Below are 113,444 nucleotides of genomic sequence, written 5' to 3' on the forward strand. Positions count from 1 at the left end.
ATCTCCTTTGCCCAGGGCGCGAAACCGAGAGCAATATTGCTTTGACAGCGATCCTTGGCAGCTTGGTAATTGACTACGCCGCTCGACAGAAATCCAACCGAATGAAATATTTTGTCGTTGAGCAAATTCCGGCGCTATCATCTGAGCACCTGCAGGCGAATTGTTCTTTCCTAGGCATTCCGCCTAGGGCGTGGCTGTCAGCGCGAGCGCTGGAACTTTGTTACACTAACGACGAGATTGCTCCTTTTGCACACGATCTAGGGCGCGATCATCCTCCGTTTCGCTGGCAGCCTGAACGTCGCATTCTGTTGCAGGCTGAAATCGACGCGGCGGTCTTGCATCTGTACGGGTTGAGCAAAAACCAAGCCGAGTGGCTTCTCGATTCCTTCACGGTGCTACGCAAATATGAAGAGCGTGACCACAATGAATTCCGTACGAAGCGCGTCGTGATCGAGATGTATGACGAGATGGCGGCGGCCAAACTTGCAGGCCGCGCCTATCAAACGTTGCTAAACCCGGTTCCAGCAGATCCAAGTTGCTGCCATCCGGCTATTTCCATTCCGATGTCGCTAGTTGGCGCAGCACTCGCCGAGGGCGCGTGGGCCCGCCAGCCACAACCACAGCCTGGGGACACCGGCGCAGCGTTAGCAGCCATCCTGAAGACAATGGACGGACCAAAGCCAACTAGAGATGTCCGTCTCATGGCGGCGTTCGTGCTAGAGCCGCGGTTGTTCGTTCCGTTTTTGACGGCTGCTCAAGCGACAGAATGGCGTCGCTTGGTGGGGGCCGAAGCTGATCCGCTCACAGGAACTGTCGCAGCGTTCGCCACGCGGAACAACGCTGCGTGGGGAGCGGCTGTCCGCAACCATCGCGGCAATGGACGACTGATTGAGAACCTCGATGATGGTACGTGGGCACCAGGTCGAGGACTCGATGCGATTGATACATTAAGTTGGCCAGACGGCCGCGCAGGCTTCGTGTTGGAGGCGCTGAGAAGCATAGATCTCGGCGCAGCGGTGAATTCGCTGCCAGATGAGATACAGAGGTGGATAGTCGATGCCGCTGCAGCCTGACTTGTTAGGGCCGCAGCCCCTCACCATAACGCCAGCCGAAGGGCTAGAGGGGCCGCGGCTTTGGGTCCGGCGTTTGGTCATCTGGAAGGAGCCTGGCGGGGAAAAGGTGCGAGACGTTGCCCTTCGTCCTGGCCTCAATATCGTCTGGTCCCCAGACGGAGCTGATGATGCTGCTTCGGCAGACCAGACCAACGCGATCGGGCACGGGAGTGGTAAGACGCTGTTCTGCAGGTTGATCCGCTATTGCCTTGGTGTGGATCGCTTCGCCACGGAGCCAGAGCGGGATCGGATAGGCACCGCATTCCTGAACGGCATTGTCGGCGCCGAAGTCATACTCGACGGGGTATGTTGGGCGATCGTTCGACCTCTCGGCGTTCGCCGCCGACATATGGCTGTAGCTAACGGCAATCTTGATGAGATCGCCGCCGGCGAGGGAACGTCGACTGGACTTGAGCCCTTCATCGAGGCTGTGGATCAGAGTGTCATTACCACCGAGCTCGCGGGGTTGGTTCGCCCGCGTGCCGATGGACCGATTTGGCCGATCGCCTTGGCTTGGCTGACGCGGGACCAGGAATGTCGGTTCGACGACGTTCTCGACTGGCGGTCGCCAACTTCGGATTCGGGTTCACCTATACCTGCGAGCGGTCAGGAAAAGGGGCCGAGGCTCGAGGCGCTCCGTGCCTTCCTGATGGCGATCACTCCAGAGGAGCAAACGACACGCGGTGAAGTGAATAGCCTCAATGAACAACGTCGAACCCTTGATCAGGAGATCGGTCATCGGCGGTGGGAAATCGAACGCACACAAAGCCGCCTTGTGGCAGCGCTTGACCTGGCGGGCCAATCGTTGCCCGAGATGCCGCTCTTGATCGATGTCATGCGTAAGTCCGCGGGCGAGCGCCTAGGGGCTGCAAAGCATCTTCCCGCCGGCGGCGGTGCCGAACTCGCTGCGGCGCGTGAGCAGCATGAAGCTGCGCGACTCGAATGGATGCGTCTCGATGGAGAACGCATTCGCATTGAAACATCGATTCCGATCGAACAGCGAGTATTGAGCGAGATCCAAGGGGAACTGCCCGGGCTTTCCTATTCGCAAGCCGAGACGGAGAGCCCGATCTGCCCAATTTGTGAAGTGCCGATTGATCGGGCTTTGGCTGAAGGGTGCAAGCTTTCGCACAAAATACCCGACGCCGAAGCATGCCGACGACGTCGGGCTCAACGTCGGGCGGACTTCGAGGCACAAGGCAAGCGCCTTGAAGGCCTGCGCCAAGAAGGCGTGCGAGTTCTGCAGCAGATCGCGCTCGCCAAGCAGCAGTTCCATCAAGCTGCCATTCGTGTTGGTACGATAGAGAAGGCTCGCGATACCCGGGAGGCTGCCTGGTACACGGCTCGGAGGGCCCGCGACGATGTTGAGCGTGTGGCCGATCTCATCGACACTCAGGATGAGGCGGTAAAGCGCCTTCGCGAGCTAGGCGCGAAACTCGATGCTGAACGAGAGCGGCTCGGGGCGTTTCGCGACAAACAGGCGCGCGTATTCGGTCGAATGAGCGAGAAATTCGATCCGATTGTTCGACGGTTGGTGGGGCACGACGCGAGAGGTCGCATTGCGGTCGATATGGGAGGCGACCGCACGACGGCGGCGATCGAGTCGCTCAAAGTCCTGGCTTTTGACCTAGCTGCGATGTGTCTCAGTATTGAGGGGGCGACACGGGTCCCGCCGTTCCTGTTGCATGACAGCCCGCGTGAGGCCGACCTTGGTCTGTCGATCTACGGAAGGCTATTCGACATCGCCGAAGAATTGGAGCGGGTGGGCGGAACGCCGCTGTTTCAGTACATCATTACGACTACTACGGCTCCTCCGGCTGAGTTCAGAGAGCCCCCGTATTTACAGCTCAAGATGTACGGCGATCCACCCGCACAGCGCTTGCTCGGGGTCGACCTGTGACGGCCGCGGAGACCCGTTTGATGACCTATCCGTTCGCGCTCCTCTCGGAGCTACGGGATGCGGCGAACGAGCATGGGTACCGGATCGGCCCCGAAGAAGCCGCTGGTTGGATCTTCTTCCGCTCAGCAAGTGCGCCGGCCGAAATCGGATTGGCTGCCGCTAGTCCTTCCGGACCGTTCTTTTTGTCCGTTATGCACCAAGGCGTGGCTCGAACTCTGGATGCTGCACCGGCATCCCCGTGTGCCAAGGGCCATGCTGCGGCCTTCGTGTTCGCAACCCGTGATGATCTGCATGCAGGGGTCCAGGCTGTGTACCGTCTATCGGTCAGCTTGCCGAACTTTCCCCTTGAGAAATATGAGAAGGCCGTTGGGGGGATTGGCGACACCGAAGGTGAGCGCGCCCAGAAGTTTAGGATTGGGCAGGGCATTTTTCGAGACGCCCTGATGGACTATTGGCACGGGGTTTGCCCCTTGAGCGGGATATCCAGTCCCGATCTCCTGCGAGCATCGCATATGATGCCATGGGCTCGCTGCGAGACCGACGCTCAGCGTCTCGACGTGCATAACGGCCTTCTCTTATCTGCTTTATGGGATGCCGCATTCGATGCCGGCTTGGTGACATTCGATGATGATGGAAAAGTTCTGACGTCAACGAGTCTAGAAGGAGTTGCGCAGGCACAGCTAGCTTTGGCACAGGCTCCGAAACTTGTTTTACGATTAGAGCATCGGCCTTATTTGCGTTACCACCGAAGCAATGTTTGGATAAGACCATAATTGAAGTGGGGAGAGTCCGGCGTTCCAACCATTTTCCAAGCTTAAGCTTGAAAAATGAGGTTGGGAGCAATTTCGGCCGGCCGAGTGGTGAGCCAGCATGGCCTGGTGACGATGGTGCGGGTAGAGGGACTCGAACTCCCAAGCTTTTTGGCACTTGGACCTAAACCAAGCGTGTCTACCAATTCCACCATACCCCCGAACCTATCATCCCCGTTTGTCACAGGCATTGTGGCAAGTCAACGAGCGGTTGACTAAGTCATTTATTATGGTGACTAATCTTGTGTGGCCACCCTGAGCGTATGACTGCCTCGTCTGTAAATTCGAATACTTGTATTCTCGTGGCGAATCCGGTGGACATAGTGAACATATCCAACGGAGCAAGAGGAGTAGCTCCTCCGTTTCCGGGAAGCTGCCGTTGAAGCAGTTTGGTAAATGCGGGCTGTCTATACAGGGACTGAACCTATGGGCGTCATCCGTGTGAAGGCTTAGCCCCGGTCGGGTGGCGCGGCGCCTCGGCTGGGGGCAAAGTGCTCAAGCGTCGCCTATTCTTCTGCAGAGTCGGTCGTTTGCAAGCTCACACTCTGAACCCAGCGCGCGCGGTTCGCCTTGCGCTCGTGGATCGCCAGGTACAGCGATCGTCCGTTGCTCAATAGGGCGAGTGCGTCGCTCGTAAAGCATGGGGAAACGCGAAGCCACACCGTCCAGCGTGGCTCGCCGCGGATCTTGTCGATGAGCCCCATGCCTGGAGGTGGGTTGTAAATCGGAATCTGCCTACCGCGGTATTGACGATATTTGGGCGAGCCGTACTCATCGCGCTCCTGCACATCCTTGAGCGTCGCACGAATGTCGCCTGAGCCCAAGTTGTCGCCATAGATTGTGACCTCATAGGTGTCGCCCGCCCGTTCCTCTGGGTAGGTGGATATTCCGGCGACCGTCAGTCGCGTAGTGAACCGATACAGTGGGTCGTCATCATCTGAGTTCCAAGCCGACTCCGGCGTGTAGACGTTGTAGTTGACGGCAGCTTCGACGCTCGCCTCGCAGCGTGCCACTTTGATGGCGAGGTGCGTGTGTTCTTCTTCGGGTCGCTTCTGGCGCTTGCTCTTGCGCGGCATCTGATCCTCCGTTGCTCCGTTCGCCCTCCATCGTGATGGCGGCTTGAAGAAATTCGACGAAATGCGCCACCCATACACTGGTCGCGAATTGTAGCTTAGATCGACCGGTGTTTGGTTCGCTGCCGAAGGGTCGGCGGCGAAAGGAATCGCCTCGGGTCTCTTATCGGGACCGCAAATCTCGGATTGTCGTCATGTTATTGAAATTGCTGGTACGCCCAAGGGGAATCGAACCCCTGTTACCGCCGTGAAAGGGCGTTGGGCGATGGTGAAGTTCGTCCAAAGCCTTCCGTCACGCTGATCGCGGCAATCATCAGAACAGGTCCATAGCGAACCCAGATTCTGTAGATATGCTGTAGATCAGCCGTTTTCCGGAGCTTTTTAGGATCGACTAAGTCTTTGAAAATGTTGGCTCCCCGGGCCGGATTCGAACCAGCGACCAACCGGTTAACAGCCGGTTGCTCTACCACTGAGCTACCGGGGAACAGAGGCTCTCATGTGAGTGGGGCAGCCTATAGCAAACCCGTTTCGGCTTTGCAAAGAAGCATTTCGCATTTTTCGGTGCTTTTTGGCGCGAGGCTTTCTGGCAATGGCCGGCGAGCGCCCTCATATGAGCTGTCTCTCGCCTGTCACGGAACGGAAAAGGCCGTTGCGGCTTTCTCCGGCTGATGGTGCTACTGATGCAAACGGATCGACATTTCAAATGACGGCAATGAGCGACGAACAGCCACCGGCCCGGAAAATCTCGGTCTTCGGCCGCGAGTTCACCATGCCGCGCTCGCGCGGCCTCAGGATTGCGATCGGCGTCGTGCTGATCATCGGCGGCATTCTCGGCTTCCTGCCGATCCTGGGTTTCTGGATGGTGCCGATCGGATTGCTGGTGCTCTCCTACGAATTCGCGTTGGTGCGCCGTCACCGGCGCCGCTTCGTCGTCTGGTGGGAGCGACGGCGCCGGCCGGATTGAGGTTGCCCTGCTGACAGGCCGGAAACAGGCAATTGTTTGAGAGCGGCGTGCTCCGCCTATGCACTACCGAGGTTGGTCGAAGCAGCTTTCCAGGCGTTCGCAGAGCTCCTTGAGAACGGCGGTAGCCGATGCCAGCCGCGCCCGGTCGCGCGGCGGCAGGCTGTTTGCGCCTTCTATGCTGAGGCGATCGATAGCATAGCGCACAAGCTCTGCAGACTGCGACAATCCGCGCGACGTGCCGTTTTCCGTAGCCGCTCGACCCATGGCGGAGCCTCCTATCTGCCCAACGTGATCGCCGGTTTCGGGTTCCTGGCGCCCAGAATCATGCTTAACGATAAGCTAATATGTTATTGCTAGCATGGCATTGCGTTGATAAGCAGTGCCTCGATGTCGGAAGAACCGTTGGGAATGCATGGTGGCCGCTTGACGGCATTTTCGCCGCAACCTATTGGAGCCGGGTGGAACGCCGGGAGCAATGAGGCCTCGTGGCGGAGTGGTTACGCAGAGGACTGCAAATCCTTGCACCCCGGTTCGATTCCGGGCGAGGCCTCCAATGCCCGAGCTCCCGCGCGTCAGCGCCAGGGGGGCTTCAGTTCCGGTCGAAACAGCCGCGGCCTTTGCGCGGCAAGCGGATGGTTGGAACATGAGCGCTGATTTTGCCGAACGCCGGGTGAAGATGGTCGATGGCCAGATCCGCACCACCGACGTGACCAGCGCGCCGTTGCTCGAGGCGATGCTTGTCGTGCCGCGCGAGGCCTTTGTCGGCGCCGGCCAGCGCGATCTTGCCTATATCGATGAGGACATCCGCATTGCCGATACGGCCGATGGTCCGCGCTATCTGATGGAGCCGTCGCCATTGGCCAAGCTGATGCAACTGGCCGATGTCGGCCCAAGCGATTCGGCACTCGATGTCGGCTGCGGCACCGGCTATGCGGCGGCGATCCTGTCGCGGCTGGCAAGGTCCGTGGTCGCGCTGGAAAGCGATCCGGCGCTGGCCGAGACCGCCACGTCGACGCTCGCGGCACTTGGTTGTGGCAATGTCACGGTGGTCCAGGGACCGCTGCCGCAAGGCCATGCCGCCAAGGCGCCTTACGACGTCATCTTGATCGGCGGCAGCGTCGGCGAGGTGCCGGCGGCGCTGTTCGAACAGCTTGCCGAAGGCGGCCGACTCGTCGCCGTTGAAGGGCAGGGCAATTCGGGCGTAGCCCGGCTTTTTTTTAAGACTGGAGGGGTTGTAACGGGAAGACGCGCATTTAATGCGGCAATTAAGCCACTACCGGGATTCGAACGCATTCCCGCCTTCGAATTCTGAGTGATTTTGCCTTGCAGCGAAGGCGTTGTCATGATCGCTTGCGTTTGAACAATCGTTGCTGATCTGCATAACCGGGTGTTTCTTGGGGGCTTTCAGCGGGGGAACGATAAAAAACGCGGCGCCGGCTGATCAGAGGAGAAGCCAGCGTGGCGCAGTTCCCGTGCAAAACGAATGAGGGAATATAACGTGCCGTCTGTACGCAAGTTGCTTTTTACCGCTGTCCTCGTTTCGGCGACAGCGCTTTCTCCACTGGCCGCCTCGGCCGAAACCATCCTCGGCGCACTTTCAAAGGCCTATCAGAACAATTCCTCGCTTAATTCTTCACGCGCCGGCGCCCGCGTCACCGACGAGGGCGTCGCCATCGCCAAGTCCGGCTGGCGCCCGACCATCACTGGTTCCGGAAGTATTGATTATACCGCCAGCCACAGCAATCGGTTGCACCGAAACATCTCGATAACCACCGGCAACTTCGGCGTCGAGATCGACCAGACGCTGTTTGACGGTTTTCAGACCAGGAACAATGTGGCGGCCGCCGAATCGCGGGTCCGCGCTTCGTTCGAAAGCTTGCGCAACGCCGAAGAAAACACTCTTTTCAACGCGGCAAGTGCCTATATGGACGTTATCCGCGACCGTCAGGTCGCCGTGCTGACCGAACAGAACCTGCAATTCCTGACCGAGCAGGCGCGTGCGGCGCGTTCGCGCTTCGAGGTCGGCGAAGGTACGCGCACCGACGTCGCGCAGGCCGACGCCCAGCGTGCCTCCGCGGTGGCGCAGTTGAGCGCCGCCCGCGCGACGGCGCTGGCAAGCGCTGCGACCTATCGCCAGATCGTCGGCGACGAGCCGGGCAGGCTCAGGCCGGCTTCGCCGGTGTCGAAGCTGTTGCCGTCGAGCCTCGATGCGGCGATTGCGATCGCATCGGCCGAGCATCCGGCCATCCTCGCCACCGCGCATCTGGTCGACGCGGCGGCGTTTTCGGTGAAGTCTGCCGAAGGCGCGTTGCTGCCGCAACTATCGGCGTCGGCAGGTGTTTCGAGCGCCATTCGCGGCACCGCGCCCGGCTCGCTCTCCTCGACACAGGATGGCGTAACCAATTCGGCGAACATCGGCGCGACATTGACGATACCGATCTATTCCGGCGGCCGGACCTCGGCATTGGTTCGCCAATCAAAGGAATCACTTAGCCAGGCCCGTATCGAGGTCGATGTCAGCCGCGACACCGTGCGCCAGGCGGTGACCTCGGCATGGTCGCAATACACCGCCGCGCAGCAAAGCGTCACGGCCAACCGGCAGGTGGTCGCCGCCGCACAGCTTGCCCTGAACGGCGTCATCGAAGAGCGCAATGTCGGCCAGCGCACCACGCTCGACGTGCTCAACGCGCAGGCGACCCTCATCACCGCCAAGATCAATCTTGTCAGCGCCGAACGCGACGTGGTGGTGGCAAGCTATGCCATCCTCTCGGCGGTTGGCCATTTGTCGGCAGAGCGCCTTGCGCTCAACGTGACGAAGTACAGGCCCGAAGAGCATTACGACGCCGTCAAGGACAAGTGGATCGGCCTGCGCACGCCCGACGGCCGCTGATCACCAAGCCGTGTTTTCAGCCCGCGCTCGAACGACGCGCGGGCTTCAACTCCCGACCCTAATCTGTTGAAATCCGCGATGTCGCCAGATTGGGGATTCTCGCAAGCCGCTCCGTCGGTTACGCTGTTGCCATGATTCGAATCCGGCATTGCCGGACAGGAAATCTGAGAACGAGTCACAAGGGCGGCGGATGTGACGATGGCGACGGCGAGCAGCGTACAGCGCGAACCTTCCATGGAAGAGATACTGGCTTCCATCAGAAGGATCATCGAGGACAGCGATACCGGCCGCAAGCAGCCGGGCGACGCGGACGAGCTGCGCCAGGATCTGCAGCCGGCGCCGGCAGCCGGACGGGCAGCGGAGGGGGATGCGTTCCGCTCCGAACTGCGCGGCGGACTGGAGATCGCCAAGCCGGCCACGCCGGTCGAGGTGCAGCCAGCGGCCGCGCCGGTCATTGAGCGCCTGGAAACGCCGCTCCGCCCCGGCCCGGTAAAAGCAGCGGTGACGTTGGCTGAGGTGAACACCGCTCCCGAACCGCCCGCAAAGCAGGATCGGCCTGCGACAGCCAAGGCCGCCGAGACGACCGACACCATCATTGCCGATTGGCGGCGCGAGATCGCCGCCGTCGGCGACGCGATGGCCAACCCGGAGCGCGCCGAGCCACTCCGGACGCCGGGCGCCGAGCCGAAAGCCGAGGTTTTCGAGCGCGAGGCGAGTGCTGGACCTGCGCCGGAGCCTTCGGAAATTGGGCCGGAGCTTTCGGAAAGCGACCCGGAACCTTCGAAAATCGGCCCGGAACCTTCGAAAATCGGATCGGCGCGTCCGGCGGCCAGCGAGGCGCCGCCCGCACGTCCGGCGATCCTTTCGGAGCATACGGGCCGGCAGGTTGCCGCCGCCTTCGGCGAGCTTTCCGACGCGTTTGCCAGCCGCAGCAAAAAGACCTTCGACGAGATGGCCGAGGAGATGCTGCGGCCCATGCTGCAGGACTGGCTGGACAACAACCTGCCGACGCTGGTCGAGCGGCTGGTGCGCGAGGAAATCGAGCGCGTCGCGCGCGGCGCGCAGTAGCAGCTTTCAGGTCAAGCCCTCGGCAGCCAACGCCACCGGCTTGCGGGCCTAGTTGCGTACAGCCGATGTCCTGAAACGGCCGGATTGCACTAAGCGTCCGCGCGAGGACGAGTTGCGCGCCACGCATTTCGCCGGAACAGCCCGCCTGCTATCTTCGATCGATGAACCGCAAACAGACTTACAGCTATCGATTGCGATCTTGGGTGCCCATGCTTACCGACGAAGAGTATCGAGAGATCGTCGGAGACCCTGCGGCCCTTTACTTTCAAACCAAGAGATTCATTTCCAAGAATGGCTTTTGGAAGGAAATGAAGCATCCGGCTGCCGATCGCTATCGCGAACGCACCGGGGTCACGCTTGGCCACACTTACTGGCTTCTGCACGTCCGCCGGTCCGACTATGGCCCCGATTGCCCGGCCTGCGGAAAACCATACCGCACGCCAAGGGCGAAATTCTGTGCCGAATGCGGGCATGGGCTTGCCGCCAAGTAACCGAACTCATCAGGGCAGTCAGGCGGAACAAACCCACCGCCCTTGCGGTTGACTTGGCAACAACCTTCCGATTTACACCGGACCACAAATTCCGGACAGCGCGGACCGTTTTCCCATGCTCGAAAAGACCTACGACGCCAAAGCCGTCGAGCCGAAGATTGCCAGGATCTGGGAAGAGGCCGACGCGTTTCGGGCCGGGGCCGGCGCCGAGGAGGGGGCTGAAGCCTTCACCATCGTCATCCCGCCGCCGAACGTCACCGGCTCGCTGCATATGGGCCATGCGCTCAACAACACGCTGCAGGACATTCTGGTGCGCTTCGAGCGCATGCGCGGCAAGAACGTCCTTTGGCAACCAGGCATGGACCATGCCGGCATCGCTACGCAGATGGTGGTCGAGCGCCAGCTCATGGAAAAGCAGATCCACCGCCGCGACCTGACGCGCGATGAGTTCATCGACAAGGTCTGGGAGTGGAAGGCCGAGTCCGGCGGCGCCATCCTCAATCAGCTGAAGCGGCTCGGAGCCTCGGCCGACTGGAGCCGGGAGCGCTTCACTATGGACGAAGGCCTGTCCAAGGCCGTGCTCGAAGTGTTCGTGACGCTCTACAAGGAAGGGCTGATCTACAAGGACAAGCGCCTTGTGAACTGGGACCCGAAGCTGTTGACCGCCATCTCGGATCTCGAGGTCGAGCAGCAGGAAGTCAACGGCAATCTGTGGCACTTCCGCTATCCGGTCGCGGGCGTGACCTTCGATCCGGAGAATCCGAAGACCTTCATCACCGTTGCGACGACCCGCCCGGAGACGATGTTGGGCGATACGGCTGTCGCAGTCCACCCCGACGACGAGCGTTTCCGGCATCTTGTCGGCAAGAACCTCATCCTGCCGATCGTCGGCCGCAGGATTCCGGTCGTGGCGGACGAGTATTCCGATCCCGAAAAAGGCAGCGGTGCGGTCAAGATCACGCCGGCGCATGACTTCAACGATTTCGAGGTCGGCAAGCGCCACCGGCTGCCGGCGGTCAACATCCTCACCGTCAATGCGGCGGTGAGCCTCAAGGACAATGAGGACTTTCTCGCCGGACTGGAAGTGACGCCGGAGCGCCAGGCCGTCTGGGACAGCCTCGACGGCCTCGACCGTTTCGATGCGCGCAGGAAGATCGTCGAGCTGATGGAGGCGGGCGGCTTTCTCGAGAAGGTCGAGCCGCATCGCCATACTGTGCCGCACGGCGACCGTGGCGGCGTGCCGATCGAGCCGTTTCTGACCGACCAGTGGTATGTCAATGCGGCGGAACTGGCTAAGCCGGCGATAGCCTCGGTGCGCGAGAGCCGTACCAATTTCGTGCCCAAAAACTGGGAAAAGACCTATTTCGACTGGATGGAGAACATCCAGCCCTGGTGCATTTCGCGCCAGCTCTGGTGGGGCCACCAGATCCCAGCCTGGTACGGGCCGGACGGGCATGTCTTTGTCGAAAAGACCGAGGAAGAAGCGCTCGGTGCCGCCGTCGAATATTATCTAGCGCTGGAAGGGCCGTGGAAGGCCTGGGTCGAGGACAAGCTCGAGAATTTCCAGCCTGGCGAGATCCTGACCCGCGACGAGGACGTGCTCGACACATGGTTCTCGTCGGCGCTGTGGCCGTTCTCGACGCTCGGCTGGCCGGACCAGACGCCGGAGCTGAAGAGCTATTATCCGACCGACGTGCTGGTCACCGGTTTCGACATCATTTTCTTCTGGGTCGCCCGCATGATGATGATGGGCCTCCATTTCATGGATCAGGAGCCGTTCCACACGGTCTATGTCCATGCGCTGGTTCGCGACAAGAACGGGCAGAAGATGTCGAAGTCGAAAGGCAACGTCATCGATCCGCTCGAGCTCATCGACGAATACGGCGCCGATGCGCTGCGCTTCACCTTGACGGTGATGGCAGCGCAAGGGCGCGACGTTAAGCTCGATCCGGCCCGCATTGCCGGTTATCGCAATTTCGGCACCAAGCTGTGGAACGCGACGCGTTTTGCCGAGATGAACGAAGTGGCGCGCGACGACGATTTCTGGCTGCAGGACGCCAAGCTGGCGGTCAACCGCTGGATCCTGACGGAGCTGACGCGAGCCGCGCGGGACATAACGGACGGCATCACCTCATACCGCTTCAACGAGGCGGCAGGCGCCGCCTACCGCTTCGTCTGGAACCAGTTCTGCGACTGGTATCTGGAACTGCTGAAACCGGTGTTCATGGGCGCCGACGAGGCCGCCAAGGCCGAGAGCAGGGCATGCGTCGCCTTCGTGCTGGACGAGATCTACAAGCTGCTGCATCCGATGATGCCGTTCATGACCGAGGAACTGTGGGCCGAAACCGCCGGCGAGGGCGGGCAACGGCCGTCGCTGCTTTGTCATGCGGCTTGGCCGTCGCCCGACTTCGAGGACGAGGAGGCCGCCGCCGATATCAACTGGCTGGTCGATCTCGTCTCCGGCATCCGCTCGGTGCGTTCGGAAATGAACGTGCCGCCGGCGGCTATCGCACCGCTCGTGGTGATCGGCGCCAACAACACGACACGCGAAAGGCTCGAGCGTCAGGGCTCGGCTATCAAGCGTCTGGCGCGGGTCGGCGACATCTCGCTCGCCGAGGCGCCACCCAGGGGATCCGCCCAGATCGTCGTCAACGAGGCGACCATCTGCCTGCCGCTCGGCAGCCTGATCGACCTTGCCGCGGAGGCAGCGCGCCTGCAGAAGGAACTTGCCAAGGTGACCGAGGAAATAGCGCGGCTTTACAAGAAGCTGTCCAACGAGAAATTCGTCGCCAACGCGCCGGAAGAGGTGGTGGAAGCCGAGCGCGAAAAACTCGCCGAATATCGCGAGGCGCAAGAGAAGCTTTCGGTGGCATTGACGCGGGTGCGCGATGCCGGCTGATCGAACAAATTGGGCCGGTTGATCGAACAAATTGGGCCGGCTGGCCGCAATAGATTCGTCGGTCACGAATCTGCTTTCCAGATAGGCCGCCTGCCACGAAAACAGTCATTCCGCAGCGTAAATCTTGACGCAAACTGAATGTTTTTGCCCCATTGTTGCCGTAATGTAACAATGGCTGGCTGGGCACGCAAAACGCCCCGTTTTGTAGTGCTTTAAGCGTTTTTCCCGAGTTTTCTCGTTGATTTGTATTGAGCCGGCCGTTTTCCGGCCTTGCCGAGAAGGCCGACACCTTGTCGGAAATGCGTTCAGCCAGGGTGTACATGTACGCACGGCGAATTCGTTGTTGCGCGGTTAACCTGAATTGGTTCTAGCTTGATGCAACGACATTCGGGGAGGAGATTCATGTGTTATTCGCGTCTGAAAGCGCTGCTGGGCGCGGGGGCTTTTTCGCTGGCTTTGGCTGGGACGGTGCAAGCCGGGGGCTTTGACCGGGGCGGCGTCAACATCGACCAGCTGTTCGACGCGGCGCCATATTCGTTCGACGCAGGCGTCACCTATGTTTCGCCCCAGCGCAAACTCAAGAATGTGCAGCGTCTGGATGGCTCGGGATTGTCGACGTCGGCGGTGGATGTTGGTGGCGACTATGCGGTGCCGCATGTCGGCATCAAGGCCAACATCTTTGAGCCCGTAGACTGTCTTGCCACCTATACCAGACCGTATGGTGCGGACGCAAATTTCGGCATGAACAACGCCTATTCGCCGACAGCGGTCAAATACGCCGTAGACACAGACGATTTCGGTCTCACCTGCTCTTACAAGGTGAACGTCGGCAAGGGCGCCATACGATTCATTGGCGGTGTCTCCTACCAGCAGGTCGACGCGTTTCTGTCCCGCCAGACACTGCTCGCCTTCGGCAATACCGGCCTCGGCGTCTTCAAGCTGTCCGACGAGGCATGGGGTTGGCGTGCGGGCGCAGCCTATGAGATCCCCGAGATCGCTCTGCGCGCCAGCCTGATGTACTCTTCGAGCTACAAATATGACGGGCTGTCGGGAACCGTCGACACGACCGGCTTCAGGGGCGCCTTTCCGGCGGATCTGGTTCCTGGCTCTACCGGCGTGTACCCAGTCTCGGCGTCGGCTGAGATACCTCAGGCTCTGGAATTCAAGCTGCAGAGCGGTATAGCTCCTGGCTGGCTGGCCTTCGGTTCCATCCGCTGGCAGGAGTGGAGCAAACTTGGCGTCATCGCCATCAATGGCGTGCGCAGTCCGGTAACCGGTGCTCCCTCGCCCGTTTCATTCGACCTGCTTTATCGCGACGGCTGGACGGTCACGGGCGGTATCGGTCACAAGTTCACCGATCAATTGTCGGGCGTGGTTTCGCTGACCTGGGATCGCGGCACCTCGACGACCTCCGGCTATCAGTCGGATACCTGGGCCGTGGCCAGCGGCGTCTCCTATTCGCCGAACGATCAGGTCGAGGTCAGGCTCGGCGGCTCGATCGGTGTGCTGACGAGCGGGTCATCGACTTTCAGCGGTGTCGGCGACGTGGCAAATGCCGTCACCTATACCTACGGCAACGACCTGCTTCTCGCCGGTTCGGCTTCCGTCAAGATCAAGTTCTAACTATTAATTTTTAAACGACAAAACGGCCGGGCACTGCCCGGCCGTTTGTTGGGTGCGTGGCGTCCGGCATTCGGCCGGCGCAACAATTGTCCCCATGATGTTCGCTCCTGTAATTGTGACGTTTTGGCAACAGTTTCTGAACAACCCTCGCGCCACCCGGCCGCCCGGGAACATTGCCCATTTCCCGCCATAAACCCGGCGCACCTCGAACTTGTCTCGGGACACGCGCCAAAAGGCTAGGCGAAGAGGCAGGCCGCACCGCCCGCGGCAAGGACGAGTATGGACGCCAGAGGGATCTCCAAGGCCAAGCTGCCGAGCCGCCACGTGACCGTTGGTCCCGAGCGGGCGCCGCATCGCTCCTACCTCTATGCGATGGGGCTGTCGGCGGCCGAGATCGCGCAGCCGCTGGTCGGTGTCGCCAGCTGCTGGAACGAAGCAGCACCCTGCAACATCTCGCTGATGCGCCAGGCGCAAGTGGTCAAGAAGGGCGTGGCATCCGCCAATGGCACGCCACGCGAATTCTGCACCATCACCGTCACCGACGGCATCGCCATGGGCCATCAGGGCATGAAGTCGTCGCTGGTGTCGCGCGAGGTCATCGCCGATTCGGTCGAGCTCACCATGCGCGGCCATTGCTACGATGCGCTGGTCGGATTGGCCGGTTGCGACAAGTCGCTGCCCGGCATGATGATGGCCATGGTGCGCCTCAACGTGCCGTCGATCTTCATCTATGGCGGCTCGATCCTGCCCGGCAGCTACCGTGGCCGGCAGATCACCGTACAGGACGTGTTCGAGGCGGTCGGCCAGCACTCGGTCGGCACCATCGGCGACGCCGAGCTGCTCGAGATCGAGCAAGCCGCCTGTCCGTCGGCCGGCTCCTGCGGCGCCCAGTTCACTGCCAACACCATGGCCACCGTCGCTGAGGCGATCGGCCTGGCGCTGCCCTATTCCTGCGGCGCGCCGGCACCCTACGAGATGCGCGACCGCTTCAATTTCGCTTCTGGCGAAAAGATCATGGAGCTGATCGCACGGAACATCCGCCCGCGCGACATCGTTACCATAGAAGCGTTGGAAAATGCCGCGACCGTGGTCTCGGCCACCGGTGGCTCAACCAACGCGGCGCTGCATCTGCCGGCGATCGCGCACGAGGCCGGGATAAAGTTCGACCTTTTCGACGTGGCCAGGATATTCGAGAAAACACCCTATATCGCCGACCTCAAGCCGGGCGGCAAATACGTCGCCAAGGACATGTTCGAGGCCGGCGGCATTCCGCTCTTGATGAAGACGCTGCTCGACCATGGCTATCTTCATGGCGATTGCCTGACGGTGACCGGCCGCACTTTGGCCGAAAATATGGAACATGTTTCCTGGAATGACAGCCAGGATGTGGTCCGTCCCGCCAACAGGCCGATTACCCAGACCGGCGGGGTCGTGGGCTTGAAGGGTAACCTTGCCCCCGAAGGCGCGATCGTGAAGGTCGCCGGCATGGCGGAACTGAAATTCTCGGGTCCGGCGCGCTGCTTCGATTCGGAAGAGGAATGTTTCGAAGCGGTTACGCATCGCAACTATAGCGAAGGCGAGGTTCTCGTCATCCGTTACGAGGGTCCGCGCGGCGGCCCGGGCATGCGCGAAATGCTGTCGACGACGGCGGCTCTCTACGGCCAGGGCATGGGCGGCAAGGTGGCGCTCATCACCGACGGGCGTTTTTCGGGCGCAACGCGCGGTTTCTGTATCGGCCATGTCGGGCCGGAAGCGGCAGTGGGTGGCCCGATCGGGCTGCTTAGGGATGGCGACTTGATCTCGATCGATGCGGTGAACGGCACGATCGAGGTCGCATTGTCCAAAGCCGAACTGGCGGCGAGGGCAAAGGCATGGAAGGCGCGCACGACCGACTATCAGTCGGGCGCGATCTGGAAATACGCACAGACGGTCGGATCTGCCCGCGACGGCGCGGTCACCCATCCCGGCGGTGCCAAAGAAACACATTGCTATGCGGACATCTGAGTTGTTGAGGTCGTCTGTCCTTTCGGCACTGGTTGCGCTCGCCACTTTTGGCGCGACCTTGGGCGCCGTCGGGCAGGCCATGGCCTTCGACGACAAGGTGTTCGACGACAAGACCGGCGTGAAGCCGCAGTCGAGCCCGTGGGCGGTGTTCCAGTTCGGCTTTTCCGCCTACAAGAACGGCCATAAGGAGCAGGCCGCGGAAGCCTATAAATATGCCGCCGAGAACGGCCAGATCGGCGCCACCTGGAAGCTTGCGCGCATGTATGCCGAAGGCGATGGCGTGGCGCGAGACGACTACGCGGCGTTCAAGTTCTTCAGCGAGATCGTCGACCAGGATGTCGAGCCTGGTTCGCCAGAGGAAAGCTATGTTTCGGACGCGCTGGTGGCGCTTGGAGACTATCTGAGGAAAGGCATTCCCGGCAGCCCCGTCGAGGAGAACGAGGTGGCGGCCCAGGAATATTACATGCGTGCCGCCGCCAACTACCGCAATCCGAATGCCCAGTTCGAGATGGGCCAAATGTTCCTCAAAGGTGAGGGCGGCGTCAAGGCCAGCGTCAAGCAGGCCGGACGCTGGTTCCAACTGGCGGCCGAAAAGGGCCATGCGGGCGCGCAGGCGACGCTCGGCAACCTGCTCTTCCAAAGCGGCAAGATTGTGCGGGGGCTGGCGATGATGACCGCGGCGCTCGAACGGGCCTCACCCGCCGACCAGCCATGGATCCGCGGCATGCAGGAAGAAGCGTTTGCGGCCGCCGGCGAAGCCGACCGCCGCACCGCGATCTCGCTGGCCGACGACATCCTCACCAAGGGTGGCGGCGACCAATAGGCCGGCGGGCCAGCAAACTCGGGCGTTGTCGATTTAAATCAATTCGCGGTCGGTTCCGCCGGCACGCCGCCGGGCGCCGGTGTTGAGATCGGCGTGCCCTGCAGATGTGGGGCCAGCGTGTTCTCCGGGCAGCCGTCCCGGAGCTTTGTCCAGGATGTGTTGTTGAGCACCATGTCGCAGCGGGCGAGATGGCTCCGGCCTGCAAGCGTCAGGCAGGCGACTCGGCCGATCTGGAATGATTTTCCGTTAGCCAGGCACTCTGCATCGGCAAAAGCCGGCGTCGCCACCGCCATCGCCAGCGCGCAGCCGATCGGGCAGAGTGCAAATCGAGTAGTCATGGGAACCCCAGCCACCATGATGATTTCTCATCAAGCGCGCGATTTGTGGCGATAAGAGGTCCACTTATCAATGTGCCGCCGGACAGCAGCTCCGGTCAGGCCGGCCGCAGCGCCAGATCGATCGCCACCGGCACATGGTCGGAGGGCTTTTCCCAGGCGCGTACCTGCTTTTCGATCGAAGCCGAGGAAAACCAATTGGCGGCTTCGGGCGACAGAAGCAGGTGGTCGATGCGGATGCCGTTGTTCTTCTGCCAGGCGCCGGCCTGATAGTCCCAGAACGTAAAGACGTCCGGGGCGTCGGTGACGGCACGCACGGCTTCGGTGAAGCCGAGGTTCTTCAGGCGGCGAAACGCCTGCCGCGTTGCGGGTTGGAACAGCGCATCGCTTAGCCAGTTCTCCGGATATTTCGCATCGGCCGGCTCGGGGATGACATTGTAGTCGCCGGCCAGAACGAGGGGCTCTTCCAGTGCAAGCCGCTCCTCGGCCCAGCGCTCCAGCCGCGCCATCCACGAAAGCTTGTAGGAGAACTTCTTCTCGTCGTCGATCGGGTTGCCGTTCGGCAGATAGATCGAGGCAACGCGCAAGGCGCCCTTGTCGGTCGAGAACACGCCTTCGATAAAACGCGCCTGTTCGTCGGCATCGTCGCCCGGCAAGCCGCGATTGACCTCGTCGAAACGCAGCTTCGACAGGATGGCGACGCCGTTGAAGCCTTTTTGGCCGTAAGTCTCGACATTGTAGCCGAGCGCCTCGATCTCGGCGCGGGGAAACTGCTCATCGACGGTCTTGATCTCCTGCAGGCAGGCGATGTCGGGCGCGCTTTCCGTCAGCCAATGGGTCAAATTGCCGATGCGGGCGCGAACGCCGTTGATGTTCCAGGTGACGATTTTCATAACGGCCTCGATAGGCTGGTGGTCCGGAGACTAGCGATCCGGCGGGTGACGTTCGACAAGGCCGATCGTATTGCCTGCCGGGTCCTTTAGGAAGGCCATCCATTCGCTTTCCCCCGCTTGGCCGAACAGGCCTTCGGTGTCGCGATGGACGAGCGCCGGCGGCGCGGTGAAGGGAACACCGGCGGCCTTGGCTGAAGCGTGGAACTCGTCGAGGCCCGATATGTCGAGATAGACGGTGCCGGCCGGCAGGCCGTCGGTGAAAAGCAGGCGCACGTCACCAGCCATGATGAAGGCGATGCCTGGAGGATCGAAACGTACATGCAGGCTCATGCCCAGCACCTCGCGCCAGAACGCCAGCGTTGCATCGAGGTCGCGCCCGGCGGAAAGCGCGACCTGACGGACCGCGCCGATGTCGGGCATTCCTAGATCGAGAAGCTGGTGCCGCAGCCGCAGGATGCGACCGCATTGGGGTTTCTGATCTGGAACGACTGGCCCATCAGGTCGTCGACGAAATCGATCACCGAGCCGCCCATATAGACCAGCGACAGGTCGTCGATCAGCACGGTGGCGCCGTCCTTTTCGATGGCGACGTCGTCGTCATTGCGCCTGTCGACCAAGTCGAACTTGTAGGAGAAACCGGAACAGCCGCCGCCCTCGACCGAAACGCGCAGGGCCGTCTTACCGGCTTCGCTCGCCACAATCTTGGCGATCCGCCTGGCGGCGGCGTCGGTCATCTCGACTTTCATGGCGGTCTTGGCATCAGCGCCCATGGGCGTCACCTTGCTTTCGGTTTTGTATGATAGGTATGAAGCGCGACGGGGCAAGTCAACTGCGGCATACGCTATGACCAACGAGTTGGGCGACATCGGATTCGGCTATCGGCCGCGCGCGGCCTATGCCAGCGACCCGGCGAAGTCGCGCGGGCGGCTGTTCGACGAGGTGGAAAGCCCGACGCGCACGCCGTTCCAGCGCGACCGCGACCGCATCATCCATTCGACGGCGTTCCGCCGGCTGAAGCACAAGACGCAAGTGTTCGTCGCACATGAAGGCGACCATTACCGCACAAGGCTGACGCATTCGATCGAGGTGGCGCAAATTGCACGCGCTCTGGCGCGGGCGCTGCGCGGCGATGAGGACCTGGCCGAGGCGGTGGCCCTGGTGCACGACTTCGGCCACACGCCCTTCGGCCATACCGGAGAGGACGCGCTGAACGAGAAGATGGCCGCCTGGGGCGGCTTCGATCACAATGCGCAATCGCTGCGCGTGGTGACGCGGCTGGAGCGGCGCTATGCCGAGTTCGACGGGCTGAACCTCACGTGGGAAACGCTGGAGGGGCTGGTCAAGCACAATGGCCCGCTGACCGATGCCAAGGGCAAAGGGCTGAAAGGGCCGGTGCCGCAGGCGATCCGCGACTATTCCGAACTGCACGACCTCGAGCTCGACCGCTTCGCCGGTATCGAGGCGCAGTGCGCGGCGATTGCGGACGACATCGCCTACAACACCCACGACATCGATGACGGCTTGAGGGCAGGGCTGTTGACGCTGGATATGCTGGAGGGCGTCTCGCTGCCGGGGTCGATCCTCAAGGGCGTGCGTGAGCGCTATCCGGCGCTGGATGACGTACGCACCGGCCACGAGCTGATGCGCCGGCAGATCACGATCATGGTCGAGGACGTGATCGTCTCGACGACGGCCAATCTGGCGCGCATCAAGCCCGGCAGCGCCGAAGCCGTAAGGGCGGCCGGCGAGACGATGGTGAGCTTCTCCGCCGAAACGGCCGCATCGGAAAAGGAGCTGAAGGCCTTTCTTTACAAGCACCTCTACCGGCACGCGGAGGTCATGCGGGTGCGCGCCGACGCCGACCAGATCGTCAGGGACCTGTTCGACGTCTATTTCGCCGATCCGCGCGCCATGCCGGATGGCTGGCGCGAAGGGCTCGACCGGGCAGAGGACCGCGTCAAGGCGCGCAGTGTTGCCGATTTCCTGGCCGGCATGACGGACACTTATGCGCTCAAGGAACACAGGCGTTTGTTTGACCATACGCCGGATTTGAGCTAGGGCGGGCTCGATTTGCCGGCCAACGCGCCGGATCCCTGCAAAACCGTCAGAGCCATAGCAATGAACATCTTCGCCGATTTCAACGCGCGAATCATAAAGGCCGTCGAAGCGCTTGATTTGAAAGACAAGGATGGCGTGTCGCCGGACCTGTCGCGCATCGCTGTCGAGCCGCCGCGCGATGCCAGCCACGGCGACCTCGCGACCAACGCGGCCATGGTGTTGGCCAAGCCGACCGGCCAGAACCCGCGTGCGCTGGCCGAAAGGCTGGCCGAGGCGCTGCGCGCCGACGAGGATATCGCGGCCGCTGAGATCGCCGGCCCGGGCTTCGTCAATCTCAGGCTCAAGGACGGCTTCTGGCAGGCGCATCTGACGGCGCTGCTCGGCGAAGGCCGCAATTACGGCCGCTCGACTGTCGGCGGCGGCAAGAAAACCAATGTCGAATATGTCTCGGCCAACCCGACCGGGCCCATGCATGTCGGCCATTGCCGGGGTGCCGTGGTCGGCGACGCGCTCGCCAACCTGATGGCCTTCGCCGGTTACGACGTGACCAAGGAATACGTCATCAACGATGCCGGTTCGCAGATCGACGTGCTCGGACGCTCGGTCATCCTGCGCTACCGCGAGGCGCTTGGCGATGAGATCGGCGACATTCCGGCCGGGCTTTATCCAGGCGACTATCTGATCCCCGTTGGTCAGGCGCTGGCCAGCGAATTCGGCCGCTCCCTGCTGCAGATGCCGGACGAGGAGGCGCTTGCCATCGTCAAGGACAGGACGATCGATGCGATGATGGCGATGATCCGCGAGGATCTGGCGCTGCTCAACGTGCATCACGACGTCTTCTTTTCCGAACGGACGCTGCATGCCAACAATGCGAAGAAGATCCGCTCGGCGATCAGCGACCTGACGCTGAAGGGCCACATCTACAAGGGCAAGCTGCCGCCGCCCAAGGGCGAGAAGCCGGACGACTGGGAGGACCGCGAGCAGACGCTGTTCCGCTCGACCGCGGTCGGAGACGACATGGACCGGGCGCTGGTCAAGTCGGACGGCACCTTCACCTATTTCGCCGCCGATGTCGCTTACCTCAAGGACAAGGTCGATCGCGGCTTCGTCGATCTGATCTATGTGCTTGGCGCCGATCATGGCGGCTATGTGAAACGGCTGGAAGCGCTTGCCCGGGCGATTGCCGGCGACGAGGTCAAGCTTACCGTGCTGCTTTGCCAGCTGGTGAGGCTGTTTCGCGCCGGCGAGCCGGTGCGTATGTCGAAGCGGTCGGGCGAGTTCGTGACCTTGCGCGAAGTGGTCGAGGAGGTTGGCCGCGACCCGATCCGCTTCATGATGCTCTACCGCAAGAACGACGCGCCGCTCGATTTCGACTTCGCCAAGGTGACCGAGCAGTCGAAGGACAATCCGGTGTTCTACGTGCAGTATGCCTCGGCGCGCTGCCATTCGGTGTTCCGGCAGGCAAGCGAGCAGTTGGGCGAGGCCATGTTCGACCGCAACCAGCTGGCCGCCGAAGTGGCTTTGCTGACCGATGAGGGTGAGATCGGCCTGATCAGGAAACTCGCCGAATATCCGCGGCTGATCGAAGCGGCGGCGCTCGCGCTCGAGCCCCACCGGCTGGCATTTTACCTCTACGAACTCGCTTCCAGCTTCCACGGACACTGGAACCGGGGCACCGATAATCCCGACTTACGTTTTGTTAAGGTTAACGACCGACAATTGACGCATGCCAGACTAGGGCTGGTGCAGGCTGTTTCGGACGTTTTGACGTCCGGCCTGACGCTGATCGGAGCCAATGCGCCCACCGAAATGCGTTAGGTTTGAGTAAAAAACCTGTCACCTTTTGCCCACATTGCGCTGGTAAGGGCCAACCCTACGCGACGTCCATGGCGTCCGAATGAGTGCGAGTTCGGGAACAATAATGGCAGACAGAACCCAGCTGAGAGCAGCCGACCAAAACGACATCGCCAACGATGATCCGTTCGCGGAATTGACCAGGATCATGGGGTTCGACCCGCGCCAGCCGGTCAAGCCGCAAACGCCGGCCCAGCCGAAAGCCGCTGCCGCCGAGCCGTCGGTGGACGAGGGCGATTTCGAGATCGATCTCGAGAAGGAGTTGATGGGCGAGTTCGGCGCCGACGCCAATGACAATGCTTCCCCTGCCGAGCTTCGCGAGCCGACTCCCGAACCCGCCGCCGCCGACGAGATGGAGGACGCGCTTGCCGCCTCGTTCGAACAGGATTTCGCGTTCGACGACAGTGCGGTGGATGATGCTGCTCCTGTTGCGGCCGCTCCTGTTGCCGCCGACGAAATTGCCTCCGGCCCCGAAAGGTCGTTCGCTCCCGCTGTCGAGCCGGAGTTCGACGACGAGTTCGACAACGCCGTCGGCGGCTCGCTCGAAAACGTGTCGCCGTTCGAGGACGACCTGTCGAGCGATGACGAACTTGCCGCCTCGCTCGACCAGGATTTTCGGCTCGACGACGATGTGACGGCCAAGATCGCGGTGACGGGCGAGGATGAACCCAGGGCCGCAGCCGAGGCTATCGAGCTGGTCGAAGGGCCCGCCTTCGACGATGAGTTCGACAACGCCGTGGCAAGTTCGCTCGAAGACGAGCTGATGTTTGAAGAGCATGAGCCGATGGAGCAGGCCGTCGCCGTTGAAACCGCGGCGCAAGCCGCCGCGCCTGCGTTCGATGACGAGTTCGACGATGCCGTTGCAAGCTCGCTCGAAGACGAGCTGATGTTCGACGAGCATGAGCCGGCGGAAAACGTCGCCGCCCCGGCATCGCCGGTTGAGGCGGTTTCGGCCGATGAGGATCTTGCCGGCCATTTCGATGATGCCATGGCCGATGTCGACATGGACTTCGACGTTCGCTCGAACGGGCCTGCCGAAATCGAAGAACCAGAGTTTATGGAAGAGCTGTCGATCGAAGAGCCAAAGGCCGCCGGGCTTTCCGGCACGGCCGCTGAAGCGGCGTTCGACGACGATTTCGATCTGAGCTTCGACGATGCGCCTGCCGAGGACGCCGAAGAGCCCGTGGCGCAGGTCGTTGCAGCCGAACCAGCGGCGCCGGCCGCCGCTGTCGTCCCGACGGCCCCAGCGGCTGAGGAACGCAGTCTGGAGGACGAGCTGAACGCGCTGCTGGGTGCGATGAGCACACGACCGGCACAAACGGTCAACGAACCTCAGACAAGCCAGCAGTCTGCCCAGCAGCCTGCCCAGAAGCCCGTGCTGGCTGCTCAGCAGCCCATCGCGCCGGTAATTCAGAAGCCAGCAGTGGCTGCTGAACAGCCCATGGCGGCGGCCGAAGACGTCACCAACGAACCGGTGCATCCTGTCGACGAGCTGGATTGGGAACTCGACGAGCACGAGCCCGCTGAGCCGCAGCAGTCCAGTGCCGCCGATGACACCGATCTTGGCAGTGTCCTCCTCGATGAGCTTGAAGGCGAGGATTTCGGTGTTGAAGCCGCTGCCGGACCTGCGGATGATTTAGACAACGATGCGCTCGATGCCGATTTCGCCAGGAATATCGGCCTGGATCATGACTCGGCCGACAAGAGTGCCGCAGCTGCTGCCGAAGAAGACCCGCTCGATGCGCTGAACTGGCTGACAACACGCGCCACACCGCCCGAGCCGGCCCGCTCGTGGAGCCGTGTGACACCGGTCGCGCAGCCTCAGCCCGCTTTTGCAAGCCAGCCGGTGGCTTCGGCGCGTCCGGCACCACCGCCGCAGCCGGCTGCAACGCCGTCCTATCGGGCCGCACCGGTCGGAGAGGCGCCGTCCTATGAAGGCCAGACATCCCGTGAAGACAGGCGGTCCAATGAGGATCGGCCATCCTATGAAGATCGGCCCGCCTACACGGAAGCTGCACCAACCTCGCACCAACAGCCTTCCGCCTATGACGAGATGCCCGATGTCGAGACGGTCGACGTGCCCGAGCGCGTCGTGGCGCTGGCGGACGATCTCGACATTCCGGAGCTCAACTTCGACGATGACGAGCCGGTGGCGCCCGCCTACGACGATCTCGATGCCGATTTTGCCAGCCTTCTCACCGAAATGAATGCCACGGATATAGCGCCTGCCCCGGTGCGCAGTGCTGGCTATGACGATGAATACGATGCCGGCTTCGCGTCTGCCTATAAGCAGGATCGCGGCGAGACGCGCGCCTATGGCGCCAAGCCTGCGGAAGCCCCGGTCAGCGCGGCGGCCGCTTCCTATGCCGATGCAGCGGACGGTTTCGATCTGGGCCCATTGCCCGGTGGCCAGCCGGTTTCGCAGGCCGACGATTTCACCTTCGATGAGCTCGACTACGACCCCGAACTGGACGAGGAGATGTCGGTTCCGGGCCTTGCCGAACGCGGGGCCGAAAGGCAGCCGCGCAGGCGCGGGCTGCTGATAGGAGCGGTAGTCGGCGCGGTGGCGATCGCCGGAGGCCTTGGTGCCTTTGCGTTGACCCTCGGCGGCAAGAGTGGTGGCGATGCGCCTGTCATCGTCAAGGCCGACAACAGGCCGATCAAGATCAAGCCGGAAAATCCAGGCGGCACCGTCGTGCCGAACCAGGACAACAAGGTCTATGACGCTGTGGTTAAGGGCGCCAGGCCCGCCGAACCGGTTCAGCAGAAGCTGGTCACCAACACCGAAGAGCCGGTGGACCTGAAAGCCAACGAACCGGAGAGCCGCGTCGTCGATCTTTCGCCCAATGACCCCGATGCCGCAGACGATATCGACGCGCCCGGCACCGTGGCGTCCGACACCGACGCGTCTGGCACCAACGCGCCCGGCACCAACGCGTCTGACCCCAGCGCGCTTGGCGCCAACGCGGCTGGCGCTTCCGAAACCTCCGCCGCACCGGCGCCCAAGTCCGAGGATCGCATCGCGCAGGTTCTGCAGGAGGCCGAGAAGGGTGCAAACCCCGAGATCGTCGCCGTTGCGCCGCGCAAGGTACGGACCATGGTCGTGAAACCTGACGGCTCGCTGGTGGCGCGCGAGGATCCGGCGCCCGCCGCCCCGCAGATGGCTGCTGCCGAGCAGGCCGATCCGGCGCCGCAGCACGTGGCTCCGGCGGCCCAGGCCGACGCCGCCGCGCAGACCGGCACCGTGCCCCTGATCGACCAAATGACAAGTGATCCGAAGATTGGCGATCAGAAGATTGGTGACCAGCCGAGTGGCGATCAGGCGAGTGGCGATCAGGCCGAAACCCCCAAGCTGCAGCCGGCGCCGAAGCCCGACACAAAGGCTGAAGCCAAGGCCCAGCCGTCGGCCAGCAACCAGTCCGCCAGCACCCCGGCCACGGTTCCGGTGGCGCCGCAGCGCCCGTCCGACCAGCCGGTCGACGTGGTCGGCGAGGTCAAGCCCGATCAGGTCGCTTCCATCGATCCGGCCGCGGCCGGGGCTGGTTCATGGTCGATACAGATCGCTTCGCAGCCGACAGTCGAAAGCGCCCAGGCGACTTACCAGGATCTGCAGCGCCGCTATGGCGGCGTGCTTTCCGGCCGCACCGCCAACATCGTCAAGGCCGAGATTGCAGGCAAGGGCACCTTCTACCGCGTCCGCGTTCCGGCGCAGTCTCGCAACGAGGCGATCAAACTGTGCACCAGCTACAAGGCTGCCGGCGGCAATTGCTTCGTGTCCCACTAGCGGCACCAAAGCCCCCTCGAAAAGCCGGCGCTCGCGCCGGCTTTTTTGCATGGACGGAAACCTTTGGAGGCAATTGCGGGCGATTCCCTTTGTCGGCGCGAAGCTCTAAACTGTTCCGCATGACCGAATCAAAATCCATGATCCTCGGCTGCGCCGGGAAATCACTGACCCGCGACGAGATCCGTTTCTACCGCAACGAATGCCCGTGGGGCTTCATCCTGTTTGCGCGCAATATCGGCGAGACCGAGCAGATCCGCGATCTGGTCGCCGCCATGCGCGACTGCGTCGGGCGTGCGGATGCGCCCGTATTCATCGACCAGGAGGGCGGCCGGGTGCAGCGCCTGCGGCCGCCGCTGGCGCCGAACTATCCGGCTGCCGGCGCACTCGGCGCCTTGTGGCGCGACGACCATGACGCCGGCACCCGTGCCGCCTGGCTGATGGCGCGGCTGCATGCCTTCGATCTGCTGCGCTACGGTATCACGGCGGATTGCCTGCCGGTGCTCGACGTGCCGATCGAGGGCGCCAGCGACGTCATCGGCGCGCGCGCCTATGGCAAGGAGCCGCGCGCCGTCATCGAATTGGGTCGCGCCGCGGCGGAAGGCCTGATGGCGGGCGGCGTGCTGCCGGTGATGAAGCATATTCCCGGCCATGGAAGGGCCTTCGCCGATACGCACTTCGAACTGCCGACCGTCGACGCCTCGATCGGCGACCTGCAACGGCATGATTTTGCGCCATTCAGGGAGCTCAACCATTTGCCGATGGCGATGACGGCCCATGTCGTCTATAGCGCGATCGACCCGAAGAACCCGGCCACGACATCCGGCAAGGTCATCGAAAAGATCATCCGCGGCGAAATCGGCTTCGACGGTCTGTTGATGAGCGACGACACTTCGATGAAGGCACTTTCTGGGGATTTCCCGTCGAAAGCGGCCGCTATCCTTGCGGCGGGCTGCGATCTGGTCCTTCACTGCAACGGCGTGTTCGAGGAGATGGCCGGCATTGCATCGCGCACGATCGGGCTGGAAGGCAAGTCGTTTGAGCGCGCGGAACGGGCGCTGACCTATATCAGGAACCGTGATCGGGCTGATGAAACCGAGATTCGGGCCGAATTTGCCAGTTATTTCGACGCGGTGGCCTAGCATCAAAGGAAGCGAAGTGGCGGAAACATTGGACCTGAAGGCCGGCAAGGCCGCACCGATGGACCGCTTGTGGGCCGAGAACGACGATTCCCGGCTGACCGGCGATCCGGCGTTGGTCGTCGATGTGGCCGGTTTCGAAGGTCCGCTCGATCTTCTGCTGCATCTTGCCCGCAATCAGAAGGTCGACCTGTCGCGCATCTCGATCCTTGCGTTGGCCGAACAGTATCTGGCCTTCGTCGAGAAGGTGAGGGCGCTGAGGCTGGAGCTTGCCGCCGACTATCTGGTGATGGCGGCGTGGCTGGCGTTTCTCAAGTCGAAGCTCCTGATCCCCAAGCAGCCCGGCGACGAAAGCGAAAGCGGCGAGGAACTGGCGGCGGTGCTGCAGTTCCGGCTGAAGCGGCTAGAGGCGATGCGCGACGCGGCGGCACGGCTGGTCAACCGCAACCGGCTCGGACGCGACGTGTTTGCACGCGGCATGCCGGAAATGGTCATCGTCGAGAAGCGCAATGCCTATTCGGCCTCGCTCTACGACCTGTTGACCGCCTATGCCCAGCAGCGCCAGAAGCAGGCGATAACCAATGTGACGATCGCCAGGCGCGGCGTGTGGTCGCTCAAGGATGCGCGCGACGTGCTGACCAGGCTGATCGGGTCGCTGCGCGACTGGACGGCGCTCGACAGTTTCCTGGTCGAATATCTGGCCGGCCCGGAAGAGCGGCGCACCGCGGTTGCCAGCTCGTTTGCGGCGACGCTGGAACTGGTGCGCGAAGGCAAGATGGAAATGCGGCAGGACCAGGTGTTCGCGCCGCTTTATCTGCGCGGCCGCGCCCAGGCCATCAAGATAGTCGAGGTGACATCATGAGCGAACGCGCCAACGCTTCGGTCATTCCGTTCAAGGTCGAGGACGACGCCGAGCAAGGCGCGGTTGCCGAGAACCCGGCACAAAACCAGGGGCAGAATTTGTCGCAGAATCCTGGCGAGCGGCTGCATATGGCGGAGGCCGTACGGATGGCCGAGGCGATCGTATTCGCCAGCGCCGAGCCGGTCAGCGAAAAACAGCTCACTTCGCGGCTGCCCGACGGCATCAACATTGCCGCGGCAATGGCCGAACTGCAGCAGATCTATGCGCGGCGCGGCGTCAATCTGGTGCGCGTCGGCGATGCCTGGGCGTTTCGCACCGCCGGCGACCTCGCCTTCCTGATGAGCCGTGACACGGTGCAACAGCGCAAGCTTTCCCGCGCTGCCCTCGAAGTGCTGGCGATCATCGCCTACCACCAGCCGGTAACGCGTGCCGAGATCGAGGATATCCGCGGCGTCGAGACGTCAAAGGGGACGCTCGACACGCTGATGGAGACCGAATGGGTGAGGATGCGCGGCCGGCGCCGTACGCCCGGCCGTCCCGTTACCTATGGCACGACCGACATTTTCCTCGACCATTTCGCGCTGGAGGAGATACGCGATCTCCCCGGCATGGAGGAATTGAAGGGTGCGGGGCTGCTGTCCGGCCGCATGCCGTCGAATTTCTCGGTGCCGCTGCCGCCGGCAGACCCCGATGCGCTCACCGACGACGAGGATCCGCTGACCGACATCGACCTCGAAGAACTCGGCCTTTTGACGCCGCGCGTCACGGAAGATTGAGCCGAGCGCCATCTTAAAGCCACAGGCAGGATGGAACTGCGCCGATTGGTAGCGGGCCGCCGTGCCGAAAGTGCGTGACTTCGGCAACTCATTCATGAACTCTGTCGCAGTTCTGTTTGAATCCGAACCCGAAAGCGCATAGATCAGCGTCTGGGAAACCGTTCGAGAGAGATTTGCTATGGGTTCATTTTCGATTTGGCACTGGATGATCGTTCTGGTGATCGTGCTGCTGGTCTTCGGCCGCGGCAAGATCCCCGAGCTGATGGGCGACATGGCCAAGGGCATCAAGAGCTTCAAAAAGGGCATGGCCGACGACGAGACTGCCGAGGACAAGCGCACTGTCGAACACCGTGCCGACGAAACCGTTTCGGTACCGAAGGAAAAGGCCAGCAAAAGCTGAGCCCAAACTTTAGTCGGAACGTATAGCCATGTTCGAAGTCGGCTGGACCGAGATGCTGGTGATCGCGATCGTCATGATCGTGGTCGTCGGGCCCAAGGATTTGCCCAACATGCTGCGCACCTTCGGCCGCACGACGGCGAAGCTGCGCGCCATGGCGTCCGATTTCCAGCGGCAGTTCAACGATGCGTTGAAGGAAGCCGAACTCGATGACGTCAAGAAGTCGGTCGATTCACTGAGAAGCCTCAATCCGGCAGCCGAGATCAGGAAGCAGCTCAATCCATTCGAGCAGGCCGCCGCCGACGTCCGTTCCGGCGTCGACGCGGTGATGAAACCCAAGCCGGCCGTCGATGCCGCCGCTTCGACGGAGCAGGCAGCCGAGCCGCTGAAGAACGGCGCAACGACGATGCCGGGCGTCAGCCCGCCGGAGCCGACGCCGGCCACGCCGATCTTTCCGGCGATGACGGACGAGTCCGTCGTGGCGCCGGCAGTGCAGGCGCAAACGGCTGCAGCGGCCGTGCCGCAAAAAGCGCCGGCGGCAAAGAAGAAGCCGGCGCCCGCGAAAGCCGCGGCTGCAGTGCCGGCCAAGCCGGCAAAGACCGCTGCGCCAAAGCCTGCCGCAAAAGCTGAGCCAAAACCGCTGTCGTCAGCAGCGAAGAAGCCGGCGGCAGCAACGAAGAAGCCGGCCGCCAGGAAAACGGCGGGAGCCGCCAAGTGAGCGTTTCGGACAACGAAAAGGACGAGATAGAAAAATCGTCGGCTCCGCTGATGGAGCATCTGATCGAGCTGCGCCGGCGGCTGATGTGGTCGATCGGCGGTTTTTTCGTTGCTTTTCTTGTGTGCTTCTTCTTCGCCAAGAAGCTGTTCAACCTGTTGGTGATCCCGTTTAGATGGGCGACCCAATGGGCCGGGCTCGACCCGCACAAGGTCGAGCTGATCTATACGGCGCCGCAGGAGTTCTTCTTTACCCAGGTCAAGCTCGCCATGTTCGGCGGCATGGTCATCGCCTTTCCGCTGATCGCCACCCAGATCTACAAATTCATCGCGCCCGGCCTCTACAAGAACGAACGCAATGCCTTCCTGCCGTTCCTGATCGCCTCGCCGATCCTGTTCCTGATGGGCGCGTCGCTGGTCTATTTCTTCTTCACGCCGATGGTGATGTGGTTCTTCCTCGCCATGCAGCAGACTGGCACCAACGACCAGGTGCAGATTTCGCTGCTGCCGAAAGTGTCCGAATATCTCAGCCTGATCATGACGCTGATCTTCTCCTTCGGCCTGGTGTTCCAGCTGCCGGTGGTGACCAGCCTGATGACGCGGGTCGGCATGCTGTCGTCCACGGCCCTGGCCGAGAAGCGCAAATGGGCGATCGTCATCGCCTTCGTGGTGGCGGCGGTGCTGACGCCGCCCGACCCGATGAGCCAGATAGGCCTCGCCATTCCGACGATCCTGCTCTACGAGGTCTCGATCTGGTCGGCCCGGTTGATCGAGCGCAGCAAGGAGCGCGACCGTGTGGCCCGCGAAAAGCAGGACGCCACCGAAGAGGTGGCCGAAAAGCCGGCGGACGCGTCTTCGACGTAGGTTCGGGTGAGGCGGGCAGCATCTTTCTTCCGGCCGCAGCAACTTTGTTCTTGCTTTGTGCCGGCAGCTATGCTATTAATTTGGGTATGGTGTCAATTGGCTCCAAAAACCCGCCTCCCGAGGCGGGTTTTTTGTTTCTTGCTTCCTTTTGAAAGTTCCTGCGTTGCCGGCTGATGTCGGCGGGACAGCGCCCCCCTCTGTCCTGCCGGACATCTCCCCCACAGGTGGGGAGATCGGCTGTCCTTGCTGCTTTCGCCAATCTCCAAGGCTGCAGAAAAGGCGCTGTCCTCGAAGCTGCCGATCTCCCCCCTCGTGGGGGAGATGTCCGGCAGGACAGAGGGGGGCGCGAAGGAACTCGGCCTGACATCTTGCATCAATGAAAGATGCGGTTTACGCCCTCTGGTCTTTGTTTTGGGCATGTCGTGGTCCCAAAACCGCTGCGCACTTTTGGGCGACATGCCCCCTGAGGACGAACAGACCATGCTTGACATCAAATGGATTCGCGAGAACCCGAAGGCCCTTGTCGAGGCGCTGAAGAAGCGCTCGTGGTCGGCTGAGGCGGCGCAGTCCACGGTCGACGACCTGATCGCCGCGGATGAGGCCCGGCGCGAGCATCTGACCGAGCTGCAGACCAGGCAGGAACGCCGCAACGCCGCATCGAAGGAGATCGGCAATGCCATGCGCTCGGGCGATGCCGCCCTTGCCGAGAGGCTGAAGGCCGAGGTCGGCGAGATCAAGGCCTTTATCCAGAATGGCGAGGCGCGCGAGCGCGAGCTCGACAAGGCGCTGAACGATGCGTTGGCAGTGCTGCCAAACGTGCCGTTCGACGACGTGCCGGTCGGCAAGGATGAGCACGACAATGTCGTCAAGCGCGTCGTCGGCAAGCTGCCGACCCGCCCGAACTGGGTGAAAGAGCATTTCGAGATCGGCGAAGCGCTCGGCATGATGGATTTCGAGCGGGCCGCGAAGCTTTCCGGCTCGCGCTTCACCGTGCTCAAAAGCGGCCTGGCGCGGATGGAGCGCGCGCTCGGCCAGTTCATGCTGGATCTGCACACCACTGAGCACGGCTATGAGGAGATTCAGCCGCCGCTGATGGTGAATTCGGCGACGATGTATGGAACGGGACAGCTGCCAAAATTCGCACTGGATTTGTATAGAATTTACGATGAAAGCAGCCATGCCCATTACGGCATGGAAGAACATGCCGCAGTCATTCCCGGAATACTGAACCAGATCGATCTCTTTCCAAAACTTGTAAGATACCTGAGCACCAGACGCTCGGATCCGGAAAGTGAAGCGCTGTTTCAAGCTCTTGCCAACGGCTTCGGCGATACGACGCTGGAAAGCGTCGAGTATTTTGCGGATTTTTTGAACTCAGTTGTTGATGGCTCGGAGGACAGCAACAGTTTGCTCTCGGATCGATGGCTCATCCCCACCGCCGAAGTGCCGCTCACCAATCTCGTGCGCGAGGAAATCACGCCGCATGAAAAGCTGCCGCTGCGCTACACCGCGCTGACGCCGTGCTTCCGCTCGGAGGCCGGCTCGGCCGGACGCGACACGCGCGGCATGCTGCGCCAGCACCAGTTCTACAAGGTCGAACTGGTGTCGATCACCGACCAGAAGTCGTCGGTTGCCGAGCACGAGCGGATGACCGAATGCGCCGAGGAGGTGCTGAAGCGGCTCGGCCTGCCGTACCGTACCATGACGCTGTGCACCGGCGACATGGGCTTTGGCGCGCGGAAGACCTACGACATCGAGGTCTGGCTGCCCGGCCAGAATGCCTATCGCGAGATCTCGTCGTGCTCGGTATGCGGCGATTTCCAGGCGCGGCGCATGGATGCCCGCTACAAGGACAAGGACGGCAAGGGCAATCGCTTCGTCCACACGCTGAACGGTTCGGGCACCGCCGTCGGTCGCGCTCTGATCGCCGTCATCGAAAATTACCAGAATGAGGACGGCAGCGTAACCATTCCTGAAGCGCTTCGGCCTTACATGGGCGGTCTGGAAAAGATCGAATCGAAATAATGCGAATCCTCCTGACCAACGACGACGGCATCCATGCCGAGGGCCTTGCATCACTCGAACGCATCGCGCGCACGCTATCGGACGACGTCTGGGTGGTGGCACCGGAACAGGATCAGTCCGGCTATGCGCATTCGCTGTCGATCTCGGAGCCGCTGCGGCTCAGGAAAATCGGCGAAAAGCACTTTGCCGTGCGCGGCACGCCGACCGACTGCGTCATCATGGGCGTGAAGAAGATCCTGCCCGAAGCGCCCGACCTGATCCTGTCCGGCGTCAATTCCGGCGCCAACATCGCCGACGACGTCACCTATTCGGGCACGGTCGCCGGCGCCATGGAAGGCGCGCTGCTCGGCGTGCGATCGATCGCCATCAGCCAGGCCTATTCCTATGTCGGCGAGGACCGCGTCGTTCCCTACGAGACCACCGAAGCGCTGGCGCCGGCGCTGCTCGAAAAGCTCGTCGCCATGTCGTTGCCGGACGGCGTGCTGCTCAATGTCAATTTTCCGAATTGTGCGCCGGAGGAGATCGCCGGAACTGTGGTCACTTCGCAAGGAAAGCTGGTCCACAGCCTGTCGGTCGACGAGCGGCGCGACGGGCGCGGCTTGCCTTACTACTGGCTGCGCTTCGGCCGCGAACCAGTCGAGGGCAAGCAAGGCACCGACCTCCATGCCTTGCGCAATCGGCTGGTATCGGTGACGCCGCTGCAGCTCGATCTCACCGCGCATGAAATCCGCGATCAACTGGCCAAGGCGCTCGCATGAACTTGAACCACGCTGCAACGGTCGACGACCGCGAAGGTTTCGCTGCCTTCCTGCTTCGCCTGCGCGGCAGGGGCACGGTGCCGAAGGCGCTGATCGCCGCCTTCGAGGCGACGCCGCGGCGCGGCTTTCTGTCTCCGCATTTCCACTCGATCGCCTGGTCGGACCGTATGCTGCCAATCGAATGCGGCGAGGCCATCGAAGGCGCCGACCTGCAGGCGGCGGTGATCGCGGCACTTGCCATCGAGCCGGGCAACCGCGTGCTCGAGATCGGCACGGGGTCCGGCTACACGGCGGCGGTGATGTCGCGGCTTGCCGCTCGGATCGTCACCATCGACCGTTACAAGACGCTGGCCGAACAGGCCCGGCAGCGCCTTGAGGCACTCGCCATCGGCAATGTCATCGTGCGCCAGGCGGATGGTTCCAACGGGCTGGCCAACGAAGCGCCGTTCGACCGCATCGTCGCCTGGGCGGCTTTCGACAGCCTGCCGCGCTTTCTCCTCGACCAATTGTCGAGCGGCGGCATCGTCATCGCGCCGATCGGACCCGACGAAGGCGAGCAGGTGCTGGCCAAGCTGACCAAGGTCGGCAGCCGCTTCGAACGCGAGGATATCGGCCTGGTGCGCCTGCAGCCGATCCTGCACGGCGTCGCCGCGGTGATCTAGGCTGTGTCGATATTCAGGTGAGGCCGGCCTGCAAATGGCGGCTTCCTCCGCTTCCGGTGCTCACGTACCCAAAAGTACGCTCCGCTCCGGTTCTCGGAACCCACCATTTTCGGCTCGGCCTGACCTGAATCTCGACACACCCGGCGCTCGATCCTCGAATATTTTAAGAAAATTTGCGCCTCATTCTACAGGTTTAACCGACCGGTAACATTAACGCGCTTTAATCACACTCAGTTGTACCGGGTCTGTGCGGGTTAGTGCGATGCAATTCAGTGTTTTGAAGGCAAACGGACGCAATCTGGCGCGTGGCTGCGCCGTCCTCATGATCGCAGGCGCTGCGACGGGGTGTAGTTCCCAGGTGGCGCGGTTCAACAGCGTCGATGACGTGTTCACCGCCTCGACCAACAACCAGCGCGCCATCATCAACAAGCAGGATGCTGCCCAGCCCTATCCGGGCGATGTTGCGGCCGCGCCGATCGACGGCAGCCATACACAGTCGGTCAGCCGCTCAAGCCTCGAACCGGTCACGGCGCAGCAATTGCCACCGCCGGCTCCCGCCCTGGCGCCTGCCGCCCGTCCGGTGCGTTCCGCTGCCGCGCCGGCCCAGGCGCCTGCCGCTCCTCGTGTCGACAGGACGGCAACCGGCACCGTCGCTCCCGCGGCAAGGCCGTTTAAGAACGCCGAGCCCGACGCACCGCGCATGGCGACGGCCGCCGGCGCGCCACATGCGACCGAGATCGTCGTCAAGGACGGCGAGACCATTTCCGGCCTGTCGCGGCGCTACGGCGTGCCGGCCGATGCCATCATGAAAGTCAACGGTCTGAGCGCGACCAAGGGGCTGAAGACCGGCCAGAAGCTCGTCATCCCGGCCTATGCATATTCAAGCAATGGCGCCGCGCCGAAAGTCGCCGACGCCAAGCCCGCGAACGGCACCAAGCACGACCAGCCGGCCGACGCGCCGGAGAAGGTGGCCGTGCTGCCGCAGCAGCCGAAGCTCAGGGAAGGCAAGTCTGCCGCGCAGGTGGACGCCTCGGCTGCCGCGAGCCAGCCGAAGGATGGAAAGATTGCGGCGAAGGTGGCTTCGGCGACGGCCAAGCCGGCCGGTGCCGGCGGCACCTACACGGTGCAGCAAGGCGATACGCTGTCGGCCATCGCCAGAAAGACCGGCGTCGGCGTCGTTGCGTTGAAGCAGGCGAACGGCATGCAGGACGGACTGCTCAAGATCGGCCAGACACTGAAAGTGCCGGCAGGCGGAACCGCTGTCGTCGCCGGCGCGAAGCCGGCAAAGGTCGATCCGGTGACGACGGCCACCACCCAGCCGCCGGTCAAGACAACGCCGACGCAGACGCTCGCCTCCTACACGCCGCCGAAGAAGGACGCGAAAGTCATCCAGCAAGCCGAGGACGACGATGCGGTGGCGCCGGATGCAACCGGCATCGGCAAGATGCGCTGGCCGGTGCGCGGCCGTGTGATCTCAAGCTTCGGCGGCGGCAAGGACGGCGTCGACATTGCCGTGCCCGAGGGGACGCCGGTCAAGGCGGCCGAAAACGGCGTCGTCATCTATGCCGGTGACGGCCTCAAGGAATTCGGCAACACGGTGCTGGTGCGGCACGAAAACGGTCTGGTCACCGTCTACGGCCATGCCAGCTCGATCGAGGTGCAGCGCGGCCAGAAGGTCAAGCGCGGCCAGGAAATCGCCCTGTCCGGCATGAGCGGCACCACCGACTCGCCGAAACTGCATTTCGAAGTGCGCAAGAACTCGGCTCCGGTCGATCCCTCGACCTATCTCGAATAACGAAAAGCGATTTGCGGGCCGCCTGACCTTCAGCCCGCCGAGGAAGTCCGCTCCGCAAGGTGCGGGCTTCTTCTGTTGTTAATCCTTGAGCGGCTAATCCTTGAGCGATTTGCCGAGCCGGCCTGCCAGATCCTGGGTGAACTGCCACGCGACGCGGCCCGAACGGCTGCCGCGCGTCGTCGCCCATTCCAGCGCCTCGGCGCGCAGCGTCTCGGGATCGATGGCGAGATCGTGATGGCGGACATAGCCGTCGATCATGTCGAGATATTCGTCCTGCGAACATTTGTGGAAGCCGAGCCACAGGCCGAAGCGGTCCGACAGCGAAACCTTCTCCTCGACCGCTTCCGACGGGTTGATCGCGGTCGAGCGCTCATTGTCGATCATGTCGCGCGGCAACAGATGCCGCCGGTTCGAGGTGGCATAGAAGATGACATTGGCCGGGCGGCCCTCGACGCCGCCTTCAAGTGCTGCCTTCAGCGATTTATAGGACGTGTCGTCATGGTCGAATGACAGGTCGTCGCAAAACAGGATGAAGCGGAACGGCGCGGCCTTCAGCAGTCCCATCAGCTTCGGCAGCGTGTCGATGTCTTCGCGATGGATCTCGATAAGCTTGAGCGGCAGGTCGAGCTTGGTCGAGGCGTTGACCGCGGCGTGCATCGCCTTGACCAGCGACGATTTGCCCATGCCGCGCGCGCCCCACAACAGCACGTTGTTGGCAGCATAGCCGGAGGCGAAGCGCTCGGTGTTGTCGACCAATATGTCGCGGACGCGATCGACCCCGCGGATCAGGCCGATGTCGACGCGGTTGACCTTGAGCACCGGCTCCAGATAGCCGGGATCGGCCTGCCAGACGAAGCAATCAGCCTCGCCGAGGTCGGTTTGCGGCACCGGCGGCGGCGCGAGGCGGGCGACCGCCTCGATCAGGCGGTCGAGCTTCTGGCTCAGGATATCGATGGTGCTGTCGGTCATCTCTTGTCTTTTTTGTTTCGCATTCAGGATGGTGCGGCAGGCCAACCTACCTGATTTCAGCGGTTTCGAAACTCGTCCCAAGCATTTGTTCGGGCATGATCTTTTGCGAAAACCGAGCGTCGCTTTTCGGGATCACCCTCTAACACGGCTCACCAGGCCGGAAAAGCAGCCGATTTGCCCGGCGGCGCAGTTGCATTGGCAACGTTACCGACTATATTCCGGCCAAATTTGGCGGGGCCGTCAAATTTCCGCAAAACCGTTTGGCGGCTGTTTTTCAAAGTTCAGGAGTACCTCGATGTTCGTGACACCGGCATACGCCCAAGGCATCGGCGGGGACTCGTCCGCAATGTTTATCCAGATCGTGCCGTTTGCTCTGATTTTCGTGATCATGTATTTTCTGATCATCCGGCCGCAACGCACGCAACTGAAGAAGCGCGGCGAGATGCTTTCGGCGATCCGCCGCGGCGATACGGTGGTCACCGGCGCCGGCTTCGTCGGCAAGGTGACCAAGGTGATCGACGACAACGAGCTCGAAGTCGACCTTGGCGGCACCAAGGTGACGGCACTGCGCTCGACGATCGCCGACGTGCGCGTCAAGGGCGAGCCGGTGGCAAACCAGAACGCCAAGAAATAACCGAATTGTCGGCGGAACGATCCGCCAGTACGCCCTGACGGACGACGCCATATGCTTTATTTTTCGCGCTTCAAGATGATCCTGATCTGGCTGGCCGTGGCCGCCACAGTGGTCCTCGCTGCGCCCAACCTTTTTTCCGCCAGCACGCTGGCCAAGTTGCCCGACTGGGTGCCGAAGCGGCAGATGACGCTCGGCCTCGACCTGCAGGGCGGCTCGCACATCCTGCTCAGGATGGATCCGAACGATCTGATCAAGGATCGGCTGGAGACGACGCGCGACGAAATCAGGACGCTGCTGCGCGATGCCAAGATCGGCTATACCGGCCTTTCCGGAACGGGCCGCACGGTGCAGGTCCGCATCACCGATCCCTCACAGATCGACGCTGCCAAGACAGCCTTGCAACCATTGACCAATCCGGTGGCCGCAGGCCTGTTCAGCGGCGGCTCCGTCCAGGAGATGACGCTGGATGATTCCGAGCCCGGCCTGCTCAAATTTGCCGTTACCGATGCGGGGATCAAATATCGCACCTCGACGGCGCTGACGCAGGCGATCCAGGTTGTCGAGCGTCGCGTCAACGAACTCGGCACCACCGAGCCGATCGTGCAGCGCCAAGGCGACGACCGTATCCTGGTGCAGGTGCCTGGTCTCCAAGACCCGCAACGGCTGAAGGAAATTCTTGGCCAGACCGCCAAGCTGACCTTCCAGATGGTCGACCAGTCGATGCCGGTTCAGGATGCGCTGAACGGCCGTCCGCCGCCGGGATCCTCGGTGCTGTATTCGCAGGACGACCCGCCGGTACCGTATCTGATCGAGAACCGCGTCATCGTTTCGGGTGAAAACCTCGTCGATGCCCAGGCGACCTTCAACTCCCAAAACAACGAGCCGGTTGTTTCGTTCCGCTTCGATTCGAAAGGGGCGCAGCGGTTCGGCCAGGCGACATCGCAGAACGTCGGCAAGCTGTTTGCCATCATCCTCGACAATCAGGTGATTTCGGCGCCGCAGATCCGTGAACCGATCCCCGGCGGTACCGGCCAGATATCGGGGAATTTCACCGCTGAGAGCGCCAACGACCTCGCCGTGTTGCTGCGTGCCGGCGCCTTGCCTGCGACGCTGACGGTGATCGAAGAGCGCACGGTGGGGCCGGGACTTGGCCAGGATTCCATCCATGCCGGCAAGGTCGCCGGCATCATCGGGTCGATCCTGGTGGTGGCATTCATGTTCGTCGCCTACGGTTTCCTCGGCTTCCTCGCCAACATCGCGCTGGCGGTGCATGTGGCGATGATTGTCGGGCTGCTGTCGCTGCTTGGCGCAACGCTGACCCTACCCGGTATCGCTGGTATCGTGCTGACCATCGGCATGGCGGTCGATTCGAACGTTCTCATCTATGAGCGCATCCGCGAGGAGCGGCGTAACGGCCGCTCGGTGATCCAGGCGATCGACACCGGTTTCAGCAAGGCGCTGGCGACCATCGTCGATTCCAACGTCACCTCGCTGATCGCGACAGTGGTGCTGTTCTGGCTCGGAACCGGACCGGTGAAGGGCTTTGCCGTCACCTATGCCATCGGCATCCTGACCACGGTTTTCACCGCCTTCACCTTCACCCGCCTGCTGGTGTCGATCTGGCTTCGCCGCGCCCGTCCGAAGGAGTTGCCGCGAGCGCCAGTGACCTTCATTCCACCCGGCACGAAAATTCCGTTCATGGGCATCCGCCGCTGGACGTTCACGCTGTCCAGCGTGCTTTCGGTCCTTTCGGTCATCGGGTTCATGACCATCGACATCAATTACGGCATCGATTTCAAGGGCGGCTCACTGATCGAGGTGCAGTCCAAGGCCGGCAATGCTGATCTGGCCGACATCCGCGGCCGACTGACGGAACTCAATATCGGCGAGGTGCAGGTTCAGCAGTTCGGCGAGCCGAACGACGTGCTGATCCGCGTCGGTACGCAGGAGGGTGGCGAGAACGCCGAGCAGACCGTCATCGACAAGGTGCGCGGTGAGTTGCAGGACCAGTATGATTTTCGCCGCGTCGAAGTGGTCGGGCCAACGGTCTCGGGCGAACTCGCCAAGCAAGGCACCATTGCCATGCTGGTCGCGCTGCTCGGCATCCTGATCTATGTCTGGTTCCGCTTCGAATGGCAGTTCGCGGTTGGCGCCATCGTTGCGACCGTGCACGACGTGGTCATGACGATCGGCTTCTTCGTCATCACCGGCCTCGAATTCAACCAGTCGTCGCTGGCGGCGATCCTCACTATCATCGGTTATTCGCTCAACGACACCATCGTCGTCTATGACCGTGTTCGCGAGGATCTGCGAAAATACAAGCGAATGCCGCTGCCGCAATTGCTGAACAACGCCATCAACGAGACGTTGTCGAGGACGACGCTAACCTCGGTGACGACGATCCTGGCGCTGCTGGCGCTGGTGCTGTTCGGCGGCGAGGTGATCCGCTCGTTCACCATGGCCATGCTGTTCGGCGTCGTGTTCGGCACCTATTCGTCGATCTTTATCGCTGCGCCACTGCTTATCCTGTTCAAGCTGCGGCCGCAGGCCACAGCGTCCGATGAGGAAAAGCCGGTGGGCGGCGGCAAAGCCATAGCCACCTGACGGCCTGCCTCAAAAGTGGCCAAGGGCATCGTCATCCGCGAGGCGCATTTCCCCGGCCGTGCACCGATCGAGGCTTACGGCAATGGCGGTTTCCGCTTTGCCGACATGTCGCATCGCGGCTCGCTGCTGTGCCTGCCTTCTGGCATCTATGGCTGGGAGCCGGCCGATCCGCTGGCGCTGACGGCAGCGGATTTCGCCAAGCTGTTCAACGAGGCCGACAAGGTCGAGATCCTGCTGGTCGGCAGCGGCAGGGATCTGAGGCCATTGCCTGCCGCGCTGCGTACGGCACTGAAAGAAGCGGGCATTTCCGCCGATCCGATGTCGACCGGGGCGGCGGTGCGGACCTATAATGTGCTGCTGGCGGAAGACCGCGCCGTGGCCGCAGCGCTCATCGCCGTCGACTGACGTGACCGAAAACACCAAAGTCGTCATTGAGACGGTGCGTGCCGCCGATCATGACCGCTATCTCAGCGTGCTCTATGCGCCCGAGAACAAGCGCGGCGCGCTGTTTTCGCTCTATGCCTTCAATGCCGAAGTCGCCGGCATACGCGATCGCATCCACGAGGCGCTGCCGGGCGAGGTGCGGCTGCAATGGTGGCGAGACGTCATCGCAGCCGAAGAGGATCGGGCTAAGGTCGGCCATCCCGTGGCGGACGCGCTGAGGACGACGATTTCCGCTCACCGCCTGCCTAAGGCCGCTTTCGACAATATGCTCGAAGCGCGCATCTTCGATCTCTATGACGACCTGATGCCGTCGCGCACCGACCTCGAAGGCTATTGCGGCGAGACTGCCGCAGCACTTATCCAGCTTGCGGCGATGGTGCTCGATCCGGGCGAAGCGCCGCGCTTTGCCGAACTTGCCGGCAGGGCAGGTTGTGCGCAGGCGATGACCGGTCTCCTGCTTCTGCTGCCGCTGCATCGCAAGCGGGGACAGTGCTTTGTCCCGGCCGATATTTTGGCGGCGGCGGGATCGTCGCCGCAAGAATTCGTTACAGGCGACGGCGGGCCGGGCGCGGAACGCGCAGTGGCCGCGATGATCGCGCTGGCACGCGAGCATCTTTCCGCTTTCGAGCAGGGAGCGTCCGCTCTACCGGTTTCGCTGCGCCCGGCCTTTCTGCCACTGGCCCTGTCGAGCGCCTATCTCGACAGAATAGAAAACGCCCGCCGCTCGCCTCTCAAGGATGCGGTGCGGCTTTCGGCCATGCGCCGGCATTGGCTCTTGTTCCGGCACGCGACGCAAGGCTGGCCGGCTGTGTGAATGCTGATTGCTAATGAGGAAATCCGGCCCGGCCGCCAAGCCGGGACTGCCGGCGGCGAGCATCGGCCCGGCCGAGTGGTTTCCATCACGATGGATCACTCGACCCGCCATCGCGCATCAGCGTTTCATAATCGCGACCGCCATAGAAGATGTTGACGATGCGAACGAGATCGTCGCTGACAACATAGGCGATAATAGCCGAGTGCTCGAACGGCACCGTTCGCAATCCTGGTGCAATGTCGTCGCGCGGCCGGCCGCCACGCGGTGCATTGCCGATGTTTTGACATCGATCTTCGATGCGCAGGACGAATTTCAATGCAACGTCAGCAGTTCCACCAGCTTCGACAATATGCCGGAAAATATTGGCCAAATCATTTTTGGCGTCCTCGCGATATTCGACCTCAAGCCGCCGAATCATCGGCGCGGCTCGAATACTGCGCGACGAATTCCCTAAGACGGGCACGAACTTCTTCGCTTGAAAGGTTTGGCCTTGTGTCCTCGATCGAGGCCTTCACGCGCGCCCGGATCGAGGCCATGCGCTCGGCATGTTCTTCCTCTTCGCGCTGGAAAGCGCGAAGTGCCGCGCGGATGACCTCGCTCGCCGATCCGTAGGAGCCGTCCTCGACCTTTTCGCGGATCATACGCGCCATGGCGGGCGTTACGGTGACGGATAGTTTCTCAGCGGATTCCATGGGATTTTGGCCTCGCGATACAAAGTAGGATACTATCCTACTTCTCCGCTGCGAAACCCGCAAGAACTGAGAGCGGCACTATTCCGCAGCTTCCGCCTGCCTCGGCAGCCCCAGCCATTCGCGGCAGTCGGCGAGCGCGCGCGATGTCACCGCGTGCCGCTTGGCGACCGTCTTTTCCTTGCCGCGCAGCCGCTTGCCCTCGATCTTCGGCGCGTCCACCGGCGGGAACAGGCCGAAATTGACGTTCATCGGCTGGAAGGAGCGCTTTCCCGGCTCGTCGTCGGAGACAATATGGCCACCGGTGATGTGGTTGAGCAGCGCGCCGAAGGCGGTGGTCAAGGGCGGCAGCGATGGTGCACGGCCAAGCCTTTCGGCGGCCGCGAAACGCCCGGCAAGCAGGCCGATAGCGGCACTCTCGACATAGCCCTCGCAGCCGGTGATCTGGCCGGCAAAACGCAGGCCGGGCCGCGACTTCAACTGTAGCGAAGCGTCGAGCAGCGTCGGCGAATTGATGTAGGTGTTGCGGTGCAGGCCGCCGAGGCGGGCGAACTCGGCATTCTCCAGCCCGGGGATGGTGCGGAATATGCGCACCTGCTCGGCGTGCTTCAGCTTGGTCTGGAAGCCGACCATGTTGTAGAGCGTGCCCAGCGCATTGTCCTGGCGAAGCTGAACGACGGCATAGGCCTTTGCGGACGGATTGTGCGCATTGGTCAGCCCCATCGGTTTCATCGGCCCGTAACGCAATGTCTCGATGCCACGCTCGGCCATCACCTCGATCGGCAGGCAGCCGTCGAAATAGGGCGTGCCTTCCCACTGCTTGAATTCGGTTTTCTGGCCGTCGACCAGCGCCTGCACGAAGGCAAGGTACTGTTCCTTGTCCATGGGGCAGTTGATGTAGTCCTTGCCGGTGCCGCCGGGGCCGACCTTGTCGTAGCGCGACTGGAACCAGCAGATATCCATGTCGATCGTGTCGAAATGGACGATTGGCGCGATGGCGTCGAAGAAGGCGAGCGCGTCGGCGCCGGTCACTTCCGCTATCGATCGGGCGAGCGAAGGCGCGGTCAGCGGGCCGGTGGCAACGATTGCCTGGTCCCAGTCCGCCGGCGGCAGGCCGGGCACTTCCTCGCGCCGAATGGTGATGAGCGGGTGGGCTTCGAGCTTCCTGGTGACCGCTTCGGAAAATCCGTCGCGGTCGACGGCCAGCGCACCGCCGGCCGGCACTTGGTGCGCATCGCCGGCGCTCATGATCAGCGAACCGGCCAGCCGCATTTCGGCGTGCAGCAGGCCGACGGCATTGGTTTGCGCATCGTCGGAGCGGAAGGAATTGGAACAGACGAGCTCGGCCAGCCCGTCGGTCTTGTGCGCATCGGTGCCGCGGACGGGGCGCATTTCATGCAGGACAACGGGAACGCCGGCTTCGGCCACCTGCCAGGCGGCTTCGGAGCCGGCGAGACCGCCGCCGATAACGTGAATGGGGTTCTTGTCCATGAGCGCCGAAATAGTCGCTTGGCGCGAGGATTGCAATTACACGAATGAGCCGCTGTTGCCGCCACGCGCTGCAATCGTCTACTGTCGCGAATGGGTGGGAGTCTCGGGGTCTTTGCCAGAGCGACATTTCTGACGGTCGTGATCGCGGTAGGCGGATCAGCGGCCGCCGGCGAACTGGCCGCGACGGCTCCCAAGCGGATCCCCATATGTCACGGCTACGGTTGCAATTATCGCACAATGCTGGCGCTTGGCCCCAGTGACGCCGCGCGTTTCCGCTCTATCCTGCGTGCAGGCGCCGGTTCACCTCAGGCCGAGCGTTCCGCTATTTCGAAGGCGGTCCGCTATTTCGAGCAGCGCATTTTCCAGGCCATCGGCATTCGTGACCAGCCGCCGTCAGAATTCGGTGCCTCGCGCGTCAGGGGCCAAATGGATTGTGTCGACGAATCGACCAATACGCATGCGTTGCTGGTCTATCTTGCCGAGCGAAAACTGCTCAGGTTTCACAAGGTCGAGGACAAGGCCTCGCGAGGCCTGTTTGTCGACGGGCGCTATCCGCATTGGACGGCGGTGATCAGCGACCGCGGCGATACGGAATGGGTGGTGGATTCCTGGTATGCGCCGATGGGCGGCGCGCCGGATATTTTTCCGCTGAGCCAGTGGAAGGAACGGGGCGTGCTGAAAAGCGGGGCGCTGGACTGACGACAGGGCCGTCCCGCAAAGACGGCTCGCCCCAAAGCAGCTTCGGAGTGCCTAGACCTGAAAACAACAACACCCGCCGGGGGAGGAGGTCCGGCGGGTGTCGTTTTGTTGGCCGATCCTCGGGAGGAGGTGAAGATCGACCGTATTCGTCATCGCCGGGGAGGAGGTCGGCTTTGACGAAATTCTTTTCGCCATTTGAAAGGGCGCGAAACCCTTTTTAGAAACAACTTAGAAACAGCGCCCGCCGAGGGAGGAGGTCCGGCGGGCGCCGTTTTTGTGGTCAACCCTCGGGAGGAGGTGAAGGCTGACCGTATCCGTCAGGATCGGGGAGGAGGTCGACCCTGGCGAAATTCTTGTGGTTAGATCGCCCTGCGAGCGACCATCTTGATCTCGTCGCGGACGATGCCGAGATCGTTGAGCTGGCGGTTGGACAGGCGACCCAGCTCGGTAACCGTCTCGCGGTAGACGCGCCAGTTACGATAGTTGCGGATCAGGTTCATTGTCGTTCTCTTTTCAAAACTAGTTCGGACCATTTGCGGCCCGAAGGGTTAGACCGCCTTGCGGGCGACGTGGTGAATGTCGCTGCGGCTGATGCCGAGGTCGGTCAGTTCACGGGTGCTCAGGCGGCTCAGCTCGGACACGGTGTCCCTATAGCGGCGCCAGTTGCGATAGTTGCGGATCAGGTTCATGGTATTCTCGTTTCGTCTTTCTTTCGGATCATTCCGTCTTTGCGTGCACCGTGAAAATAGGTGGGGTCATATCGATTTAAAAGCGCTATTGGTGCATGGCAGCAATGCAAATTGTGCAATGCAACATTAACGCGCGTCCGGCTTTCCGCCCAAATCGGAAAATGCCGTTAGGTCAAACGCTTGAGCGTACGAGCTAAAAGGACAAAGCGAAAGGGGAGGGGCAATGGCGAGCTATTCGTCACGGGTCAGGTCGGATATCGCGCGATGGCAGCAGGCTGGCCTGATCGACGCGCCGACAGCCGAGGCTCTAAGGCGCGACGTCGAGGCAAACGAACGCAAATCAATGAGTTTCGGCTCGATCCTGGCGATGATGGCGGCGCTGCTGTTCGGCGCAGCTATCCTGATCTTTATCGCCGCCAACTGGGAAGTCATCCCGCGGCTGGTGCGGGTAGCGGCACTTTTTGCCGTTATCCTTGCCGGCTATGTCGGCGGCGCGGTGCTGAAGATGCGCGCCCATGCGGCGATCGGCGAGGCGCTGTGGATCGTCGCGGCAGCAGCATTCGGCGGATCGATCGCGCTGATCGGCCAGATGTATCATTTGTCGGGCGACGAGGCCTCGGCCTTGATCACCTGGGGTGTCGGCACGGCGCTGGCGGCGGTGGCGCTGCGCTCAAACCCGCTGACCGTGGCTGCCGTCGGCATCGCCGATGCCTGGCTGTTCCTGAGAGGGTTCGACTACTTCCGGCGCACGGAATTTCCGCATCTCTTCGTGATCATGGCGCTGGTGCTGTTCGCCGTTTCGTTCTGGACGCGCAGCCAGGCGGCGCGCCACCTGATCATCCTGTCGGTCCTCTTCTACCTTGTGCTGTTGGTCACGGAATACGACACGCTGCAAGTTGCCATCCCGCTCGTTGCCGCGTCGGTGCTGCTTTTTACCGCTGCGATCTTTGCTGCCGGGCCGGTCGACAGGATCTTGCAACTGGGTGGCAGGCTGCCCTTGCACGCGCTGATCGGCTTTCTCACCGGCCTGGCGATGATCCAGTTCCAACTGGCGGATGAAAGCAGCTACAGCAGCGGCTTCGCCATTGCCTCGGCTGTTGCGCTGGCCGGCATCGTCGCAGCGATCGTGCTGGGCGGCCGTGAGAGCCGGGGACTGCGCTGGGTTGCCTATGCGGGCTTCGCCTTCGAACTCGCCATCATCTATGTGGTGATGCTGCAATCAATGCTCGACACGGCAGGCTTCTTCCTTGCGGCGGCGGTGCTTCTCGCCGTTCTCGCTTTCATTATCATCCGCATAGAAAAGCGCATGAACGCGTCGAACATGACAGGAGTGGCGGCATGATGACCGGCAAAAGACTGATCATCTCGGCGGTAGCCCTGGCGCTTGTCCAGATCGGCTTCCTGAGCTGGATCATCGCCGGCCGTGCGGCGATCCTGCGCGACGGCACGCAGGTCCTGCTCAAGGTCGAGCCGATCGATCCGCGCGATCTCTTGCGCGGTGACTACATTCTGCTCGGCTACAATATCTCGCGCATACCGGTGAAGCTGATCGGTAACATTCCAGCCGGCAAGCTTTCCAGCGACGACACGTCGATGGTGGTCAGGCTGAAGCAGGGCGCCGACGGCTATTGGGGGCCGACCGCGGCATGGTTCGGGCAAGCGCCCACGCCGGCAGCATCCGATGAAGCCGATATCGTCGGACACGTCTCCGAGGGCTGGGATATCAGCCCGGGAGCAACAACGATCGCGCCGGAGTACGGCATCGAGCGCTTCTATCTGCCGGAAGGCGAGGGGATAGCGATCCAGAACGACATGCGGGTTCGGCCGTTCGGCATCCGGGTGGCGATCGCGGCCAACGGCACGGCGCAGATCAAGGCGCTGGTGGACGGCGACAAGACACTGTTCGAGGAGCCGCTTTATTAGCCCTCCTTCGCCAATCCCTTCGTCTGTCGAGTTGGCTCAGGTGGCCTGCCACCCGAAGCTCGAAGAGCGAAGGGTGGTGCGGATGAAGGGACTCGAACCCCCACGCCTTTCGGCACTGGAACCTAAATCCAGGGCGTCTACCAATTCCGCCACATCCGCATTGCCCGGCCAATCCCATGTAGCCATCATTCTGTCAATGTCAGGGCCGATATCGGCATCATTGGCCGGAATGCAAAGATGGTTGAAAATCAGCGTCGCCTGTGACAAAAGGCGTGTCGAATGTGACGGGACGCGACGATCCGCTTCTGCAGAATGTGATAAGAAGTAGGAAAAACAAAGACTTATTCACATTTTGGAGCGTATTTCTGGAGGATTTGTGCCGCGTTGGGCGGACAGATCGCCAAGTCCCGCACCAAAAGCCATTCCCGGCAAGATCATACCGGCAGGCTGTAAACGGCAGGGGCCGTTTGACGGCCTCATTGGTGGAAACAAAGGTTTTATGATGCAGGTCACCGAAACGCTCAACTCCGGTCTCAAGCGCGAGATCAAGATCACCGTGCCGGCCGGTGACATGGAAGCCAAGCTGATGGCGCGGCTCTCCGATGCCAGGAACAAGGTCCGCATCAACGGCTTCCGCCCGGGCAAGGTGCCGGTGCAGCACCTGCGCAAGGTCTACGGCAAATCGTTCATGGCCGAAGTGGTCAACGAGATCCTCAACGATTCGACCCGTTCGATCATCACCGGGCGCGGCGAAAAGGCCGCCATGCAGCCCGAAGTGATCATGACGGAGGACGAGAAGGAGGCCGAGAAGATCCTGGCCGGCGGCGCCGATTTCGAGTTCCGCCTGAACTACGAGGTCATCCCGCCGATCGAGATCAAGGATTTCTCCGACATCAAGGTGACGCGCCAGGTGTTCGACGTGCCGGATGAAGAGATCGACGAGCAGGTCAAGCGTGTCGCTGAATCCGCCCGCACCTACGAGCCGAAGACCGGCAAGGCCGCCGAGGGCGACCGCGTGACCATCGATTATGTCGGCAAGATCGACGGCGAAGCCTTCAACGGCGGCGCCGGCACCGATCAGCCGCTGGTACTCGGCTCCAAGGAATTCATCCCCGGCTTCGAGGACCAGCTGGTCGGCAGCAAGGCTGGCGACGAGAAGCAGGTCACGGTAACCTTCCCGGAAAATTACCAGGCGGCGCATCTGGCCGGCAAGGAAGCCACTTTCGACGTGACCGTCAAGGAAGTGTCGAAGCCCGGCGAACTTGAGATCAACGACGAGATGGCCAAAAACCTCGGCCTGGAGTCGCTGGAGCGCCTGCGCGTGGTGGTGCGCGGTCAGATCGAGAATCAGTTCGGCTCGATGACGCGCCAGAAGGTCAAGCGCCAGTTGCTCGACCAGCTCGACGCCGCCTACTCGTTCGAGGCGCCGTCCAAGCTCGTCGAGGCCGAGTTCAACAACATCTGGAACCAGGTCAACCGCGATCTCGAAGCCGCCGGGCGCACCTTTGCCGACGAAGAGACGACGGAAGAAGAGGCGCGTGCCGAATATATGCGCCTTGCCGAACGCCGCGTGCGTCTCGGCCTGGTTCTCGCCGAAATCGGCGAGAAGGCAGGCGTCACGGTAACGGACGAGGAACTGCAGCGCGGCCTGTTCGAGCAGGTACGCCGCTATCCGGCCAGCCAGCAGCAGGAAGCCTTCGAATTCTATCGCAACAATCCCGAAGCGCTGAACACGTTGCGCGCGCCGATGTTCGAAGAGAAGGTGGTCGACCATCTGCTCGGCCAGATTTCGGTCACCGATGTCAAGGTCAGCAAGGAAGAGCTGCTGGCCGACGACGAGGATACGGAGACAACCAAGGCCAAGCCGGCGAAGAAGCCGGCCGCGAAAAAAGCCGACGCCAAGAAGGCCGACGACGACGCTGAAGAGCCGAAGAAAAAGGCCGCGCCCAAGAAGAAGGCCGCCAAGGACGCTGAATAACGTCCCTGCTGAGTTCCGAAAGGCCGCCTTCTCGAGGCGGCCTTTTTCGTTGTGGCGCAGACGCAACGGATTTCACGCATCTGGTGGTCGAGGTAGCGATACGAAGCTTTGATGATTATCTGCGCTAGGTTGCTGACCGCAGCGGTTGTTGGAGGCATCGTTGAGACAGTTCTTCGGTATCGGAAGCGTGATGGCGGCATTCCTGCTTGCGTCGGTCTGCGGGATCGCTCAGGCTGATACGGTTCTCGACAACTGGCGGTTCGACAAGACCAGCGATGGCCTTGTCACCGCCTCGCTGTACGCGACCAACAAGCTCATCACCGGCGGCGGCGCATTGAGTTACAGCCCGGTATTGACGATCGCCTGCCGGACCGCCGGCGAACCGCGTTGGAGCGAATGGCTGCAGCTGAGCGACACCGTTTCCGCCAGCCGAACCATCGCCATGTCGGTGACTGTCGGCCAATCCGGCAAGCTCAACGAAAGCTGGTCGGTCGGCCCGCGCAGCAGGATGCTGGTCCGCGACGGTGCCGACGGCATCAGACGACTGATTTCCGCGGACCGGCTGCTGCTGTCCTGGCGGTTCGGGCTGCTGTCGGGGCGCGGCAAAGCCGAGTTTGACCTCGCCGGAGTTGAAGAGGCCGTCGGCCGGATCGCCACCACCTGCAACACCAAATTGCCTTGAGCGCGGATTATCCGCATTAATCCATTCAATGATCGAACTCTACCTGCCGGCCGGGTTCTGTGGTATGTAGGTGCCGCAACTCCAGGCAGTGGATATCCGTTCTGCCATTCAAGAGCGCATGCCAGCGTACTAAATGTCGGCCTGTGCAGGTCAGCCAGGGCAAATTGGCGATCAGGGAGGAAATGCCATGCGTGCCATCGTGTTTTTTGTCGTCATGTCCGTCGCGACCGTCATTGCCGGCCCCTCGTGGGCCCAGGATGCCGTGGCGGGTGAGAAGGTCTTCGCCAAATGCAAGGTCTGCCACGTCGCGGACAAGGATCAGAACAAGGTCGGTCCGTCGTTGAACGGCGTCATCGGCCGAACGGCCGGCACGCATCCGGGGTTCAGCTATTCCAAGGCGATGACCGAAGCTGGCAAGTCCGGCGTCAAATGGGATGAGGCCACGCTGACGACCTACCTTCGCGATCCCAAGGCGATGGTCAAAGGAACGAAGATGGCGTTTCCCGGCCTCAAGAAAGACGAGGACATCGCCAATGTCATTGCCTACCTGAAGCAATTCTCCAAATAACGCGGCTCTTCCGCCGGATCTTGGTATCGCAAACAGGTCGGGGCATAGCCTCGGCCGCAATCTGCCGGCAGCGTCAGGCGGGAGGCGGCTCGTTGCAAAAAAGACATTGGCCGGCTAGGCTGCCGTTCCCATCGGTGGTCGTCTGAATGTCGACTGAAGAAAGCCGTCTCAAGGATACCGGCATCCGCCTCTCGGAGGCGACGGCGGGTGATTTCTTTGCGCTTTTGAAACCGCGAGTCATGGCGCTTGCCGTTTTTACCGCCTTCGTCGGCCTGATGATGGCGCCCGGCGTAATGAATCCAGTTATCGCCGTAATCGCCATCGGCGCAATTGCGGTCGGAGCAGGAGCCGCCGGCGCGCTCAATATGTGGTACGACGCAGACATAGACGCCTTGATGTCTCGCACGTCCAAGCGACCAATTCCGTCCGGCCGCGTCACGCCTGGCGAAGCTCTCGGCTTCGGTCTGGTGCTTTCCGCACTGTCGGTCATGACGCTCGGCGTGCTGGTGGGGTGGCTTGCCGCATCATTGCTGGCGTTCACCATCTTTTTCTATGTCGTTATCTACACAATGTGGCTGAAACGCTCGACGCCACAGAATATTGTCATAGGCGGCGCGGCAGGCGCCCTTCCTCCGGTGATCGGGTGGGCGGCTGCAACTGGCGCTATCAGTATTGAAAGTCTCATTCTGTTTCTGATCATTTTCCTCTGGACGCCGCCTCATTTTTGGGCGCTGGCCCTTTTCAAGGTCGGCGACTATGCCGCGGCGGGTATCCCGATGATGCCGAATGTGGCCGGCCAGGACTCGACCAGAAGACAAATCTTCGCCTATTCGCTGCTATTGGCGCCAATCGGCGTGCTTCCTTGGGGCTTCGGCTTTGCGAGCGGATATTACGGCACTGTTTCAGCCGCATTGGGCGCAGGTTTCATTTGGCAGGCCTGGAAGGTTCTCGTCGCCGACAAGGAGATGAAGCCGGCAAAGGCGCTATTTGCGTATTCGATTGTCTATCTTTTCGCAATCTTTGCGGCGCTGCTTGCCGACACCATTGTAATGCGAGTGGTCGCGTCAGCCGGCTATTGACCCCTGCTCAAAACATCACGTTGGCAGAGCACAAAATCCCAGCAACAGCAGAATAACGACGCCAAGGCCGAGTATGAGAACTGTCCTTCCATCCATGACCTTCACCTTCGACTAGAAGAGCATATCGAAGAACGGCATCTGGAGCTAGTCAGGCTACCCGGGACCTCTTACTCCCGGGCCTTCCTACAAAGCGCGACAAGTTCCCCGCATGAGAGTATATTGATCATGGTGCAGGTCGCGGTTTGCGAGGGCCAATCATGCAGAACGGCAGTACCGTAAAACGCGACCTTACCGGACCTGGTCTGGAGGAATGGTCATGGCAAGCTTTCACGTGATAGCAGGCGCCAGCGAGACGCTGGAACACACCAGAATTCGAAAAATCGGTGTCTCCGATCTTTTTGATGCGCTCAGGCGTGGCGTCGATGATTTTATGGTCAAGCCGTCGCACATCGTTTTTCTCTGCCTGATCTATCCGCTTGCGGGAATCGTGCTTGCTGTCTGGACATCAGGCAACAACACGCTGCCATTGCTGTTTCCGCTTGTGTCCGGCTTTGCACTGATTGGTCCGTTCGCGGCGATCGGCCTCTATGAGATCAGCCGGCGACGGGAAGCCGGGCTCGACGCCTCGTGGAGGCACGCCTTTGAGGTCAGGAGTTCTCCGGCACTGCCGGCTATCGCGGCGGTCGGCATCATGCTGCTTGCGATCTTCATCGCCTGGCTTTTGACGGCCCAGGTATTTTACCAGACCCTATTCGGCCCGGCGCCACCGCAATCGCTGTCCAGCTTCATCAGTGAAATATTCGCCACGGGACGCGGCTGGACGCTCATCATCCTGGGTCACGCCATCGGCTTCATGTTCGCCGCGGTTGTGTTGTGTACCACGGTCGTCGCATTCCCGTTGTTGCTCGACCGCGATGTCGGCGCCTACGAAGCCATCCACACCTCGGTGCGCGTTGTCCTGGCCAACCCGATCGTGATGGCGGTGTGGGGCCTCATTGTCGCCGTCGCCCTGATCATCGGCTCGCTGCCAGTGTTCGCCGGGTTGGCGGTCGTGCTGCCGATCCTTGGTCATGCCACCTGGCATGTCTATCGGAAAGTTGTGGAATCGCCGCCGGCCACCAGACCGTGAGCTGAAAACCTGCCGTGCCCGCACCGGCGAAAGTGCCGGGTGCGGGCAGGGTGGGGGCAGAGCTTTCAATAGGCCGGGTGGCTGAAACGGGCCTGGCGCGCGTCCTTTGTCAGGTCGCGGAAATCCTTGCCACTCACATGCACAAGCGTCTTGTGGTCGCCGCCCTCGAAATAGACTTCGGGAGCGTCGCCGAGGCTTTCGTCGAGGACCACCGGCACATCATAGGCAGCGCCGATCGGCGGCACAGCGCCGACGTCGCAATCGCCGAACAACGAGACCACCTCGTCTTCGGAGGCTAGCCCAAGGGGCTTGTCCATGACATCCTGCAATGTCGCGAGTTCTATCCGGTGCGTGCTTGGAACCACGGCCAGCGCGTAGCCACGGTCGTGGTGAACGACGACCGATTTGGCCATTATGCTGCCGGGCACATGCGCCGCAATGGCGGATTGTCTGCTTGTCGCCGTGCGGTGATGCTCGACGGTGTCGTAGGAAATTCCTTTCCTATCGATGAAATCCTTCAGTCTGTTTGCGATGGTCATCTTGGGCGCCCCTTGCTGGTGTTCGCGACGCATATGGAAACGCCGGCATCGCCTGACGTCTCCGATACCAACAGAAATGGACCAGCCGTGGATTGTTTCAAGGCGAAGGCTCCAGGACCGGACCGCCTGGAGCCGGATTGCATGTCAGGGCCCGGCCCCGAAAAACGCCATTCGGGTTAGAAGCGTGTAGTCCGCTTCGAAGACCATCATCGTCACGAACACCAGCACCAGCACCGGCGGCAGGATGATCGCATATGTCAGCGCCAGCCGTTCCCAGGCCATGTGCATGAAGATGGCGACGATCAGTCCAGCCTTGAGGATCATGAAGATCAGGATCAGCGACCATCTGAGATAGCCATGGAGACCGAAATAGTCGACCAGATACGAGCAGGTGCTGAGGATGAACAACCACGCCCAGACTACCAGATAGAGCTTGATCGGGTGCTCCTGATGAACCTCCGCCGTGGTAACGCCGGTCGTCGTCGCATCATGGGTATGGGCGCGGTCCAGCGCATGCTGTCCCAGGCCGTTTGCGGTTGCTTCAGCCATGTCCTGCCTCTCACCAAAGATAGAAAAATGCGAAAATGAACACCCAGACCAGGTCGACGAAATGCCAGTAAAGCCCCATGATTTCGACGTTCTCGTAGCGGCCCCTCCGGCTGGTGAAGAAGCCGGGCCGTCCGACGTCGTAGTCCCCGCGCCAGACCTTTCGCGCCACGATGATCAGGAAGATCACCCCGATCGTCACATGCGTGCCGTGGAAGCCGGTAATCATGAAAAAGGATGCGCCGAACTGTGCAGCGCCCCATGGATTGCCCCAAGGCCGGACGCCTTCGGTGATCAGCTTGGTCCATTCAAAGGCCTGCATGCCAACGAAGGTCGCGCCGAGTGCTGCGGTCAAGAGCATCAGCACTGCCGTCTTGCGGCGGTCGCGGCGGTAGCCGAAATTGACCGCCATGGCCATCGTTCCGCTGCTCGAGATCAGCACGAAGGTCATGATAGCGATAAGGATCAACGGAATGTCGGAGCCGCCGATGCGCAGGGCAAAGACCTCGCTCGGATTGGGCCACGGCACGCGTGTTGAGATACGCGCGGTCATGTAGGAGAGCAGGAAGCAGCCGAAGATGAACGTGTCGCTGAGCAGGAAGATCCACATCATGGCCTTGCCCCAGGACACGTTTTTGAACGCCCGCTGATCCGAGGACCAGTCGGCGGCGATGCCTTGCCAGCCTGCGGGGCGCGGCCCCGTTCGGCCGATGTGGGTCAGTGTCGTCTCTGCCATCCGCCCGTTCCTCCTAGGTCAGCAACCCTCGGCAAATGTCGATCAAAGTCGAAGCCCAGCCGGCCAGAAGAGCGAAGATGGCGAGCCAGACGAAAAGCAGGAAATGCCAGTACATGGCGCACAGCTCGACGCTGAGGCGAAGCCGCTGCGGCTGCGCCCCGTTCCAGGCGCCGACGCTCGTTCTGCCCAGCCCGACCAACCCCCCCAGTATGTGCAGGCCATGCATTCCCGTTAGCAGGTAGAAGAAGCTGTTGGCCGGATTGGACGCCAGAAAATAGCCGTCCGCACTCAGTTCCCGCCATGCCACAAGCTGTCCAATCAGGAAGACGAGCGCCGTGAGTCCAGCGGTGGCAAGGCCGAGCCTGACCATGTCCACTTGACCCTTGCGCGCCGCGAGCGAAGCGCACTGTATCGCAATGCTGCTCAAGACCAGTACGCCGGTGTTAAGCCAGAGCAGGGGCGGGATGGGCAGCGGCCGCCAATCCGACAGCGCCATGCGCATGAAGTAAGCACTGGTGAACAGCGCGAACAGGCAGCCGACGACGGCAAGGAAGACGCCGAGACCGATCTTTGCAGTCGGCAGCGCTGATCGGTCCAGGGCGACAAAATCCCCGATCATACCTTGCTCGAGCCACGGCTTCGTCATTAGCCGCTGGTGGGAGAGCCACCACCCGGCAATACCGGCGATCACGAGCAGGAAGACCAGGATTACGCTCATGCCGGCTCCCTGGAGGGTGCGAAGGAGCCCGGAACGTTTTGCGGTATGAAGTCCTCCTTGGCGCCCGGTACGCTGTAGTCATAGGCCCAGCGATAGACAATCGGCAGATCCTTGCCGAAATTGCCGTGGGCGGGCGGGGTTTCCGGCGTCTGCCACTCGAGCGTCGTTGCCCGCCACGGATTGCCGCCAGCCTCACGGCCATGGCGGATGCTCCAGAGGAGATTGAACAGAAACACAATCTGGGCAAAACCGACGATAAAAGCCATGATGCTGATGAACGAGTTCAGGTGGTGGGCCGATTCCGTCATCACCGTCATGTCGGTCAATTCGTTGTAGCGCCGCGGCACGCCCATCAAGCCGAGATAGTGCATGGGAAAGAAGATCAGATAGGCGCCGAGGAAGGTGACCCAGAAATGGAACCGGCCCAGTGTCTCGTTCAGCATCCGGCCGGTGACCTTCGGATACCAGTGATAGATCGCGCCGAAAATCACGATGATTGGAGCGACCCCCATGACCATATGGAAATGGGCGACGACAAACATCGTGTCCGACAGTGGAACGTCGACGACGACATTGCCGAGAAATAACCCAGTCAACCCGCCATTGACGAAGGTGACGATGAAGGCCAGGGCAAAAAGCATCGGTATGGTGAGATGGATGTCGCCGCGCCACAGCGTCAGTACCCAGTTATAGACCTTGATGGCTGTTGGAACGGCGATGATCAATGTCGTGGTGGCGAAGAAAAAGCCGAAATAGGGATGCATGCCGCTGACATACATGTGGTGCGCCCAGACCACGAAACTCAGCGCGCCGATGCCGACGATGGCCCAGACCATCATGCGGTAGCCGAAGATGTTCTTGCGCGCATGGGTGCTGATCAGGTCGGATACGATGCCGAAGGCCGGAAGCGCCACGATGTAGACCTCTGGATGGCCGAAGAACCAGAACAGATGCTGGAACAGGATCGGGCTGCCGCCGCCGTGCTGCAACTGTTCGCCCATCTCGACGATCGCCGGCATGAAGAAGCTGGTGCCGAGCGCCCGGTCGAGCAGCATCATCACGCAGGCGACGAACAGCGCCGGGAAGGCGAGCAGCGCCATGACGGTGGCGGTGAAAATACCCCAGACAGTAAGCGGAAGGCGCATCAGCGTCATGCCGCGCGTGCGGCCCTGCAGCACCGTCACGACATAGTTCAAGCCGCCCATGGTAAAGCCGACGATGAACAGGATCAGCGAGACAAGCATCAGGATGATGCCCCAGTCCTGGCCGCCTGGCGTACCGGTCATGATCGCCTGCGGCGGATAGAGCGTCCAGCCGGCACCCGTCGGTCCGCCAGGCGCAAAGAAGCTCGACACCAGGACCAGCACGGCGAGCAGATAGATCCAGTAGCTCAGCATGTTGACATAGGGAAAGACCATGTCGCGAGCACCAACCATCAACGGGATCAGATAGTTGCCGAAGCCGCCCAGGAAGAGTGCCGTGAGCAGGTAGATCACCATGATCATGCCGTGCATGGTGATGAACTGGTAGTAGGCCTCCGGGGTGATGAAATCGAACGTGCCGGGGAAACCGAGCTGCAGCCGCATCAGCCAGGACAACACCAGCGCCACCATGCCGATCGCCGTCGCCGTCGCCGAATACTGGATGGCGATGACCTTGGCATCCTGCGAGAAGACGTATTTCGTCCACCAGCTGTGCGGATGGTAGAGTTCCATTTCCGCGACTTCGGCCGGCGGTACCGCATCTGCAGGTGTGATATCGACCATAGGAACACCTCCGTGCCCTTTTCGGCCAGCCCGACAGTTCGGGCTTGCCGCACTATTTTCAATCCCGACGGCGCGCCGTCGTTCCGGTTTCCTACTCCGCCGAGCCCATCTGCTGGGGCGCGGACAGCTGCGCAAAAGTCTGCTGCTGGCCAAGCCACGCCAGATAGTCTTCCTGAGTATCGACCATGACCACGCCATGCATCATCGGATGTCCCTGGCCGCAGAGTTCGGCACACAGGACCTGAAAGGTTCCGGTCTTGGTCGGAGTGAACCAGAAATAGGTGACCGAGCCCGGGATCATGTCCATCTTGGCGCGGAATTCCGGCACGTAGAAATCGTGCAGCACATCGATCGAGCGGAGCAGCATCTTGACCGGTTTGCCAAGCGGGAGGTGCAGGTCGGCCGCTTCCACTACGACATCGTCCTGGCCGTTGACATCGGTGGCGATGACGCCGAGTGGATTTTCAGCGTTGACGTCGCGAGTGTCGGATGTGCCGAGCTTGCCGTCCTTGCCGGGGAGGCGGAAACTCCATTGCCACTGCTGGCCGACGACTTCGACCTCTGTTGCGTCGCTTGGAACGTTAACGAACCGGCTCCAGACGAACAGGCCGGGAACCAGCAAAGCCGTGACGCCAACTGCGGTGACGACCGTCAGCCAGGATTCGAGCCGCCTGTTCTCAGGTTCATATGCCGCCTGATTGCCTTCCCGATGACGGAAGCGGAAGACGCAATAGGCCATGAAAAGAACCACGGCGGCGAAGACGACGCCGGTGATCCAGAAAGTTATAATGATGGTGTTGTCGATATAGTCCCAGTTCGAGGCAATCGGCGTCCACCACCATGGGCTCAGGAAGTGGAACAACACCGAGCCCACGACTATCAGAACGAGTACAAGCGCAACGGCCATGTCCCGGTTCCTCCCGGTATTCCAAGCGGCGCAAAGCCGTCCCGGGAAATACCAAGTGCATCATAACTTGATTTGCGATGAAAATTCTAGAGCCGGCTGTGGGAAGGGCAAAAATACCATTTCTCGGCGCTGGCGGTCCTTAGGCTCGGCGGTGATCAGGGCAGGCCTTCATCCAATTCCAGCTCAGCCGCCCGATGGCGAGCGCGCTGCAAACATCGTCAGCGTCGAGTAACCGGCAATGGCGGCACGCCGATGTGCCCGGCAGAATCACCGGAACGGCGATCGTCGCGCGCAGGTTCTGCAGGAACAGCAGCATGACGAAGAACGCCAGCACGATTGCTTGGAGCAGTATCGGTTCCACCTGCTCGACCGACAGCTCGACGAAGGGAGTGGAGCCACTTTATTGGCCGGCAGATGTCACCCGCCAAACTGTGTTGCCGACGTCATCAGCGATGAGCAGGGCCCCGGTTTTGTCTACAGCCAGGCCGACAGGCCGGCCGCGCGCCTTGTTGTCCTTATCCAGGAAGTCAGTCACCACGTCGGTAGCGACGCCGCTCGGATGGCCGCCGCTGAATGGTACGAACACCACCTTGTAGCCATTGAAGCGCGTGCGGTTCCAGCTGCCGTGCTCGCCAACGAAGGCGCCGCCGCGATATGTCTCGGGGAGGCTGTTTGCCGTATAGAAGGCCAGTCCCAGAGGGGCGACGTGGGAACTCAGCGCATAGTCCGGAACGATCGCTTTCGCGGCCAGGTCCGGACGCTGGGGCATGACGCGGGGATCGAGATGCTGGCCATAATAGCTGTATGGCCATCCGTAGAAGCCGCCATCCTTTACCGACGTCAGATAATCCGGCACGAGATTGGGGCCGAGCTCGTCGCGCTCATTGATCACTGCCCAGAGCGCCCCGGTTTGCGGCTCCCAACTCAGGCCGTTTGGATTGCGCAAACCGCTGGCGAAAATGCGTGACCGGCCGGTGGCCCTGTCTACCTGCCAGATGGCGGCGCGGTTCTTCTCCGCCTCAATGCCGTTTTCGGCGACGTTGCTGTTCGAGCCGACGCCGACATAGAGCAGCGAGCCGTCGGGGCTTGCCACCAGGCTCTTTGTCCAATGGTGGTCGATCGGGCCGCCGGGCAGGGCGGTGAGCGGCGTTCCGGGCGCGGTGATCTTTGTGTCACCGGTGTTGTAGGGATAGCGGATGATGGAATCGGTATTGGCGACGTAGAGATCGCTTCCCACCAGCGCCACGCCGAAGGGGGAGGTCAGGTGGTCGAGGAATACGCTGGTCAGCTCCGGCTTGCCATCGCCATCGGCGTCGCGCAGCAGCGTGATACGATTGCTCGGGCCGCTGTCGCCGCCCGAGGTGACCCAGGATTCGATCCAGCCCATCACCAAATCCTTGGGCCGTTTGATCGGTTCGCCAGCCGGCGCCTTGGACTCGACCACCAGGACGTCGCCATTGGGCAGCACGTAAAGCGACCGCGGATGCTGCAGGCCGTGGGCAAAGGCCTGGATCTGCAGCCCCTGCGCGACGGTCGGCTTCTCGTCGTTCTTCCATCCGACCGCGGAAGCGAGATGCATGGGCGGGAAGAAATATTGGATCGGTTCGGGCAGGTTTGGATTTGGCCCTATCTGCCTGCCGGGATCTGGGTCGTTGCCGCTGCATGCGGCAAGCGTGATCACCGCAGTGCCAATGAGGACGGACACCGCGATGCGCCTGGTCTGACTGATGGAGCTTGCTACGCGCATCAATCCGCCACTCCGACGTGATGCCGGTAAACCATGGACCAGCCCAGCCAACCAGTGAAGATGAGGATGAGCACGACAACCGCCGAGAGGATTAAGCCGGTGGGAACGATGGAGGTCCATGCATCGCGGGTGTGCACGAGCATGTTGATGATGGACAACGCCAGCGCCAGAAGATTGCCGAGCACGTGCGGCCAGGCGGGGGGCTGTGCCCTTATCAGCGGATTAGCCAGGAAATCGATCAGCCCCGCGATCGCTGCAAGGCAGCCCATGATCACGCCGACGGTAACCAGCCAAGCTGAGAAGTCAGCCCACATCATCTCCGCTGTTCGCCAGTAGGCCAGATCCGTCAGCAGGGTGCCGACGAAGCAGGCGATCGGAAATGGCACGAGCATCGGATGAATGGGATGTCCCGCAATCCTGGCCGTCGAACGCGGATTGTTACCGACCATAATGCGCCATCCTTCGCAGTTCTCGTCCAAACAAACTGCCATCCGGCCTCCGGCGGCTGTTGCCGAGAGGCCGGCAGATCCGTCAGGCCTAAGAAGGGCGCCGGGTGGCTGCGCTTGCTAGGCGGCGGACTGGGTCGGCGGGTTCTGATACATCATCCAGAGCTCGAGAGCGGCCAGGACGGCGACCAGAATGCCGATCACGACATGCACGGTCATCGCCGTTGTCGCCTGGAATCCAAGCACCCAGGGAGACACGAGGACCCACAGTCCGACGACCAGATTCACCCACTCTTCCCACACGGCAAATGCCGCGAGGGCGGCAATCGAAAGCACGACGATCAAGATTCCGCTGCCGAGGGCGTTCTGCGTCTGCGGGCCTGCCGCAAAGGCGAAGATCCAGGGAGAAAAGAACAGAATTGCCCCAAGGATCAGGTTGGCTACGTCACAGAGCCTGGCGTTTGTCCACTGGTTCATGGCATCCTCCATAGGGAGCGTTTATGGCTCCCGAGTTCGGCAAGGTGGTGCCTGAGTTCGGCGCGATACGCCCGAAGCCGCTCACTCCGTGTCACGGCAGTGCCCTTGCCCGGCCGGAGTTGCGCACTGGCGAACTCCAGTCAAATCCGGCTATGTAACTGATTTCCGGGCTTTATGTTCCATTGGGCACCGGCACGCCTGGATCAATTGATGGTGATCGAGCAATCCCAAAGCTACCTGGTCAGGGGCGGTGGGGCGGCGGCGCGTAGCTCATTCTGTCTTTTTATCGAGCCGGTGAAACATTTCTCAGGGATCGCAGTTCTTGGATCCAGAGGAATTGAATAAGGGCAACCTGATTGCGCGGGAGGAGCACGGACGGCACAACTATAAATACGCTCTGCATAGAATACTTTGCAACGGGAAGCTCTCGCTTGTCTTGGTTGCCGCCGAAGCTTGTTTGAAAGACGGCGGTTGCCGCCGAAAAGATTTTCTAAATGAAAATAGCCCAGATCGCGCCGCTAACCGAATCCGTGCCGCCCCGAACCTACGGTGGAACCGAGCGAATTGTGTCGTATCTGACCGAAGAACTTGTCCGACAGGGCCACGAGGTGACGCTGTTCGCCAGCGGCGATTCTCGTACGTCAGCCGAGCTGGTGCCGTGTTGCGAGGTCGCGTTGCGCCTGAATCCCAGGGTTCTGGACGGTGTTCCGCACCATGTCATGATGCTTGAACGGGTGCGCCGGCGAGCCGATGAATTCGACGTTTTGCATTTCCACGTCGATATTCTGCACTTCCCCATAATTCGGGATTTTGCCAGACGAACGGTTACCACGCTTCACGGCAGGCTCGACCTGCCCGATCTGGCGCAGCTTTATGCGATGTTCGACGACGTTCCCCTAGTCTCGATTTCCTTCGACCAGCGCCGGCCCATGCCGCCCGTCAATTGGGTTGGAACCGTGCATCACGGCCTGCCCCGCGATCTTTTGCCATTCCACCCGAACACCTCTGGCTATCTTGCATTTCTCGGTCGTATCTCGCCGGAAAAGGGGCCGGAAACGGCCATAGAAATAGCAGCGCGGGCCGGGATTCCTCTGAAGATCGCCGCCAAGATCGACAAGGTGGACCAGTCGTTCTGGAAGGAAAGGGTCGAGCCGCAAGTGCTGCGGCATTCGAACGTGGAGTTCATTGGCGAGATCGATGAGCGGCAAAAGGCGGATTTTCTGGGCAATGCGACAGCGCTTTTGTTTCCGATCGACTGGCCGGAACCCTTCGGGCTCGTAACGATCGAAGCAATGGCCTGCGGTACGCCGGTGATTGCGTTCCGGCGTGGCGCCGTCCCGGAGATCATCGATCACGGTGTGTCCGGATGGATCGTGGATACGGTGGAGGAAGCTGTGGGCGCGCTCCGGCGGATAGACAGCCTCGAGCGCGCACGAGTGCGGCAGACGTTCGAGAAGCGGTTCACGGTCGAGCGCATGTGCAGCGATTATGTGGCACTCTACCGAGCACTCACGAGCGGCAGAGCAGACGCAGTTGACCCCGCAAACGAGCTCTCCAGAAACATCGCGATGGTGGCCGCGGGGGCTGAGGAACCGACTAATCCACATGCAGACCACGACGGCGGCGTCAGGGAGCGCCTGCGGGGTCTTGTCGCCGGGCGCGGCGATTGCGCCAGAAGCCTTTGATCAGCAGCAAGCCTTCCCGGAGCTATGGCTTTCGCGAGCGGCGGCGCACTGCCGCCCGATCCGGATTGACGCGCGATACTTTCGCTGCAAAGGTACTTTAACGACTTGTTTACCATGCGTCAGTCAGGGGTGGGGGGAATTTGGAACGGTTTCTGGGCGCGAACCGCCTTAATTGGGATGATCGGGCCGAACTGCACTCGACCGACACAACGGGCAGCTACCACATCGAGAATGTGCTGGCCGGCGGATCCAATCTCTATGAGCTGGAAACGCGCGAGCTCGGCGATATCGCCGGCAAGGATATCGTCCACCTGCAGTGTCACATCGGTCTTGACACGATCAGCCTTAAGAATCTCGGCGCAGGCAGCGTGACCGGGCTCGACTTTTCACCGACGGCGATCGTGGCGGCGCGGGATTTTGCTGCGAAGGCAGGCACCGACGTGCGCTTCGTGGAAGCGCCACTGTTCGAGGCGGTGGAAGCGCTCGGTCGGACCTTTGACATCGCTTACGTTACCTGGGGTTCGGTAAACTGGCTGGACGACGTGTTCCGTTGGGCGCGGGTGGTTGCCGATCTCCTGCGACCCGGCGGCCGCCTCTACATGGCCGAGGGCCATCCATTGATGTTTCAGTGCGATCGAAAGGCCGCGGCCCTGGAATTGAAGCACGACTGGCGAACGCCGATAGCTCGGCCGCTCGCCTGGAACGAGGAACTGACCTACACCGGCGATGACCGCATCTTGAAGCATCCTCGCTATTATGAGTGGATCCACCCGATCAGTGACGTGGTGAATGCGCTGATTTCAGCGGGTCTGACGCTCGATTTTCTCAATGAGCATGACACCGTTTCGTGGCAGCACTTTTCATTTGCAGTGCGGGCCGGCAAGGATATGTACGGCCTGCCCGAGAACTCTCCCAAGATACCGATGGCCTATTCCATTGGGGCGACGAAGCGCAGCGTCGGCAAGATACCATACCTTGTGTCTCCCAAGGCGATTGAGGGCCACTAGTCCAGGCCAACGCTCTTGAGTACTCGGGTCGGAGCGTCGAAGTGTGCAATCGCGCTCGCGCTCCTCGATCTTCCGAGCAAGCCTGGTCTAGCTGGCCTCACTGTCGGTCCGCTTCCACAGACGAACGCCATGAGATGAGCAGGGAACGGCGGCCGGCCGCCGTTTCCTGCTCGCATCAGATCTCCTCGCGAATGGTCAGCAGACGCTGGATCCCCGGCGCCCAGCGCATCGCAATCAGTGGGACGATGGCAGTGGAAATCGGCAGCTGGCTCCAGCCGCTCGGGCCTGCAACATCAGCAACGGTCGGAAAGTGCAAAAGCTCTAAGGAGCGTGAAGGTCAAATTAAACATTGAAAGCTAATGTTCCTCATCGGGTCGACCCGGGAACCTGAAATGGCACTTGAGGAATCGCCTATTGGCTTTTTTCCGCGCTAGGTTCGGCGGCATCAAGGAGGTCGTCTTTTCGTCGGCAAATATTCCGGCGGCGATCGCGCTTGTCGTCATACTTATCAGCGCTGCGTTCGCGGAGCACCAGAACAAAGTCGTCTCGGACCAGGCCGTCCGTGCGGACGTCCTGACCAAGGTCAATCTCATCCGTGCCAAGCTCGAAGGCAATATCAACGGAAACCTTCAACTCGTACGTGGATTGGTCGCTGCGGTTGTGACCGAGCCCTATATGGGACAGCAACGCTTCGCCTCTCTGGCGAGCAATCTGTTTGGCGCCGACTCGCAATTGAACAATATTGCCGGCGCGCCCGATCTGGTCGTTTCCCTGATGTACCCGATGGAGGGTAACGAGCAGGCGATGGGCCTGGACTACCGCAAGAACGAGCGGCAACGTGCGGCTGCGCTAAGGGCGCGAGATGAACGCAAGCTGGTGCTTGCCGGTCCCGTCGAGCTGAAGCAGGGAGGACAAGGCTTCATCGGCCGCTTTCCGGTTTTCGTGCCGAGCGCGGGCAACACGGAAAGGTTCTGGGGCATTATTTCCGCCGTTGTCGACGTGCAGCGCCTTTACAGAGCGAGCGGCATGCTTGACGACGATCTCGGGATCGACGTCGCGCTGATCGGCAGGGACGCCCTCGGTCACCGTGGTGGCCAATTCTACGGCAATGAGGAGATCAGTAAAAGCGATCCGGTGACGGCTGACGTTTTGCTTCCTTCCGGCTCGTGGCAGCTCGCTGCCATTCCCAAGAATGGCTGGCCTTCGACGCCAAGTAACGCATGGTTGTTGCGGGCGATCATGGCGACGGCCGGAGCCTTGGTTGTGTTCCCCTTCCTGGTCACCGGTCGTCTGATAGGCGAAAGACAGCGCAATTACGCGGAATTGCGCCGATTGTCACGACGCCTTGAACTCGCTCTGGAAGCTTCGGCCATCGGGGTTTGGGAACACGATCTCGCGACCAACGAGCTTACATGGGATGAACGCGTCAATGAAATATATGGCAAACCAGCGGGGGAGCACCGGGGCTACACAGACTGGGCGGGAGCGATCCATCCAGATGATCTGGCTGGCGCCAACGCAGATTTCGATAGGGCGGTGGCCAGCGGACGACCATATTTGTCGGAGTACCGGATTGTGCGCCCGAATGGCGAAGTCCGTCATGTCCGGTCCAAGGCGATCCTTTACCGGGCCGCAAACGACACCCCAAAAATGATCGGTGCGGAATGGGACGTGACCGCCGACGTCCTGCTGAACAAGGATCTGGTTCGCGCAAAACAACTGTCCGAGTCGAAAAATGCAGAACTCGAGTCGGCCAAGGCGCGCATAGAGCACATCGCGCTTCATGACTCGCTGACCGGCTTGCCCAACCGGCGTTACCTCGACCAGGTCCTGGAAGACTACGCCGCAAACGCCAGGCGCTCCGGCGGGCATGCGGCACTGCTTCACATCGATCTGGATCGGTTCAAGCACATCAACGATACGCTGGGCCACGCCGCCGGTGACGCAATGTTGGTTCACGCGTCGACAGTCCTCAGATCGAAGGTCGGCGACGAGGGATTCGTCGCCCGCATCGGAGGAGACGAATTCATCGTTTTGTGCGTGGTACGCGACGATACCAAGCAACTGGCGCTGCTGGCCAATCGGGTCATCAGCCAGATGCGCGAACCCGTCTACTATCAGGGCCATCGATGCCGTTTTGGCGTCAGCGTGGGAATCGCTGTCGACAACGGAAAAGATGTCGAAGCCAAACACCTGCTGGTGAACGCCGATATTGCGCTTTACCGAGCAAAGAGGCGTGGGCGCAATCGATACGAATTCTTCACCGACGCGATGCAAAGCGAAATCGTCGATACAAAGCGGATTGCCGACGAAATTCTCGGCGGCCTCGAGCGCAACGAGTTCATCCCGTTCTACCAGCCCCAATTTGACGCAAAGACGCTCGAAATCGTTGGGGTTGAGGCGCTGGCGAGGTGGCGACATCCAGTAAAGGGTATTTTGGCGCCCGACATCTTCCTGAGGATTGCAGAAGAACTGAACGTCGTCTCGATCATCGATCAAGCCATATTGAAGCAATCGCTTTCGGATTTCGAAGAGTGGTCCGCTGCAAAACTTCACATTCCGCGGGTGTCGGTCAATGTCTCGGCGAGGCGCCTTCAAGACGAGGAGCTCATCAAGAGCCTGCGAGAACAAAACATCAAGAAAGGAACAGTTTCGTTCGAGCTTGTTGAGTCGATTTTCCTGGACGAGAACGACGATCTTGTCACCTGGAACATCGAGCAGATAAAAGAACTGGGGATTGACATCGAAATAGACGATTTTGGTACTGGTTACGCTTCGATGGTCAGTTTGCTGAAGTTGCAGCCTCGCCGGCTGAAGATAGATCGGCAGCTGGTCACCCCAATCGTCAAATCGCCGCAGAGAAGGCAGGTTGTCTCGTCGATCATTGAAATCGGCAAGTCGCTGGGTATCGAGGTCGTGGCGGAAGGCGTCGAGACGATGCAGCATGCACGGCTACTCAAGGGCCTGGGCTGCGACATATTGCAGGGTTATGCCTTCGGCCACGCGTTCGATTCCGAGGGACTTAAGACCTTTGTCCGATCGCGGCGCCTGCGCACGGCCAGCTGAGCCTCGGCGCCGGAGTTTACCGACCCGACCCGCCTTGAGCGTCGCGGTACATCCGCGCAACAAAGCTGAAAACAACAAACCTCAAATCAGCAGCAGGCCCTTCATGCTGGAGTGGCCTTTCCTGCCGATGATAATGTGGTCGTGAACGGCAATGCCAAGCGGTTTCTCGATGATCAGCTTGGTCATCTCGATGTCGGCGCGCGACGGCGTCGGGTCTCCCGACGGATGGTTATGCGCCAGTCTTCCCTCAGGACCCATCGCATTGAACTGACAGAATTTTCTTGGATTTGGAGAAATCGCTGGGGTATGGGCCTGTATTCCGTAGTCCGTGAACCAACGTGACCCTTCACGCTCCCTCACAGTCGCCTACGCTAAGTTTGCGCGAAGCACGGCAGCTCGCGAGATTCTTTTTGTAAAATCAGACGTCCCGCGAATGTTGCCGTGGTGCTTCTCGCCTCGCGACGTCGCCGAGTCAGCGTCCGGATCTCGCGAGGCAAGGTGGATGGTCCGTCAAATTTCGGGCCAAGACTCCATGTTGGCGTGCATCGGGCACTGGTCCCCGGGACACGCCGCAAATTCGCAGAGGCGGCAAAAATGGCTGACCCCGTATGCATCCGTTGCTAGTGGGCGCATCAGCTTTTCGAGGAGGCCGGTGAGTTGTTTTTCTTCAGCTCCGGTGAGGACCCCAAGATAGTCATTGACCGCCGCGCAACGTGCGACGAGAGCGGGCAATACGGCTTTGCGGCCGGCCGGAGTGACGTGGAGGTGCGTGGCACGCTTGTCTTCACCCTTGCGAGCTTCGACGAAACCCTGAGCCTCAAGCTTGTCGACCAGACGCACCGTCGCAGTGTGCGAGAGGTTTAGCGCCCGCGCGAGCTGCGCGTTGGTGATGCCCTCCCAAAAGCCCATGATGTTGAGCGCAGCTGAGGCAGAGTCGGTTTGGTTGGGGTGACTTTTGAGGGTCGCGTCCACGCGTTCAGCGATTTCGCCAGCGAAGGCGGCAAGCATATTGGCGGTTCTCAAACGTGTCATGGCGGCAGTCTTTATCATGAGGGGTTGACGGCGCTAGCAATTATATGACTTATTATGTGCGTGTAGCACGCACACATCAAGGAAAAAAAGTCATGACAACTTTGCAGAAATGGACCCTGGTGGCAGGGCAGGTGGTAGCTCGGTATAGCGTTGTCCTATTTTTCGTGTTGTTCGGAGTGGCGAAGTTCACTGCGGCGGAAGCGACGGCGATTCATCCGTTGCTTGTTCACAGCCCGTTCTTATTCTGGCTCCCCGGACTGCTTAATCAGCAGCTGTCCTCGGACCTCATCGGCGTTGTGGAGATCGCCTTGGCTCTCATGATGGCCTCGCGTCCCTTTACGCCATGGGTCTCGGCAATTGGCAGTTACGGCATCGCTGCCTCGCTGGTGGTCACGCTGAGTTTCCTCGTCACCACGCCGCAACTCGACCCGGCGCTTGGCGCCTTCATCGTCAAGGACCTGACGCTTCTCGGGGTTGCGCTTTGGTCCGCTGGTGAGGCCTTGGAGGCCACAAAGCCGCGCTTGTCTTCGCTTTGAATGATAGCGGCGTAAGCAGCCAGGCAAGCCGTCAGCGGACTTCAACAATCGGGAGATGGCAATGGGCACATCCGACACCACCGGCCTGCACGCGGGCCGAGCCACGCATCGCGAATGGATCGGCCTCGCCATCATCGCGCTGCCCTGCATACTCTACGCGATGGATCTGACCGTGCTGAACCTGGCCGTGCCATCGCTAAGCGCCGACCTCAAGCCCACGGCCGCGCAACTGCTCTGGATCGTGGACATCTACGGCTTTCTGGCGGCCGGGTCGCTCCTCATCATGGGAGCTCTTGGCGATCGCATCGGCCGGCGGAAGCTGCTGCTGATTGGATCTACGTCTTTCGGGCTCCTGTCGCTGGTCGCAGCCTTTGCGCGCAGTGCCGAGATGCTCATCCTGGCTCGGGCGCTGCTCGGGATTGCTGGCGCAACGCTGGCGCCCTCGACGCTATCTCTCATCAGCAACATGTTCCGCGACCGTCAGCGGACCTTCGCTGTAAGCGTCTGGGTCGCGAGTTTCTCGTTTGGCGGCGCGATCGGCCCGGTCGTTGGTGGTCTGCTTCTATCACACTTCTGGTGGGGAGCCGTGTTTCTGGTGCCTCTCCCCATTACGGCGCTTCTGCTGATAGTCGGACCGGTATTGCTGCCCGAGCACAGGACCCCAAACGCCGGGCGACTTGATATCCTAAGTGCTGCCTTGTCTTTGGCAGCTGTGTTGCCGATCGTCTTCGGGATCAAGCTAGTTGCTGAGGGCGGCAGTGTCGTGTGGGCGGCATCCGCGGTCGCACTAGGCCTGTTGTTCGGAGTGGTGTTCGCAAGGCGGCAGATGAGCTTGCCCGATCCGCTGCTTGACTTGCGCCTGTTCAAGCGGCCGGCTGTGGTGGCGGCGCTCGGCATTAACGTCCTCGACTTCTTCGTTGGCTTCGGAATTCTCGTTCTTGTCGCCCAGTATCTCCAGTTGGTCTTGGGGCTAACCCCCCTGGAAGCGGGCCTCTGGAGCATCCCGGCCGGGCTCGGCTTCATCGTGGGATCATTGTTGACTTCGGCTGTGCTCAGGTTGATGCGGCCAGCTTATGTCCTCGGCTTCGGCCTGACGCTTGCTGCTGGCGGTCTCGCCCTGATGGCATACGCCGGGGAAATACACAGCTTGGTTCTGATTGTTCTGGGAAACGTGCTGTTCTCGATCGGCTCGGCTCCCGGCATTGCGATCGTCGCGGACCTCGTCGTAAGCGCGGCGCCCAAGGAGCGATCCGGCGCTGCCTCGGCCCTTTCCGAGACGGCCTCCGAGTTCGGTGGCGCGCTAGGCATCGCCTTGCTTGGCAGTCTTGCCACCCTCCTTTATCGCTCTGCGCTCGGCGTCACCATGCCCGCGGGTATTCCCGCCAATACAATAGAGACCGCGCTACGCGGTATTGGGGCAGCGAGCAGCCTTGCGCCAAGTCTCGGCGACGGCAGCGCGTTATTGTTGGCAGCGCGAAGCGCGTACACGAGCGCGGCGGACATCACGTTCTTGACTGCCGCGGGGATTGTCCTGCTGACGGCAATTGTCGCGGTGACAATGCTTCGGGGGCTGAAGACGCAGGGATAACGCCTCGCCTGGCCAAGTGCAGTATCGTCGCCTGTCTTCATCGTGCGCGCGCGATCGCGGTGATGCAGGCATTCTCGATCAAATCAGCAGCAGGCCCTTCATGCTGGAGTGGCCTTTCCTGCCGATGATGATGTGGTCGTGAACGGCAATGCCCAGCGGTTTGGCCGTCTCGATGATCAGCTTGGTCATCTCGATGTCGGCGCGCGACGGCGTCGGGTCTCCCGACGGATGGTTATGCGCCAGAATGATCGCCGTGGCGGAGAGCTCCAAGGCGCGCCTGACCACCTCGCGCGGATAGACCGGTGTGTGGTCGACGGTGCCGACCTGCTGCACTTCGTCGGCGATCAGCGCGTTTTTCTTGTCGAGGAACAGGATGCGGAACTGCTCGCGCTCCTCGAAGGCCATCACCGACCGGCAGTATTCGAGAACCTGTGTCCAGGTCGACAACAGCTCGCGGCCAGCGATCTCGCCGCGCGCCATGCGCTGCGCCGTTGCCGCAACCACCTTGAGGTCGAGCGCCACCGCCGGGCCGATACCCTTCACCTCCTGCAGGCGCTCGACGGGCGCGCCGAGGACCTCGGCCAATGTACCGAAGCGTGCCAGCAATGCCTTGGCGACCGGCTTGGTGTCGGCGCGCGGGATCAGCCGAAACAATAAAAGCTCGAGCAGTTCATAGTCGGGGAGGGTGTTGGGACCGGAGGCGAAGCGCTCGCGCAACCGGTCGCGATGGCCGAGATAATGCGGCTTGTCGGCGGCCACCGCCTTGGCGGGAGATCGCACCGGCCTTTCGGGAAAGAAGGCCCGCTCGTCGTCGTCACCGTTCATGGCTGCCCCACCCAGCATTTGCCGGGCAAGGTAATGCCCGATCTGCAGACACTAGGCCCGCAGGCCGGGGCGGTCGAGGTTTTTTGGCGACAGCGTGAAGATCTCGCAGCCGGTCTCGGTGACGCCGATCGTGTGCTCGTACTGGGCCGACAGCGAACGGTCGCGCGTTACAGCGGTCCAGCCGTCCGACAGCACTTTTACATGAGGCCGGCCGAGATTGATCATCGGCTCGACGGTGAAGATCATGCCCGGCCGCATCTCGACGCCTTCGCTGGCGCTGCCGTAATGCAGGATGTTCGGCGCGTCGTGAAACAGCCGGCCGACGCCGTGGCCGCAGAAATCGCGCACCACCGAGCAACGCTCGGCTTCGGCATAGGTCTGGATGGCGGCGCCGATGGCGCCGGTGCGGGCGCCCGGCTTGATTGCCGCGATGCCGCGCATCAGGCATTCATACGTGACTTCGAGCAGCCGCTCCGCGGCACGCTTGATCGTGCCCACCGGATACATGCGCGAGGAGTCGCCATGCCAGCCATCGAGGATATAGGTGACGTCGATATTGACGATGTCGCCATCCTTCAACGGCTTGCTGTCGGGTATGCCGTGACAGACGACGTGGTTGATCGAGGTGCAGGATGATTTCGTGTAGCCGCGGTAGTTGAGCGTCGCCGGAAGCGCGCCATGGTCCATGCCGAACTCGAAGACGAAGCGATCGATCGCTTCGGTGGTGACGCCGGGCGCCACCATCGTCACTAGTTCGTCGAGGCAGCGCGCGGTGAGATCGCAAGCCTTGCGCATGCCGACAAAACCTTCCTCGTCGTAAAGACGGATCTGGCCGGTGTTTCTGAGCGGTGCCATGGCGGCGTCGAGATAGGTGACCATTTTTATCCGTCTTGCAGAGATGCGAGGCTGGATGAGCCTCCGCGAGAGAAATCTCCCCAGATTTGGCACTGGAAAGCGCAAGGTTCAAGGACGAACTGCCGGCGACGGCCGAAGACCGGCGATATTCACGCCTGGGGGCATTCTCCTTGCCTGTAGCGGCCCATGCTTCCGTCGGGTTCATTGGTTACCGCAGTGACGACACATTTCTGGGCGAGAAGCGGCCCAAGCATTAAGCCGCCACGGCAATTTTTTTGCGACCAACGGCGTTGCTGCGGGGGCGTCGGGTTCGGGAGAGATCGAATGGACAGACTGCAATTCGAGGTGCCGGTGCGGATCGCGCCTGTGCCCGGCCAGCCGGTCGAGGAAATCTACAGTGTCGAGCAGGCGCTCGATTTCCTGCAAACGTGGCCGGTTCGCCGGAAGGGGCCAACCTACCAGGCCGCATTCAACGCCTGTTTTGGTGCCACGGTGGACATCGTCGAGACCGAAGACGCATGGCGGGCCTTCATGGCCTTTTGCCGGGTGAGCGGCCTCCTTGCCAGGGACATGATGGTTCCACGCAAGCGCGGCGGCGAGGCGAGGGGACTGCGGGCGTAGGAAGCCTTCGACACAATCTTCAGTCTGTCTTCGCCCCTTCTTGCCGACATCCCCATCAGAGTGGCGGGTCCAGCAAAGCTTGCGCAGCATCACGCTGGCGATAGACATATGCCAAGTTGAAATTGCTGGTACGCCCAAGGGGAATCGAACCCCTGTTACCGCCGTGAAAGGGCGGTGTCCTGACCGCTAGACGATGGGCGCGCTCAGATGTGAGCGCTTATAGTTGCGTCGCGACAAACCGGCAACCCGTCTGCCGCCGGCTGCGACAACTTTTTTCCCGTTGGCTCCAAACCGCGTCTTTCCGACAGCCAAGCTGGTTTTGCGGCATGATGTAACGTCGCCGAGGGGACTTCGCAGTGCCCGAAGAACCTCGCCCTAGCCGCGCCTGCGGCAGCGCCAGTTCCAGTCGCGCTCGGGGCCGACATCGACGTGAACGGATTCGGTGTGGCAATAGGTGCCGACGCCGCCGCGGCCCGGCATGGTGCGGAGGTAGCTCGCCAGTTCCCATTTCGAGACGCCGGGAACCTGAATGTCGGCGGCGGCGCAGTACATGTGCAGCGAATTCTTGGCGCCGTTGGCGCGGCGGTTGCGGGCCGGATCGCGATAGCCGGAGGTGACCGTCATCTTGCGGCCGTAGTGGCCTTCGATCGTCTTCAGCACTCGAACCAGCGACGGCTTCAAGCAGGCGACGTCGACGCTTTCGTTCTGTTTCAGGAGACCGTTGGGTGCCAGCCGGGCGAGGCCGGCGGCGGAGGCGACCTGGTAGGCGCCACCCGAACCTTCGTCCTCGTTGAGGTCGACGTCACTCTCATCGTCGAGGCCGGATTTGCGCTTGATCTCGAACAGCGCCGTCTGGCGCACGCCGGGCAGCGCATCGGCCGTGAAGTGGCTGGTATCGCCTGTCGACACCAGTTGCACGGGCTTTTCGGCCGGGTTGGCCGAGGCCAGGGTGACGGTGGGTTCTGCCGCAGGCGCCGCCTTGGCCTGCACGACCGTTGATTGCCCGCCCGATCTGCTGTTGGCCGGCGATGCCGCCGAAGCGGGGGTGGCGCTGAACAGCGAGGCCAGGAAATTTTTCTTCGGTGCGTAGGCCTGTGGCTGCGGCATCTCGCCGGCGGTCACATAGACCGGGTTGTTCATCGCCGGCGCTGCGGCCTTGGCGTCGGGCTTCGATGCATCAGCACTGTTCTGTGCCACGGCCTGATCGGCCGTCTGGGCGTTTGGTTGCAGCGGCTGCGGCGTCTGTCCCGCGATCGTCTCGGCTGCCGTGGGAACGGCGATCGGGAAGCCGGCATCGGGCTTGGCCCCTGGCTTGGCCATTGGCACATAGGCCACCTGCTGGGGAAGGTTGGCGTCGCCGTCGGCATTCATCGTCATTTGTGCGGTTGTCATCTGCGACGATGATACGGTCGTGCTGGCCTGGGGCGCACCGGCGGCCGTGCTGATTTCGGTAGCCGAGGTATTATAGCCTGGCATGCCGACCGACATGGTCGGGTCGCCGGCCGAGGTGCAGGACGCCAGGAGCACCGAGAAAAGCGCCGCCACAATGGCGCGGCTTTCTCCCTTCGCGAGGCGCGATCCTGCTGATCTCAAAACAAAATTCCCCCTCGATATCCGACCGGTTCGTCATTGGCGCGACGCCGAAACGTCTCGTCGAAATGACCCTTGTTCCCCGAACCGGAAACGAGACCTGTGTCAAATCTGCAAGCTTCAAAGTAATTTGGCGGCTAGAGGATGAATCAAGGCTGCTCAGGGTTGACGGCACCATTTCGCCCGCTTTTGGCGGCGCGTCAACTCACCACACATTACAGATGGTTACACGCGCACCTTGACATAGGTGCCGGGGGCTTCGCCTAGAACTTGCATATGCTCGCCCGGTTTGCGGGCCGGTACGCGGGTATTGTCCTTGGCTTCGATCCAGCGTTGCCAGTGCGGCCACCAGGAACCGGGATGGTCGGTGGCCCCGGCGAGCCACTGGTCGAAGTCGCCGGCCGGCTTGCTGCCGGTCCAGTAGTGATATTTCTGCGCCGCCGGCGGATTGACGACCCCGGCGATGTGGCCGGAGCCGGCCATGACGTAATCGACCTCGCCGCCGAAATATTTCGAGCCGAGGAATACCGACAGCGCCGGTGCGATGTGGTCCTCCTTAGAGGCGAGGTTGTAGACCGGAATGGTAACGTTCTTCAGCGAAACCGTGCGGCCCGCTAGTTCCATCATGCCCTGCGAAAGCCTGTTCTCGAGATAGCAATTGCGCAAATAGAAAGAATGGTTGGCAGCGCCCATGCGGGTCGAATCGGCATTCCAGTAGAGCAGGTCGAAGGGCAGGGGATCCTTGCCGCGCATGTAGTTGTTGACGACATAGGGCCAGATCAGGTCGCCCGAGCGCAGCATGTTGAAGGCGGTCGCCATCTTGGTGCCGTCGAGATAGCCTTTCTCGTTCATCGCCTTTTCGACGGCCGCGACCTGCTCCTCGTCGACGAACACTTTTAGATCGCCGGCATAGGTGAAATCGACCTGGGTGGTGAAGAAGGTGGCGGATTTGATGCGGTGGTCGCCTTCCTGCGCCATCAGCGCCAGAGCCGCCGCCAGAAGCGTGCCGCCGACGCAATAGCCAATGGCGTTGACGTCTTTTTCGCCGGTGGCCCTCTCGATCGTGTCGAGGCCGTATTGCAGGCCCTCCCTGATATAGGCCTCCCAGCTCTTGGCGCCGTGCCGCTCGTCCGGGTTGATCCAGGAGATGACGAAGACGGTGTGGCCTTGCTCGACTGCCCAACGAATGAAGGATTTTTGTGGGTTGAGGTCGAGGATGTAGTATTTGTTGATCCATGGCGGGCAGATCAGCAGCGGCCGCTTGAGCACGGTCTCGGTCGTCGGCTCGTATTGCAGGATTTCGGCGACGTCGCTGCGGCCGACTACCTTGCCGGGCGTCGTGGCGAGATTCTTGCCGATCTCGAAGGGTGAATAGTCCGCCTGCCGCAGCTTCAGGTCGCCCTTGCCGGCAGCAATGTCCTCGGCCAGCATTTTCATGCCGCGCACCAGGTTTTCGCCGTTCGAGGCGACAGTCTCGCGAAACAATTCCGGATTGGTCAGGATGAAATTCGACGGCGAGATGGCGTTGGACACCTGCCTGACATAAAAGCCGGCCTTGTGGCGGGTGTGCTCGTCCAGGCCGTCGGCGTGCTCGACCAGTTCGGCCGCCCAGCGCGAGGTGACCAGATACGCCTGTTTCAGAAAGTCGAAGAAGGCGTTGCGGCCCCATTCGGGGTCCTGGAAACGCTTGTCGCCGCGCTCGGGCTTGACCGCGTCCTCGGCGTCCTCGGCGCCGGCGCCGATGCGCTGGACGGCGTTGGCCCAGACGGTCATGTAGCCGGAAAACAGCCGCGTTTGTGCCTCCAGCGCGCGCTGCGGGTCGGAGAGCCAGTACTCGGTGAGCTTGGAGAAGGTCTTCACCATGTCGACGACCGGCTCGGCGACGTGATCGCGCACCTCGCCCTTTTCCCGCGGCTCGGCCCATGCCGAGGCGGCCTTGCCGGCCTGCTCGATCATGCGGGCCATGTTCAGAGCGAAGCGTTCCGGGTCCTTCACCAGATATTGCTCTACGGTCGAAGGTTGGTCATCTTCCGCTTTGCCCGAATCGGGTGTTTTGGACATGGTTCGCGGGGTTCCTCCCGAAGCGTTTTGTTGACATATTACCATGGGATATCGGACAGGGTCCAATGTGCTCTAACCCGGCCGCCAGGAAAACAATATGACGATTAATATTGGCAAGAACGTTTTTTCCGGCACTGGTCGTTTTTGCCGCATGGCGCTCGTCCTGTTGGCGATGGCCGGTTGCACGAGCAGCAACATGGAAGGTGCAGCGCCCGCCACCGGCCTTGTCGGCGCGAAGGACACCGGTTCCTACCCGAACCTGAACATCCGGCCGCAGGTGGCGGCCGAGCAATTCACCGACGAGGAAAAGAACGCCAAGCTCGCCCAGTTGAAGGCCGAGGAGCAGAGCCAGGCCGCCAAGGGCGGTGGCGTCAAGGTCGCGGACCAGGCAGCGCTGGACCAGCTGGCAAAAAAACACGGCGCCGAGGCGCTGAAGCAGATCGAAGGCAAATGCGACCCCGCTCTCGACCCTAATTGCAAATAGGCTTATACGCGCGACCGCAACCTCACTTGTCTGGAACTGCCATGGAAGAATTTCACAAGGTCCGCCGGCTTCCGCCCTATGTTTTCGAACAGGTCAACCGGCTGAAGGCCAGCGCGCGTTCGCGCGGCGCCGACATCATCGACCTTGGCATGGGCAATCCGGACCTGCCGACGCCCAAGGCCATCGTAGACAAATTATGCGAGGTGGTGCGCGATCCGCGCACGCACCGCTATTCGTCGTCGCGCGGCATTCCGGGTCTGCGGCGTGCCCAGGCTAACTATTATGCTCGCCGCTTCGGTGTGAAACTCGACCCGGACAGCCAGGTGGTGGCGACGCTCGGCTCGAAGGAGGGGTTTGCCAATATGGCGCAGGCGATCACCGCGCCCGGCGACGTGATCCTGTGCCCCAATCCGACCTATCCGATCCACGCCTTCGGCTTCATCATGTCGGGCGGGGTCATCCGCTCGCTGCAGGTCGAGCCGGACGACGGGTTCATCCCGGCGTTGGAGCGCGGCATCCGCCATTCGATCCCGAAGCCGCTAGCACTGATCCTCAATTATCCGTCCAACCCGACGGCACTGGTCGCTTCGCTCGATTTCTACAAGGAGGTGGTGGCCTTCGCCAGGAAGAACGACATCATCATCCTGTCGGATCTCGCCTATTCGGAGATCTACTTCGACGGCAATCCGCCGCCTTCGGTGCTGCAGGTGCCGGGCGCCATAGACGTCGCGGTCGAGTTCACCTCGATGTCGAAGACCTTTTCGATGCCGGGCTGGCGCATGGGTTTTGCGGTCGGCAATGAACGGCTGATCTCGGCGCTGACGCGCGTGAAATCCTATCTCGACTACGGCGCCTTCACGCCGATCCAGGTGGCGGCGGCGCATGCACTCAACGGCGACGGCGCCGACATCGCCGAAGTGCGCGACGTCTACCGCAAACGCCGCGATGTCATGGTCGACGCCTTCAGCCGTGCCGGCTGGACCATTCCCGCGCCGGCGGCATCGATGTTCGCCTGGGCGCCGATCCCGGAGCCGTTCAAGCACTTGGGCTCGCTTGAATTCTCCAAGCTCCTGATCGAGCACGCCGACGTCGCGGTGGCGCCGGGCGTCGGCTTCGGCGAGCATGGCGACGATCATGTGCGCATCGCGCTGGTCGAAAACGAGCACCGGATCCGGCAAGCAGCGCGCAACATCAAGCGCTTCCTGACGTCCAGCGCCAAGCAGCCAAACAATGTCGTCCCGCTCGCCGCGCATCGCTGAGTGGTTCAGTCACAGCCATGACCGACCCCGCCAGCATGAACGTCCAAGCCGTCGTTTATGTCAGGCTAATCGATGAGTCGGTCTCGGTTTGGCGGCCGGTGCAAGCAAAACAAATTAGTCCGACCACATACCTCATCTTGGACCAGCCCATACCAGCCTCGGAAGTGTGGGAGTTTCAGCCCGGGACTATAGTCACCGTGACCCGGAAGCCAGATGAAAACGACGACTATCTGGTTGCGGTCGAAAATCAATTCTAGTTGGCGGGCAGACTCTCCGATGACTGAAGCGTTGCGTGTTGGAATTGCCGGCCTCGGCACTGTCGGTGCGTCGGTGGCCCGCGTGCTGCGCGACAAGGCGGCCGAACTGACGCGGCAGTGCGGACGCGACATCGTCGTGTCGGCGGTTTCGGCCCGCGATCCCAAACGCGACCGCGGCGTTGATCTTGGCACAGCACAGTGGTTCGACGACGCCGTCAAGATGGCGCAGACCGCCGAGATAGATGTCTTCGTCGAGCTGATCGGCGGCGACGAAGGCCCGTCACGCTCGTCCGTCAAAGCGGCGCTCGAGGCCGGCCGACATGTCGTCACCGCAAACAAGGCGTTGCTTGCCAAGCACGGGGTGGCATTGGCCGAGATCGCCGAGAGGAAAGGCGTGCTGCTCAATTACGAGGCGGCGGTGGCCGGCGGCATTCCGGTTATCAAGACAATGCGCGAGGCGATGGCCGGCAATTCGGTGACCCGCGTTTTTGGCATCCTCAACGGTACCTGCAATTATATTCTGACGCGCATGGAAGCCGAGGGCCTGTCCTTTGATGCCTGCCTGAAGGATGCGCAACGGCTGGGCTATGCCGAAGCCGACCCGACCTTCGACATCGAGGGCCACGACACCGCGCATAAGCTGTCGATCCTGACCAGCCTTGCCTTCGGCACGAGGATCGCCGCCAACGATATCTACATGGAAGGCATCTCCAACATCAGCCAGGCCGACATCCGCGCGGCCGGCGATCTCGGCTACCGGATCAAGCTGCTTGGCGTCGCCCAACGCACCGAAAGCGGCATCGAGCAGCGCGTGCACCCGACCATGGTGCCGACGGCCTCGGTCATCGCGCAGGTGCACGGCGTCACCAACGCGGTCGCGATAGAAACCGACATCCTCGGCGAATTGCTGCTTTCCGGCCCCGGCGCCGGCGGCAACGCCACCGCGTCGGCGGTGATCGGCGACATTGCCGACATCGCCAAGAGCCGGCCTGGCTTCCAGCATGGTCCGGTCTTCGGCCGGCCGGCGAAGGAATTGAAGCCCTACAAGAAGGCGCAGATGCGCAGCCATGCCGGCGGTTATTTCATCCGGCTGACCGTGCACGACCGCCTCGGCGTCTTCGCGGCAATAGCCAAGCGCATGGCCGACAACGACATTTCGCTGGAATCGATCGTCCAGCATGCCGCCGGGCCGGAAACCGAGGCACAGAAGACCGTCATCCTGGTCACCCACGAGACGACCGAGGCGGCGGTGCGCAAGGCCGTCGACGGCATCACCAGGGACAGCCTTCTGACCGACAAGCCGCAAGTCATCCGCATCGAGCGGGCCGGATAGCAGTCTGACATTTTGCGTTTAATCGATTGATATTGCTGCGCTTTCAAAAAGGTCCAGCGCAGGTCTTGCTGTTGTCACGGGGCTTTGACACAAGAAGCGCGTCTCTGGCGGGAGGCTAATGCATGTCGCCCAAAAGTGTGCGGCGGTTTTGGGACAACGACATGCATAAAACCAAAGTGCCAACGAGGATTGTCCATCGATGAATGTGGCCCAGAACATTGTCGCCGGCCTCGACCGGATACTGACCATGGAATTGGTGCGCGTCACCGAACGCGCCGCGGTCGCGGCCGCCAGATTGCGCGGACGCGGCGACGAGAAGGCGGCCGACCAGGTCGCGGTCGACGCCATGCGGCAGGAGCTCAACCGTCTTGCCATCAACGGCACAGTGGTGATCGGCGAGGGCGAGCGCGACGAGGCGCCGATGCTCTATATCGGCGAGGAGGTCGGTACCGGCAAAGGCCCGGCTGTCGACATCGCGCTCGATCCGCTCGAAGGCACGACGATCTGCGCCAAGAACCTGCCCAATGCGTTAGCCGTCATCGCCATTGCCGAAAAAGGCAGCCTTTTGTTTGCGCCGGACGTCTATATGGACAAGATCGCGATAGGCCCGGGTTATGCCGACGGCATCATCGACATCGATGCCTCGCCGGCCGAAAACATCGCCAGCCTGGCCAGGGCCAAGGGCGTGCCGGTGGCGGAGATCACCGCCTGTATTCTCGACCGGCCACGCCATGGCGCGTTGATCGAAGCCGTGCGGGCGACCGGAGCCGCGATCCGTCTGATCGGCGACGGTGATGTCGCCGGGGTCATCCACACCACCGACCCGGACGAGACCGGCATCGACATTTATCTCGGCACCGGAGGGGCGCCGGAAGGCGTGCTCGCAGCTGCCGCCTTGCGCTGCACCGGTGGCCAAATGCAGGGCAGGTTGATCCTCGACACGCCGGAAAAGCTGGTGCGCGCCGCCAAGATGGGCATCTCGGACCCCAAACGGATCTACCACACGCAAGACATGGCGCGCGGCGACGTGCTGTTTGCCGCGACCGGCGTGACCGACGGCAACATGCTGGCCGGCGTCAAGTTCGGCCGCAATTTCATCACCACGCACACGATCGTGCTGCGTTCGTCATCGCGGACCGTGCGCGAAATCAAGGCCAGGCACCAGGATCTGGAAAAGTTTTGATTTCGACTCAGTTAGCCGTTGCATATTGTGCGCAATGACAAATTGCAGACGGCGCGTCACGTGACGGGGGAAAGACGCTTTTTCCTCGATGTCAGGCAATCGGCCACCGGCGTTTCCTGGGAACACCGGCTGACCGAGCGCCAGGACATGGCTGCGCTCGCCATCGCGCAAGGTTATGGCGTGCCCGATATCGTGGCGCGCGTGCTGGCCGGGCGCGGCGTCACCGCCGAGCAGACTGAGCGGTTTCTGGATCCGACCATCCGCAACATGCTGCCCGACCCGGCATCGCTGACCGACATGGACAAGGCCGCCGCCCGCATCGCCCAGGCGGTGACGGCCAGGGAAAAGGTGGCGATCTTTGGCGACTACGATGTCGACGGCGCCGCCTCGTCGGCGCTGCTCAAGCGCTTCCTCGCACATTTCTCGGTGCCGTCGGAGATCTACATACCGGACCGCATCTTCGAGGGTTACGGCCCCAATCCGGAAGCGATGCGCGAACTCGTCTCGCGCGGCGCGACGCTGATCGTCACCGTCGATTGCGGCACCAACAGTGCTGCTTCCATCGACGCGGCGAAGGCCGCTGGCGCCGACGTCGTGGTGCTCGATCACCATCAGGTCGGCGGGCCGTTGCCGGCGGCGGCTGCGATCGTCAACCCAAATCGCGAGGACGACCTTTCCGGCCAAGGCCATCTTTGTGCCGCCGGCGTCGTCTTCCTTTGCCTGGTGCAGACCGCGAAGATCCTCCGCAGCCGCTTGCCGGATGCCGCATCGCCGGACCTGCTTGCCCTGCTCGACCTGGTGGCGCTGGGCACAGTCTGCGACGTGGTGCCGCTCACCGGCGTCAACCGCGCCTTCGTGGTCAAGGGGCTGCAGGTGGCGCGACAGCAGAGAAACGAAGGGCTGGCGGCGCTGGCGCGGGTCTCGCGTATAGGCGAGCCGATCAGCACGTTCCATCTGGCCTTTCTGATCGGTCCGCGTATCAACGCCGGCGGGCGCATCGGCGACGCAGCACTTGGCAGTCGCCTCCTTGCCACCGACGACCCGGTCGAAGCCCGCACCATCGCCGAGACGCTGGATCGGCTCAACCAGGAGCGGCAGTCGATGGAGCAGGAGATGCTGGCCGCGGCGCGCTCAGAGGCCGACGCCGAGCTTGCCGGCGGTAATGGTCCGGCAATCGTGGTCACAGCCAGCAGCAACTGGCATCCGGGCATTGTCGGCCTGCTTGCCTCGCGGCTCAAGGACCATGCGCGCCGGCCCGCATTTGCCATCGCCTTCAACGCCAATGGTGTCGGTACCGGTTCAGGCCGTTCAGTGTCTGGCTTCGACCTCGGCCGGCTGGTGCGCGAGGCTGCCGATGCCGGACTGATCGTCAAGGGCGGCGGCCACGGAATGGCGGCCGGCATCACCGTCGAGCGGGCGAAGCTCGGCGCGCTCCGGGCTTTTTTCGAAGAGCGCGCGGCGGTGGATGTGTTCCGCCTGCAAGGCGAGGAGAGCCTGCCGATCGACGGCGCGCTTGCCGCCGAGGGCGCGACGCTTGCGCTGCTCGATGCGCTTGAGAGGGCAGGGCCGTTCGGCGCCGGGCACGTCGCGCCGGTGTTCGCGCTGCCGCGCCACCGGCTTGTCGATGCGCGGGCGGTCGGCAGCAACCACATCCGCGCCGAACTGCAGTCGGAAAGCGGCGGCCGTATCCAGGCGATCGCCTTTCGCGCCGTCGATACTGCGCTCGGCGAATTCCTGTTCAAGAACAGGGGCAAACCGGTGCACGTCGCCGGCTCGCTGTCGGGCAACCACTGGAACGGCAACCGCACGGTGCAATTTCGTATCGTCGACGCGGCGCTTGCCTGAGAGCTCGCTGACCGCTCTGCCTAAGCGAGGACGGTCTGCAGTCGGGTCAGATCGCCGATCTGCGCCATCGTTGCCTGGTAGCCGATACGGATCGCTTCGTCGGCGCGGTGGAATTCGGTCAGGCCGATATGGCTGAGCTTCGGCTGCAGCGATATGTCCGGCGGGTCACCGGCCAGCCTGGCGCGCGAAATGCGGTCCTGGATGATGTTGAAGGCTTCGACCATGACGCCGGTAATGCCGAGCCGCGTCTCGCGCGACTGGCGTTCGGGATCGGCGTGGCCGGCCCTCGGCGCGTCTTTCTCGATGACCAGCTCGCCGGCACTATGCTTGATCACCGCGGCGCGGCCGAACAGATCGTAGTGAAGGTTCACCGCAACCACGAGCGGCTGCTCGTAGGCACGGCAGACCGAGACCGGCACCGGATTGACCAGGGCGCCGTCAACCAGCACACGCCCATTGCAGGCGACCGGCTCGAACACGCCGGGCAGCGCGTAAGAGGCGCGCATGGCGGTGCTCAACGAGCCGCTCGACAGCCAGATCTCATGGCCGGTGCGGATTTCCGAAGCGACGCAGACGAATGGTTTTGGCAGGTCCTCGAAGCGGATGCCGGCTATGTGCTCGCGCAGCCGCGCATCGAGCTTCATGCCACCGAACAGGCCGCTGCCGCGTAGATTGAGGTCGAGAAGGCCAAAAATGCGCCGCCTGGTCAGGCTGCGCGCGAATTCTTCCAGCTCGTCGAGCTTGCCGGCAACATAGCAGCCGCCGACCAGCGCGCCGATCGAGGTGCCGGCGATCATCGACACTTCGATGCCGGCTTCGTCAAGCGCGCGCAGCACGCCGATATGCGCCCAGCCGCGCGCACAGCCGCCACCCAATGCCAGCGAAATCCCTGTTTTACCGGGGGATTTGGTTTCGGATGCGCCCGCGGCCGAGGAGAGGCCATTGGCCTCCCGAACGTCAGGTCTGTTGCGCAATGACGCCCAGTCGAGCATCACAATCTCCCTTGTCCCACGGTCATCCTACAGGCGGGCCGTATCGAAATCATGAATATACGTGGCTGAAGTGCTGCGAATGGTTCATATTGATGGTGTATTGGGCTTTCGATAGGTTTTTTCCGCATCGAACAGCGGCTTGCTGCCGTCGCTGGCAAGCGTTCCTTTGCCATCGCTCAGCCCCACCGTCCGATAAAAGCATGAACGTCGGCCGGTGTGACAAGTTGCTTCGTGACCCAGCACTTTGACGCGCAACCATATCGCGTCCTGGTCACAATCCGTGAGCATCTCGACGACATGCTGGACATTGCCCGAGGTTTCGCCCTTCTTCCACAGCGCGTTGCGCGAACGCGACCAGTAGTGCGCGATGCCGGTCTCGAGCGTTAGCGCCAGCGCCTCGGCATTCATATGCGCGACCATCAGCAGCATGCCGTCTTCGGCATCGGTGACCACGACAGTGACGAGGCCGGCAGCATCGAAGCGCGGTGACAGGACCGCGCCTTCCTCGAGTGCCTTCTTGTCTTTTGGAGCTTTCGGGAATTCCAATGCCGACATTCGCCGGTCCTTATCTAGCGAAGCCGGCAGGCCGATCAGATCCTGCCGCCGCGCACCATGGTAACGAAGCGGACCTGCTCTTCGGGTGTGTCCTTGAAGACGCCGGTGAAGGTTGAGGTCAGCGTGGTCGAGCCCTGCTTGCGGATGCCGCGCATGGCCATGCACATATGCTCCGCCTCAAGCATAACGGCCACGCCGCGTGGATTGAGCACGTCCTGGATGACGCCGGCAATCTGCGCGGTCATCGCTTCCTGGGTCTGCAGGCGATGGGCGAAGATGTCGACGACGCGGGCTATCTTGGACAGGCCGACAACCTTGCCGTCAGGCAGATAGCCGACATGCGCCTTGCCGATGATCGGCACCATGTGATGCTCGCAATGCGAGTGGAAGGATATGTCCTTGACGAGGACGAGATCGTCATAGCCGGCGACTTCCTCGAACGTGCGGCCAAGTTCCTCGGCTGGGCACATATCATAGCCGTTGAACATTTCGCTGAACGCCTTGGTGACGCGCTTCGGCGTGTCGATCAGGCCCTCGCGGTCAGGGTTGTCGCCGGTCCAGCGCAACAAGGTGCGCACAGCGGCTTCGACTTCGGCCTCGCTCGGCCGGTCGGTGACCGGCTTTTCCATATAGGCAGACCGCGGCATGAGTTTCTTGATAACGGCGTCCATAAAGGCGTCTCCCGTAGTTCCTCTCTCAGGAGGAACGAGTTGAACGGACCACGACCTTTCGGGTGTCAGAAACTCGCCCGGTTTCCAGCCCGTAAGTGGCGTGAACAGAATTGGGTATGACGAGGTTTGTGGTCGCCTTGTCGATACCCGACTATCGCCATTATATATGTTCGTGCCGAGCGAAAGGAAGACGCCAGAGCGGCAATGACTGTTCGCTGGGCGGCGACGGATTGGAAAAATATGATCGACGATGTTTACAATGCGAAAATTCTGGGTTTTGCCGGAAACATCGCACGGATCGGCCGGCTCGAGCGGCCCGACGCAACCGCACGAGCACATTCCAAGCTGTGCGGCTCGACGGTGACCGTCGATCTGAAGATGGATGATGGCGTTGTCAGCGATTTCGCGCATGACGTGAAGGCCTGTGCGCTTGGCCAGGCGTCGTCTTCGATCATGGCGCAGCATGTCGTCGGCGCCAGCGCCGAAGAATTGCGCAGCGTGCGCGAGACGATGCTGAAGATGCTGAAGGAAAATGGCCCGCCGCCCGAAGGCCGCTTCGCCGACCTGAAATACCTGGAACCGGTGCGCGACTACAAGGCGCGCCACGCCTCGACCATGCTGACCTTCGACGCAGTGGTCGATGCCGTCGGCCAGATCGAAAAGAAGCGGGCGGAAGAGGCGGCCTAGATCTCGGCAAGGAAACGCCGGCTTTCGGCGAATTCCGCCCGGACCCAGTCGGCAAAAGCCGTGGCCGGCTCGGAAAGGTCATTCAGCCTTCTGGCCACTAGCCAATAGGCGCCGGACGCGACGTCGATGTCGAAAGGCTTGATCAGCGCGCCGGATGCAAGTTCTTCGCCGATCTGCAAAAGATCGCCCAGTGCGACGCCATGTCCAAGCAAGGCTGCCTGCTTCGAAAGCGAAGCATCCGCGAGCATCGGGCCGCGCGCAGGCACGGCTTCAGCCGTCACGCCGGCCGCTTCGAACCAGCGCGCCCAAGCCTGACGGTTTTCTTCGTGCAGCAATGTATAGCGACCAAGGTCGATCGGCTTTTCCAGAACTGGGCCGGATGCAAGAAGTGCCGGCGATAGAACTGGTGAATCGACGACCGCGGCAAGCTGTTCGGCTTCGCTGCGTGGCCATGAGGTGGCATGCGCACTGAAGCGTAGGGCAAGTTCGGGCTGATCGCTGCGAAACTCTATCAGCCTCGGGTCGACCTCAAGGGAAACGTCGATATCGGGTCGCAACTCGCGAAACCGGTTGAGCCGCGGCACCAGCCATACGGATGCAAGCGACGGCTCGACGCTGACACGGACCACGGACTGCGTCGGGGCCGCCGTCAATTCCGAAAGCAGCCTGTCGATCCCCTCGAAACTTCTGACCAACTGGTCGAGCAGCCGCCGGCCGGTGTCGGTCAACTCGACGCGGCGATGATGGCGGAAGAACAAAGGTTGGCGCAGGAAGGTTTCGAGCTCGCGGATCTGGCGGCTGATCGCTGCCTGCGAAACGTAAAGCTCCTCGGCCGCACGGCTGAAGCTCAGGTGACGACCGGCTGCTTCGAAGCTTCTAAGAGCCGTCAAGGGGAGGTGTCCGCGCTTCATTCGCATAACTCAGAGTTATCTGACGTGCACGTTATACTCGTTTGAAGATCAAGGCCAGCGGCGCTCTAATCGGTGCTCAAGGAGTGCTGCCATGATCCAGTTTCTCAACATTCTGGGCGATGTCGTGCGGATCGCGACGTTTCAATGGCACGACGAGAAACCGCATAGGGATTGGTACGAGGAGAGGCCGCCGACCAGTGTCGCCGTATGCCGGAAGCCGGCGCCCGACCGCTACCCGGTTCGCCGTACCAGGCCATGACGGGATTGCCGGAACGCCATTGCGTTCCCAGTCCGATGCGCACATCTATCGTGTGGGAAAATGCGATGTGGAGACTGCGGTGGTTGACCAACATCGGCATGCGCACGGCGCCAGGCCGATTCGACAAGGACGCAACTGGCCCGGCCCGTGGCGCAAGACGCCGGGCCGCGTCTTCGGCACGTCGCTTGTCCGGCTCTACCAGCTGACGCTGTCCGGCTTCGTCGGCAATTCCTGCCGGCATCTGCCGACCTGTTCCGAATACGCGCACGAAGCGATCGCCCGCCACGGGCTGTGGGCCGGCGGCTGGATGGGGTTTTTCCGGGTGCTGCGCTGCGGACCGTTCGGAACGCACGGCATCGACCGCGTGCCGGAGATCTTGGCTGATCGTTACCGTTGGTTCACGCCATGGCAGTACTGGCGGATCGGGAAAAAACGCAGCGACCTGGACAGCTGACCGCAACTGTTCAGTGCACAACCGGACCGCTTTTACGATCTGGTAGGGTTAACCGCAGCTTGCGCGGACATCGCGCATTTGAGACAAAATCGAGACAAGACGCCTCGCTAAGCCGCTCCTGACACCCTTCAGGAGAGGTTACCAAATGCGCCGGATAGATCGTCTTCCCTTCGTTTTCGCCGTGGTTCTCTATGTCCTGGCGTGGCTGTTGGGTTTTCCGATCCGTGCGCAGTCGGCGCCGCTCGCGGACGTCGAATGCACCCTGATCGTCGACGCCGCAAGCGGCGAGACGCTGTATCGGCAAGGGAGCTGCGACCAGCGCTTCAGTCCCGCCTCGACATTCAAGGTTCCGCTGGCGCTGATCGGCTATGATGCCGGAATCCTGAGCGACGAGCACACGCCAAGCTGGGAGTACAAGGCAGAGTTCAATGCGCCGAAACGGGACCGCAAGACCGTCGACCCGACGATCTGGGAAAGGGATTCGGTCCTTTGGTTCTCACGCGAGGTTACGCGCCGGCTCGGCAGCAAACAGTTTGCCGGCTATGTGTCGAGATTGGACTATGGCAACACCGACGTCTCCGGCACTGCCGGCAGGAATGACGGACTCACCCATTCCTGGGTGAACTCTTCGCTCGAGATATCGCCGATCGAGCAGGTCGATTTCCTGCGCAAGCTGCTGGCGCGGAAACTGCCGGTCTCGGACAAGGCGCATGCGATGACCAGCGCGATTGTTCCGACCTTCCGGACCGGCGGCTGGACGGTGCAGGGCAAGACCGGAACGACCAGGCTTGGCGACAGCGCCGACAAGCGCTCGCTTGGCTGGTTTGTCGGCTGGGCGCAGACGGATGCTCGCAAGATCGTCTTTGCCCGCCTGGTAGTCGATACGAAACGTTCCGACACGCCAAAGGGACTCAAAACGCGGGCGATGTTCCTGAAAGAGCTGCCGAATCTCGTCAGGTGACCTACATCCGGCTTTACGGCGCCGAAAACTGCCCATAAAAGACCGCTCGCCGCCGGACGCATCCGGCTCTTACTGATGCATGTCGTAGCCCCAAAACCGCTACGCAGTCTTGGGCGCCATGCATTTCACCACCCGCGCTCGTTTGCGGGACTGGATAGGAGAATTTTATGCTGAATTCCGTTTCCCTGACATTTCCAGATGGCTCCGTCCGCGACTACGACGCGGCGATGACCGGCGCCGGCCTGGCGGAATCGATCTCGAAGTCGCTGGCCAAGAAGGCCGTTGCCTATTCGATCGACGGCACGTTGCGCGACCTTTCCGACCCGATCGGCAAATCGGGCAAGCTCGAAATCATTACCCGCGAGGATCCGCGCGCGCTGGAGCTCATCCGCCACGATGCGGCGCATGTGCTGGCCGAAGCCGTGCAGGAACTTTGGCCGGGAACGCAAGTGACCATCGGGCCGGTGATCGAAAACGGATTCTACTACGATTTTGCCCGCAACGAGCCATTCACGCCCGACGATTTCCCGGTGATCGAGAAGAAAATGCGCGAGATCATTGCGCGCAACAAGCCGTTCACCAAAGAGGTGTGGTCGCGTGATAAGGCGAAAAAGATCTTTGCCGACAAGGGCGAGCGCTACAAGCTCGAGCTGATCGACGCCATCGCCGAGGATCAGGACCTCAAGATCTATGCACAGGGCGACTGGTTCGACCTTTGCCGCGGCCCGCATATGGCCTCGACCGGCCAGATCGGCAACGCCTTCAAGCTGATGAAGGTCGCCGGCGCCTATTGGCGCGGCGATAGCAACAATCCGATGCTGACGCGCATCTACGGCACGGCCTGGGCCGATCAGGCGCAGCTCGAGGCCTACCAGACGATGCTGGAGGAGGCCGAGAAGCGCGACCACAGGAAGCTCGGCCGTGAGATGGACCTGTTCCACTTCCAGGAGGAAGGCCCCGGGGTCGTGTTCTGGCACGCCAAGGGCTGGAGGATGTTCCAGAACCTAGTGAATTACATGCGTCGCCGCCTCGACGAGCAGGGCTATCAGGAAGTCAACGCGCCGCAGGTGCTCGACAAGAGCCTGTGGGAGACGTCAGGCCACTGGGGCTGGTACCGGGACAACATGTTCAAGGTGACGGTTGCTGGCGACGACACCGACGACGACCGGGTGTTTGCGCTGAAGCCGATGAACTGCCCCGGCCACGTCCAAATCTTCAAGCACGGGCTGAAGTCCTACCGCGATCTGCCGGTAAAACTTGCGGAATTCGGCAATGTGCATCGCTATGAGCCGTCCGGCGCGCTGCACGGGCTGATGCGCGTGCGCGGCTTTACCCAGGACGATGCCCACATCTTCTGCACCGAGGAACAACTCGCCGACGAATGCATCAAGATCAACGACCTGATCCTGTCGACCTATGCCGATTTCGGCTTCGACGAAATCACCGTCAAGCTGGCGACCCGCCCTGAAAAACGGGTCGGCACCGACGCGATGTGGGATCATGCCGAGGGCGTGCTGCAGGACGTGCTCGACAAGATCGCGGCGCGGTCGGGCAACCGGATCAAGACGGGCGTCAATCCGGGCGAGGGCACGTTCTACGGGCCGAAGTTCGAATATGTGCTGAAGGACGCCATAGGCCGCGACTGGCAATGCGGCACGACGCAGGTTGATTTCAACCTGCCGGAACGGTTCGGCGCCTTTTACATCGGCTCGGATTCGGAAAAGAAGCAGCCGGTGATGGTGCATCGCGCCATCTGCGGCTCGATGGAGCGGTTTCTCGGCATCCTGATCGAGAATTATTCCGGCCATTTCCCGCTCTGGTTCGCACCGCTGCAGGTGGTGGTGGCGACGATCACTTCCGATGCCGACGATTACGCGCGAAAGGTCGTCGCGCAATTGAAAGCGGCCGGGCTGATCGCCGAAGCTGACCTGCGCAACGAGAAGATCAACTACAAGGTCCGCGAGCATTCGCTTGCCAAGGTCCCGGTCATCCTCGTTTGTGGCAAGCGCGAGGCCGAGGAGGAAACGGTCAATGTCCGCCGTCTCGGGTCGCGCGACCAGGAATCGCTCGGCCTCGCAGCTGCCGTGAAGCTGCTTGCCAACGAGGCGGTAACGCCTGACCGCAAGCGCCGCGCAGCCTGAACCAGCCGACCAGCAATGAAAATGGCGGTGGAGCGATCCACCGCCATTTTTCATATGCCTGTCACGCCAATTGTGTAGCGAGCCCCATGCTCAAGCTGAAGATGCGCGAAAGACCATTTCCAGAGCTCTCCTATGCCGGTCCGCATCAGCCGGCGCTGACGCGCTGGTTCATCCATTCGGTCGAAGGCCTGTCAGGACGTGATCGTTTCGCGGCACTCTATGATTTCTGGCGCCGGCACGTGGTGCCGAACGGCGAGCGCGTGTTCAGCCGCATGCTGGAATTGATCGACGTCCGGGTGCGGACCGCCGGTCAATGGCTGCCGGCAAACTGCCCGAGACGCCGCTGGTGATTGTTGCCAACCATCCGTTCGGAATTGGCGATGGTATTGCCGTGCTGTCGTTGGCGGAGCAGCTCGGCCGCCCGTTCCGCGTAATGATCCATAAGGATCTGCTCAAGATCCGCGAGATGGAACCCTATTCGCTGCCGATCGACTTTTCCGAGACCAAGGACGCGCTGAAGAACAACATGGCAGTGCGTCACGAGGCAGTTAAGCTGCTCAAGCAGGGCGTCACAATCGTTGTCTTCCCGGCCGGCGGCGTGGCTACCGCGCCGAAGGGATTTGGCCGGGCGCGCGATCTGCCGTGGAAGATGTTTCCGGCCCGTCTCGTTCAGGATGCCAAGGCATCGGTCATCCCGATGCATTTTTCCGGGCAGAACGGGCGGCTGTTCCATCTGGTCAGCGGGCCGATGAACATGGCCGAGCGCGACGGGCGTGTCGCGAAATTCGTCGGCAAGGCCTCGCTGACCCTGCGCACATCGTTGCTCATCCGCGAATTTGCGCGGCTATCCGGCAAATCGATCGACGTGCGCGTGGGCGATGCGCTGGGGTGGGACCAACTGGAGCCGCTGCGCGACCGCAAGGCCTTGCTCGACCGCCTTCAGCGTGGCGTCTTCGACCTGGCGCCGGTCGAGGCGCGTGGCCGCGTGCCGTTGCTGGCGCGACGCATGCGCAAGGCAGCTTAGAGAGGCAGGGCTTAGTCGGCGCCTTCCTCGGAATCGATGGCGGAAGCCTCGGTGGCTAGGACCTCGATGTCCTGGTTGTGCCCAGCCACCACCGTAAAATCCTTTTGGTAGATGCGGTCGCGGTTCTTGGCGATGATGGTGTAGTCGCCCTCGGCCAGCACCATCGAGGCAAAGGCGCCGACGGTTTCCTTGATCGGATCGCCGGACTCGTTCAGCAGCGACCAGGAGGTGTCGGCGATCGCCTCGCCGCCCGGTTCGCGCACCAGCTTCATGGTCAACTCGGCGGCCCGGTGCTCGACGGTCGCTTCGGTCAGCTTGCCGGCCTCGACGCGGATGTCGGAGCGGATGACCGCGTTCACCGCGCCATAGGTCGACACGACGTGGTAGGTGCCGGCATTGAGCCGCACGACGCTGTTCGGCTCGACATCAGGTATGATCAGGGCGCGATCGCCGTCGGCCGCGGCGTGGCTCTCATAGATCGAGAAGCGCAGCTTCTTCGGCGGTATGCGTACCCCGCCGGACAGCACGGCATCAAGCTTGAGGCCGCCTGCATCGAGCACGAGGCTCTCGCGCTTGGCTTCCTTGCCGACGGTGATGCGCTTGGTGGCGCCGGCCCGCCCGTAGGAGGCGTGGACCAGATACGAACCCGGCTCGAGCTGGAATACGGCGGTGCCGCCATGAGCGGAGGCGACCATCGGCAGCTTGCCGTCGCTGGCCGATTCGGGCTTGAAGACGCGCCAGACGATGCCGCGCGTGATGTCGGCGCCCTTGTCGGTCAATTGCGCCGACAGCGTGATTGCCCCGCTGCTCCCCAACGCCAGCGATGTCTCGCTTTTCGGAGGCGCATAGCCCGAAATTCCGGGAAGTTTCAGCTCGCCGAGGCCGTCCACATCCTGGGCGACGGCGAGCGAAACCGGCACCATCAACAGTGCGGCAGCGAGCCATATCAGGAAAAGACGCAATGTCCCCTCAAACATGCCTTGCGTTGAAGCCCAAGGCGGTGGCAATTTCAAGGCTTAAGAGTCCGGTCGGCTTCTGCTACAGGGCTCTTTGTCCGGCGCGCCGCGCCAATGCCCAAGCCGCCCGATGTCTCGATGGTGCGCTTCAGCTCAAATTCCAGGAGACTTGCGCCCATGGCGTCGCCGATCATCGATCTTCTGCTGACCCGAAATTCCGCGCCGATCCCGGATTTGAAAGAACCGGCGCCGAGCGATACGGAGATCGCGACGATGATCGCCGCCGCCTCGCGGGTGCCGGACCATGGCCGGCTGGAGCCTTGGCGTTTCATCCTTTATCGCGGCGAGGCTCGCATCGAGATCGGCAAGAAGCTGGCAGAACTTGCCGAACAGCGCGAAGGGCCGCTGCCGGAAGGCCGGCGCAACCAGGAATTGGCGCGCTTTTCGCGGGCCCCGCTGGTCATCGGCGTGATCTCGATCCCCAGGGAAAATCCAAAGATCCCGCAATGGGAGATGTTCCTGTCCGGCGGCATGGCGGCGATGAACCTGATGCTTGCCGCCAATGCGCTGGGCTACGGCACCAACATGATCAGTAACTGGTATTCCGACGTGCCCGAGGGCAGGGCGATCCTCGGCCTGGCGCCACATGAACGGGTCGTCGGTTTTCTCCATATCGGCTCCTACCAGGGGCCGGCACCGGAGCGGCCACGCCCCGATCCGGCAAAGCTCTATGCCGATTATTCGGGGCCGTGGGTGGGATAGTTTTCGACGCGGCACAGACGCTAAGGGTCAAGCCCGGCGGCGCTGGCTCGGGCCAGGAGCCGTTCGGCGAGCTTGAGATGCGGCCGGTCGTACATCTTGCCGTCGATGCCGACGACGCCGGGGTTTCCCGCCGCCTTGAACGCCTCGACGATCGCCAGGGCACTTTTCACCGCTTGCGCCGAAGGGGTGAAGGCGGCGTTGATGACCGGCACCTGCGCCGGATGGATCGCCAGCTTGCCGGTGAAACCGTCGCGCTCGGCCTCGGCGCATTCGGCCTCGAAACCGGCCATGTTGCGAAAATCCGGAAAGACGGTGTCGATTGCGGCGACTTCCGCGGCACTTGCGGCGAGGATGGTCATGGTGCGGGCGAAGCGGAATACATCCGTGTAGCGGCCGTTCTCGTCGCGCGTCGCGCGCGCGCCGATTGCCGCCGACAAATCCTCCGCGCCCCAGGTGACGCCGACAAGCCGCGCGCCTGCCTTGGTGTAGGTCGCGGTGGCCAGAACGCCGGCGGCGGTTTCTGTGATGATCGGCAGGATCCTGATAGCTCCATCCGGCAGGCCGCTTTCAGCTTCGTGCACCCTGAGCTTGGCCGAGAGATGCTGGACATCCAGTCCGCTGTTCGACTTAGGAAGCATGATGCCGTCTGGTTTTGCTGGCACGAGCGCCGCCAGATCGTCGTCGGTCAGTCCGGTCGAAAGGTCATTGACGCGCACATAAATCACGGAGTTGGTTCGGTGCCTGTGCCCGGCGATGAAACGCGCCGCAATGTCGCGCGCCAGACCCTTGTTCTGCGCGGCAATCGAATCCTCGAGATCGACGATGACCACGTCGGCGCCCACGCCAAAGGCCTTCTCCAGCTTCTTTTCCGAATCGCCGGGAACGAAGAGCAGGGAACGCATCGGCTATGCCTTTTTCATCATCATCGCTTGCCTCGTGCATTTGGCAACCAGGACGTCGTTCTGGTTATAGGCGCGATGCTCGAACTCGACGACGCCGCGGTCCGGCTTCGACCTGGATTCGCGCACCGAGACGACAGTGGTCTCGACGCGAATGGTGTCGCCATGGAAGACGGGGTGCGGAAACACCGTCTCCTTCATGCCGAGATTGGCGATGGTGGTGCCGACGGTGATGTCGTTGACCGAGATGCCGATCATCAGGCCCAGCGTGAACAGCGAATTGACGAGGGGCTTGCCCCATTCGCTCTTGGCGGCGAAGTCGAAATCGATGTGCAGCGGCTGCGGGTTCAGCGTCATCACCGAAAACAGCATGTTGTCGCTTTCGGTCACGGTCTTGCGCAGCGTGTGCTTGAACGCATGGCCGACAACGAACTCCTCAAGGTAAAGTCCGGCCATTGTCGATCTCCTCCGCTGCTTAAGGGTTGATAGGCGTTGCATACCGGGCTCGCAAGCCAGTTAACGAACATGGTGAACCGTTCGTAAACCATTTGTGCCTACGGTCTCGACAGGGGCCAGAAGCGTTCTGGCAAAGGGCGTAAGCAGGCGACATGGTCGTTTCGCATTTCCTGAAATGGATCCACACGGCGAAGGTGTCGGAGCGCGCTGCGGCGGCAAGCGCGCTGGCTCGCGCCTATGTCGACTCGGACCTGCCTTTCGAGGACCGCTGCGCTGCCGAGGCTGCGCTGACGTTGCTGCTCGATGACGCATCGTCGAAGGTGCGACTGGCGATCGCCGACGCGCTTTCCATGAGCCATCATGCGCCGCCGCAGATCGTCAGCGCGCTGGCCTCGGACCAGCCGGAAGTCGCGGCCTTGGTGCTGGCGCGGTCGCCGCTGCTTACCGATGGCGACCTGATCGATCGGGTTGCCGGCGGCCAGAAGGCGACGCAGAGGGTGATCGCCGACCGGCCGCGCGTGTCGATGTCGGTTGCGGCGGCGATCGCCGAGATCGGCGAGCCGGAAGCCTGCGTCACGCTGCTCGCCAACAGCGGCGCCGATATCGCATCCATCAGCTTTCGCCGCATGGCGGAGCGGCACGGCCATCTGCCGATGGTGCGCGAGGCGCTGATTGCCGACGTGCGCCTGCCCGCCGATTGCCGGCATTTGCTGCTGGTCAAAGTGGGCGAGACGCTCAAGGGCTCGCCGCTGGTGCTGGCGCTGATGGGCGCCGCCAGGGCCGAGCGCGTCACGCGCGATGCCTGCATCAAAGCTTCGGTGACATTGATCGAAGGCACGCATGCCGAGGAACATACCGCACTCGTCGAACATCTGCGCCTGCGCGGCGACCTGACCGCAAGCTTCGTCATCCGCACCATCGCGCACGGCAAAGTCGATTTCTTTGGCTCGGCGCTGGTCGCGCTCAGCCAGCAGTCCGAGCAACGGGTGAGGGCACTGCTGGCCGGCGGGCATGACATAGCGTTGCAGGCACTGTTCCTCAGCGCCGGGCTTGCCGCCGCCACCCACGCCATCATCCTGCGCGCGCTGAAGGTCTGGCGCGAGGTCGCCAATGGCAAACGCCTCGCCGGCGTCCAGGAAGTCAGCTGGCTGATGCTGAAGGAATTGGGAGGGCAGTCCGCCGAAGGCGATCTCGCCGGGCTGGTCAAATCGATCCATCTCGACACGCTGCGCGAAAACGCACGCGGGCACGCGCTGGCCATCGCCGCTGCCTAAAGCAATTCCAGAAAAAGTCTGAAACGGTTTTCCATCCGGAATTGCGTCAAAACAAAAAGGTAGAGCGGTTCGGCGTTTCCGTGAAACGCTGAACCGTTTAGGCTCGTCCTTCGCGAAAATATCCGGATAGTAACAACCGCCGTCTGTGGCTCGCCGGGCAGAAGACGTTCAGATATCCAGCACTTCCGTCTCGGCGAATTCCGCGCGTTCCTGGATGAAGCGGAAGCGGGCCTCGGGCTTGGTGCCCATCAGTGCGTCGACAGCATCCTTGGTCGCCGCCTCGGCGTCGATCACATCGACCCGCAGCAGCGTGCGCTTTCTCGGGTCCATGGTGGTTTCCTTGAGCTGGGCAGCCATCATTTCGCCCAGCCCCTTGAAGCGGCCGATTTCGACCTTGCCGCGCCCGGTGAATTCGGTGCGCAGGAGTTCGTCCTTGTGCGCATCGTTGCGGGCATAAGCGACCTTGCCGCCTTGCCGGATCGAATACAGCGGCGGCACCGCCAGATAGAGATGGCCGCCGCGGACCAGGCTTGGCATCTCCTGGTAGAAAAAGGTGATCAGCAGCGAGGCGATATGGGCGCCGTCGACGTCGGCATCGGTCATGATGATGACCCGGTCGTAACGCAGGTCCTCGTCGCGATATCTCGAGCGCGTGCCGCAGCCAAGCGCCTGGATGAGGTCGGATATCTGCTGGTTGGCGGCAAGCTTGTCGTTGCCGGCGCTGGCGACGTTGAGGATCTTGCCGCGCAGGGGCAGCACCGCCTGGCTGGCGCGGTCGCGCGCCTGCTTCGCCGAGCCACCGGCCGAATCGCCCTCGACGATGAAAAGTTCGGCACCGGCGGCGGCATTCTGCGTGCAGTCGGCGAGCTTGCCGGGCAGGCGCAGCTTGCGCACAGCACTCTTGCGCGACACTTCCTTTTCCTGGCGGCGGCGCACCCGCTCGTCGGCGCGCGCGATCACCCATTCGAGCAGTTTCGAAGCTTCCTGCGGATTGTCGGCCAGCCAGTGGTCGAACGGGTCGCGGATGGCGCTTTCGACGATGCGGATCGCCTCGATCGTCGCCAGCCTGTCCTTGGTCTGGCCGACGAATTCCGGTTCGCGGATGAACACCGACAGCATGCCCGCCGCCGAGATCATCACATCCTCGGACGTGACGATCGAGGCGCGCTTGTTGCCGACCAGATCGGCATAGGCACGCAAGCCGCGCGTCAGAACGTTGCGGAACCCGGCCTCATGCGTGCCGCCCTCCGCGGTCGGGATGGTGTTGCAATAGGAATTGATAAAACCGTCGCCGCCGAACCAGGTCACCGCCCATTCGAGCGAACCGTGGCCGCCCTGCTTCTCGCTCTTGCCGGCGAACATTTCACGGGTCACCTGGAATTCGTCGCCGAGCGAGGCTTTCAAATAGTCCTTGAGGCCGCCCGGAAAATGGAATTCTGCCTTGGCCGGCGTCGTGTCCTTTTCCTTGATCAGCGAGGGATCGCAGGTCCAGCGGATTTCGACACCGCCGAACAGATAGGCCTTTGACCGCGCCATGCGGTAGAGCCGCGCCGGCTCAAAAGCCGCGCCCTTGCCGAAAATCTGCTCGTCTGGATGGAAGCGGATCTTCGTGCCGCGCCGGTTGTGCACCTCGCCGACCTGCTCCAGGCCGGTCACAGGAATGCCGCGCGAGAACTTTTGCCGATAAAGTTTCCTTCCCAGCGCCACCTCGACCTCGAGATGGTCGGACAGCGCGTTGACGACGGAAACGCCGACACCGTGCAGGCCGCCGGACGTTTCGTAAACCTTACTGTCGAACTTGCCGCCTGAATGCAGCGTCGTCATGATGAGTTCGAGCGCCGGCTTCTTGAATTTCGGGTGCGGATCGACCGGGATGCCGCGGCCATTGTCGGTAACGGACAGGTATCCGTCGGCGGAAAGTTCGACATCGATGAAGGTCGCATGGCCGGCGACCGCCTCGTCCATCGAATTGTCGATGACCTCGGCAAACAGATGGTGCATCGCCTTGTCGTCGGTGCCGCCAATGTACATGCCCGGGCGGCGGCGCACCGGCTCCAGGCCCTCCAGCACCTCGATGTCGGCGGCACTGTAGCTCTCGCTGGCGTCACGGGCCGCCGGCCGCTTCGCCGCCTGCACCAGCGGGTCGGCTGGGCGCGCGGCGGCGCGAACCGGTTGCGGCTGCTTACCCAAATTGGCAAAAAGATCGTTGTTGTCGTCCATGCTGGTTCTGGATTCCGATGCTGCGAATCACCACCCGATACTGCCACGCTTTTCGCGGGCAGGCGACGGAGGTTCCTGTTACGTTCGAGGATAGAGCCTCTTACTGCAAAACCATTCGACAACCAAGCGGCGGAAATGGGGTCGAAGCCTGGAGCATCGACGTTTTGTAAACCCTGTCCGAAGGTTACGCCGGAAGATTGGCTGAAAAAACGGTATTTGCGGACTGTCGCTGACCTAGAATGCAGCGGAACCCTCAAGAGGCTGTCGCTTAAACATGTTGGATTACAGTTCGCTCCTGCTCGCGGCGGCGCTGTCGGGCACGTGCCTTAGCATCACCATGTTTGCGATCTGGTTCACCGCGCCACAGGCACGCTTTGTGCTGACGGTGGCGTGCGGCATTCTCGTGCTCGTCGCACATGTGGTGTTGTTTTGGCATTACACCAGGGTTCCAAGCGCCTGGCTTTGCCAGATCGTGCTTGTGCTTCTCAGCCTCGGCTTCCTGATTATCTGCCTTTCGGCCATGCAATATCTCAGCATAGGCGACTACAGGCGAGCCATCTTGCCGACCTTGGTTGCGATGGCTGTTTGCGCGGGCGCGACGTATCTCGGGTTTGATGGTGTCGGCTTTATTGTCACCTACGCGACGGTAACTGCGCTGCTCTCGCTCATCGGGGCGATGTTCTGGATTGAGGGTGGTCACGATCGCCGGATATTGCTGGTCGTCTCGTTCCTGAGCGGCGTCTGTGCGCTGTCGTTCGGACTTTGCGGCGCGGTCCTGCTGGTCAAGGGCCAATGGGTGCTCGGTGTAGCACCGGACAATTGGGCCGAGCGGGTGAATTCCGTCGTGGCCGTCGCCTGCATGACCGGGCTCGGCGCATTGACGCTCTCCCTGCACCATTTGCAGGCGCAGATCGAACTTAAGGCCGAGACGATGACCGATCCATTGACCGGGCTGATGAATCGGCGGGCGTTGACGGCACTCTACGGCGAGCGGGTCTTCGGTCCGTTCATGTCCGTCGCCATGTTCGATCTCGACCATTTCAAGAGGACGAACGACGTATTCGGTCACCCGGTCGGCGACCAGGTCCTGCGCCGCTTCGCAGGGGTCATCAGGAAATACGCCCGGACCGGCGTCGACGCCTTCCGACTGGGCGGCGAGGAATTCGTCCTCGTCATGTCGCGGATGACGGAAGAGAAGGCCTATGATGTTGCGAGCAAGATCAGCGTCGCCTTCGGCACGGAAGTCGTGGCCACCCAACTTGGTCCGTTGCGAAGCACAGTCAGCGGCGGCATCGGCTTTGGCGGAACAAGCGGCACCGGTCTCGACGATGTGCTGGCCGAAGCCGACGCAGCACTCTATGCGGCAAAGCGCGCCGGGCGAAATCGCGTCGTCGCCCGAGACCGGGCGAGCAAGGCCGACGGGCCGGCCTTGCGTTCTGCCTGATTGAGGCTTCTATCTTCTTGTTAGACCATGATCTTGTCCGAAAACCGGATTCCACTTTTCGGGATCATGATCTATTCCGCCGCACCCAGATATTCCGACAGCGGCGGGCAGGAGCAGACCAGGTTGCGGTCGCCGGCGACATTGTCGATGCGTGACACCGGCGGCCAGTATTTTGCCGCCGTATCGGCATCACCGGCGGGGTAGGCCGCCTCCAGACGCGAATAGGGATGGGTCCACTGGCCGGCCAATGCCTCGGCGGCGGTATGTGGCGCGTTGACCAGAGGATTGTCGGCCAACGGCCATTCGCCCTTCGCCACCTTGGCTGCCTCGCCGGCTATGGCGATCATCGCTTCGCAGAAGCGATCCAGCTCGCGCTTGGGCTCGGATTCGGTCGGCTCGACCATCAGCGTGCCGGCCACCGGGAACGACATGGTCGGCGCGTGGAAGCCATAGTCGATCAGCCGCTTGGCGATATCGTCGACGCTGATGCCGGCGCTGTCTTTGAGCACGCGGGTGTCGAGGATGCATTCATGCGCAACGCGTCCGTTGCGCCCCTTGTAAAGCAGGGGGAAATGCTCGCCAAGCTGCGTCGCCACATAGTTGGCGGAGATGATCGCCGTCTCGGTCGCCTGCTTCAGGCCGGAAGCGCCCATCATGCGGATATACATCCAGGTGATCGGCAGGATCGAGGCACTGCCGAACGGTGCCGCCGCCACGGCATGGGCCGAGCCTTCGGTGACGTGGCCGGGCAGATATGGCTTCAGATGCGCCTTGACGCCGATCGGGCCGACACCGGGGCCGCCGCCGCCATGCGGGATACAGAAAGTCTTGTGCAGGTTCATGTGGCAGACGTCGGCACCGATATCGCCGGGACGGGCGAGACCGACCAGCGCGTTGAGATTGGCGCCGTCGAAATAGACCTGCCCACCATGGCTGTGGACGAGGGCGCAGAGGTCGCGCGCGCCTTCCTCGAAGACGCCATGCGTCGAAGGGTAGGTGAACATCAGCGCCGCAAGATTGTGCGAATGCTCGGCCGCCTTGGCCTGCAGGTCGGCCATGTCGATATTGCCGTCCTCCGTGCAGCGCACGACGACGACGCTCATGCCGGCCATGGCCGCGCTTGCCGGATTGGTGCCGTGCGCCGAGGACGGGATCAGGCAGACGGTGCGATGGCCTTCGCCGCGTGACAGATGATAGCCGCGAATGGCGAGCAGCCCGGCATATTCGCCCTGGCTGCCGGCATTGGGCTGCAGGGTCACCGCGTCGAAGCCGGTGATCTCCGCCAGCCAACCTTCCAGCTCCTCGATCATGGCGCGATAGCCTATCGAATGGTTTGCCGGCGCGAAGGGATGCAGGTTGGCGATATCAGGCCAGCTCACCGGCATCATTTCGGCGGCGGCGTTGAGCTTCATGGTGCAGGAGCCGAGCGGGATCATGGCGCGGTCGAGCGCCAGGTCCTTGTCGGCCAGCCGGCGCAGGAAGCGCATCATGTCGGTTTCCGAGTGATTTTCGCGGAAGACGGGCTGGGTGAGGAACTCCTTGCCGCGCGGTTTTCCTGGCATGGAACTGCCGGCGGCAACGCCGGCCTTGGCGCCGAAAAGTGCAGCGATCGCCTCCAGATCGGCTTCGGTGGAGGTCTCGTCGAAGCTGATGCCGACATGGTCGGCGTCGATGACGCGCAGCAGCCGGCCGGTCTTTTCTGCGGTAGCGGCAATCGCGCCGGCTCTGCCCTTCACTTCCACGGTCACCGTGTCGAAGCGGCTTTCGCCGACCACCGAAACGCCCGCTGCCTTGAGGCCGGCGGCCAGGCGGTTGGCCAGCGTGTGGACGCGGCCGGCAATCGCCTGCAGCCCGGCAGGGCCATGCCAGATCGCATAGGCCGTCGCCATGTTGGCGAGCAGCGCCTGTGCGGTGCAGATATTGGAGGTCGCCTTGTCGCGGCGGATATGCTGTTCGCGTGTCTGCAAAGCGAGGCGATAGCCGGGACGGCCCTTGCTGTCCGTCGACTGGCCAACGAGCCGGCCGGGCATCAGCCGCGTCAGCCTGTCGGACACGGCGCAATAGGCGGCGTGCGGCCCGCCAAAGCCCATCGGCACGCCAAAACGCTGCATCGGGCCGACGGCGATGTCGGCGCCAAGCCTGGCCGGCGCCTCGGTCAGCGTCAGGCCGAGCGGGTCGGCAATGAAGACGACCAACGCGCCGGCCGCGCGGGCCTTGTCGATTGCTGCCTTGTGATTGCCGTAGACGCCGAACGAATCGGGCCAGGAGACCAGCAGGGCGGCGGTGTTGTCGTCGACCACCTCGCCGTCGACCTCGATGCCAAGCGGCTCGGCGCGCGTGCGCACGACGTCCAGCGTCTGCGGGTGCGGCGTGCCGGCCAGTGCCACCTTGGTGCGCTTGTCGCGATGATGGCGCAGCGCAATGCCGACAGCTTCGGCCACCGCCGTCGCCTCGTCGAGCAGCGAGGCCGACGCCACCGGCAGGCCGGTCAGTTCTGTCACCAGCGTCTGGAAGTTGAACAGCATTTCCAGCCGGCCCTGGCTGATCTCGGCTTGGTAAGGCGTGTAAGCCGTATACCAGGCCGGGTTCTCGAACAGGTTGCGCTGGATCACCGGCGGCACATGGACGCCATGATAGCCGGCACCGATGAAGCTCTTCAGCACCGTGTTCTTTGCCATCGTCGCCGCGAGCTCGGCCAGCGCTTCCGCTTCGCTTGCGGGGGCGGGCAGGGCCAGCGGCCGGTCGAGCCGGATCGACTTCGGCACTGCCTGACTGATCAGCGTCTCGACCGAAGGAACGCCGATCGTCGCCAGCATGGCTCTGACGTCATGGAGGCCCGGGCCGATATGGCGAGCCGAGAAGGGGTAGGGTGCTGCGGTCATCTTCCTGGTCCTGCTATCAACCAATATGGGCTTTGTAAGCGGCTTCATCGAGGAGCCCGTCGAGTTGGCTCTCATTGGCCAGCTTCATCTTCCACAACCAGCCGTCGCCGGTTGCCGCCGAATTGACGAGCGAAGGATCCGATGACAGCGAGGTGTTGGCTTCGGTGATCTCGCCGTCGACCGGCGCGTAGACGTCCGATGCGGCCTTGACCGATTCGACCACCACGGCGGTGTCGCCCTTGGCCAGTTTTCTGCCCAATTCCGGCAGCTCGACGAAGACGAGATCGCCGAGCTGCTGCTGTGCGTAGTCGGTGATGCCGACGGTGGCGATGCCGCCCTCGACGCGAAGCCATTCGTGATCTTCGGTGAAATAGGTCTTTGGCATTGAAATCATCCTTTGCGGTAGCGATGGGGCGTGAAGGGCAGAGGGTGGATGTCGACCGGAATTTTCGTCCCGCGGACATCGGCGAACAGTTTTGCGCCGGATTTGGCAATCGGCGTCTGGACGTAGCCCATGGCGACCGGATGACCGATCGAGGGGCCGAAGCCGCCGGAGGTGACATGGCCGGCAGGGTCGCCGTCAGCATCGAAAAGGGCAGCACCGGCGCGCACCGGCTGGCGGCCTTCCGGCTTCAGGCCGACGCGTTTTTGCGCCGGGCCGCGCTCCAGGATGGCGCGCAGCGCATCGGCGCCGACGAACGCGCCGGAGGCGCGAACCTCCTTGGGGATGGCCCACATCAGCCCGGCGCTGGCCGGATCGATCTCCGGCGTGATGTCCAGCCCGTGCAGGCACAATCCTGCTTCGAGCCGCAGGCTGTCGCGGGCGGCAAGGCCGATCCACATCACCCGCTCGTCCTCGAGCAGCCTGGTGACGAGGTTTCGCGCATCCGCCTCCGGCAGGCCGATTTCGAAGCCGTCTTCGCCGGTATAGCCCGACCGGCTCATGAACCATTTTTCGCGCGGCTCGATGCCGTGCATGAACACCAGCGAACCGGTCTCGATGCCGGCGCGGGAAAGGGCAGCCCACGCCTCGGGGCCCTGGATGGCCAGGAAGACGCGGTCGAGCGCGTCCACTTTTACATCGAAATCCCCGGCCAGTGCGCGCAGATGCTTTTCGTCGGCGGCGGCGTTGCCGGCATTGGCGACCATCATGAAACGCTCGACGCCGAGCCTGGTGACGATCAGATCGTCCAGAATGCCGGCGGCCTCATTGAGGAAGAACGTGTATTTGGACTGGGAAATCTCAAGCGCGCCGGCATCGAACGGGCAGGCGCGGTTCAGAAGCGCTGCTGCGCCCGGGCCGCTGATTTCGAACAACTTCATGTGCGAGATGTCGAACAGGCCGGCATGCTCTCGGCTGTGAAGGTGCTCCTTCATCACGCCGGCCGGGTAGGTCAGCGGCATCGACCAGCCGGCGAAGGCGCCGAAGCGCGCACCGGCTGCCATGTGCAGATCTTCGAGGGGAAGGTGTTTGGTGTCGCCCGTCATGTCATCTCCAGAGTCGCACGCAAGCGGCCGCGAATGGCGACCAGTCCGTGCCCCTCTGTCTGAAGCCTGAGAGACTCGCGCCCCGTAACTCTGTCGGCAGCGCTTACACCTTCGGCGCGGGGGCAAGCCCCGACTTTCCAGAGTGTCTTTCCCGTCTACGGTTCTTTTGCCTGAGAGATTTCGGGCGATTTCCCCTTCGGCGGCAGCTCTCGCTGCTCTCTCCCGCAAACAGGTAGGACTCGGTTAAAAGCCCTCGACTCGTCATCCATAGCCCGTGGACGACACCTTGTCACCTGCCAGCGACATTTTTACTGATAGACTTCTTTGCAGGCCTTCTGAACAGGCAAGCCTTCGCTAACTACGCTGCTTGCCGCTTTCTCAAGACCTTGCTGATATATGCCGGAGAAGGGCTGGCAATTGCCGGCGGCGGGCGGGGAGCAAAATGGGCGAATTGATCATGAGCGCGCCAGTGGCCGGGCTGACTTCGAAAAATCGGATCACGGCGGAAGACGTGGTCATGCTGCGCCGCGAAGTGTTCGGCGACGGCGTGGTAACGCGCGGCGAGGCCGAGGCGCTGTTTGCGCTGGATGCAACGGCGAAGGACAAATGCGCGGAATGGCTCGAGTTTTTCGTCGAGGCCGTCACCGACTTCATCGTCCACCAGGAAAAGCCGGCGGGCTATGTTTCGCAGGAGAATGCAGACTGGCTGATCCGAACGATTTCGCGCGACGGCATGGTCGACAGCCGGACAGAACTCGAGCTGCTGGTGCATGTGCTCGAAGTTGCCAAATCATCGCCGAGCACGCTTTCCGGCTATGCGCTGGAGCAGGTCGCTCATGCGGTCGTGGAGGGCAATGGGCCGCTGATGACCGGCGGCAGGCTTATCCCTGGGTCGATTGCCAAGGCTGAGGTCGAGCTGTTGCGCCGCATTCTTTACGCCTATGGCGGCGATGGCAACATCGCCATCAGCCGCGCCGAGGCCGAGGTGCTGTTCGAGATCAACGAGCGGACAGCGGCGGGCGACAACGATCCGTCCTGGAACGATCTGTTCGTCAAGGCGATCGCCAATTTCGTCATGTGTTCGGCCGGCTACGAACCGCCGGTGCGCGACGTGGCGCTGCGCCGGGATTCGTTCTTCGAGCAGGCCGATCCGGAGATCGGCGGTTTCTTCAGCCGTATGGTGTCGGACGGCCTATCCGGCATTATGGAGGCCTACCGCTCGCCGGGCGACGTCGAGGCCGAATGGGAATCGAGGAACAAGGCAGCCGAGGCTCTGGCCCGCCGCGCCGAGACGGTCGACGCCGGCGAGGCCAAATGGCTCGCTGAACACATAGGCGACCGGCCGCTGCATGAGAACGAGCGCGCGTTGCTGACGCTGATCAATCACGCCTCGCCGGAAATACACCCTGCGCTCAAACCGCTGATAGACAAGGTCGCCTGAACAAAAGGCAATAAATCGCCGGTCGTCAGATGCCGCCGTACCAGTCGTAGCCATTGTCCTCCCAATAGCCGCCTCTGCCGCCGCCGAGATTGGCGAAGCCGTCGACCAGCTCGATCTTGTAGAGGTATTTCGGCATCTTGTAGCCGAGCTGGCGCTCGACGCGGACGCGCAGCGGCGCGCCATTTTCGACCGGCAATGGCTTGCCGTTGAGGCCATAGGCAAGGATCGTCTGCGGATGACGAGCATCGATCAGGTCGATCGAGCCGTAATATTTGATATCGCCGGCAAGGCTGCGGTCGATCGTGTCGAGGCAGTGGAACATGGCATAGCGGGCCTGCGGCTTGACCACTGCCTGGTCGAGCACCAGTGACAGCGGCGTGCCGGTCCATTTGGCAATGCAGCTCCAGCCTTCGACGCAGTCGTGGCGGGTGATCTGCGTGCGGCTCGGCATGTTCATCAGCTGCTCGCGGCTCAGCGACAGCGGTTTTTCGACGAGGCCTGAAACCTCCAGCCGCCAGTCGGCGAAATCGCTGGCGAGCAGGCCCTTGTAGAAATCGTCGTCCGGTGCGGTGACACCGTTCGGCCGCTGCGGCTGGCGAATGTCGGCCTCGGTGAACTCCGGCGCCAGCGCATCGCGGCCGGCAAGCAGCCGCTGCGCCCGCCAGGTCAGGCCATTGGCGCTTTCGAGGAAGCTGCGCAGGCCGTCGCCGACGCCAAGCTGGCTGTCGAAGGCGTCGCAGCCCGACAGCATGATGCCGGAAAGGCCGAGGCTGGCCGAGGTCAGGAATTTTCTTCGGCTTATCTGTAGCTTGGGGCTGATCTCAAGTTTCGCCATGTCAGGCACTCCTCTCTGGCGCTTTGTCGCCATGTGCCGGCGGGTCGGTTCGGTACCAGCCGGTGATGATCGAACGCAGCTCGTTGATCGGGCCGGCGGCCAGGATCATCAGGATGTGGATGACGAAGAAGGCGACGAGCAGCAGCATCACCGTGAAGTGGATGGTGCGCGCCGTCTGCCGGCCGCCGAGTACGTCGTTCAAGAATGGCAGCACCGAGTTCATGCTCGGCGACATGGCAAGGCCGGTGATGATCATCAGCGGCAGCAGCACGAACAGCACGCCGCCATAGGCCATTTTCTGCAACGTGTTGTAGTCGCGCGTGTGATGGAACCTGAGCTTGGCGTGCTCGACAATGTCTCGCGGCAGGCGCCTGAAATCATCGAGGCGCGGGGCAAGATCGCGCCGCAAATGGCCGTTGATCAGGCTGGCGACCAGCCAGACCAGCAGCGTGGTGGTCAGCACCCAGGCAAAGAAGAAATGAACGACGCGCGCGGTGCCGAGATCGTAATAGGAAGGGATCGTCGCCCAGGACGGGAAGGCGCGGGAGGTCTCCTGGCCGGCCGGACCCGACCAGCCGAGCACGCCGGTGGTATCGAAGCGCTTGCCGAAGATCTCGGTATAGCCGCGCGGGCCGCTTGCGGTGTTCTCGGCGCCGATGGCGAAGATGGTGTTGTTGTAGCCAAACCCCGACTCCTTGCCGATATAGAGCTGCGGACGGGCGTTGAAGATCTGCAGGCCGGAAAGCAGCATGAAGAACAGCGCGATCGCCCACAGCCAATGCGTCAGCCGCGTCCAGCGCGACTGGCGATAGATCAGCGTCGCATCCGTCGAAGCAGCGCTATCTGCCCCGGTGCTGGCTTCGCCTCTGGCAACTGATTCCATATCTTCCGTGCCTCCCTGCCAAGCGGTTCCGCATGGCCTGTCAGATCTCTTCTCCTCCCAATACGTCGCCAGCCTAAGCGATGTTTCACCCGATCACGGATTTATTACGGACTGCCGAGACTGACGGCGAGGTTGACCGCGGCTGCCACGATGACCGTGTTGAAGAAGAACGACAGGATCGAATGCACAAGCACGACACGGCGCATTTGCGAGGTCGTGATGTCGGTGTCGGCGGTTTGCGCCGTCATGCCGATCACTGTCGCAAAATAGAGGAAATCCGAGCCTTCCGGCCGTTTGCCGCCCGGGAAGTCGAGGCCGCCGACCGGAATTTTCTTTTTGGTGTAACCATCCATCGCATCGCCGTCCAACCAATAGAGATGCGCGTAGTGAAGCGCCGCCATCGCATGGATGGTCAACCAGCCAAGCGGGATAGACAACAACGCCACCGTAAGCTCGACGGGATCCGCGCTCTTCTCCCTGTTGATCAATTGAAACAACGAAATAATGGCAATTGCGACCACAACCAAAGTGACCGCGAAGATCGCCAGTACCGGCAGGTCCGTCTCGCCGGCATTCTTGCGCAGATAGCTGCCGGTAAGCCGCGGCATGTGGGCGATGACAAGAACGAGATAGGCGGCAAAGAACACATTGGCGCCGATCGAATAGGCAAGCGGCGCGCGCCAGATCAGCGCCGCGCCAAAGGCTGCCACGCCGATGCAGGCCGACAGCGCGAACGGCGTGTGGCGTTGCATGGGCATCTTGGTCGGGGTGCCGGTCGCCATGGTTCTCAGTCCGCTGAGGCGGATTTCAGCGCCCGCCGCAAGATGCGGTCGAGCTCGCCGAGAAACCGTGAGCGATCCTGCGGCGCGAAGCTCGAATTGTAGCCCTTGCTTTCGCCGGTTTCGCGCAGGTGCTGCTTGAGGTCGCGCATCGCCACCGCCATGCCGATCGTCTCCGGCGTAAACGGGCGCCCGGTCGGGCCGAGTACATGGGCGCCAAGTGCCACCGCGCGCGCGGCAAGCGGGATGTCGGCGGTCACCACAATGTCGTTGGACCGGGCATTGTCGACGATCCAGTCGTCGGCGGCGTCCGCACCCTTGGAGACGACGACATTGCGGATCATCGGATCGCGCGATGGACGCAAGCCGCCATTGGAGACGAAGGTGACGACGATGCCGTGCCGCTCGGCGACTTTTTCGACCTCGGCCTTCACCGGGCAGGCATCGGCATCGACGAGAATGGCGGGTGCGGGCATCGTTGTTCCAAATGTGAAAGAGCCGGGCGGCGTCGCCCGGCTCGATCGATGATAGTCGAGCAGCTACTAGGCCGGCAACGCGCCCGACTTCTTCGCGGTCCAGGTGGCGATAAAATCCATCAGGCCGGGATTGAGGCAATCGTAGGGTTCGAGCCCGATCGACTTCAGCTGTGATCGGATACCGTTCATGCGGCTCGGATCGACACCCGATTCGATGATCGACGAGACAAAGGCGGTGAAGCCCGGAGGCGACCAGCCGTCTTCCTGGAAGCGCTCCGGATGAATGAAGGACAGCCCCTTGAACGCATGGTCGCGCTCGACCGGGCCGTGCATGTGGACGCCGCAGCCGGTGCAGGCATGGCGCAGGATCAGCGCGCCCGGATCGACCACCTTCAGCTTGTCGCCGTTTTCGGTCACCGTCACGTCGCCCGTACCGGCAACCGCCACGACCGAGAACAGCGCGCCTTCCGGCTTCCAGCATTTGGTGCAGCCGCAGGCATGGTTATGGGCGATCTGGCCCTTGACCTTCACCTTGACCGGGTTGCTGGTGCAGGCGCAGACCAGCGTGCCGCCGGCAAAGTCGGGCTTTTCCCGGGGCAGTCCATTGTCGATTTTAGGATGCAGTTTTTCCGGCATTTTTGTTTCCTCCCTTGGTTCTATGCTGGTTCCGTTTCGATTACCGCTTCATTCTCCATACGGTGTTCTTGCTTTACGCGCTCAACCACCTTGAGCGCTTTGCTGAGATATGTATCGCGCACGAGAAACGATATTTCTTCTCTGCCGCGGTCGATCTCATCGAGGTCGATGCGAACGCGGTTGTTATTCCTAAGCGCTACCCAAAGATGTTCGCCGAATTGCCAGCTCTGCATACTGAGCGACTCGCTGAAATTCGGATATCGGATCCGAACCCGGATCAGTACCTCCTTCAATAGACCACCACGCTCCTGATCGACTTGCCTTCATGCATCAGGTCAAAACCCTTGTTGATGTCCTCGAGCTTCAGTGTGTGGGTGATCATCGGATCGATCTCGATCTTGCCATCCATGTACCAGTCGACGATCTTCGGCACGTCGGTGCGGCCGCGCGCGCCGCCGAAGGCGGTGCCCATCCAGGTGCGGCCGGTGACCAGCTGGAACGGCCGCGTCGAGATCTCCTGGCCGGCGCCGGCAACGCCGATGATGACCGACTTGCCCCAGCCGCGATGCGACGATTCAAGCGCCTGCCGCATGACTTTGGTGTTGCCGGTGCAGTCGAACGTGTAGTCGGCGCCGCCGATCTGGTCGGCGCCGCGCTTGGTCATGTTGACGAGATGAGCCACGACATCGCCGTCGATCTCCTTCGGATTGACGAAATGCGTCATGCCGAATTTCTCGCCCCATTCCTTCTTGTCGTTGTTCAGATCGACGCCGATGATCATGTCGGCGCCGGCAAGGCGCAGGCCCTGGATGACGTTGAGGCCGATGCCGCCGAGGCCGAAGACGACGGCCGTCGCGCCTTGCTCGACCTTGGCCGTGTTGATCACAGCACCGATGCCGGTGGTGACGCCGCAGCCGATGTAGCAGATCTTGTCGAACGGGGCGTCGGCATTGACCTTGGCCACCGCGATCTCGGGCAGCACGGTGAAGTTGGAGAAGGTCGAGCAGCCCATATAGTGGAACAGCTTGTCCTTGCCGATCGAGAAGCGCGAGGTGCCGTCCGGCATCAAGCCCTGTCCCTGCGTGGCACGGATGGCGGTGCAGAGATTGGTCTTGCGCGACAGGCAGGACGGGCACTGCCGGCATTCCGGCGTGTAGAGCGGGATGACATGGTCGCCCTTCCTGACCGAGGTGACGCCCTTGCCGACGTCGACGACGATGCCGGCGCCTTCATGGCCAAGGATCGCCGGAAACAGGCCTTCCGGGTCGGCACCCGACAGCGTGAACTCGTCGGTGTGGCAGATGCCGGTTGCCTTGATCTCGACCAGCACCTCGCCATCACGGGGACCTTCGAGGTCGACCTCCATGATCTCCAGCGGCTTTCCGGCGGCGACGGCGACAGCGGCGCGCGTTTTCATCAGGCAATCCTCCCAAGACAGTCTGCAATCCAGGTTAGATTTAACTTACCATTCAGCTCTGCGCTATGCACGAAACGACGTTCTGACTCCGGATTTTCGTCAGCGCCGGCCGATTTGCATCCGGGATAGGCTCCGACTTGCCTTGACCGGCCCCCTGAAGCCCATAAAACGGGAAGCCCGTAAAAGAAGGGCAGCCGAGGGACGAGGCCTGCATGTTCACAAAGATCCTGGTCGCCAACCGTGGCGAGATCGCCTGCCGCGTGATCAAGACGGCGCGCAAGATGGGCATCGCCACCGTCGCGGTCTATTCCGACGCCGACCGCGACGCCGTGCATGTCGAAATGGCCGACGAGGCGGTGCATATCGGGCCTTCGCCGGCTGCGCAAAGTTATCTGGTCCCGGAAAAGATCATCGCCGCCTGCAAGGCGACAGGAGCAGAGGCCGTGCATCCCGGCTACGGTTTCCTGTCCGAGCGGGCATCCTTCTGCGAAGCGCTGGAGCAGGAAGGCATTGTCTTCATCGGCCCGAAGCCCAAGGCCATCAAGGCGATGGGCGACAAGATCGAATCGAAGAAGTTCGCCAATACGGCCAAGGTGTCGACGGTGCCCGGCTGGCTCGGCGTCGTCGAAAACGCCGCCCATGCCGAAAGAATAGCCGGCGAAATCGGCTATCCCGTGATGATCAAGGCCTCGGCCGGCGGCGGCGGCAAGGGCATGCGCATCGCCTGGAGCAAGGCCGAGGTGCGCGACGGCTTCGACCGGGCGCGCTCGGAGGCCAAAAGCTCGTTCGGCGATGACCGCGTCTTCATCGAGAAGTTCATCGTCGATCCGCGCCATATCGAAATCCAGGTGCTCGCCGACGCGCATGGCAACACGCTCTATCTCGGCGAGCGCGAATGCTCGATCCAGCGCCGCAACCAGAAGGTCGTGGAGGAGGCGCCGTCGCCCTTCCTCGATGCCAAGACCCGCAAAGCCATGGGCGAGCAGTCGGTGGCGCTGGCCAAGGCGGTCGACTACCAGAGCGCCGGAACGGTCGAATTCATCGTCGACAGCGACAAGAACTTCTATTTCCTGGAAATGAACACGCGGCTGCAGGTCGAGCATCCGGTGACGGAACTCGTCACCGGCATCGACCTGGTCGAGCAGATGATCCGCGTGGCGGCCGGCGAAAAGCTCGCCATCAAGCAGAGCGACGTCAAGCTGAACGGCTGGGCGGTGGAAAGCCGCCTCTATGCCGAAGATCCGTATCGCAATTTTCTGCCGTCGATTGGCCGGCTGACGAGATACCGGCCGCCGGCAGAGGGAAAATTCGGCGAAATCGTCATCCGCAACGATACCGGCGTTACCGAAGGCTCGGAAATCTCGATGTTCTATGACCCGATGGTCGCCAAGCTGTGCACCTGGGCGCCGACACGGCTGGCGGCGATCGATGCGATGTCGGAAGCGCTGGACAGTTTCGTCGTCGACGGCATCGAGCACAACATACCGTTCCTGGCGGCGCTGATGCAGCATCCGCGCTGGCGGGAAGGTCAGATATCGACCGGGTTCATCGCCGAGGAGTATGCCGACGGCTTCGCGCCGATCGTGCCAGACGCCGAGGAGAAAGGGGTGCTGGCCGCGATTGCCACCGCGGTGGAACTGCTGCGCCGCGACCGGCTCGACCGGCTGGGCGGGCGGCTGGCGCCGCATTCGGGCGTCTTGAAACGCGATTGGGTGCTGAAGATCGGCCGGGATTATCTTTCGGTTGCCATCGTCGAAGGCATGATTTCCATTCCGATGGAGCTCGACCTCACAATCGACGGCGGCAAGGCACTGACCGTGGCATCCGACTGGCGGCCGGGCGATCTCATCTGGCGCGGCACCGTCGGCGGCCGCAAGGTCGCAGCGCAGGTCAGGCCGGCGCTGAACGGGTTCCGCATCGCCTGGAAAGGCATGTCGGTGACGGCGCGCGCCATGCTGCCGCGCACTGCCGAGCTCGAAAGGCTGATGCCGGAAAAAGTGGCGCCGGATACCTCAAAGATGCTGCTCTGCCCGATGCCCGGCCTCGTCGTATCGATCGCCGTTGCCGAAGGGCAAGAGGTCAAGGCCGGCGAGACGCTTGCCGTGGTCGAGGCGATGAAGATGGAAAACGTGCTGCGCGCCGAGCGCGACCTCATCGTGTCGAAGCTCAACGCCAAGCCCGGCGACAGCCTTGCGGTCGATGCGGTGATCATGGAATTCGCGTGAGGCTAAAACCGCCTTGATACTCTTCCAAGGTTGGCGGGACAGTGCCCCCCTCTGTCCTGCCGGACATCTCCCCCTCCAGGGGGAGATCGGCAGCTTCGGGGACAGTGCCCCTTCTGCACCCTACGAGATTGGCGAAAGCCGAGATGACAGCCAATCTCCCCACTAGAGGGGGAGATGTCCGGCAGGACAGAGGGGGGCGCGAAGGAACGCGACCTTGCAATTGGGCACGAGCTCGGGATGCGGGCAACTCCTATTTTTTCGTCGTCGCAACGTATTTTGTTCTTGCTTTGTGCCGGCAGGTATGCTACTAATTTGCGTACGGTGCTAATTGGCTCCAACGACCCGCCTTTGAGGCGGGTTTTGTGTTTCCAAGGCCCGAGGTTGGCGGGACCGCGCCCCCCTCTGCCCTGCCGGACATCTCCCCCACGAGGGGGGAGATCGGCAGCTTCGGCGGTTGCTCTAAACTTCGAAAGCTCCAATCGCTACCGCTGGACTCGTGTTACCCGGTGCCGGACAATACATCTTCATCGACTGAGTCCTTGTGAGGCGGCGCGAAAAAACCATGGCGGATGAGAGACTTCCACGCGATCCCTTGCTGCGCGAGGCCTATGCAAAGGCGTCGCGGGCGGAGGCGGCGGCGCGTCGGTTCATTCATCTGCGCGTGCATTCGGCCTATTCGCTGCTCGAAGGTGCGTTGCAGCTTGGCAAGATCGTTGGCCATGCGGTGCAGGACGAGTGCCCGGCAATCGCCGTCACCGACACCAACAATCTGTTCGGCGCGCTGGAATTCGCCCAGAAGGCGGTAAAGGACGGTATCCAGCCGATCATCGGCTGCCAGATCGACCTCGCCTTTTCCGGCGAGGCGAGCGACAGCCAGCGCGACCGCAGGCGGCAAGGGCCGGAGATGCGGCCGGTCGTCCTGATCGCCGCCACCGAGGCCGGCTACGGCAATCTGGTCAGGCTGGTCAGCCGCGTCTACCTCGAGACACCGCCCGGCGAAGCGGTGCATCTGACGACCGAGATGCTGCAGGGTCACTCCGACGGTCTGATCTGCCTTACCGGCGGGCCGCGCGGTCCGATCGGCGCTGCCTTGAAAGAGGATCGCCGCGAACTCGCCGAGACCCGGCTGCTGGCGCTCAAGAGCCTGTTCGGCGACCGGCTCTATGTCGAGCTTGACCGGGTGTCCGGCTACGACCGCACGATCGAGCAGTCGTCGGTCGATCTCGCCTACCGCCACGATCTGCCGCTGGTTGCCACCAACGAGGCGTTTTTCTTTTCTCGTGAAGACTATGAGGCGCATGACGCCCTAATCGCCATTGCCGAAGGTTCCGTGGTTGCGGCCGACAATCGCCGCCGCCTTTCGCCCGACCACTTCCTGAGAAGCCAGGCCGACATGGCGAGGCTGTTCGCCGACCTGCCGGAAGCAATCGACAACACTGTCGAGATCGCGCTGCGCTGCTCCTATTATCCGAAGACCCGCAACCCGATCCTGCCGCGCTTTGCCGGCCGCGATGTCGCCGACGCCGATGCTGCGGTCAAGGCGGAGGCGCAGGAGCTTGCCCGGCAGGCGCATGAAGGGCTGGACGCGCGGCTGGCGGCGCATGGGCTCACACCCGGCTACACGGCCGACCAATATCGCGAAAGAC

The 113,444-nt window shown here is 62.1% G+C and carries 103 protein-coding genes, 5 tRNA genes, 3 pseudogenes and 1 riboswitch (2 of these 112 cut by a window edge); of the genes and pseudogenes, 61 read left to right on the forward strand and 50 right to left on the reverse strand.

The annotated features are described in order from the left end of the window. From RQ479_RS04170 to RQ479_RS04180, 3 genes are all read left to right on the forward strand, one after another. Positions 1–1,073 carry the 3' portion of an Eco57I restriction-modification methylase domain-containing protein gene (locus RQ479_RS04170; RefSeq protein ID WP_376704203.1) on the forward strand. The gene continues 3,409 nt to the left of window position 1, outside the view, so 1,073 of the gene's 4,482 nt are visible here — the last part of the coding sequence; its start codon lies beyond the left edge, outside the window; it ends in the stop codon at positions 1,071–1,073. A 73-nt stretch (positions 1,074–1,146) separates the two neighbouring features. After that, positions 1,147–3,012, forward strand: coding sequence for a chromosome segregation protein SMC (locus RQ479_RS04175; RefSeq protein WP_376704204.1), 1,866 nt, complete (start codon positions 1,147–1,149; stop codon positions 3,010–3,012). Positions 3,013–3,032: 20 nt separating this feature from the next. Next, complete coding sequence (locus RQ479_RS04180) at positions 3,033–3,785, forward strand: HNH endonuclease (RefSeq protein WP_376704205.1); 753 nt, start codon at positions 3,033–3,035, stop codon at positions 3,783–3,785. A 112-nt stretch (positions 3,786–3,897) separates the two neighbouring features. Here the strand turns inward: RQ479_RS04180 and RQ479_RS04185 are convergent. The 3 genes from RQ479_RS04185 to RQ479_RS04195 all read right to left on the reverse strand — a co-directional run bounded on the left by RQ479_RS04185 (position 3,898) and on the right by RQ479_RS04195 (position 5,378). Further along, positions 3,898–3,982 (reverse strand) — tRNA-Leu (locus RQ479_RS04185). 345 nt (positions 3,983–4,327) lie between these two features. Beyond that, a complete protein-coding gene (locus RQ479_RS04190) occupies positions 4,328–4,897 on the reverse strand; it encodes a hypothetical protein (protein WP_376704206.1) in 570 nt (189 codons plus the stop codon). A 406-nt stretch (positions 4,898–5,303) separates the two neighbouring features. Next, positions 5,304–5,378 (reverse strand) — tRNA-Asn (locus RQ479_RS04195). A 219-nt stretch (positions 5,379–5,597) separates the two neighbouring features. On the opposite strand from RQ479_RS04195, the gene RQ479_RS04200 reads away from it, so the two are divergent. Further along, entirely contained in the window at positions 5,598–5,858 is a 261-nt protein-coding gene (locus tag RQ479_RS04200; RefSeq protein ID WP_376704207.1) for a hypothetical protein, read from the forward strand. 63 nt (positions 5,859–5,921) lie between these two features. On the opposite strand, the gene RQ479_RS04205 is transcribed toward RQ479_RS04200, so the two are convergent. Further along, on the reverse strand, positions 5,922–6,122 hold the full coding sequence (locus RQ479_RS04205) for a hypothetical protein (RefSeq protein ID WP_376704208.1): 201 nt from the start codon (positions 6,120–6,122) through the stop codon (positions 5,922–5,924). Between the two features lie 215 nt (positions 6,123–6,337). Between RQ479_RS04205 and RQ479_RS04210 the strand changes: the two genes are divergently transcribed. From RQ479_RS04210 to RQ479_RS04250, 9 genes are all read left to right on the forward strand, one after another. Continuing rightward, positions 6,338–6,411 (forward strand) — tRNA-Cys (locus RQ479_RS04210). Between the two features lie 90 nt (positions 6,412–6,501). Further along, the gene (locus RQ479_RS04215) at positions 6,502–7,170 is read left to right on the forward strand and encodes a protein-L-isoaspartate O-methyltransferase (protein WP_376704209.1); all 669 of its coding nucleotides are present in this window, start codon (positions 6,502–6,504) and stop codon (positions 7,168–7,170) included. Between the two features lie 186 nt (positions 7,171–7,356). Further along, positions 7,357–8,748 (forward strand): TolC family outer membrane protein, encoded by a 1,392-nt coding sequence (locus tag RQ479_RS04220; RefSeq protein WP_352467025.1) that lies wholly within the window; start codon positions 7,357–7,359, stop codon positions 8,746–8,748. 198 nt (positions 8,749–8,946) lie between these two features. Beyond that, a complete protein-coding gene (locus tag RQ479_RS04225) occupies positions 8,947–9,816 on the forward strand; it encodes a DUF2497 domain-containing protein (RefSeq protein WP_376704210.1) in 870 nt (289 codons plus the stop codon). A gap of 308 nt (positions 9,817–10,124) precedes the next feature. Next, the gene (locus RQ479_RS04230; RefSeq protein ID WP_352826714.1) at positions 10,125–10,307 is read left to right on the forward strand and encodes a hypothetical protein; all 183 of its coding nucleotides are present in this window, start codon (positions 10,125–10,127) and stop codon (positions 10,305–10,307) included. Between the two features lie 115 nt (positions 10,308–10,422). After that, positions 10,423–13,206: a valine--tRNA ligase gene (locus tag RQ479_RS04235; protein ID WP_376704211.1), complete on the forward strand. Its 2,784-nt coding sequence runs from the start codon at positions 10,423–10,425 to the stop codon at positions 13,204–13,206. A 402-nt stretch (positions 13,207–13,608) separates the two neighbouring features. Then, positions 13,609–14,829: an OmpP1/FadL family transporter gene (locus RQ479_RS04240; RefSeq protein WP_376704212.1), complete on the forward strand. Its 1,221-nt coding sequence runs from the start codon at positions 13,609–13,611 to the stop codon at positions 14,827–14,829. A 279-nt stretch (positions 14,830–15,108) separates the two neighbouring features. Beyond that, positions 15,109–16,833: a dihydroxy-acid dehydratase gene (gene ilvD, locus RQ479_RS04245; protein ID WP_376704213.1), complete on the forward strand. Its 1,725-nt coding sequence runs from the start codon at positions 15,109–15,111 to the stop codon at positions 16,831–16,833. Next, positions 16,820–17,656 carry a tetratricopeptide repeat protein gene (locus RQ479_RS04250; RefSeq protein ID WP_023678939.1) on the forward strand — a complete coding sequence of 279 codons (837 nt, stop codon included), beginning with the start codon at positions 16,820–16,822 and terminating at the stop codon, positions 17,654–17,656. Before ilvD ends, RQ479_RS04250 begins: the two co-directional genes overlap by 14 nt. A gap of 38 nt (positions 17,657–17,694) precedes the next feature. Here RQ479_RS04250 and RQ479_RS04255 read toward each other — a convergent pair whose 3' ends face one another. The 4 genes from RQ479_RS04255 to erpA form a co-directional block, all read right to left on the reverse strand. Next, the gene (locus RQ479_RS04255) at positions 17,695–18,012 is read right to left on the reverse strand and encodes a hypothetical protein (protein ID WP_376704214.1); all 318 of its coding nucleotides are present in this window, start codon (positions 18,010–18,012) and stop codon (positions 17,695–17,697) included. A 77-nt stretch (positions 18,013–18,089) separates the two neighbouring features. Beyond that, positions 18,090–18,884, reverse strand: a complete 795-nt coding sequence (gene xth, locus RQ479_RS04260; RefSeq protein ID WP_352467017.1) for an exodeoxyribonuclease III — start codon at positions 18,882–18,884, stop codon at positions 18,090–18,092. 30 nt (positions 18,885–18,914) lie between these two features. Next, a complete protein-coding gene (locus RQ479_RS04265; protein WP_376704215.1) occupies positions 18,915–19,304 on the reverse strand; it encodes a VOC family protein in 390 nt (129 codons plus the stop codon). Between the two features lie 2 nt (positions 19,305–19,306). Next, positions 19,307–19,654, reverse strand: coding sequence for an iron-sulfur cluster insertion protein ErpA (gene erpA, locus RQ479_RS04270; protein WP_254818314.1), 348 nt, complete (start codon positions 19,652–19,654; stop codon positions 19,307–19,309). A 73-nt stretch (positions 19,655–19,727) separates the two neighbouring features. Between erpA and RQ479_RS04275 the strand changes: the two genes are divergently transcribed. The 13 genes from RQ479_RS04275 to RQ479_RS04335 all read left to right on the forward strand — a co-directional run bounded on the left by RQ479_RS04275 (position 19,728) and on the right by RQ479_RS04335 (position 36,569). Further along, on the forward strand, positions 19,728–20,942 hold the full coding sequence (locus RQ479_RS04275) for a deoxyguanosinetriphosphate triphosphohydrolase (RefSeq protein ID WP_376704216.1): 1,215 nt from the start codon (positions 19,728–19,730) through the stop codon (positions 20,940–20,942). A 60-nt stretch (positions 20,943–21,002) separates the two neighbouring features. Next, positions 21,003–22,760 (forward strand): arginine--tRNA ligase, encoded by a 1,758-nt coding sequence (argS, locus tag RQ479_RS04280; RefSeq protein ID WP_376704217.1) that lies wholly within the window; start codon positions 21,003–21,005, stop codon positions 22,758–22,760. A 103-nt stretch (positions 22,761–22,863) separates the two neighbouring features. Further along, positions 22,864–26,580, forward strand: a complete 3,717-nt coding sequence (locus RQ479_RS04285; RefSeq protein ID WP_376704218.1) for an SPOR domain-containing protein — start codon at positions 22,864–22,866, stop codon at positions 26,578–26,580. Between the two features lie 119 nt (positions 26,581–26,699). Beyond that, the gene (gene nagZ, locus RQ479_RS04290) at positions 26,700–27,719 is read left to right on the forward strand and encodes a beta-N-acetylhexosaminidase (protein ID WP_376704219.1); all 1,020 of its coding nucleotides are present in this window, start codon (positions 26,700–26,702) and stop codon (positions 27,717–27,719) included. Positions 27,720–27,777: 58 nt separating this feature from the next. Further along, positions 27,778–28,578 carry a segregation and condensation protein A gene (locus RQ479_RS04295; RefSeq protein ID WP_376705866.1) on the forward strand — a complete coding sequence of 267 codons (801 nt, stop codon included), beginning with the start codon at positions 27,778–27,780 and terminating at the stop codon, positions 28,576–28,578. Continuing rightward, positions 28,575–29,354, forward strand: a complete 780-nt coding sequence (scpB, locus tag RQ479_RS04300) for an SMC-Scp complex subunit ScpB (RefSeq protein WP_376704220.1) — start codon at positions 28,575–28,577, stop codon at positions 29,352–29,354. The genes RQ479_RS04295 and scpB overlap by 4 nt, the downstream gene beginning before the upstream one ends. A 178-nt stretch (positions 29,355–29,532) precedes the next feature. Next, positions 29,533–29,754: a twin-arginine translocase TatA/TatE family subunit gene (locus RQ479_RS04305; RefSeq protein WP_352490594.1), complete on the forward strand. Its 222-nt coding sequence runs from the start codon at positions 29,533–29,535 to the stop codon at positions 29,752–29,754. 28 nt (positions 29,755–29,782) lie between these two features. Beyond that, positions 29,783–30,469 carry a Sec-independent protein translocase protein TatB gene (gene tatB / locus RQ479_RS04310; RefSeq protein WP_376704221.1) on the forward strand — a complete coding sequence of 229 codons (687 nt, stop codon included), beginning with the start codon at positions 29,783–29,785 and terminating at the stop codon, positions 30,467–30,469. After that, a complete protein-coding gene (tatC, locus tag RQ479_RS04315; RefSeq protein WP_352517258.1) occupies positions 30,466–31,329 on the forward strand; it encodes a twin-arginine translocase subunit TatC in 864 nt (287 codons plus the stop codon). Before tatB ends, tatC begins: the two co-directional genes overlap by 4 nt. Positions 31,330–31,809: 480 nt before the next feature. After that, entirely contained in the window at positions 31,810–33,354 is a 1,545-nt protein-coding gene (gene serS / locus RQ479_RS04320) for a serine--tRNA ligase (RefSeq protein WP_376704222.1), read from the forward strand. Then, positions 33,354–34,112, forward strand: coding sequence for a 5'/3'-nucleotidase SurE (gene surE / locus RQ479_RS04325; protein ID WP_376704223.1), 759 nt, complete (start codon positions 33,354–33,356; stop codon positions 34,110–34,112). Before serS ends, surE begins: the two co-directional genes overlap by 1 nt. Beyond that, on the forward strand, positions 34,109–34,774 hold the full coding sequence (locus RQ479_RS04330) for a protein-L-isoaspartate(D-aspartate) O-methyltransferase (RefSeq protein ID WP_376704224.1): 666 nt from the start codon (positions 34,109–34,111) through the stop codon (positions 34,772–34,774). The genes surE and RQ479_RS04330 overlap by 4 nt, the downstream gene beginning before the upstream one ends. A gap of 262 nt (positions 34,775–35,036) precedes the next feature. Continuing rightward, complete coding sequence (locus tag RQ479_RS04335; RefSeq protein ID WP_376704225.1) at positions 35,037–36,569, forward strand: peptidoglycan DD-metalloendopeptidase family protein; 1,533 nt, start codon at positions 35,037–35,039, stop codon at positions 36,567–36,569. A 93-nt stretch (positions 36,570–36,662) separates the two neighbouring features. Here RQ479_RS04335 and RQ479_RS04340 read toward each other — a convergent pair whose 3' ends face one another. Then, entirely contained in the window at positions 36,663–37,538 is an 876-nt protein-coding gene (locus RQ479_RS04340) for an ATP-binding protein (protein ID WP_376704226.1), read from the reverse strand. 295 nt (positions 37,539–37,833) lie between these two features. Between RQ479_RS04340 and yajC the strand changes: the two genes are divergently transcribed. From yajC to RQ479_RS04360, 4 genes are read left to right on the forward strand one after another with little or no spacing between them, the layout of a single operon-like run. Continuing rightward, positions 37,834–38,172 (forward strand): preprotein translocase subunit YajC, encoded by a 339-nt coding sequence (gene yajC / locus RQ479_RS04345; RefSeq protein WP_376704227.1) that lies wholly within the window; start codon positions 37,834–37,836, stop codon positions 38,170–38,172. 51 nt (positions 38,173–38,223) lie between these two features. After that, a complete protein-coding gene (gene secDF / locus RQ479_RS04350) occupies positions 38,224–40,776 on the forward strand; it encodes a protein translocase subunit SecDF (protein WP_376704228.1) in 2,553 nt (850 codons plus the stop codon). Between the two features lie 15 nt (positions 40,777–40,791). Next, positions 40,792–41,181, forward strand: coding sequence for an Mth938-like domain-containing protein (locus RQ479_RS04355; RefSeq protein ID WP_352719166.1), 390 nt, complete (start codon positions 40,792–40,794; stop codon positions 41,179–41,181). Further along, on the forward strand, positions 41,126–42,034 hold the full coding sequence (locus RQ479_RS04360) for a phytoene/squalene synthase family protein (RefSeq protein WP_376704229.1): 909 nt from the start codon (positions 41,126–41,128) through the stop codon (positions 42,032–42,034). The genes RQ479_RS04355 and RQ479_RS04360 overlap by 56 nt, the downstream gene beginning before the upstream one ends. A gap of 85 nt (positions 42,035–42,119) precedes the next feature. Here the strand turns inward: RQ479_RS04360 and RQ479_RS04365 are convergent, their stop codons facing one another. The 3 genes from RQ479_RS04365 to trmFO all read right to left on the reverse strand — a co-directional run bounded on the left by RQ479_RS04365 (position 42,120) and on the right by trmFO (position 44,214). Further along, complete coding sequence (locus RQ479_RS04365) at positions 42,120–42,452, reverse strand: type II toxin-antitoxin system RelE/ParE family toxin (protein WP_376704230.1); 333 nt, start codon at positions 42,450–42,452, stop codon at positions 42,120–42,122. After that, positions 42,436–42,726, reverse strand: coding sequence for a type II toxin-antitoxin system ParD family antitoxin (locus RQ479_RS04370; RefSeq protein ID WP_376704231.1), 291 nt, complete (start codon positions 42,724–42,726; stop codon positions 42,436–42,438). The genes RQ479_RS04365 and RQ479_RS04370 overlap by 17 nt, the downstream gene beginning before the upstream one ends. A 78-nt stretch (positions 42,727–42,804) precedes the next feature. Continuing rightward, complete coding sequence (trmFO, locus tag RQ479_RS04375; RefSeq protein WP_376704232.1) at positions 42,805–44,214, reverse strand: methylenetetrahydrofolate--tRNA-(uracil(54)-C(5))-methyltransferase (FADH(2)-oxidizing) TrmFO; 1,410 nt, start codon at positions 44,212–44,214, stop codon at positions 42,805–42,807. A gap of 138 nt (positions 44,215–44,352) precedes the next feature. Between trmFO and RQ479_RS04380 the strand changes: the two genes are divergently transcribed. Further along, positions 44,353–44,913 (forward strand): hypothetical protein, encoded by a 561-nt coding sequence (locus RQ479_RS04380; RefSeq protein ID WP_376704233.1) that lies wholly within the window; start codon positions 44,353–44,355, stop codon positions 44,911–44,913. A 359-nt stretch (positions 44,914–45,272) separates the two neighbouring features. On the opposite strand, the gene RQ479_RS04385 is transcribed toward RQ479_RS04380, so the two are convergent. Continuing rightward, positions 45,273–45,413, reverse strand: coding sequence for a DUF1127 domain-containing protein (locus RQ479_RS04385; RefSeq protein WP_023678914.1), 141 nt, complete (start codon positions 45,411–45,413; stop codon positions 45,273–45,275). Positions 45,414–45,461: 48 nt separating this feature from the next. Beyond that, positions 45,462–45,602, reverse strand: coding sequence for a DUF1127 domain-containing protein (locus RQ479_RS04390; RefSeq protein WP_292659883.1), 141 nt, complete (start codon positions 45,600–45,602; stop codon positions 45,462–45,464). Between the two features lie 223 nt (positions 45,603–45,825). On the opposite strand from RQ479_RS04390, the gene RQ479_RS04395 reads away from it, so the two are divergent. Beyond that, positions 45,826–46,944 (forward strand): DUF2157 domain-containing protein, encoded by a 1,119-nt coding sequence (locus RQ479_RS04395; protein WP_376704234.1) that lies wholly within the window; start codon positions 45,826–45,828, stop codon positions 46,942–46,944. Next, entirely contained in the window at positions 46,941–47,525 is a 585-nt protein-coding gene (locus tag RQ479_RS04400; RefSeq protein ID WP_376704235.1) for a GDYXXLXY domain-containing protein, read from the forward strand. The genes RQ479_RS04395 and RQ479_RS04400 overlap by 4 nt, the downstream gene beginning before the upstream one ends. Positions 47,526–47,599: 74 nt before the next feature. Here RQ479_RS04400 and RQ479_RS04405 read toward each other — a convergent pair. After that, positions 47,600–47,684: transfer RNA gene (locus RQ479_RS04405), tRNA-Leu, on the reverse strand. A 343-nt stretch (positions 47,685–48,027) separates the two neighbouring features. Here RQ479_RS04405 and tig point away from each other — a divergent pair. The 5 genes from tig (at position 48,028) to RQ479_RS04430 (ending at position 52,961) form a co-directional block, all read left to right on the forward strand. Then, complete coding sequence (tig, locus tag RQ479_RS04410; protein ID WP_376705867.1) at positions 48,028–49,503, forward strand: trigger factor; 1,476 nt, start codon at positions 48,028–48,030, stop codon at positions 49,501–49,503. Between the two features lie 160 nt (positions 49,504–49,663). Further along, complete coding sequence (locus tag RQ479_RS04415; RefSeq protein ID WP_376704236.1) at positions 49,664–50,185, forward strand: hypothetical protein; 522 nt, start codon at positions 49,664–49,666, stop codon at positions 50,183–50,185. Positions 50,186–50,399: 214 nt separating this feature from the next. Then, positions 50,400–50,753: a c-type cytochrome gene (locus RQ479_RS04420; RefSeq protein WP_376705868.1), complete on the forward strand. Its 354-nt coding sequence runs from the start codon at positions 50,400–50,402 to the stop codon at positions 50,751–50,753. Between the two features lie 146 nt (positions 50,754–50,899). After that, positions 50,900–51,832, forward strand: a complete 933-nt coding sequence (locus tag RQ479_RS04425; protein WP_376704237.1) for a heme o synthase — start codon at positions 50,900–50,902, stop codon at positions 51,830–51,832. A 316-nt stretch (positions 51,833–52,148) separates the two neighbouring features. Beyond that, a complete protein-coding gene (locus tag RQ479_RS04430) occupies positions 52,149–52,961 on the forward strand; it encodes a DUF2189 domain-containing protein (protein WP_376704238.1) in 813 nt (270 codons plus the stop codon). A gap of 65 nt (positions 52,962–53,026) precedes the next feature. Here the strand turns inward: RQ479_RS04430 and RQ479_RS04435 are convergent, their stop codons facing one another. From RQ479_RS04435 to RQ479_RS04480, 10 genes and pseudogenes are all read right to left on the reverse strand, one after another. Then, entirely contained in the window at positions 53,027–53,500 is a 474-nt protein-coding gene (locus RQ479_RS04435) for an aminoacyl-tRNA deacylase (RefSeq protein WP_352466993.1), read from the reverse strand. Positions 53,501–53,644: 144 nt separating this feature from the next. After that, positions 53,645–54,049, reverse strand: coding sequence for a cytochrome C oxidase subunit IV family protein (locus RQ479_RS04440; RefSeq protein ID WP_352517267.1), 405 nt, complete (start codon positions 54,047–54,049; stop codon positions 53,645–53,647). Between the two features lie 10 nt (positions 54,050–54,059). Beyond that, entirely contained in the window at positions 54,060–54,782 is a 723-nt protein-coding gene (locus RQ479_RS04445) for a heme-copper oxidase subunit III family protein (RefSeq protein ID WP_376704239.1), read from the reverse strand. 13 nt (positions 54,783–54,795) lie between these two features. Continuing rightward, the gene (locus RQ479_RS04450) at positions 54,796–55,500 is read right to left on the reverse strand and encodes a cytochrome c oxidase subunit 3 (RefSeq protein WP_023678902.1); all 705 of its coding nucleotides are present in this window, start codon (positions 55,498–55,500) and stop codon (positions 54,796–54,798) included. Beyond that, positions 55,497–57,266: a cytochrome c oxidase subunit I gene (gene ctaD, locus RQ479_RS04455; RefSeq protein WP_376704240.1), complete on the reverse strand. Its 1,770-nt coding sequence runs from the start codon at positions 57,264–57,266 to the stop codon at positions 55,497–55,499. Before ctaD ends, RQ479_RS04450 begins: the two co-directional genes overlap by 4 nt. Positions 57,267–57,357: 91 nt before the next feature. Further along, positions 57,358–58,173: a cytochrome c oxidase subunit II gene (coxB, locus tag RQ479_RS04460; RefSeq protein WP_376704241.1), complete on the reverse strand. Its 816-nt coding sequence runs from the start codon at positions 58,171–58,173 to the stop codon at positions 57,358–57,360. Positions 58,174–58,380: 207 nt separating this feature from the next. Beyond that, a pseudogene (locus tag RQ479_RS04465) lies at positions 58,381–58,567 on the reverse strand (efflux RND transporter permease subunit); the annotation flags it as partial. Positions 58,568–58,573: 6 nt separating this feature from the next. Further along, positions 58,574–59,920 carry a PQQ-dependent sugar dehydrogenase gene (locus RQ479_RS04470; RefSeq protein ID WP_376704242.1) on the reverse strand — a complete coding sequence of 449 codons (1,347 nt, stop codon included), beginning with the start codon at positions 59,918–59,920 and terminating at the stop codon, positions 58,574–58,576. Beyond that, positions 59,920–60,369, reverse strand: a complete 450-nt coding sequence (locus RQ479_RS04475) for a DUF2231 domain-containing protein (protein ID WP_292659902.1) — start codon at positions 60,367–60,369, stop codon at positions 59,920–59,922. The genes RQ479_RS04470 and RQ479_RS04475 overlap by 1 nt, the downstream gene beginning before the upstream one ends. Positions 60,370–60,486: 117 nt before the next feature. Next, a complete protein-coding gene (locus RQ479_RS04480; protein ID WP_376704243.1) occupies positions 60,487–60,843 on the reverse strand; it encodes an SPW repeat protein in 357 nt (118 codons plus the stop codon). Between the two features lie 494 nt (positions 60,844–61,337). On the opposite strand from RQ479_RS04480, the gene RQ479_RS04485 reads away from it, so the two are divergent. The 3 genes from RQ479_RS04485 (at position 61,338) to RQ479_RS04495 (ending at position 66,601) form a co-directional block, all read left to right on the forward strand. Further along, positions 61,338–62,528 carry a glycosyltransferase family 4 protein gene (locus RQ479_RS04485; protein WP_376704244.1) on the forward strand — a complete coding sequence of 397 codons (1,191 nt, stop codon included), beginning with the start codon at positions 61,338–61,340 and terminating at the stop codon, positions 62,526–62,528. Between the two features lie 140 nt (positions 62,529–62,668). Continuing rightward, on the forward strand, positions 62,669–63,535 hold the full coding sequence (locus RQ479_RS04490) for a bifunctional 2-polyprenyl-6-hydroxyphenol methylase/3-demethylubiquinol 3-O-methyltransferase UbiG (RefSeq protein WP_023678894.1): 867 nt from the start codon (positions 62,669–62,671) through the stop codon (positions 63,533–63,535). 486 nt (positions 63,536–64,021) lie between these two features. Further along, positions 64,022–66,601 carry an EAL domain-containing protein gene (locus RQ479_RS04495; protein WP_376705869.1) on the forward strand — a complete coding sequence of 860 codons (2,580 nt, stop codon included), beginning with the start codon at positions 64,022–64,024 and terminating at the stop codon, positions 66,599–66,601. Between the two features lie 81 nt (positions 66,602–66,682). On the opposite strand, the pseudogene RQ479_RS04500 reads toward RQ479_RS04495, so the two are convergent. Together RQ479_RS04500 and RQ479_RS04505 are read right to left on the reverse strand one after the other, a co-directional pair. Further along, positions 66,683–66,841, reverse strand: a pseudogene (locus RQ479_RS04500) (JAB domain-containing protein); the annotation flags it as partial. 270 nt (positions 66,842–67,111) lie between these two features. Beyond that, on the reverse strand, positions 67,112–67,633 hold the full coding sequence (locus tag RQ479_RS04505) for a MarR family winged helix-turn-helix transcriptional regulator (RefSeq protein ID WP_376704245.1): 522 nt from the start codon (positions 67,631–67,633) through the stop codon (positions 67,112–67,114). A gap of 92 nt (positions 67,634–67,725) precedes the next feature. Here RQ479_RS04505 and RQ479_RS04510 point away from each other — a divergent pair, with 92 nt between their 5' ends. Both RQ479_RS04510 and RQ479_RS04515 read left to right on the forward strand, forming a co-directional pair. Beyond that, entirely contained in the window at positions 67,726–68,169 is a 444-nt protein-coding gene (locus RQ479_RS04510) for a DUF417 family protein (RefSeq protein ID WP_376704246.1), read from the forward strand. Positions 68,170–68,230: 61 nt separating this feature from the next. Further along, entirely contained in the window at positions 68,231–69,757 is a 1,527-nt protein-coding gene (locus RQ479_RS04515) for an MFS transporter (protein WP_376704247.1), read from the forward strand. A 78-nt stretch (positions 69,758–69,835) separates the two neighbouring features. Here RQ479_RS04515 and radC read toward each other — a convergent pair whose 3' ends face one another. Together radC and map are read right to left on the reverse strand one after the other, a co-directional pair. Beyond that, positions 69,836–70,582, reverse strand: a complete 747-nt coding sequence (gene radC / locus RQ479_RS04520) for a DNA repair protein RadC (protein ID WP_376704248.1) — start codon at positions 70,580–70,582, stop codon at positions 69,836–69,838. Between the two features lie 51 nt (positions 70,583–70,633). Next, positions 70,634–71,461, reverse strand: a complete 828-nt coding sequence (gene map, locus RQ479_RS04525; protein WP_376704249.1) for a type I methionyl aminopeptidase — start codon at positions 71,459–71,461, stop codon at positions 70,634–70,636. A gap of 300 nt (positions 71,462–71,761) precedes the next feature. Here map and RQ479_RS04530 point away from each other — a divergent pair, with 300 nt between their 5' ends. After that, positions 71,762–72,058 (forward strand): DUF982 domain-containing protein, encoded by a 297-nt coding sequence (locus RQ479_RS04530; protein WP_023678889.1) that lies wholly within the window; start codon positions 71,762–71,764, stop codon positions 72,056–72,058. A 126-nt stretch (positions 72,059–72,184) separates the two neighbouring features. Here the strand turns inward: RQ479_RS04530 and RQ479_RS04535 are convergent. The 3 genes from RQ479_RS04535 to phaC all read right to left on the reverse strand — a co-directional run bounded on the left by RQ479_RS04535 (position 72,185) and on the right by phaC (position 75,709). Continuing rightward, positions 72,185–72,259: transfer RNA gene (locus RQ479_RS04535), tRNA-Glu, on the reverse strand. Positions 72,260–72,433: 174 nt separating this feature from the next. Next, on the reverse strand, positions 72,434–73,546 hold the full coding sequence (locus RQ479_RS04540) for a YcbK family protein (RefSeq protein ID WP_376705870.1): 1,113 nt from the start codon (positions 73,544–73,546) through the stop codon (positions 72,434–72,436). A gap of 327 nt (positions 73,547–73,873) precedes the next feature. Then, positions 73,874–75,709: a class I poly(R)-hydroxyalkanoic acid synthase gene (gene phaC, locus RQ479_RS04545; RefSeq protein WP_376704250.1), complete on the reverse strand. Its 1,836-nt coding sequence runs from the start codon at positions 75,707–75,709 to the stop codon at positions 73,874–73,876. A 97-nt stretch (positions 75,710–75,806) separates the two neighbouring features. Here phaC and RQ479_RS04550 point away from each other — a divergent pair, with 97 nt between their 5' ends. The 5 genes from RQ479_RS04550 to recJ all read left to right on the forward strand — a co-directional run bounded on the left by RQ479_RS04550 (position 75,807) and on the right by recJ (position 82,070). Further along, positions 75,807–76,193, forward strand: a complete 387-nt coding sequence (locus tag RQ479_RS04550; protein ID WP_292660193.1) for a hypothetical protein — start codon at positions 75,807–75,809, stop codon at positions 76,191–76,193. A gap of 41 nt (positions 76,194–76,234) precedes the next feature. Next, positions 76,235–77,452, forward strand: a complete 1,218-nt coding sequence (locus tag RQ479_RS04555; RefSeq protein WP_352451361.1) for an LL-diaminopimelate aminotransferase — start codon at positions 76,235–76,237, stop codon at positions 77,450–77,452. Positions 77,453–77,728: 276 nt separating this feature from the next. Continuing rightward, positions 77,729–79,042, forward strand: a complete 1,314-nt coding sequence (locus tag RQ479_RS04560; RefSeq protein WP_352451360.1) for a homoserine dehydrogenase — start codon at positions 77,729–77,731, stop codon at positions 79,040–79,042. 199 nt (positions 79,043–79,241) lie between these two features. Next, complete coding sequence (glpX, locus tag RQ479_RS04565) at positions 79,242–80,225, forward strand: class II fructose-bisphosphatase (RefSeq protein WP_376704251.1); 984 nt, start codon at positions 79,242–79,244, stop codon at positions 80,223–80,225. Positions 80,226–80,285: 60 nt separating this feature from the next. Next, positions 80,286–82,070 (forward strand): single-stranded-DNA-specific exonuclease RecJ, encoded by a 1,785-nt coding sequence (gene recJ, locus RQ479_RS04570; protein WP_376704252.1) that lies wholly within the window; start codon positions 80,286–80,288, stop codon positions 82,068–82,070. Positions 82,071–82,090: 20 nt separating this feature from the next. Here the strand turns inward: recJ and RQ479_RS04575 are convergent, their stop codons facing one another. The 3 genes from RQ479_RS04575 to folE form a co-directional block, all read right to left on the reverse strand. Then, positions 82,091–83,062, reverse strand: a complete 972-nt coding sequence (locus RQ479_RS04575) for a patatin family protein (RefSeq protein WP_352466977.1) — start codon at positions 83,060–83,062, stop codon at positions 82,091–82,093. Positions 83,063–83,146: 84 nt separating this feature from the next. Further along, on the reverse strand, positions 83,147–83,617 hold the full coding sequence (hisI, locus tag RQ479_RS04580) for a phosphoribosyl-AMP cyclohydrolase (protein ID WP_376704253.1): 471 nt from the start codon (positions 83,615–83,617) through the stop codon (positions 83,147–83,149). A 35-nt stretch (positions 83,618–83,652) separates the two neighbouring features. After that, complete coding sequence (gene folE, locus RQ479_RS04585) at positions 83,653–84,288, reverse strand: GTP cyclohydrolase I FolE (RefSeq protein ID WP_352466975.1); 636 nt, start codon at positions 84,286–84,288, stop codon at positions 83,653–83,655. 240 nt (positions 84,289–84,528) lie between these two features. On the opposite strand from folE, the gene RQ479_RS04590 reads away from it, so the two are divergent. Then, positions 84,529–84,975, forward strand: a complete 447-nt coding sequence (locus RQ479_RS04590) for an iron-sulfur cluster assembly scaffold protein (protein WP_352466974.1) — start codon at positions 84,529–84,531, stop codon at positions 84,973–84,975. Here the strand turns inward: RQ479_RS04590 and RQ479_RS04595 are convergent. After that, a complete protein-coding gene (locus RQ479_RS04595) occupies positions 84,972–85,886 on the reverse strand; it encodes a LysR substrate-binding domain-containing protein (protein ID WP_352466973.1) in 915 nt (304 codons plus the stop codon). The genes RQ479_RS04590 and RQ479_RS04595 overlap by 4 nt on opposite strands. Positions 85,887–85,977: 91 nt before the next feature. Here RQ479_RS04595 and RQ479_RS04600 point away from each other — a divergent pair, with 91 nt between their 5' ends. The 5 genes and pseudogenes from RQ479_RS04600 (at position 85,978) to RQ479_RS04620 (ending at position 90,725) form a co-directional block, all read left to right on the forward strand. Continuing rightward, positions 85,978–86,145 (forward strand): hypothetical protein, encoded by a 168-nt coding sequence (locus tag RQ479_RS04600; protein ID WP_352466972.1) that lies wholly within the window; start codon positions 85,978–85,980, stop codon positions 86,143–86,145. A 79-nt stretch (positions 86,146–86,224) separates the two neighbouring features. After that, positions 86,225–86,599 (forward strand): membrane protein insertion efficiency factor YidD, encoded by a 375-nt coding sequence (gene yidD / locus RQ479_RS04605; RefSeq protein WP_352467044.1) that lies wholly within the window; start codon positions 86,225–86,227, stop codon positions 86,597–86,599. Between the two features lie 145 nt (positions 86,600–86,744). After that, positions 86,745–87,560: a class D beta-lactamase gene (gene blaOXA, locus RQ479_RS04610; RefSeq protein ID WP_376704254.1), complete on the forward strand. Its 816-nt coding sequence runs from the start codon at positions 86,745–86,747 to the stop codon at positions 87,558–87,560. Positions 87,561–87,727: 167 nt separating this feature from the next. After that, entirely contained in the window at positions 87,728–89,701 is a 1,974-nt protein-coding gene (thrS, locus tag RQ479_RS04615) for a threonine--tRNA ligase (protein WP_376704255.1), read from the forward strand. 86 nt (positions 89,702–89,787) lie between these two features. Further along, positions 89,788–90,725 (forward strand): annotated as a pseudogene (locus RQ479_RS04620) (lysophospholipid acyltransferase family protein). 11 nt (positions 90,726–90,736) lie between these two features. Here the strand turns inward: RQ479_RS04620 and RQ479_RS04625 are convergent. Continuing rightward, a complete protein-coding gene (locus RQ479_RS04625; RefSeq protein ID WP_376704256.1) occupies positions 90,737–91,702 on the reverse strand; it encodes a hypothetical protein in 966 nt (321 codons plus the stop codon). 156 nt (positions 91,703–91,858) lie between these two features. On the opposite strand from RQ479_RS04625, the gene RQ479_RS04630 reads away from it, so the two are divergent. After that, positions 91,859–92,443 (forward strand): nitroreductase, encoded by a 585-nt coding sequence (locus RQ479_RS04630; protein WP_376704257.1) that lies wholly within the window; start codon positions 91,859–91,861, stop codon positions 92,441–92,443. A 20-nt stretch (positions 92,444–92,463) separates the two neighbouring features. On the opposite strand, the gene RQ479_RS04635 is transcribed toward RQ479_RS04630, so the two are convergent. Together RQ479_RS04635 and RQ479_RS04640 are read right to left on the reverse strand one after the other, a co-directional pair. Further along, positions 92,464–93,345 carry an HpcH/HpaI aldolase/citrate lyase family protein gene (locus tag RQ479_RS04635; protein ID WP_376704258.1) on the reverse strand — a complete coding sequence of 294 codons (882 nt, stop codon included), beginning with the start codon at positions 93,343–93,345 and terminating at the stop codon, positions 92,464–92,466. A 3-nt stretch (positions 93,346–93,348) separates the two neighbouring features. Continuing rightward, positions 93,349–93,798 (reverse strand): MaoC family dehydratase, encoded by a 450-nt coding sequence (locus RQ479_RS04640; protein WP_376704259.1) that lies wholly within the window; start codon positions 93,796–93,798, stop codon positions 93,349–93,351. A gap of 152 nt (positions 93,799–93,950) precedes the next feature. On the opposite strand from RQ479_RS04640, the gene RQ479_RS04645 reads away from it, so the two are divergent. Continuing rightward, a complete protein-coding gene (locus tag RQ479_RS04645; RefSeq protein ID WP_376704260.1) occupies positions 93,951–95,072 on the forward strand; it encodes a DUF2336 domain-containing protein in 1,122 nt (373 codons plus the stop codon). Between the two features lie 168 nt (positions 95,073–95,240). On the opposite strand, the gene parE is transcribed toward RQ479_RS04645, so the two are convergent. After that, positions 95,241–97,292: a DNA topoisomerase IV subunit B gene (gene parE, locus RQ479_RS04650; RefSeq protein WP_376704261.1), complete on the reverse strand. Its 2,052-nt coding sequence runs from the start codon at positions 97,290–97,292 to the stop codon at positions 95,241–95,243. A gap of 274 nt (positions 97,293–97,566) precedes the next feature. On the opposite strand from parE, the gene RQ479_RS04655 reads away from it, so the two are divergent. Then, a complete protein-coding gene (locus RQ479_RS04655; RefSeq protein ID WP_376704262.1) occupies positions 97,567–98,736 on the forward strand; it encodes a GGDEF domain-containing protein in 1,170 nt (389 codons plus the stop codon). 71 nt (positions 98,737–98,807) lie between these two features. Here the strand turns inward: RQ479_RS04655 and gcvP are convergent, their stop codons facing one another. From gcvP to gcvT, 3 genes are read right to left on the reverse strand one after another with little or no spacing between them, the layout of a single operon-like run. Beyond that, on the reverse strand, positions 98,808–101,618 hold the full coding sequence (gene gcvP, locus RQ479_RS04660) for an aminomethyl-transferring glycine dehydrogenase (RefSeq protein WP_376704263.1): 2,811 nt from the start codon (positions 101,616–101,618) through the stop codon (positions 98,808–98,810). 16 nt (positions 101,619–101,634) lie between these two features. Continuing rightward, positions 101,635–102,003, reverse strand: a complete 369-nt coding sequence (gene gcvH / locus RQ479_RS04665) for a glycine cleavage system protein GcvH (RefSeq protein ID WP_376704264.1) — start codon at positions 102,001–102,003, stop codon at positions 101,635–101,637. 5 nt (positions 102,004–102,008) lie between these two features. After that, a complete protein-coding gene (gcvT, locus tag RQ479_RS04670) occupies positions 102,009–103,106 on the reverse strand; it encodes a glycine cleavage system aminomethyltransferase GcvT (RefSeq protein ID WP_376704265.1) in 1,098 nt (365 codons plus the stop codon). A 148-nt stretch (positions 103,107–103,254) separates the two neighbouring features. Beyond that, positions 103,255–103,341, reverse strand: a riboswitch (glycine riboswitch). 207 nt (positions 103,342–103,548) lie between these two features. On the opposite strand from gcvT, the gene RQ479_RS04675 reads away from it, so the two are divergent. Further along, on the forward strand, positions 103,549–104,547 hold the full coding sequence (locus RQ479_RS04675; protein WP_376704266.1) for a hypothetical protein: 999 nt from the start codon (positions 103,549–103,551) through the stop codon (positions 104,545–104,547). Between the two features lie 25 nt (positions 104,548–104,572). Here the strand turns inward: RQ479_RS04675 and RQ479_RS04680 are convergent, their stop codons facing one another. From RQ479_RS04680 to RQ479_RS04710, 7 genes are all read right to left on the reverse strand, one after another. Beyond that, complete coding sequence (locus RQ479_RS04680; RefSeq protein WP_376704267.1) at positions 104,573–105,382, reverse strand: molybdopterin-binding protein; 810 nt, start codon at positions 105,380–105,382, stop codon at positions 104,573–104,575. A 1-nt stretch (position 105,383) separates the two neighbouring features. Beyond that, the gene (locus tag RQ479_RS04685; RefSeq protein ID WP_376704268.1) at positions 105,384–106,265 is read right to left on the reverse strand and encodes a cytochrome b/b6 domain-containing protein; all 882 of its coding nucleotides are present in this window, start codon (positions 106,263–106,265) and stop codon (positions 105,384–105,386) included. Positions 106,266–106,369: 104 nt separating this feature from the next. Continuing rightward, positions 106,370–107,047, reverse strand: coding sequence for a DUF1345 domain-containing protein (locus RQ479_RS04690; protein ID WP_376704269.1), 678 nt, complete (start codon positions 107,045–107,047; stop codon positions 106,370–106,372). Between the two features lie 5 nt (positions 107,048–107,052). Beyond that, complete coding sequence (locus RQ479_RS04695; protein ID WP_376704270.1) at positions 107,053–107,520, reverse strand: YaiI/YqxD family protein; 468 nt, start codon at positions 107,518–107,520, stop codon at positions 107,053–107,055. A 66-nt stretch (positions 107,521–107,586) separates the two neighbouring features. Further along, entirely contained in the window at positions 107,587–108,156 is a 570-nt protein-coding gene (gfa, locus tag RQ479_RS04700) for an S-(hydroxymethyl)glutathione synthase (RefSeq protein WP_376704271.1), read from the reverse strand. A 20-nt stretch (positions 108,157–108,176) separates the two neighbouring features. Continuing rightward, positions 108,177–108,449 carry a hypothetical protein gene (locus tag RQ479_RS04705; RefSeq protein WP_352451332.1) on the reverse strand — a complete coding sequence of 91 codons (273 nt, stop codon included), beginning with the start codon at positions 108,447–108,449 and terminating at the stop codon, positions 108,177–108,179. Then, on the reverse strand, positions 108,446–109,573 hold the full coding sequence (locus RQ479_RS04710; protein WP_376704272.1) for an S-(hydroxymethyl)glutathione dehydrogenase/class III alcohol dehydrogenase: 1,128 nt from the start codon (positions 109,571–109,573) through the stop codon (positions 108,446–108,448). Before RQ479_RS04710 ends, RQ479_RS04705 begins: the two co-directional genes overlap by 4 nt. A 212-nt stretch (positions 109,574–109,785) precedes the next feature. Here RQ479_RS04710 and RQ479_RS04715 point away from each other — a divergent pair, with 212 nt between their 5' ends. Both RQ479_RS04715 and dnaE read left to right on the forward strand, forming a co-directional pair. Continuing rightward, positions 109,786–111,798 carry an acetyl-CoA carboxylase biotin carboxylase subunit gene (locus tag RQ479_RS04715; RefSeq protein WP_376704273.1) on the forward strand — a complete coding sequence of 671 codons (2,013 nt, stop codon included), beginning with the start codon at positions 109,786–109,788 and terminating at the stop codon, positions 111,796–111,798. Between the two features lie 562 nt (positions 111,799–112,360). After that, positions 112,361–113,444, forward strand: the 5' end (the start) of a protein-coding gene (gene dnaE, locus RQ479_RS04720) for a DNA polymerase III subunit alpha (RefSeq protein WP_376704274.1). The gene runs 2,444 nt beyond the window's last position; 1,084 of the gene's 3,528 nt are visible here — the first part of the coding sequence; the start codon lies at positions 112,361–112,363; its stop codon lies off the right edge, out of view.

This window comes from Mesorhizobium sp. ISC25, assembly GCF_042295465.1.
Lineage (GTDB): Bacteria > Pseudomonadota > Alphaproteobacteria > Rhizobiales > Rhizobiaceae > Mesorhizobium.

What these genes read in the sequence shown, in the direction of transcription:
- RQ479_RS04180 (WP_376704205.1), top strand. Translation starts at nt 3,033, where the DNA reads ATGACCTATCCGTTCGCGCTCCTCTCGGAGCTACGGGATGCGGCGAAC.
- RQ479_RS04190 (WP_376704206.1), bottom strand. Translation starts at nt 4,897, where the DNA reads ATGCCGCGCAAGAGCAAGCGCCAGAAGCGACCCGAAGAAGAACACACG.
- RQ479_RS04200 (WP_376704207.1), top strand. Translation starts at nt 5,598, where the DNA reads ATGACGGCAATGAGCGACGAACAGCCACCGGCCCGGAAAATCTCGGTC.
- RQ479_RS04205 (WP_376704208.1), bottom strand. Translation starts at nt 6,122, where the DNA reads ATGGGTCGAGCGGCTACGGAAAACGGCACGTCGCGCGGATTGTCGCAG.
- RQ479_RS04215 (WP_376704209.1), top strand. Translation starts at nt 6,502, where the DNA reads ATGAGCGCTGATTTTGCCGAACGCCGGGTGAAGATGGTCGATGGCCAG.
- RQ479_RS04225 (WP_376704210.1), top strand. Translation starts at nt 8,947, where the DNA reads ATGGCGACGGCGAGCAGCGTACAGCGCGAACCTTCCATGGAAGAGATA.
- RQ479_RS04230 (WP_352826714.1), top strand. Translation starts at nt 10,125, where the DNA reads ATGAAGCATCCGGCTGCCGATCGCTATCGCGAACGCACCGGGGTCACG.
- RQ479_RS04235 (WP_376704211.1), top strand. Translation starts at nt 10,423, where the DNA reads ATGCTCGAAAAGACCTACGACGCCAAAGCCGTCGAGCCGAAGATTGCC.
- RQ479_RS04240 (WP_376704212.1), top strand. Translation starts at nt 13,609, where the DNA reads ATGTGTTATTCGCGTCTGAAAGCGCTGCTGGGCGCGGGGGCTTTTTCG.
- ilvD (WP_376704213.1), top strand. Translation starts at nt 15,109, where the DNA reads ATGGACGCCAGAGGGATCTCCAAGGCCAAGCTGCCGAGCCGCCACGTG.
- RQ479_RS04250 (WP_023678939.1), top strand. Translation starts at nt 16,820, where the DNA reads ATGCGGACATCTGAGTTGTTGAGGTCGTCTGTCCTTTCGGCACTGGTT.
- RQ479_RS04255 (WP_376704214.1), bottom strand. Translation starts at nt 18,012, where the DNA reads ATGGTGGCTGGGGTTCCCATGACTACTCGATTTGCACTCTGCCCGATC.
- xth (WP_352467017.1), bottom strand. Translation starts at nt 18,884, where the DNA reads ATGAAAATCGTCACCTGGAACATCAACGGCGTTCGCGCCCGCATCGGC.
- RQ479_RS04265 (WP_376704215.1), bottom strand. Translation starts at nt 19,304, where the DNA reads ATGCCCGACATCGGCGCGGTCCGTCAGGTCGCGCTTTCCGCCGGGCGC.
- erpA (WP_254818314.1), bottom strand. Translation starts at nt 19,654, where the DNA reads ATGGGCGCTGATGCCAAGACCGCCATGAAAGTCGAGATGACCGACGCC.
- RQ479_RS04275 (WP_376704216.1), top strand. Translation starts at nt 19,728, where the DNA reads ATGACCAACGAGTTGGGCGACATCGGATTCGGCTATCGGCCGCGCGCG.
- argS (WP_376704217.1), top strand. Translation starts at nt 21,003, where the DNA reads ATGAACATCTTCGCCGATTTCAACGCGCGAATCATAAAGGCCGTCGAA.
- RQ479_RS04285 (WP_376704218.1), top strand. Translation starts at nt 22,864, where the DNA reads ATGGCAGACAGAACCCAGCTGAGAGCAGCCGACCAAAACGACATCGCC.
- nagZ (WP_376704219.1), top strand. Translation starts at nt 26,700, where the DNA reads ATGACCGAATCAAAATCCATGATCCTCGGCTGCGCCGGGAAATCACTG.
- RQ479_RS04295 (WP_376705866.1), top strand. Translation starts at nt 27,778, where the DNA reads ATGGACCGCTTGTGGGCCGAGAACGACGATTCCCGGCTGACCGGCGAT.
- scpB (WP_376704220.1), top strand. Translation starts at nt 28,575, where the DNA reads ATGAGCGAACGCGCCAACGCTTCGGTCATTCCGTTCAAGGTCGAGGAC.
- RQ479_RS04305 (WP_352490594.1), top strand. Translation starts at nt 29,533, where the DNA reads ATGGGTTCATTTTCGATTTGGCACTGGATGATCGTTCTGGTGATCGTG.
- tatB (WP_376704221.1), top strand. Translation starts at nt 29,783, where the DNA reads ATGTTCGAAGTCGGCTGGACCGAGATGCTGGTGATCGCGATCGTCATG.
- serS (WP_376704222.1), top strand. Translation starts at nt 31,810, where the DNA reads ATGCTTGACATCAAATGGATTCGCGAGAACCCGAAGGCCCTTGTCGAG.
- surE (WP_376704223.1), top strand. Translation starts at nt 33,354, where the DNA reads ATGCGAATCCTCCTGACCAACGACGACGGCATCCATGCCGAGGGCCTT.
- RQ479_RS04330 (WP_376704224.1), top strand. Translation starts at nt 34,109, where the DNA reads ATGAACTTGAACCACGCTGCAACGGTCGACGACCGCGAAGGTTTCGCT.
- RQ479_RS04335 (WP_376704225.1), top strand. Translation starts at nt 35,037, where the DNA reads ATGCAATTCAGTGTTTTGAAGGCAAACGGACGCAATCTGGCGCGTGGC.
- RQ479_RS04340 (WP_376704226.1), bottom strand. Translation starts at nt 37,538, where the DNA reads ATGACCGACAGCACCATCGATATCCTGAGCCAGAAGCTCGACCGCCTG.
- yajC (WP_376704227.1), top strand. Translation starts at nt 37,834, where the DNA reads ATGTTCGTGACACCGGCATACGCCCAAGGCATCGGCGGGGACTCGTCC.
- secDF (WP_376704228.1), top strand. Translation starts at nt 38,224, where the DNA reads ATGCTTTATTTTTCGCGCTTCAAGATGATCCTGATCTGGCTGGCCGTG.
- RQ479_RS04360 (WP_376704229.1), top strand. Translation starts at nt 41,126, where the DNA reads ATGTGCTGCTGGCGGAAGACCGCGCCGTGGCCGCAGCGCTCATCGCCG.
- RQ479_RS04365 (WP_376704230.1), bottom strand. Translation starts at nt 42,452, where the DNA reads ATGATTCGGCGGCTTGAGGTCGAATATCGCGAGGACGCCAAAAATGAT.
- RQ479_RS04370 (WP_376704231.1), bottom strand. Translation starts at nt 42,726, where the DNA reads ATGGAATCCGCTGAGAAACTATCCGTCACCGTAACGCCCGCCATGGCG.
- trmFO (WP_376704232.1), bottom strand. Translation starts at nt 44,214, where the DNA reads ATGGACAAGAACCCCATTCACGTTATCGGCGGCGGTCTCGCCGGCTCC.
- RQ479_RS04385 (WP_023678914.1), bottom strand. Translation starts at nt 45,413, where the DNA reads ATGAACCTGATCCGCAACTATCGTAACTGGCGCGTCTACCGCGAGACG.
- RQ479_RS04390 (WP_292659883.1), bottom strand. Translation starts at nt 45,602, where the DNA reads ATGAACCTGATCCGCAACTATCGCAACTGGCGCCGCTATAGGGACACC.
- RQ479_RS04395 (WP_376704234.1), top strand. Translation starts at nt 45,826, where the DNA reads ATGGCGAGCTATTCGTCACGGGTCAGGTCGGATATCGCGCGATGGCAG.
- RQ479_RS04400 (WP_376704235.1), top strand. Translation starts at nt 46,941, where the DNA reads ATGATGACCGGCAAAAGACTGATCATCTCGGCGGTAGCCCTGGCGCTT.
- tig (WP_376705867.1), top strand. Translation starts at nt 48,028, where the DNA reads ATGCAGGTCACCGAAACGCTCAACTCCGGTCTCAAGCGCGAGATCAAG.
- RQ479_RS04420 (WP_376705868.1), top strand. Translation starts at nt 50,400, where the DNA reads ATGTCCGTCGCGACCGTCATTGCCGGCCCCTCGTGGGCCCAGGATGCC.
- RQ479_RS04425 (WP_376704237.1), top strand. Translation starts at nt 50,900, where the DNA reads ATGTCGACTGAAGAAAGCCGTCTCAAGGATACCGGCATCCGCCTCTCG.
- RQ479_RS04430 (WP_376704238.1), top strand. Translation starts at nt 52,149, where the DNA reads ATGGCAAGCTTTCACGTGATAGCAGGCGCCAGCGAGACGCTGGAACAC.
- RQ479_RS04435 (WP_352466993.1), bottom strand. Translation starts at nt 53,500, where the DNA reads ATGACCATCGCAAACAGACTGAAGGATTTCATCGATAGGAAAGGAATT.
- RQ479_RS04440 (WP_352517267.1), bottom strand. Translation starts at nt 54,049, where the DNA reads ATGGCTGAAGCAACCGCAAACGGCCTGGGACAGCATGCGCTGGACCGC.
- RQ479_RS04445 (WP_376704239.1), bottom strand. Translation starts at nt 54,782, where the DNA reads ATGGCAGAGACGACACTGACCCACATCGGCCGAACGGGGCCGCGCCCC.
- RQ479_RS04450 (WP_023678902.1), bottom strand. Translation starts at nt 55,500, where the DNA reads ATGAGCGTAATCCTGGTCTTCCTGCTCGTGATCGCCGGTATTGCCGGG.
- ctaD (WP_376704240.1), bottom strand. Translation starts at nt 57,266, where the DNA reads ATGGTCGATATCACACCTGCAGATGCGGTACCGCCGGCCGAAGTCGCG.
- coxB (WP_376704241.1), bottom strand. Translation starts at nt 58,173, where the DNA reads ATGGCCGTTGCGCTTGTACTCGTTCTGATAGTCGTGGGCTCGGTGTTG.
- RQ479_RS04470 (WP_376704242.1), bottom strand. Translation starts at nt 59,920, where the DNA reads ATGCGCGTAGCAAGCTCCATCAGTCAGACCAGGCGCATCGCGGTGTCC.
- RQ479_RS04475 (WP_292659902.1), bottom strand. Translation starts at nt 60,369, where the DNA reads ATGGTCGGTAACAATCCGCGTTCGACGGCCAGGATTGCGGGACATCCC.
- RQ479_RS04480 (WP_376704243.1), bottom strand. Translation starts at nt 60,843, where the DNA reads ATGAACCAGTGGACAAACGCCAGGCTCTGTGACGTAGCCAACCTGATC.
- RQ479_RS04485 (WP_376704244.1), top strand. Translation starts at nt 61,338, where the DNA reads ATGAAAATAGCCCAGATCGCGCCGCTAACCGAATCCGTGCCGCCCCGA.
- RQ479_RS04505 (WP_376704245.1), bottom strand. Translation starts at nt 67,633, where the DNA reads ATGACACGTTTGAGAACCGCCAATATGCTTGCCGCCTTCGCTGGCGAA.
- RQ479_RS04510 (WP_376704246.1), top strand. Translation starts at nt 67,726, where the DNA reads ATGACAACTTTGCAGAAATGGACCCTGGTGGCAGGGCAGGTGGTAGCT.
- RQ479_RS04515 (WP_376704247.1), top strand. Translation starts at nt 68,231, where the DNA reads ATGGGCACATCCGACACCACCGGCCTGCACGCGGGCCGAGCCACGCAT.
- radC (WP_376704248.1), bottom strand. Translation starts at nt 70,582, where the DNA reads ATGAACGGTGACGACGACGAGCGGGCCTTCTTTCCCGAAAGGCCGGTG.
- map (WP_376704249.1), bottom strand. Translation starts at nt 71,461, where the DNA reads ATGGTCACCTATCTCGACGCCGCCATGGCACCGCTCAGAAACACCGGC.
- RQ479_RS04530 (WP_023678889.1), top strand. Translation starts at nt 71,762, where the DNA reads ATGGACAGACTGCAATTCGAGGTGCCGGTGCGGATCGCGCCTGTGCCC.
- RQ479_RS04540 (WP_376705870.1), bottom strand. Translation starts at nt 73,546, where the DNA reads ATGTCGGTCGGCATGCCAGGCTATAATACCTCGGCTACCGAAATCAGC.
- phaC (WP_376704250.1), bottom strand. Translation starts at nt 75,709, where the DNA reads ATGTCCAAAACACCCGATTCGGGCAAAGCGGAAGATGACCAACCTTCG.
- RQ479_RS04550 (WP_292660193.1), top strand. Translation starts at nt 75,807, where the DNA reads ATGACGATTAATATTGGCAAGAACGTTTTTTCCGGCACTGGTCGTTTT.
- RQ479_RS04555 (WP_352451361.1), top strand. Translation starts at nt 76,235, where the DNA reads ATGGAAGAATTTCACAAGGTCCGCCGGCTTCCGCCCTATGTTTTCGAA.
- RQ479_RS04560 (WP_352451360.1), top strand. Translation starts at nt 77,729, where the DNA reads ATGACTGAAGCGTTGCGTGTTGGAATTGCCGGCCTCGGCACTGTCGGT.
- glpX (WP_376704251.1), top strand. Translation starts at nt 79,242, where the DNA reads ATGAATGTGGCCCAGAACATTGTCGCCGGCCTCGACCGGATACTGACC.
- RQ479_RS04575 (WP_352466977.1), bottom strand. Translation starts at nt 83,062, where the DNA reads ATGCTCGACTGGGCGTCATTGCGCAACAGACCTGACGTTCGGGAGGCC.
- hisI (WP_376704253.1), bottom strand. Translation starts at nt 83,617, where the DNA reads ATGTCGGCATTGGAATTCCCGAAAGCTCCAAAAGACAAGAAGGCACTC.
- folE (WP_352466975.1), bottom strand. Translation starts at nt 84,288, where the DNA reads ATGGACGCCGTTATCAAGAAACTCATGCCGCGGTCTGCCTATATGGAA.
- RQ479_RS04590 (WP_352466974.1), top strand. Translation starts at nt 84,529, where the DNA reads ATGATCGACGATGTTTACAATGCGAAAATTCTGGGTTTTGCCGGAAAC.
- RQ479_RS04595 (WP_352466973.1), bottom strand. Translation starts at nt 85,886, where the DNA reads ATGAAGCGCGGACACCTCCCCTTGACGGCTCTTAGAAGCTTCGAAGCA.
- RQ479_RS04600 (WP_352466972.1), top strand. Translation starts at nt 85,978, where the DNA reads ATGATCCAGTTTCTCAACATTCTGGGCGATGTCGTGCGGATCGCGACG.
- blaOXA (WP_376704254.1), top strand. Translation starts at nt 86,745, where the DNA reads ATGCGCCGGATAGATCGTCTTCCCTTCGTTTTCGCCGTGGTTCTCTAT.
- thrS (WP_376704255.1), top strand. Translation starts at nt 87,728, where the DNA reads ATGCTGAATTCCGTTTCCCTGACATTTCCAGATGGCTCCGTCCGCGAC.
- RQ479_RS04625 (WP_376704256.1), bottom strand. Translation starts at nt 91,702, where the DNA reads ATGTTTGAGGGGACATTGCGTCTTTTCCTGATATGGCTCGCTGCCGCA.
- RQ479_RS04630 (WP_376704257.1), top strand. Translation starts at nt 91,859, where the DNA reads ATGGCGTCGCCGATCATCGATCTTCTGCTGACCCGAAATTCCGCGCCG.
- RQ479_RS04635 (WP_376704258.1), bottom strand. Translation starts at nt 93,345, where the DNA reads ATGCGTTCCCTGCTCTTCGTTCCCGGCGATTCGGAAAAGAAGCTGGAG.
- RQ479_RS04640 (WP_376704259.1), bottom strand. Translation starts at nt 93,798, where the DNA reads ATGGCCGGACTTTACCTTGAGGAGTTCGTTGTCGGCCATGCGTTCAAG.
- RQ479_RS04645 (WP_376704260.1), top strand. Translation starts at nt 93,951, where the DNA reads ATGGTCGTTTCGCATTTCCTGAAATGGATCCACACGGCGAAGGTGTCG.
- parE (WP_376704261.1), bottom strand. Translation starts at nt 97,292, where the DNA reads ATGGACGACAACAACGATCTTTTTGCCAATTTGGGTAAGCAGCCGCAA.
- RQ479_RS04655 (WP_376704262.1), top strand. Translation starts at nt 97,567, where the DNA reads ATGTTGGATTACAGTTCGCTCCTGCTCGCGGCGGCGCTGTCGGGCACG.
- gcvP (WP_376704263.1), bottom strand. Translation starts at nt 101,618, where the DNA reads ATGACCGCAGCACCCTACCCCTTCTCGGCTCGCCATATCGGCCCGGGC.
- gcvH (WP_376704264.1), bottom strand. Translation starts at nt 102,003, where the DNA reads ATGCCAAAGACCTATTTCACCGAAGATCACGAATGGCTTCGCGTCGAG.
- gcvT (WP_376704265.1), bottom strand. Translation starts at nt 103,106, where the DNA reads ATGACGGGCGACACCAAACACCTTCCCCTCGAAGATCTGCACATGGCA.
- RQ479_RS04675 (WP_376704266.1), top strand. Translation starts at nt 103,549, where the DNA reads ATGGGCGAATTGATCATGAGCGCGCCAGTGGCCGGGCTGACTTCGAAA.
- RQ479_RS04680 (WP_376704267.1), bottom strand. Translation starts at nt 105,382, where the DNA reads ATGGCGAAACTTGAGATCAGCCCCAAGCTACAGATAAGCCGAAGAAAA.
- RQ479_RS04685 (WP_376704268.1), bottom strand. Translation starts at nt 106,265, where the DNA reads ATGGAATCAGTTGCCAGAGGCGAAGCCAGCACCGGGGCAGATAGCGCT.
- RQ479_RS04690 (WP_376704269.1), bottom strand. Translation starts at nt 107,047, where the DNA reads ATGGCGACCGGCACCCCGACCAAGATGCCCATGCAACGCCACACGCCG.
- RQ479_RS04695 (WP_376704270.1), bottom strand. Translation starts at nt 107,520, where the DNA reads ATGCCCGCACCCGCCATTCTCGTCGATGCCGATGCCTGCCCGGTGAAG.
- gfa (WP_376704271.1), bottom strand. Translation starts at nt 108,156, where the DNA reads ATGCCGGAAAAACTGCATCCTAAAATCGACAATGGACTGCCCCGGGAA.
- RQ479_RS04710 (WP_376704272.1), bottom strand. Translation starts at nt 109,573, where the DNA reads ATGAAAACGCGCGCCGCTGTCGCCGTCGCCGCCGGAAAGCCGCTGGAG.
- RQ479_RS04715 (WP_376704273.1), top strand. Translation starts at nt 109,786, where the DNA reads ATGTTCACAAAGATCCTGGTCGCCAACCGTGGCGAGATCGCCTGCCGC.